92 protein-coding genes, 1 tRNA gene and 5 pseudogenes (1 of these 98 running past the window's edge) are annotated in these 115,343 nt (G+C 69.4%); 53 read left to right on the top strand and 45 right to left on the bottom strand.

The window, feature by feature from the left end; genetic code table 11:
- Positions 1–93: 93 nt before the first annotated feature.
- The 4 genes from ACWDRB_RS32195 to ACWDRB_RS32180 all read right to left on the bottom strand — a co-directional run bounded on the left by ACWDRB_RS32195 (position 94) and on the right by ACWDRB_RS32180 (position 4,012).
- Entirely contained in the window at positions 94–564 is a 471-nt protein-coding gene (locus ACWDRB_RS32195) for a MarR family winged helix-turn-helix transcriptional regulator (RefSeq protein ID WP_449900025.1), read from the bottom strand.
- Between the two features lie 904 nt (positions 565–1,468).
- Positions 1,469–2,359, bottom strand: a complete 891-nt coding sequence (locus tag ACWDRB_RS32190; protein WP_449900024.1) for an NmrA family NAD(P)-binding protein — start codon at positions 2,357–2,359, stop codon at positions 1,469–1,471.
- Entirely contained in the window at positions 2,256–2,954 is a 699-nt protein-coding gene (locus tag ACWDRB_RS32185; RefSeq protein ID WP_449900022.1) for an NAD(P)H-dependent oxidoreductase, read from the bottom strand. Before ACWDRB_RS32185 ends, ACWDRB_RS32190 begins: the two co-directional genes overlap by 104 nt.
- Entirely contained in the window at positions 2,951–4,012 is a 1,062-nt protein-coding gene (locus ACWDRB_RS32180; protein ID WP_449900019.1) for an LLM class flavin-dependent oxidoreductase, read from the bottom strand. Before ACWDRB_RS32180 ends, ACWDRB_RS32185 begins: the two co-directional genes overlap by 4 nt.
- Before the next feature lie 942 nt (positions 4,013–4,954).
- On the opposite strand from ACWDRB_RS32180, the gene ACWDRB_RS32175 reads away from it, so the two are divergent.
- Positions 4,955–5,905, top strand: coding sequence for a pentapeptide repeat-containing protein (locus ACWDRB_RS32175; protein ID WP_449900081.1), 951 nt, complete (start codon positions 4,955–4,957; stop codon positions 5,903–5,905).
- A gap of 265 nt (positions 5,906–6,170) precedes the next feature.
- Here ACWDRB_RS32175 and ACWDRB_RS32170 read toward each other — a convergent pair whose 3' ends face one another.
- The 4 genes from ACWDRB_RS32170 to ACWDRB_RS32155 all read right to left on the bottom strand — a co-directional run bounded on the left by ACWDRB_RS32170 (position 6,171) and on the right by ACWDRB_RS32155 (position 8,019).
- The gene (locus ACWDRB_RS32170) at positions 6,171–6,467 is read right to left on the bottom strand and encodes a hypothetical protein (protein ID WP_449900084.1); all 297 of its coding nucleotides are present in this window, start codon (positions 6,465–6,467) and stop codon (positions 6,171–6,173) included.
- 57 nt (positions 6,468–6,524) lie between these two features.
- Positions 6,525–6,782: a hypothetical protein gene (locus ACWDRB_RS32165; protein WP_449900017.1), complete on the bottom strand. Its 258-nt coding sequence runs from the start codon at positions 6,780–6,782 to the stop codon at positions 6,525–6,527.
- Positions 6,783–6,927: 145 nt separating this feature from the next.
- On the bottom strand, positions 6,928–7,350 hold the full coding sequence (locus tag ACWDRB_RS32160) for a Rid family hydrolase (RefSeq protein ID WP_449900015.1): 423 nt from the start codon (positions 7,348–7,350) through the stop codon (positions 6,928–6,930).
- Between the two features lie 345 nt (positions 7,351–7,695).
- Complete coding sequence (locus tag ACWDRB_RS32155) at positions 7,696–8,019, bottom strand: hypothetical protein (protein WP_449900013.1); 324 nt, start codon at positions 8,017–8,019, stop codon at positions 7,696–7,698.
- A 102-nt stretch (positions 8,020–8,121) separates the two neighbouring features.
- On the opposite strand from ACWDRB_RS32155, the gene ACWDRB_RS32150 reads away from it, so the two are divergent.
- Complete coding sequence (locus ACWDRB_RS32150; RefSeq protein ID WP_449900011.1) at positions 8,122–8,295, top strand: hypothetical protein; 174 nt, start codon at positions 8,122–8,124, stop codon at positions 8,293–8,295.
- A gap of 174 nt (positions 8,296–8,469) precedes the next feature.
- On the opposite strand, the gene ACWDRB_RS32145 is transcribed toward ACWDRB_RS32150, so the two are convergent.
- A complete protein-coding gene (locus ACWDRB_RS32145; protein WP_449900009.1) occupies positions 8,470–8,943 on the bottom strand; it encodes a MarR family winged helix-turn-helix transcriptional regulator in 474 nt (157 codons plus the stop codon).
- A gap of 101 nt (positions 8,944–9,044) precedes the next feature.
- Here ACWDRB_RS32145 and ACWDRB_RS32140 point away from each other — a divergent pair, with 101 nt between their 5' ends.
- The 7 genes from ACWDRB_RS32140 to ACWDRB_RS32110 all read left to right on the top strand — a co-directional run bounded on the left by ACWDRB_RS32140 (position 9,045) and on the right by ACWDRB_RS32110 (position 14,233).
- Positions 9,045–9,287, top strand: coding sequence for a YceI family protein (locus tag ACWDRB_RS32140; RefSeq protein WP_449900007.1), 243 nt, complete (start codon positions 9,045–9,047; stop codon positions 9,285–9,287).
- A gap of 863 nt (positions 9,288–10,150) precedes the next feature.
- Entirely contained in the window at positions 10,151–10,444 is a 294-nt protein-coding gene (locus ACWDRB_RS32135) for an SDR family NAD(P)-dependent oxidoreductase (RefSeq protein ID WP_449900005.1), read from the top strand.
- The gene (locus ACWDRB_RS32130; RefSeq protein WP_449900002.1) at positions 10,441–10,944 is read left to right on the top strand and encodes an SDR family NAD(P)-dependent oxidoreductase; all 504 of its coding nucleotides are present in this window, start codon (positions 10,441–10,443) and stop codon (positions 10,942–10,944) included. The genes ACWDRB_RS32135 and ACWDRB_RS32130 overlap by 4 nt, the downstream gene beginning before the upstream one ends.
- Before the next feature lie 205 nt (positions 10,945–11,149).
- Complete coding sequence (locus ACWDRB_RS32125; RefSeq protein ID WP_449899999.1) at positions 11,150–11,614, top strand: cupin domain-containing protein; 465 nt, start codon at positions 11,150–11,152, stop codon at positions 11,612–11,614.
- Between the two features lie 948 nt (positions 11,615–12,562).
- Positions 12,563–13,180, top strand: coding sequence for an NAD(P)H:quinone oxidoreductase (gene wrbA, locus ACWDRB_RS32120; protein ID WP_449899997.1), 618 nt, complete (start codon positions 12,563–12,565; stop codon positions 13,178–13,180).
- A 67-nt stretch (positions 13,181–13,247) separates the two neighbouring features.
- Positions 13,248–13,457: a hypothetical protein gene (locus ACWDRB_RS32115; RefSeq protein WP_449899995.1), complete on the top strand. Its 210-nt coding sequence runs from the start codon at positions 13,248–13,250 to the stop codon at positions 13,455–13,457.
- Positions 13,454–14,233, top strand: a complete 780-nt coding sequence (locus ACWDRB_RS32110; protein ID WP_449899993.1) for an SDR family NAD(P)-dependent oxidoreductase — start codon at positions 13,454–13,456, stop codon at positions 14,231–14,233. Before ACWDRB_RS32115 ends, ACWDRB_RS32110 begins: the two co-directional genes overlap by 4 nt.
- Before the next feature lie 136 nt (positions 14,234–14,369).
- Here the strand turns inward: ACWDRB_RS32110 and ACWDRB_RS32105 are convergent, their stop codons facing one another.
- Positions 14,370–16,763, bottom strand: a complete 2,394-nt coding sequence (locus ACWDRB_RS32105; RefSeq protein ID WP_449899991.1) for a DUF4132 domain-containing protein — start codon at positions 16,761–16,763, stop codon at positions 14,370–14,372.
- A 1-nt stretch (position 16,764) separates the two neighbouring features.
- The gene (locus ACWDRB_RS32100) at positions 16,765–16,893 is read right to left on the bottom strand and encodes a hypothetical protein (protein WP_449899989.1); all 129 of its coding nucleotides are present in this window, start codon (positions 16,891–16,893) and stop codon (positions 16,765–16,767) included.
- Positions 16,894–17,659: 766 nt separating this feature from the next.
- Between ACWDRB_RS32100 and ACWDRB_RS32095 the strand changes: the two genes are divergently transcribed.
- Positions 17,660–18,478 carry a tyrosine-type recombinase/integrase gene (locus ACWDRB_RS32095; protein WP_449899987.1) on the top strand — a complete coding sequence of 273 codons (819 nt, stop codon included), beginning with the start codon at positions 17,660–17,662 and terminating at the stop codon, positions 18,476–18,478.
- A gap of 63 nt (positions 18,479–18,541) precedes the next feature.
- Here the strand turns inward: ACWDRB_RS32095 and ACWDRB_RS32090 are convergent.
- Positions 18,542–18,612, bottom strand: a tRNA-Arg gene (locus ACWDRB_RS32090).
- Positions 18,613–18,670: 58 nt separating this feature from the next.
- Positions 18,671–19,813, bottom strand: coding sequence for a DUF5685 family protein (locus tag ACWDRB_RS32085; RefSeq protein WP_449899984.1), 1,143 nt, complete (start codon positions 19,811–19,813; stop codon positions 18,671–18,673).
- A gap of 407 nt (positions 19,814–20,220) precedes the next feature.
- On the opposite strand from ACWDRB_RS32085, the gene ACWDRB_RS32080 reads away from it, so the two are divergent.
- The 6 genes from ACWDRB_RS32080 (at position 20,221) to ACWDRB_RS32055 (ending at position 27,119) form a co-directional block, all read left to right on the top strand.
- Complete coding sequence (locus ACWDRB_RS32080) at positions 20,221–20,352, top strand: hypothetical protein (RefSeq protein ID WP_449899982.1); 132 nt, start codon at positions 20,221–20,223, stop codon at positions 20,350–20,352.
- A 65-nt stretch (positions 20,353–20,417) separates the two neighbouring features.
- On the top strand, positions 20,418–20,714 hold the full coding sequence (locus tag ACWDRB_RS32075) for a hypothetical protein (RefSeq protein WP_364245808.1): 297 nt from the start codon (positions 20,418–20,420) through the stop codon (positions 20,712–20,714).
- Between the two features lie 750 nt (positions 20,715–21,464).
- On the top strand, positions 21,465–22,685 hold the full coding sequence (locus tag ACWDRB_RS32070; protein ID WP_449899980.1) for an NADP-dependent oxidoreductase: 1,221 nt from the start codon (positions 21,465–21,467) through the stop codon (positions 22,683–22,685).
- Positions 22,686–23,138: 453 nt separating this feature from the next.
- The gene (locus ACWDRB_RS32065; RefSeq protein WP_449899977.1) at positions 23,139–23,444 is read left to right on the top strand and encodes a hypothetical protein; all 306 of its coding nucleotides are present in this window, start codon (positions 23,139–23,141) and stop codon (positions 23,442–23,444) included.
- Between the two features lie 204 nt (positions 23,445–23,648).
- Entirely contained in the window at positions 23,649–25,640 is a 1,992-nt protein-coding gene (locus tag ACWDRB_RS32060; protein WP_449899975.1) for an FHA domain-containing protein, read from the top strand.
- A gap of 96 nt (positions 25,641–25,736) precedes the next feature.
- Complete coding sequence (locus tag ACWDRB_RS32055; protein ID WP_449899973.1) at positions 25,737–27,119, top strand: FAD-dependent oxidoreductase; 1,383 nt, start codon at positions 25,737–25,739, stop codon at positions 27,117–27,119.
- A 101-nt stretch (positions 27,120–27,220) separates the two neighbouring features.
- Here the strand turns inward: ACWDRB_RS32055 and ACWDRB_RS32050 are convergent, their stop codons facing one another.
- Positions 27,221–28,357, bottom strand: a complete 1,137-nt coding sequence (locus ACWDRB_RS32050; RefSeq protein ID WP_449899971.1) for a mandelate racemase/muconate lactonizing enzyme family protein — start codon at positions 28,355–28,357, stop codon at positions 27,221–27,223.
- A gap of 168 nt (positions 28,358–28,525) precedes the next feature.
- Between ACWDRB_RS32050 and ACWDRB_RS32045 the strand changes: the two genes are divergently transcribed.
- The 7 genes from ACWDRB_RS32045 to ACWDRB_RS32015 all read left to right on the top strand — a co-directional run bounded on the left by ACWDRB_RS32045 (position 28,526) and on the right by ACWDRB_RS32015 (position 38,071).
- Complete coding sequence (locus ACWDRB_RS32045) at positions 28,526–29,497, top strand: LacI family DNA-binding transcriptional regulator (RefSeq protein ID WP_350727282.1); 972 nt, start codon at positions 28,526–28,528, stop codon at positions 29,495–29,497.
- Between the two features lie 111 nt (positions 29,498–29,608).
- The gene (locus tag ACWDRB_RS32040; RefSeq protein ID WP_449899969.1) at positions 29,609–30,976 is read left to right on the top strand and encodes an ABC transporter substrate-binding protein; all 1,368 of its coding nucleotides are present in this window, start codon (positions 29,609–29,611) and stop codon (positions 30,974–30,976) included.
- Positions 30,977–31,053: 77 nt separating this feature from the next.
- A complete protein-coding gene (locus ACWDRB_RS32035; RefSeq protein WP_449899967.1) occupies positions 31,054–31,899 on the top strand; it encodes a carbohydrate ABC transporter permease in 846 nt (281 codons plus the stop codon).
- Positions 31,896–32,747 (top strand): carbohydrate ABC transporter permease, encoded by an 852-nt coding sequence (locus tag ACWDRB_RS32030; protein WP_355200511.1) that lies wholly within the window; start codon positions 31,896–31,898, stop codon positions 32,745–32,747. Before ACWDRB_RS32035 ends, ACWDRB_RS32030 begins: the two co-directional genes overlap by 4 nt.
- 37 nt (positions 32,748–32,784) lie before the next feature.
- Positions 32,785–35,037 (top strand): hypothetical protein, encoded by a 2,253-nt coding sequence (locus ACWDRB_RS32025; RefSeq protein WP_449899965.1) that lies wholly within the window; start codon positions 32,785–32,787, stop codon positions 35,035–35,037.
- Positions 35,034–37,232 (top strand): FAD-dependent oxidoreductase, encoded by a 2,199-nt coding sequence (locus ACWDRB_RS32020; protein ID WP_449899962.1) that lies wholly within the window; start codon positions 35,034–35,036, stop codon positions 37,230–37,232. The genes ACWDRB_RS32025 and ACWDRB_RS32020 overlap by 4 nt, the downstream gene beginning before the upstream one ends.
- Before the next feature lie 8 nt (positions 37,233–37,240).
- Positions 37,241–38,071, top strand: coding sequence for an NAD-dependent epimerase/dehydratase family protein (locus ACWDRB_RS32015; RefSeq protein ID WP_449899960.1), 831 nt, complete (start codon positions 37,241–37,243; stop codon positions 38,069–38,071).
- Between the two features lie 138 nt (positions 38,072–38,209).
- Here ACWDRB_RS32015 and ACWDRB_RS32010 read toward each other — a convergent pair whose 3' ends face one another.
- Positions 38,210–39,049 (bottom strand): prephenate dehydratase, encoded by an 840-nt coding sequence (locus ACWDRB_RS32010; RefSeq protein WP_449899958.1) that lies wholly within the window; start codon positions 39,047–39,049, stop codon positions 38,210–38,212.
- A gap of 652 nt (positions 39,050–39,701) precedes the next feature.
- Between ACWDRB_RS32010 and ACWDRB_RS32005 the strand changes: the two genes are divergently transcribed.
- The 6 genes and pseudogenes from ACWDRB_RS32005 to ACWDRB_RS31980 form a co-directional block, all read left to right on the top strand.
- A complete protein-coding gene (locus ACWDRB_RS32005; RefSeq protein ID WP_449899955.1) occupies positions 39,702–40,166 on the top strand; it encodes a hypothetical protein in 465 nt (154 codons plus the stop codon).
- Positions 40,105–40,716, top strand: coding sequence for a hypothetical protein (locus tag ACWDRB_RS32000; RefSeq protein WP_449899952.1), 612 nt, complete (start codon positions 40,105–40,107; stop codon positions 40,714–40,716). Before ACWDRB_RS32005 ends, ACWDRB_RS32000 begins: the two co-directional genes overlap by 62 nt.
- Positions 40,677–41,108, top strand: a complete 432-nt coding sequence (locus ACWDRB_RS31995) for an integrase core domain-containing protein (RefSeq protein ID WP_449899949.1) — start codon at positions 40,677–40,679, stop codon at positions 41,106–41,108. The genes ACWDRB_RS32000 and ACWDRB_RS31995 overlap by 40 nt, the downstream gene beginning before the upstream one ends.
- 41 nt (positions 41,109–41,149) lie before the next feature.
- Positions 41,150–42,073: a phosphotransferase family protein gene (locus tag ACWDRB_RS31990; protein ID WP_449899947.1), complete on the top strand. Its 924-nt coding sequence runs from the start codon at positions 41,150–41,152 to the stop codon at positions 42,071–42,073.
- Between the two features lie 206 nt (positions 42,074–42,279).
- Positions 42,280–42,579, top strand: a pseudogene (locus tag ACWDRB_RS31985) (helix-turn-helix domain-containing protein); the annotation flags it as partial.
- Between the two features lie 324 nt (positions 42,580–42,903).
- Positions 42,904–43,050: pseudogene (locus tag ACWDRB_RS31980) on the top strand (acyl-CoA-like ligand-binding transcription factor); the annotation flags it as partial.
- On the opposite strand, the gene ACWDRB_RS31975 reads toward ACWDRB_RS31980, so the two are convergent.
- Positions 43,045–44,067, bottom strand: a complete 1,023-nt coding sequence (locus ACWDRB_RS31975) for a LacI family DNA-binding transcriptional regulator (RefSeq protein WP_449899945.1) — start codon at positions 44,065–44,067, stop codon at positions 43,045–43,047. The pseudogene ACWDRB_RS31980 and the gene ACWDRB_RS31975 overlap by 6 nt on opposite strands.
- A gap of 257 nt (positions 44,068–44,324) precedes the next feature.
- Between ACWDRB_RS31975 and ACWDRB_RS31970 the strand changes: the two genes are divergently transcribed.
- Entirely contained in the window at positions 44,325–44,519 is a 195-nt protein-coding gene (locus ACWDRB_RS31970; RefSeq protein ID WP_449899943.1) for a hypothetical protein, read from the top strand.
- Between the two features lie 63 nt (positions 44,520–44,582).
- Here ACWDRB_RS31970 and ACWDRB_RS31965 read toward each other — a convergent pair whose 3' ends face one another.
- From ACWDRB_RS31965 to ACWDRB_RS31935, 7 genes and pseudogenes are all read right to left on the bottom strand, one after another.
- The gene (locus ACWDRB_RS31965; protein ID WP_449899941.1) at positions 44,583–45,833 is read right to left on the bottom strand and encodes an alpha-L-fucosidase; all 1,251 of its coding nucleotides are present in this window, start codon (positions 45,831–45,833) and stop codon (positions 44,583–44,585) included.
- On the bottom strand, positions 45,826–47,424 hold the full coding sequence (locus ACWDRB_RS31960; RefSeq protein WP_449899939.1) for a hypothetical protein: 1,599 nt from the start codon (positions 47,422–47,424) through the stop codon (positions 45,826–45,828). Before ACWDRB_RS31960 ends, ACWDRB_RS31965 begins: the two co-directional genes overlap by 8 nt.
- Positions 47,425–47,427: 3 nt before the next feature.
- Entirely contained in the window at positions 47,428–48,288 is an 861-nt protein-coding gene (locus tag ACWDRB_RS31955; protein WP_449899936.1) for a carbohydrate ABC transporter permease, read from the bottom strand.
- Between the two features lie 29 nt (positions 48,289–48,317).
- A complete protein-coding gene (locus tag ACWDRB_RS31950; RefSeq protein ID WP_449899934.1) occupies positions 48,318–49,247 on the bottom strand; it encodes a carbohydrate ABC transporter permease in 930 nt (309 codons plus the stop codon).
- Positions 49,247–50,557, bottom strand: coding sequence for an ABC transporter substrate-binding protein (locus ACWDRB_RS31945; protein WP_449899932.1), 1,311 nt, complete (start codon positions 50,555–50,557; stop codon positions 49,247–49,249). Before ACWDRB_RS31945 ends, ACWDRB_RS31950 begins: the two co-directional genes overlap by 1 nt.
- 375 nt (positions 50,558–50,932) lie before the next feature.
- Positions 50,933–51,298 (bottom strand): annotated as a pseudogene (locus ACWDRB_RS31940) (AMP-binding enzyme); the annotation flags it as partial.
- Between the two features lie 779 nt (positions 51,299–52,077).
- Positions 52,078–52,521 (bottom strand): annotated as a pseudogene (locus tag ACWDRB_RS31935) (Clp protease N-terminal domain-containing protein); the annotation flags it as partial.
- A 722-nt stretch (positions 52,522–53,243) separates the two neighbouring features.
- Here ACWDRB_RS31935 and ACWDRB_RS31930 point away from each other — a divergent pair.
- Positions 53,244–54,004 (top strand): annotated as a pseudogene (locus ACWDRB_RS31930) (IS5 family transposase).
- A gap of 14 nt (positions 54,005–54,018) precedes the next feature.
- Here ACWDRB_RS31930 and ACWDRB_RS31925 read toward each other — a convergent pair.
- From ACWDRB_RS31925 to ACWDRB_RS31895, 7 genes are all read right to left on the bottom strand, one after another.
- Positions 54,019–55,116, bottom strand: a complete 1,098-nt coding sequence (locus tag ACWDRB_RS31925) for a serine hydrolase domain-containing protein (protein WP_449899929.1) — start codon at positions 55,114–55,116, stop codon at positions 54,019–54,021.
- Positions 55,117–55,692: 576 nt separating this feature from the next.
- Positions 55,693–57,225: a glycoside hydrolase family 43 protein gene (locus ACWDRB_RS31920; protein WP_449899927.1), complete on the bottom strand. Its 1,533-nt coding sequence runs from the start codon at positions 57,223–57,225 to the stop codon at positions 55,693–55,695.
- Positions 57,226–57,495: 270 nt separating this feature from the next.
- Positions 57,496–58,311: a carbohydrate ABC transporter permease gene (locus ACWDRB_RS31915; protein WP_449899925.1), complete on the bottom strand. Its 816-nt coding sequence runs from the start codon at positions 58,309–58,311 to the stop codon at positions 57,496–57,498.
- 20 nt (positions 58,312–58,331) lie between these two features.
- Positions 58,332–59,267, bottom strand: coding sequence for a carbohydrate ABC transporter permease (locus ACWDRB_RS31910; RefSeq protein WP_449899923.1), 936 nt, complete (start codon positions 59,265–59,267; stop codon positions 58,332–58,334).
- Positions 59,264–60,559, bottom strand: a complete 1,296-nt coding sequence (locus ACWDRB_RS31905) for an ABC transporter substrate-binding protein (protein ID WP_449899921.1) — start codon at positions 60,557–60,559, stop codon at positions 59,264–59,266. Before ACWDRB_RS31905 ends, ACWDRB_RS31910 begins: the two co-directional genes overlap by 4 nt.
- 100 nt (positions 60,560–60,659) lie before the next feature.
- On the bottom strand, positions 60,660–62,846 hold the full coding sequence (locus tag ACWDRB_RS31900; protein WP_449899919.1) for a hypothetical protein: 2,187 nt from the start codon (positions 62,844–62,846) through the stop codon (positions 60,660–60,662).
- Positions 62,792–63,811, bottom strand: a complete 1,020-nt coding sequence (locus ACWDRB_RS31895) for a family 1 glycosylhydrolase (RefSeq protein ID WP_449899917.1) — start codon at positions 63,809–63,811, stop codon at positions 62,792–62,794. Before ACWDRB_RS31895 ends, ACWDRB_RS31900 begins: the two co-directional genes overlap by 55 nt.
- A 274-nt stretch (positions 63,812–64,085) precedes the next feature.
- Here ACWDRB_RS31895 and ACWDRB_RS31890 point away from each other — a divergent pair, with 274 nt between their 5' ends.
- The 7 genes from ACWDRB_RS31890 (at position 64,086) to ACWDRB_RS31860 (ending at position 73,730) form a co-directional block, all read left to right on the top strand.
- On the top strand, positions 64,086–65,072 hold the full coding sequence (locus tag ACWDRB_RS31890; RefSeq protein WP_449899915.1) for a LacI family DNA-binding transcriptional regulator: 987 nt from the start codon (positions 64,086–64,088) through the stop codon (positions 65,070–65,072).
- 87 nt (positions 65,073–65,159) lie between these two features.
- Positions 65,160–66,050, top strand: coding sequence for a nucleoside hydrolase (locus ACWDRB_RS31885; protein ID WP_449899913.1), 891 nt, complete (start codon positions 65,160–65,162; stop codon positions 66,048–66,050).
- A gap of 57 nt (positions 66,051–66,107) precedes the next feature.
- Positions 66,108–68,522, top strand: coding sequence for a glycoside hydrolase family 2 TIM barrel-domain containing protein (locus ACWDRB_RS31880; protein ID WP_449899911.1), 2,415 nt, complete (start codon positions 66,108–66,110; stop codon positions 68,520–68,522).
- A gap of 68 nt (positions 68,523–68,590) precedes the next feature.
- Positions 68,591–69,196 (top strand): peptide chain release factor H, encoded by a 606-nt coding sequence (locus ACWDRB_RS31875; RefSeq protein ID WP_449899909.1) that lies wholly within the window; start codon positions 68,591–68,593, stop codon positions 69,194–69,196.
- Between the two features lie 320 nt (positions 69,197–69,516).
- Complete coding sequence (locus tag ACWDRB_RS31870) at positions 69,517–72,642, top strand: amidohydrolase family protein (protein ID WP_449899907.1); 3,126 nt, start codon at positions 69,517–69,519, stop codon at positions 72,640–72,642.
- Positions 72,643–72,704: 62 nt separating this feature from the next.
- Complete coding sequence (locus ACWDRB_RS31865) at positions 72,705–72,854, top strand: hypothetical protein (RefSeq protein ID WP_449899905.1); 150 nt, start codon at positions 72,705–72,707, stop codon at positions 72,852–72,854.
- A 39-nt stretch (positions 72,855–72,893) separates the two neighbouring features.
- Positions 72,894–73,730, top strand: a complete 837-nt coding sequence (locus ACWDRB_RS31860) for an alpha/beta fold hydrolase (protein WP_449899903.1) — start codon at positions 72,894–72,896, stop codon at positions 73,728–73,730.
- A 297-nt stretch (positions 73,731–74,027) separates the two neighbouring features.
- Here ACWDRB_RS31860 and ACWDRB_RS31855 read toward each other — a convergent pair whose 3' ends face one another.
- The gene (locus tag ACWDRB_RS31855; RefSeq protein WP_449899901.1) at positions 74,028–75,221 is read right to left on the bottom strand and encodes an SGNH/GDSL hydrolase family protein; all 1,194 of its coding nucleotides are present in this window, start codon (positions 75,219–75,221) and stop codon (positions 74,028–74,030) included.
- A gap of 134 nt (positions 75,222–75,355) precedes the next feature.
- On the opposite strand from ACWDRB_RS31855, the gene ACWDRB_RS31850 reads away from it, so the two are divergent.
- Together ACWDRB_RS31850 and ACWDRB_RS31845 are read left to right on the top strand one after the other, a co-directional pair.
- Positions 75,356–78,685 (top strand): AfsR/SARP family transcriptional regulator, encoded by a 3,330-nt coding sequence (locus tag ACWDRB_RS31850; RefSeq protein ID WP_449899898.1) that lies wholly within the window; start codon positions 75,356–75,358, stop codon positions 78,683–78,685.
- 305 nt (positions 78,686–78,990) lie between these two features.
- Positions 78,991–80,199 (top strand): cytochrome P450, encoded by a 1,209-nt coding sequence (locus tag ACWDRB_RS31845; RefSeq protein ID WP_449899896.1) that lies wholly within the window; start codon positions 78,991–78,993, stop codon positions 80,197–80,199.
- A gap of 6 nt (positions 80,200–80,205) precedes the next feature.
- On the opposite strand, the gene ACWDRB_RS31840 is transcribed toward ACWDRB_RS31845, so the two are convergent.
- The gene (locus ACWDRB_RS31840; RefSeq protein WP_449899893.1) at positions 80,206–81,213 is read right to left on the bottom strand and encodes an NAD-dependent epimerase/dehydratase family protein; all 1,008 of its coding nucleotides are present in this window, start codon (positions 81,211–81,213) and stop codon (positions 80,206–80,208) included.
- Between the two features lie 88 nt (positions 81,214–81,301).
- A complete protein-coding gene (locus ACWDRB_RS31835; protein WP_449899891.1) occupies positions 81,302–82,924 on the bottom strand; it encodes an FAD-dependent oxidoreductase in 1,623 nt (540 codons plus the stop codon).
- 261 nt (positions 82,925–83,185) lie between these two features.
- Between ACWDRB_RS31835 and ACWDRB_RS31830 the strand changes: the two genes are divergently transcribed.
- Both ACWDRB_RS31830 and ACWDRB_RS31825 read left to right on the top strand, forming a co-directional pair.
- The gene (locus tag ACWDRB_RS31830; protein WP_449899888.1) at positions 83,186–83,389 is read left to right on the top strand and encodes a 2TM domain-containing protein; all 204 of its coding nucleotides are present in this window, start codon (positions 83,186–83,188) and stop codon (positions 83,387–83,389) included.
- 4 nt (positions 83,390–83,393) lie between these two features.
- Positions 83,394–83,987: a class I SAM-dependent methyltransferase gene (locus tag ACWDRB_RS31825; RefSeq protein ID WP_449899886.1), complete on the top strand. Its 594-nt coding sequence runs from the start codon at positions 83,394–83,396 to the stop codon at positions 83,985–83,987.
- Here the strand turns inward: ACWDRB_RS31825 and ACWDRB_RS31820 are convergent.
- From ACWDRB_RS31820 to ACWDRB_RS31795, 6 genes are all read right to left on the bottom strand, one after another.
- Positions 83,945–86,026: an AAA family ATPase gene (locus ACWDRB_RS31820; RefSeq protein ID WP_449899884.1), complete on the bottom strand. Its 2,082-nt coding sequence runs from the start codon at positions 86,024–86,026 to the stop codon at positions 83,945–83,947. The genes ACWDRB_RS31825 and ACWDRB_RS31820 overlap by 43 nt on opposite strands.
- Positions 86,027–86,157: 131 nt before the next feature.
- Positions 86,158–86,970, bottom strand: coding sequence for an alpha/beta hydrolase (locus ACWDRB_RS31815; protein WP_449899881.1), 813 nt, complete (start codon positions 86,968–86,970; stop codon positions 86,158–86,160).
- 73 nt (positions 86,971–87,043) lie between these two features.
- The gene (locus ACWDRB_RS31810; protein WP_449899879.1) at positions 87,044–89,719 is read right to left on the bottom strand and encodes an AAA family ATPase; all 2,676 of its coding nucleotides are present in this window, start codon (positions 89,717–89,719) and stop codon (positions 87,044–87,046) included.
- Positions 89,720–89,786: 67 nt separating this feature from the next.
- On the bottom strand, positions 89,787–91,304 hold the full coding sequence (locus ACWDRB_RS31805) for an RtcB family protein (RefSeq protein ID WP_449899877.1): 1,518 nt from the start codon (positions 91,302–91,304) through the stop codon (positions 89,787–89,789).
- A gap of 249 nt (positions 91,305–91,553) precedes the next feature.
- Positions 91,554–93,017, bottom strand: a complete 1,464-nt coding sequence (locus ACWDRB_RS31800) for a GH25 family lysozyme (RefSeq protein ID WP_449899874.1) — start codon at positions 93,015–93,017, stop codon at positions 91,554–91,556.
- A gap of 60 nt (positions 93,018–93,077) precedes the next feature.
- Complete coding sequence (locus ACWDRB_RS31795) at positions 93,078–94,424, bottom strand: CHAP domain-containing protein (RefSeq protein ID WP_449899872.1); 1,347 nt, start codon at positions 94,422–94,424, stop codon at positions 93,078–93,080.
- Between the two features lie 129 nt (positions 94,425–94,553).
- Between ACWDRB_RS31795 and ACWDRB_RS31790 the strand changes: the two genes are divergently transcribed.
- Together ACWDRB_RS31790 and ACWDRB_RS31785 are read left to right on the top strand one after the other, a co-directional pair.
- Positions 94,554–97,562 carry a BTAD domain-containing putative transcriptional regulator gene (locus ACWDRB_RS31790; RefSeq protein WP_449899870.1) on the top strand — a complete coding sequence of 1,003 codons (3,009 nt, stop codon included), beginning with the start codon at positions 94,554–94,556 and terminating at the stop codon, positions 97,560–97,562.
- Positions 97,563–97,664: 102 nt separating this feature from the next.
- Complete coding sequence (locus ACWDRB_RS31785; protein ID WP_350734186.1) at positions 97,665–98,321, top strand: M15 family metallopeptidase; 657 nt, start codon at positions 97,665–97,667, stop codon at positions 98,319–98,321.
- Between the two features lie 80 nt (positions 98,322–98,401).
- On the opposite strand, the gene ACWDRB_RS31780 is transcribed toward ACWDRB_RS31785, so the two are convergent.
- The gene (locus ACWDRB_RS31780; RefSeq protein WP_449899867.1) at positions 98,402–98,962 is read right to left on the bottom strand and encodes a hypothetical protein; all 561 of its coding nucleotides are present in this window, start codon (positions 98,960–98,962) and stop codon (positions 98,402–98,404) included.
- Between the two features lie 187 nt (positions 98,963–99,149).
- Between ACWDRB_RS31780 and ACWDRB_RS31775 the strand changes: the two genes are divergently transcribed.
- Positions 99,150–99,758, top strand: coding sequence for a TetR/AcrR family transcriptional regulator (locus ACWDRB_RS31775; RefSeq protein ID WP_449899865.1), 609 nt, complete (start codon positions 99,150–99,152; stop codon positions 99,756–99,758).
- 28 nt (positions 99,759–99,786) lie between these two features.
- Here the strand turns inward: ACWDRB_RS31775 and ACWDRB_RS31770 are convergent, their stop codons facing one another.
- The gene (locus tag ACWDRB_RS31770) at positions 99,787–101,076 is read right to left on the bottom strand and encodes a family 4 glycosyl hydrolase (protein WP_449899863.1); all 1,290 of its coding nucleotides are present in this window, start codon (positions 101,074–101,076) and stop codon (positions 99,787–99,789) included.
- A gap of 135 nt (positions 101,077–101,211) precedes the next feature.
- On the opposite strand from ACWDRB_RS31770, the gene ACWDRB_RS31765 reads away from it, so the two are divergent.
- Positions 101,212–102,609, top strand: a complete 1,398-nt coding sequence (locus ACWDRB_RS31765) for a condensation domain-containing protein (protein ID WP_449899861.1) — start codon at positions 101,212–101,214, stop codon at positions 102,607–102,609.
- Between the two features lie 24 nt (positions 102,610–102,633).
- Here ACWDRB_RS31765 and ACWDRB_RS31760 read toward each other — a convergent pair whose 3' ends face one another.
- The gene (locus ACWDRB_RS31760) at positions 102,634–104,568 is read right to left on the bottom strand and encodes a BTAD domain-containing putative transcriptional regulator (RefSeq protein ID WP_449899859.1); all 1,935 of its coding nucleotides are present in this window, start codon (positions 104,566–104,568) and stop codon (positions 102,634–102,636) included.
- Positions 104,569–104,778: 210 nt separating this feature from the next.
- The gene (locus ACWDRB_RS31755; protein WP_449899857.1) at positions 104,779–105,774 is read right to left on the bottom strand and encodes a ParB/RepB/Spo0J family partition protein; all 996 of its coding nucleotides are present in this window, start codon (positions 105,772–105,774) and stop codon (positions 104,779–104,781) included.
- Between the two features lie 401 nt (positions 105,775–106,175).
- Between ACWDRB_RS31755 and ACWDRB_RS31750 the strand changes: the two genes are divergently transcribed.
- Positions 106,176–106,802: a TetR family transcriptional regulator gene (locus tag ACWDRB_RS31750; RefSeq protein WP_449899854.1), complete on the top strand. Its 627-nt coding sequence runs from the start codon at positions 106,176–106,178 to the stop codon at positions 106,800–106,802.
- On the opposite strand, the gene ACWDRB_RS31745 is transcribed toward ACWDRB_RS31750, so the two are convergent.
- Both ACWDRB_RS31745 and ACWDRB_RS31740 read right to left on the bottom strand, forming a co-directional pair.
- Complete coding sequence (locus ACWDRB_RS31745; protein WP_449899851.1) at positions 106,799–107,752, bottom strand: NAD-dependent epimerase/dehydratase family protein; 954 nt, start codon at positions 107,750–107,752, stop codon at positions 106,799–106,801. The genes ACWDRB_RS31750 and ACWDRB_RS31745 overlap by 4 nt on opposite strands.
- The gene (locus ACWDRB_RS31740; RefSeq protein ID WP_449899848.1) at positions 107,749–108,375 is read right to left on the bottom strand and encodes a ScbR family autoregulator-binding transcription factor; all 627 of its coding nucleotides are present in this window, start codon (positions 108,373–108,375) and stop codon (positions 107,749–107,751) included. The genes ACWDRB_RS31745 and ACWDRB_RS31740 overlap by 4 nt, the downstream gene beginning before the upstream one ends.
- A gap of 228 nt (positions 108,376–108,603) precedes the next feature.
- Between ACWDRB_RS31740 and ACWDRB_RS31735 the strand changes: the two genes are divergently transcribed.
- From ACWDRB_RS31735 to ACWDRB_RS31710, 6 genes are all read left to right on the top strand, one after another.
- A complete protein-coding gene (locus ACWDRB_RS31735) occupies positions 108,604–109,587 on the top strand; it encodes a ScbA/BarX family gamma-butyrolactone biosynthesis protein (RefSeq protein ID WP_449899846.1) in 984 nt (327 codons plus the stop codon).
- A gap of 175 nt (positions 109,588–109,762) precedes the next feature.
- Positions 109,763–110,269 carry a flavin reductase family protein gene (locus ACWDRB_RS31730; RefSeq protein WP_449899843.1) on the top strand — a complete coding sequence of 169 codons (507 nt, stop codon included), beginning with the start codon at positions 109,763–109,765 and terminating at the stop codon, positions 110,267–110,269.
- 91 nt (positions 110,270–110,360) lie between these two features.
- Complete coding sequence (locus ACWDRB_RS31725; protein ID WP_449899840.1) at positions 110,361–111,542, top strand: inositol-3-phosphate synthase; 1,182 nt, start codon at positions 110,361–110,363, stop codon at positions 111,540–111,542.
- 6 nt (positions 111,543–111,548) lie between these two features.
- Positions 111,549–112,781: a hypothetical protein gene (locus ACWDRB_RS31720; RefSeq protein WP_449899837.1), complete on the top strand. Its 1,233-nt coding sequence runs from the start codon at positions 111,549–111,551 to the stop codon at positions 112,779–112,781.
- On the top strand, positions 112,778–114,274 hold the full coding sequence (locus ACWDRB_RS31715) for a class I adenylate-forming enzyme family protein (protein WP_449899835.1): 1,497 nt from the start codon (positions 112,778–112,780) through the stop codon (positions 114,272–114,274). The genes ACWDRB_RS31720 and ACWDRB_RS31715 overlap by 4 nt, the downstream gene beginning before the upstream one ends.
- On the top strand, positions 114,267–115,343 hold the 5' portion of the coding sequence (locus ACWDRB_RS31710; protein ID WP_449899833.1) for a type III PLP-dependent enzyme. The gene runs 171 nt beyond the window's last position; the window shows 1,077 of its 1,248 coding nt (coding positions 1–1,077); its start codon is at positions 114,267–114,269; its stop codon lies beyond the right edge, outside the window. Before ACWDRB_RS31715 ends, ACWDRB_RS31710 begins: the two co-directional genes overlap by 8 nt.

Genomic DNA, 115,343 nt, shown 5'->3' with positions numbered 1-115,343 from the left:
CTGCGGTAGTGACGACCTGCTGACAACTCGGATGCGTCGCCGCCCCAGGGCTCAGGAAGGTGCCCGTCCGCTGGGTGTGACACACCCAGCGGGCTACGAGGAGCGCCGATTCAGCACGCCCTCGTCGTCCGGGTCGAGCCGCGCCCAGACTTCGGCGAGGTTGCGCAGGTGCTCGTCGTCGAGCCGGTCGAAGAAGAGCCTGCGCAGGTCGCTGTGCTGCTGGCGCCATGCCTTGCGCATGAGCGCCCTCCCGTCTTTGGTCAGGACCGCCGTGAAGCCACGTCCGTCGTCGGCCGTCCGTCGCCTCTCGATCAGGCCACGACGCTCGAGCCGGTCGGCGAGCCGGGTGAACCCGCCGGTGGACATCAGGCGCTGCTGGGCGAGCTCTGACATCCGCATGCCGTTCCGACCGGCCTCGCCCAGCAGTGCCAGCACGCTGTACTCGGCCATGCTCACGTTCAGCGGAGCGAGGCCGGCCTCGATCTCACGCCAGATTCGATCGTGGGTGAGCAGGAACCCCCGCCATGCCTGGTCTTCAAGCTCTCGCAGCCTGTCGGTCGCCATGAGCAGCACGGTATCGACAGGTCATCTCGAGAACCAACCGATGTGTCTGCCTGCGCAGCAAACCTTGTTCGCGGCGGGGACATGGCGTTGGCAAGCCGGTGCGTGTCCTGCTCGCCCCGACGTCGAGCGCGAGGAGACCCGGGCCCATCGTTATCTGGGGTTGTCAAACGAACTTGCTGGTCAGCCGCATGAAGCTCGATAAGGCACGTCAGGCACGTAGACGTCAGCATGCCGTGCATGGCCGGCATCGGCGCGAAGGTATTCGGGCGTGTGCGGAGGCGATTGATCAGCAATGGGCCGTTGCGATGGGGCGTCGTTGCGCGGCGTGGGCGGGTGGGCTCTATGGAATTGCCGACTGGGCGGCCGTGGACGCCGGCTTCTCCGACGAGGATGCCGCTGGGGGCGCGCAGCATCGCCACTCCGCGGGCACGGCGCAGGGTCGCGGCGTCCGGAGTGGGTAAGCGCCATGGAGGCGGGCGCCGGTGCCGTCCGGCAGCAGGATCCAAGCGGCGGCGAGGCCGCCTGCCGGATCGCCAGGGCAACCGGATGGTGAGGGTCGTCGCCGGGCCGCCAGAGCTGGTTGTCCCAGCCACGCGCGCCGATCCGCAACGGGTAATCCGGCCAGGTCGGGCAGCAGACCCCACCCAAGTCCGTGCTGATCTCGACTCCGGTGTGAGTCGTGCGAAGCAACAGTAGTCGGCCCCCGTTGGTGACGACGGAGCCGAGTCCGGAATGTCCTCGTAGCTGGTGGCCAAAAAAGTGAGCAGGAAACTGGACTGGGACACCCGGTTTTCATGCAGCCAGTGCGGCCACTCTAACCACAAGACGATCAAAAGACGCCGAGTCAGAAGACCTGGCGGGCACCCTGGTCCGGGTTCCGGCGTCCGCCAGGTCAAGTGGTTGATCAGGCCGCCAGCAGCACGGATGTCGTCATTTCGGCCGACCCGTCGGACCGCACCAGTGCTCCGCGCGGGTCGTCTTCCGCGGCTGCCGACTCCTGATTCGCCCTGCTGGGTGTCAGCTCATGGCCTGCCGGAAGTACTCTTCGGCGCTGGTCGTCGGTGCTGCCGAGCCGCCGTGCCTCGAGCCGTCGCCCCGAGCCGCGCTCCATGGCCTGGTGCAGTTCCTTCAGCGTCAGCACATCCCCGGCCATTCGCACGGTGCGTCCGGCGGCCGAGGGGTCGAGAGCCGCTTCGACGGTCCACTCGGCAGTATCGGCGTAAGTGGAGAAGTCGACGGGCTGGTCCCCGTCACCCCAGTAACTGAAGGTGCCGGTCTCCCAGTCGACCCACCGGTAGAAGGGCATGTTCAGCACCTCCAGGAAGGCGCCGCAGAGGACCGTCGTGGTTGCCACGCTGCTGCCTCGGAATGCCTCGGCGGCCTTCCTGCGCAGGTCGGCGAAGTCGTTGTCGCCGTAGTCGAGTCGGTCTATACCGAGGGAGAAGTCTGAGGGGATCCAGCGCGGAACGCCGGCCTGCTCGGCGGCACGCAGCAGGTTGACCTGGCCGTCGATGATGACCTCCTGGCGCGGACCTGCACGTCCCGTCGGCGCAGACTGTCGATGATCAGACGGCCCAGGCGGCCGGTGGCGCCGGCCACGAACACAGTAGACATGGATGCTCCCTGTAAGGGTGAGACGGAACGGGGACCCGCTGAATGCGGCAGCCCCCGGCTGAACACCGGACAGCGATTCATGTGCGGCTAGGAGAACTGGCCCGCAGGACTGGTTGGACGAGTCTCTCTCTGCTGGATGCGCTCGAAGAGAGGCCAAGCGGCTTTGCACGGGGCCGGCCATTCGCTGGTCCGCGGCCCTGTGTTGCCCCAGACCCCGTCGCGCGAGCTCTGAGAAGGTCTGCGACGTCAGTGAGTCCGACCTCGATGCGTCCGTAGATGCGGGGGTTGAGCAGTGTCGTGCCGTCGAAGTCTCCGGCGGAGGCGAAGAACGCGACCGGGATCGTCAACGCCTGGAAAAAGGCGAACAGTGGCCGCAAGGCGTGCTCCAGGACAAGCGCATGGTGGTCACCTCCGCCCGTCGCGGCAAGGAGGACGGGCTTGTTCGCAAGTGCGTATTGGTCGACAAGGTCGAAGAAGTGCTTGAACATGCCGGGGTACGTACCTCGGAACACAGGTGCGGCGGCGATGAGGAGATCGGCATCCTCGGCGAGCCGGAGCGAGTCTTCAACCTCGGGCGAGAGGTCATCGCGCTCGATCGCTCCGGTGAACCCCGCGCCCAAGCGGTACACGTCAACCCGGGACGCCTCGATAGGGAGCATGTCCTTCAGGGTGTCGAGGACAACGTCGACCAGTCCCATCGTCTTGGACGGCTGGCTCGGGCTGCCGTTGACGACGACGACGCGTAGGAGCGGACCGGTGTCCGCAACGGCGGTCATGCCGCGCTCTTCTCGCGCAATGCGACCTCGCGGCGCACGACAGGTGCCACCTCGGTGCCGAGCAGTTCGATCGCCTCGAGGTGCTCCTTCTGCGGCATGCCGCCGAAGCCCATCTGGATGATGGCGCGGTTGATGCCGTACAGCTCGTGGTAGGTGAGCAGCTTGTCGATGATCTCCTGCGGGCTGCCGACCAGCAGTCCGGCCGCGGGCGACGACTGCGCGTCGAACGCGGCCCGGGGAAGCCGGAGGCCGACGCCGCGCTGGTGGTTGTTCTCCGTCATGCCCCTGGCGAAGTAGGGGTACATGGTGTCGCGTGCGCCCTGGCTGGTCCGCCCGACGAACCCGTGCGAGTTCATGCTGATCGGCAGCGCGTTCGCGTCGTGCCCGACCTTCGCTGCGGCCGCTCGGTAGAGCTGGACTGTCTCCTCGTGGTAGGTCATCGGTCCGAGCAACAGGGCCAGGGCCATGGGCAGGCCGAGGTGGCCGGTGCTGATGGCCGACGCGGGCGATCCGCCGACCCCGACCCAGATCGGGATGGTGTCGCCGTCGGCGCGGGGTGCGATGTCAGCGTCGACCAGCGGTGCGCGGAAGCGGCCCTGCCAGGTGAGCGGGTTCTGGTCGCGGATCTTCAGCAGCAGGTCGAGCTTCTCGCGGAACAGGTCCGCGTAGTCCTTCAGGTCGTACCCGAACAGCGGGAAGGACTCAGTGTAGGAGCCGCGACCGGCGATGATCTCGGCGCGGCCGGCGGACAGCAGGTCGATCGTGGCGAACTGCTCCCACACGCGTACGGGGTCCTCCGAGCTGAGCACCGTGACCGAACTCGTCAGCTTGATGTGCTCGGTCTTCTCCGCGGCGGCGGCCAACAGGATGGCCGGGGCTGATCCGACGAAGTCGGTGCGGTGGTGCTCACCCACGCCGAAGACGTCCAGGCCCACCTGGTCGGCGACCTGCGCCTGCTCGATCGTCTCGCGGACGCGCTGCCGCGGGGACGGCAGAGCCCCGGTGGACGGGTCCTCCGTCAACTCCCCGAACGTCATGATGCCGATCTCGAATGGCATGTCGTTTCCTCTCTCCGATCTGCGGCGCCGCGCGCCTCCGACCGCTGATCCACACCTCCGTAAATCTGTCTGCGCAAGCAATTATTCCCGGCGCTGCCTGGCGCCTGCGCTACATACTTTGCGCGGGACGGGTCAGCCACGTGAGACCTCAATGACGAGCTCAGATGCAGAATCGGGTTAACACCAAGGGTCAACTAGTTGCCTGCGAAGGCAACTAGTGAGCTCCTTTACGTGCGAGTAGGTCGTCAACAGTCCTCGCGTATCCCGGCGATGCCTGCACGGTACGTGCCCGCCGGGCGCAAGCCGTCTACCACCTGACCGCGAGGTTCCTCAGCACCTACGACACTGTGAAGGACGAACGAGATGGCCAACAGCACCCTGTCCCAACCGGCGAAGACGACGATGCCACGCCGCGTCCGGCATCTCGCCGCAAGTCTTGTCCTCCGTGCTCGCGGCGAGCTCAGATAGAGCAGGGACCACATCATGGCCTGCGACCATGTCAGACCGCCAAGCCTGATCACCGTGTAATCGCAGGCAGCAGCCCCAAGTCGAGTTTCCGCACCCCACAGGCACCCTGATCCCGATCTATCGCTGCGCCGAGCAGACCGTAGCGTCAAGGGTGAACCCATCGACGCCTGGTATTCCGGCAAGGCCCACCAGCACGCCGGCAACCTCCAGGCACTGTCGGCACCCGGCGGACTTCCGTTGTGATCGCCGAGGTCGAACCCGGCTCCGTTCACGACCTCACGCGCCTCCCGGTGTGTTCGATGACGGCCAGGATGGAATTGGGCGATCCCGATGGGCCTTCGTGGGAGCTGCCGTCTGAAGACGCCCTCAGGCGGAAGCGGCCAGACAACCTGTGGCGTCTTATGACGAAGGTCAAAACCATCGTTTTGTAGGCGGACTGCTACCAGGCCGGTGTGCAATACCGCAGTGAAGATCATGAAGCTGAACCCGCTCAAGGCCCGGAGAGCGGGACGGCCATGGCTGGCGACAGCGGTCACGCTGGTGGTGCTCGCACTGGCGTACGTTTCAGGACAGTTACTGGCGGACTGGGTCCCGCAGGAATACGAGACATACGAGACCCCAGCGGTGTGGCCGCAGCTCACCCCAGGTGCTCCGGCGGTCATCATCACCGTCCTGCTCGCCGCCTGGGCACTGAGCCGGCAGACGATGGACCGGGCTCGGGCGAGGCGGGTGCCGGCGCCCACCGCGACAGAGCTGGCCGCGCTACCGGTCAAGGACCGCGAGGAGCTGCTGATCCAGCGCCAGCAGGCGCGCACCCAATGGATCAGCGGAACAGGTGTCCTGCTGAGCGTGGCCTTCACTGCGTTTGGCCTGATATACACCGCGCTGACGCTGGAGGCGACCCGCGAGGTACAGATCACCGACCGCTACACCAAGAACATCGAGCAGCTGGGCCCAGCCAAGCTCGACGTCCGCCTAGGCGCGATCTACGCGCTGGAACGCCTGGCCCGAGACTCCCCGCGCGACCACGACACCATCTATGACGTGCTGACAGCCTTCGTCCGCGAGCACGGTCCTGAGCTCAAAGCCAAACCGCCGGCGAAGCCAGCCACTGACATCCAGGCCGCCTTGACCGTCATCGGCCGTGGAACCGCCGAACCGTACTATTTGCCCCTTAATGCCGACCTCGGTGGGATCCGCGTTCCCGGCGCGAACCTGGTCAATTCAAATCTCATCGCATCGGATCTCCGCTTGGCTGACCTGAGCGGGGCGGACCCGAGCGAGGCGGACCTGAGCAAGGCGAACCTGAGCGAGACGGACCTGAGCGAGACGGACCTGAAAGGCGCGGACTTGAGAGGCGTCAGAGGAATGACGCCTGATCAGATCCGCCGGGTTGCCGTCACGGACAAAACCACTCGGCTCTGACGAACGATCAAGCCGCCCCCGACGCTAGGCCGGTGCGCGGCATGGTCTGTTTGGCGGTGCCGGATCGGGCACGTCGTCCAGCCAATGGGTTCGAAAAGATCTTGAGCTGTTCACTACGCTGGTTGCCATGTCCAGTCCCGAGGCGTCAAGACGCGCTTACGTTGCCCGTTGAGGGTGACGGTCGTGGGATCAGCCCCGGGCGCGGTGTCGGTGTTATCACCGGTCCGTTTCCTGGAGTCGCCCGCCCGCACCCGACGTGCGGCTCTCACCGCATCGAACGCTCCACGTGTTTTTCCCGGGGGTCAACATTGGTGTTCGCCTGTTTCGGGTCCCACGGGGTCGTGATGGTGTTCCCGCGGTAGCGGTAGCGGGTCACAGCGACTCCGGAGGCGCCGGTGAACACGACCCGGTTGTGGGCGAACCTCCACCCGACGTCGCAGAAGCGGCGTCGAAGCTCGGGCATTCCGATCCGGTGGGTCCCGCGTTCGTACTTGGCCCGTAACCAGCGCATGATCCGACCCCACGCATAGTGGTCGATCGCGTTGAATATGGCCTTGGACACCCGCATCGGAAGTATCTCGCCCAGCCCGTCAGCGCCCGGTTGATGCTCGTAAGCAATTCATCCGGCTGCATATGACGGGTTGACCTGAACGTCTTCGCCTTTGTCCTTGATCGCCTGGACAGCCTTCTTGGATGGCGTGGTGTAGACGTAGTACTTCTGCGTTCCACTGGTGTCGGCGCTGAGTTGCTGTTCCGGGACGGTGACCTGGTGACGCAGGGCAAGTATCTCCATGTCTTTGTCCCGATCGCTCATGGGCAGTAACCGCAGTGCAGCGAAAGTGTTCGTGACGGTGAGGTAAGCCAGGCGAAGGAGCACGGCCGATCATCATGCCGCACGCGTTCGCCTTTCCTGGTGGCTGGAGTTCGTGTCGCCACGCGAAGCCATCGCAGAGTCCTGACCTGGGCGGATGTGGTTGCCGGCAGGCGCAGTGCTACCGAGCCGCCGTGCTCGGCCCCGTCCATCAGTTGTGGTGGCCGACGATGGCCGTGACACGGATTTCGACGCGCATCTTCGGCGCCCCGAGGGCTTGGACTCCGGTTTCGGTCCAGATGGGCGCTCTGTCGCCCATGCGCTTGCCGAACTGCTCCACCATGACGCGATTGTGGACCTCGCCGATGAAGTGGGGGGAGTCGGGGATGTGGTACGAGTTCACGTGGGTGACGTCGCGCCACGTGGCGCCGGCGAGGGCAAGGGTCCGCTCGACGTTGTCGAATGCCTGAACGATCTCGTCCTCGAGTGACTCGGGGAAGTTCCAGTCGTCGTCCCACCCTCCTTGCCCCGACGTCTCAATGCGATCGCCGATTCGCACCGCCTGGTTGTAGTGCATATTGGCCAACTGCGTCTCGCCGTACCCGGGCGTGGCGAAGAACTCCGGCATGCTCATGGTGGACCTCCCTAATTAACTTCACATCGTCGCCTGCACCGACGGCGAAGACCGCCAGGCAGATCAACGACTACATCGACTGAGTAGCAGGTCAGGCGTTCGGCCCGTGGATGATGCGATGGATGGTGGAGCGACCGACGTCGCCTTCGGCGTAGCGGCCGCGGATGGAGTGCCGCGTGGGGGCGCGCGCCCGAGACGGATCTGCACCCTCGCAGGTCGCCGGGGTTCAGCACCGTCGGCTTGTTGGCCGCGACGATCAACGACCACGCTTCCGCTGCTGCTGGTGGCGTTGCTGCGCCTGCTGCGCGATCTCGCCGCCGGCCTTACCCCTCGATGGCCGTCCGGCTAGCTTCCTTCCGCGCCCAACTGGCGCAACAGACCGCGATTGTCGGTGCGTACCCACTCCTCGACGAGAGGACGGACGAAGGTGCCTTCGATCCAGGTCTGGCAGGCCATACGGTCGCCTTCGGCCACGACGATGCCACGCCGGATCGACCGGTCGTCGAATGCCTGGCGCACCGCCGCGAAGTAGGCATCCAACCCGGCGAAGTCGGATTCGAAGCCGTCCGGCCCATGGAAGCGGAACTTCTCCGTGTCGAAGTACGTTGCCGCCTCGGACAGATCCTCGCCCGACACCTCCAGCTCGCCGGCACGGATCAGGCGTGCCACGACCTCGTCCCTAGCGCATTGTTGTGTCATGGCGCCAGCCTGCCCCGCTTCACGTGCGGTTCACATCGGCGATAATCACCTAGTTCGTGCGGAGATCACCTAGTGCCATCCGCAGCATCCGATCCCGAGAACCTCGCAGGAGCGGTGCTGCTCCGCACCATCGACTTCTACGGCGACGACGGACCGTACGGGCACCTGCCGCGAGTTCCGCACGGCAAGCAGGTCCGCGACTTCGCCGACGGCTGGCGGGAGCATACGCCTGCTGCGGCCGGGTGAGGCCGACACCGCGCTCATGCTTGAATCGCCCCGGCTTTCGTGGAGGCTCCATCAAACTCGGCGCGGTTCAGTTCTTCGTACATGCGGCGTCATGAATGGCCTTGTTCATGCGCGTGGGCCGGAAGCGTTGCCGGCCGGGGCTTCGTGTGGCAGGTGGACGGATCCGGCGCTGTTTCATTCGGTTGCCAGGCCGACCCGGGTGCGCAACCGGTGGAAGATCTCGCCGAGCTGAGCCACCTCATCTGCGGTGAGTGCGTCAAAGACCAGGTGTCGTACGGCGCGTACATGGCCGGGCGCGGCCTGCTCGATGGCCGCCTGTCCGGTCTCGGTGATGCGGACGAAGGCGCCACGGCCGTCGTCGGGGCACCCCTGTCGGGATACCAGATCCCGTTTCTCCATCCGCGCGACGTGGTGGGAGACCCGGCTGCGCTCCCACTGCAATGACGTCGCCAGGTCGGATATCCGCATGCGTCCTTCGGCGGATTCGGTCAGCACGGCGAGTACTTGGTAGTCCGGGTTGGACAGCCCGGTGTCGGCCTGCATCTCGCGGTTGAGCGTTGCCAGAAGCTCCGCGTTGAGACCCATCCATTGCCGCCACATGCGCTGCTCGTCGTCGTTCAGCCACGGGATGTCATTCGTAACAGCCACCCGGGCAGTCTAGCAGTTAGGTGACACATCATGTATGGTTCATGTCATATAGGTGATGCGTCACCAAAATCGTGGCGCTCATGGATTTCAGGAGTTCCGACGTGACAAGCACCGCAACGACAACCGCTCTGTCCGGCCTGTCCGGCGACTACGTTCTCGATGTCGCCCACACTCGGATCGGGTTCGTCGCCCGGCACGCGCTGGTGACCAAGGTCCGCGGCCAGTTCAACGAGTTCGAGGGAGGCGTGCACATCGACGCGGAGGAGCACGGCAGAAGCACCGCGGACGTCACCATCAAGGTCGCGAGCATAGACACCCGCAACGGGCAGCGTGCACACCCGTGACCTCATTGGACTCGACATCGCTCCCCGGCCGGTCGGCGAGCTGCCGATCTGGGTCGGAAGCGGAGGCACTCCCGCCTCTGCATTCCGAGCGGGTTCACTGGGACTGCCCCTGGCACTCGGCCTGGTGCTCGGGCCGGTTGGCCAGTTCACCAGCGGGGTGACGAGGTACTACGAGGCGTTCGAGACCGCCGGCCATCCGCCGGTGAACGCGCGGATCAGCATCACCGCCCACGGCTATCGGCGCAGGGCTCGTTGGCGCTGCCGAGCCGCCGTGCCTCCAGCCGCCGTCCCGAGCCTCGTTCCATGGCCTGGTGCAGTTCCTTCAGCGTCAGCACATCCCCGACAACCCGCACGGTGCGACCGGCGGTCGAGGGGGCGAGAGCCGCTGCGGGCCACTCGGCAGTGTCGGAATAGGTGGAGAAGTCGACGGGCTGATCGCCGTCACCCCAGTAGCTGAAGGTGCCGGACTCCGTTCGAGTACCTCCTCCTGCAGTACACCTGGGCCGTGGTCACCGGGAAGGGCAAGCTCGACCCGCTCGACAACCACCACTACCCCGGCGTCAAGCCGACCAGCGCCGAAGAGTTCTTCCGGCAGGCCACGAGCTGACACCCGCCTGCGGCAAGCGTACGAACCGGCCACTCGAAAGACGCCCCGCACGCGGGCCTTCTCCTCTTGCCGAGATCCTTGCTCGCGACCGCCTGATCGGGTTGAGCTGGTTCGTATCTCTCCTGTTCCTGGTTGACGGGTGCCGAACAACCAAATGACTGTGCATCTTCTGCGCGGAGGACTTGAACCGCCGGTCCTGCGCACACCGCTGGTCCGGATCGACGGAGGCGATTTGTCTGAACACCGAAGGAATCTCATGGATCTTGAACTGTCCGGCCGCGTCGCCATCGTCACCGGCGCGTCCAGGGGCATCGGCCTGGCCATCGTCCGCACCCTGGCCGAGGAGGGGGCACTCGTCGTGGCCGCCTCGCGGACCAGGGCGGAGAAATGCCCCGACAACGTGGTGCATGTCTCCGCGGACCTGATGGATCCAGAAGCGCCCGCGCGGGTGGTGGCGCGCGCGGTGGAGGCGTTCGACAGGGTGGACATCCTGGTCAACAACGCCGGCGGACCCCCGCCCGGTGTGGAATTCCCCGGAGGGGGTTCATGACCTGCGATGACGCGGACTGGCGGACGATGTTCGAGTTCAACCTGTTCTCGGCCGTACGCATGATGCGCGCTGCGATGCCGGTCATGGTGGCTCGGGGCGGCGGCTCGATCGTGAACGTGTCCACGGTCCAGGCCAAGCAGCCCAGCGCCATGAACGTCGACTACGGCGCCGCAAAGGCCGCCGTGAACAACGTCACCAAGGCCGTCTCCGAGGAGTACGGCGCCCAGGGCATCCGCGCGAACACCGTCTCGCCCGGACCCACGCTCAGCGACGTGTGGACAAGGCCAGGCGGGGCCGCCGACGTGTTCGGCGCCACCTACGGGACGTCGAAGGAGGACGTCATCGCCCGGATCGTTCCTGAGACGCAGGGGCTGACCATCGGGCGTATGGCGCACGTCCAGGAGATCGCCGACGCGGTCGCTCTGCTGGTCTCCCCACGCTCGGGCAGCACGACCGGTGCGGGCTTCGCCATCAACGGAGGATTCCTGAAGCAACTGTAGTGCCATGGCCCTGGCGGGAGGTTGTGCGCTGGGGATGTGCCGCGCTGGTCAGCGCGGCTCCAGCGCGGTGATGTTGATCTGCTCCGCCCACGCTCGTCGCATTGGAATGCGTAGTCGAGGGAGCGAGTCTTAGGCGATTTCCGCCGACGCGAACGTAATGCCGCCGATGCGACCTTGAAGACATGACAAACCGAAAGGAGTTCGAATGAGCATTGGCCTCGTGCGTAACCCGGGCGACGGTTCCGTGTTCCGCTACTACCACAGTGAAATCGAGCAGGTCGTATCGACCACCGAGACGAATGGAGCAGTCACCGTCTCGCGTCTGAACATGGACCGCGCCGGCGCACCACCCCTGCATTCCCACAGTCGAGAGGACGAGAGCTGGGTGATCCTGTCCGGCCGCGTCCGGTTCTGGCTCGGGTCGACCTCGCTCGACAAGTGCGACGTGTACGACGCCGAACCCGGCGCCTATATTTACGCACCCCGATTTGTGCCCCACACGCTCCAACCGGTCACGACGACCGCAGAGATCCTGGTCATCAACAACCCCGGAGCCCTCGAAGGCTACTTCCAGTCGATCGGGGCCGACGACGAGCGCCACGACGCGGATCACGTCGACCTCCTCGCTGAGTATGGCGTGACCGTCCTCGACAACCCGCCCCCTGCCTAGGGCATCGGGTTCGGTGAAAGTGGGAGAGGCGGTCGTCCCATGAAGGCGGCCGCTGGGGCACCTTTCGCCATCCCCGAGAAGCGGAGTCGTAAGCGACGCGATTGCCGAGCCCGGACCGCTCACGGGCGGTTCAGACTCGGAACCTGCGCCTGCCGACGATTCCGTCCATGCAGGTCAAGCGGCATATGAGTATTCGTGGAGGATGCTGCCGAGCCGGTTTCGTTGGCGTATGTTCAGGTCGGTGATTCGCTCTGGATTCGTGATCAAGTCCGGGACGGTTCACGGCGGGGCGGCTTGGTACGGGGCTTGATGGTCTCGGTGCTGGTCGTCCCCATCTGATGACTGCCGGCGTCGCACTGAGCCTGAACGGCGGCGCGACATGGCCAACCGCCTGGAAGCCCGCAGCGACAACGTGTTCATCGGTATCAGGTGACAGCACTGCCGACGAAGCGAAGGCGCGACAGTATCTGAACGACACGATCTATCGCGCGAAACCAAATAGCCACATGGCGGGTGCGCGCCAACCGCCATATCCATTGAGCAACTCCGTCCGGGATCTTGAGGCCCCAAGGTCATCACCCTTGGCACCAGCACAAGGATCGCGGTAGCCGTGGGCGGTCGGGGGGCCTCGGGATCTTGCTTCGCTGAGGCGCACGACGTGATCCGGGCCGCACCGCGCCACAGAAGCACCGGTCTCCCAGAGAGCCCCACCTACCTCCACGCCGCCATGGCAGACCTGCCAACGGCACCTACATCCAGGATGGGGAGGTCCAGGCGCCTCCAGCCACGACGCACGCCATCACGATCTTCGGCAACGTTTCGCGGACTCACCCCCACATGCTCGCCCCGCACTCCCTCACACACGTCGATGCCACCGAATGTCCCGGCCGGACGCGATAACGGATGTCTCCGCCCGGATACCACCCATACGAAAGGCAAACCCCCATCATGACCCTCTCTGTGAAGCTCGCCGTCATCTACTACTCCTCCACCGGGTTCAGCGCCCAGATCGCCAAGGACATCGCCGAGGCAGGCGAAAAGGCCGGCGCGGAAGTACGTCTGCTGAAGACCGCCGAACTCGCGCCCGAGGCCGCGATCGCCTCCAACTCGGCATGGGCTGCGCACGCGGCCGCCAGCTTGGAGATCCCGGTGGCCACCCCCGGCGATGTGGAGTGGGCCGACGCTGTGATCTTTGGTACGCCGACCAGGTTCGGCAACGTGTCCTCCCAGCCGAAGCAGTTCATCGACACGCTCGGAGGCCTGTGGGCGCAGGGAGTGCTGGCCGACAAGGTCTACAGCGGCTTCGTCACCACGGCGACCAACCACGGCGGCCAGGAGACGACGCTGCTGGCCCTGTACAACTCCATCCACCACTTCGGCGGCCTGATCGTCTCACCCGGCTACACCGACCCGGTCAAGTTCGTGGACGGTAACCCGTACGGCACCTCTCACATCGACGCTCAAGGCAACAATCCCATCGGCGACCAAACCCGTAACGCCGCCCGCCACCAGGCAGAGCGCGTCGTCCGCATGGCCGCGGCTCTCAAGCAGGGCCTTGCCGCGTAACCACAACGCAGTGTCTGAGTTCAGGGTCTGAGGCGACAAATCGACGGCGGCACGATGCTTCTTTGGCTTGTCAAGCGAGGAGGCCGACTACCGGCCGTCCTACCGGTTCCTGGCCTGGTACATGAACCGCAAGGGCTACACCGTCGGCCATCACCACCTCGGTGACGACCAGCCCGAGGCCGTCGCCCAGCAGTACCACGCCGGACACACCTGGCTCCACCAGAGCCGCACCACCCCGGCCACTTCGGCCGATCCCCGAAAGGAACAGCACTCATGAGCAAGCTCGCCCTCGTCACCGGCGCCACCTCCGGCATCGGCAAGGCATTCGCCGACCGCCTCGCCGCGGAGGGCTACGACCTGATCATCGTCGGCCGCAACAACAACCGCCTCGAGGAGTTCGCCGACGCCCACCCAAACGTCACGGTCCGCACCGTCGCCGCCGACCTGTCCACCGACGACGGCGTCGACACCGTCGCAGAAATCTGCGCCAGTGAGCCGCTGACCATGCTCGTCAACAATGCCGGCGTCGCCCACTACATGCCGCTGGCCGAGCTGCCCGCCGACAAGGCCCGCGAGCTCGTCCACGTCAAGGTGGTCGCCCCTACCATGCTCACCCGCGCCGCAGTGGCTGGCATGCAGGAACGAGGCGAAGGAAAAATCGTCAACGTGGCCGGCATGATCGCGTTCAGCGGTCCCGCCGACAAGTCCGTCATGCCGCGCCGCGCCATATACGCCGGCTCCCTGGCCCACCTCGTGGCCATGTCCCAAACCCTCAGCGCCGAACTCGAGGGCACCGGCGTCCAGGTCCAGGTGCTGTGCCCGGGCGTCGTCGCCACTGAGTTCCACTCACGTCAGGGCCTCGACATGAGCGTCGTGCCCCGCATGAGCGCCGAGGACGTCGTCACCGCCGGGCTGCGCGGCCTCGAACTCGGCGAAGTCGTCTGCGCCCCCGGCGTCGAGGACACCGGCCTCCTCGACGCCGTCTTCGAGGCCGACCTCGCCGCCTTCGGCGGACAGAGCCCACGACTCGCCACGCGCTACCGGGCCAACTGAATCGCCGCCTCGTTCGGCTTCGACCCGCCCACGGGTACGTTCGACGCCCGCACCACTTCGCTGAACACCACGGAGGGCATCGGGCCGAAGTGGGTGCGCGACTGGAACCGCGCCTTCACCCTCAAAGGCATCGGGCCTAGGTAGCGACGAGCTGGCGGGTGATGCTGGGATCGCTGATTCTGGTGTCGTCCGCCAGCAGGAACGCCTTCGACAAGATGACCGACAACATTCCGCCGTCCTCCTCGAACGGGAGGAACACCGATGAGGCGGAGCGGTCGCGGCCCGGGACGATGCACAGGTAGGCGTCGTTCGGCTCCATCAGGATGTTGCCCGACCCCAGATGAATCCGATAGGTGCGCAGTTGCCCGCGCACGCGCAGGAACCGGTCGGTCAGCTCCACCCGGTCGGCGATCTTCAGCCGGGGCAACAGCCGGGCCAGCGCGTCCCGCCGCGTGCAAGCGGTCTCGCTCAGTTCGCCGAACCCGTACGACTGCCAGTAGCCGTCGTGCCCGGCCGCCGCCTGCTGGTCGAGCCCCAGGGACCCGACCCCCACGGCCAGGTCGGCGTCGCGCAGCAGCTCCGACAACACCAGCGGCGGCACTTCGGTGAGCGGCGCGTCTCCGGGAAGATCCACGTGGCGGAACCGGATCGCGTCGGTGGCGGCGCAGGAGGCCGTGCCCCAGGCGTCCCGCTCGGGGTCGGAGGCGACCCGCATGCCCCAGCTCGCCTGCCAGCCGGCGAGCGTCTTGACGGCCGCCCCAATGTCGCCGCCGCACTCGTAGTCCCAGTGACCGATCGACAGCCCGCTCCAGCCGCGCTGCTCCAGCAGCGCCTTGGCCTGCCCATAGCGCACGAAGTGGCCTTTGAAACGGTCGGAGTGGGTGCGGGTGCGCTCCTCGGCCGGGGTGAGCAGGTAGACCTCGCGGAACGCCTGCTTGAACGGCTGCCTGATCCCCCGCTCCAGCAGGTGGTCGCGCCAGCCGCGCACCCCCTCGGCGCTCTCCAGGATTGGGTGCCACAACCGGACGGGCGTGTCGGCGGCCGGACGCACGGATCCGCCGCTCGCGCCGGCCAGTGCCCAGCCGCCGCTCCTGACCGGCAGCCCGGCGAACCCGTCGGGGAGCCTCCAGATGAGGGCACGGGTGTAGGGGCCGGTGACCGGATGGTCGAAGAAGTACCGCTCGGCCTCCTGCCAGGACAGCTCCCGTTCGACGATGAGCATCTGCTCCAGGCGCAACCGTTCGGCGGCCTGCGTGCGTTTGAGGTCTTTCAGCGTGGCCTTGAGATCGGCGAGCACGGGATCCTTGCGGATGGACTGGGGCGCGGACTTGACGACGCGCCCGGACGCGTTGACGAACCGCAGCACCGGCCCGTCGACGTCGAGCCGGACGACGCAGTCGCCGGCCTGTTCCTCCCGGACCCCGTCAGGGCCGAGCCCGAAGGCCGGGACCGTCCGGTCGACGAGCTGTTCGTGGCTCAGCCCCTCTTGTACGGCCACCGCGTCGAGGGCATCGGACACCTTCGCCAGCAGGGCCGGTCTGCGCAGCTTGGCTCGCACGCGCGCGAGCACGCCCACCGTGTCGAGGCCGCCTCGCTTGGCCAGCACGTTCAGTGCGGCGTTGGCCAGTCTCTCGTTGCGGCAGACGGCAGCGCCGCCGGTGCCGTTGCGCCCGATGCCGCAGTTGATGGCGACGTCGCCGAGCAGCGTGGACACCCAGGGCGCGTCGATCACCTCACAGGTCCACAGCATGCCGCGCAGCGGGAGGGCGGTGTGGCGAGCGAGGAAGACCCTGCCGCCGGGCTCGCGGCTCTCGCGATGGGTGGCCACGCGGGAGAGGATCTCGCGCAGCACTGCCACGCCGTCGTCGGTGAGCAGCGTACGGACCTTGGCGAGCCAGGGTTCGCTGGGCCTGTGGGCCTTGGCCTTGCGCCAGTGTTTCAGCAGAGGCAGCACGGCGGGGTGAGCCAGCCGGGCGGCGTACTTCCCTGCCATGGCACGGCCGATGGGGTCGCCGTCCCAGACCAGGCTGCGCACGACCCCGGCCGGCCCGTGCTCCGAGGGCTCGGTCAGGACGCGCTCCAGGTCCTTGCTTAACGCGGCCCGGCCCGGGCTGCGGTGGGCCGGGTGCCACGGCGGCGCGTCACCAAGGATCTGTCGGCGCTCGGAGTATCCGAGCGCCGCGATGGCGGCCAGCGGAATCCGGTACAGCTCGGCGTGCCCGGTGTGACCGCAACTCGACAGCGCGTCGGCGATCTCCCACAGAGAACGCGTGTCCTCGAACGTCCAGGGGATATCGCCATCGGCCACCTCATGCACCAGCCGAAGCACCTCCTCGGAGTACTCGTGGCCGCCCTTGTCGCCCAGGCTGAGCCGCAGTTGCGCCCACATGCCGAACGCCCTGCGCCCGGCCTCGTCGGCGCCAGGCCGCCCGCCCGCGTCGTACCGGGCGAAGAGCTCACGCGGCAACCCCTCGATGCGGTAGTTGAGCAGATAGCCGTAGGACTGGGGAAAGTTGTCGAGGACGCCCATGTCAGCCTCCGGCCCGCGGCACGAGGCGGACGAGCTCGCGCGCCGGGCTCGTGTCGGGCCGAGCGGGAAGGGCGATCTCAACTGAGCACCTGGCGGTGGCGCTCTCGTCGCTGAAGGTGGCCGTGGCCATGGGGGGAGCTCCATCGTCGTCGGTCGGTCAACGTGACGGGCCATAGTTATCAACGGGCACCGACATTTAGCCTCACTCGTGGAGCTGCCCAAGGCATGCTTGGCAGTTTCGTAGAGTGTCCGGGTGGTTCTCCCAGTACGGCTTGCTTCCCGACCGGCAGACCTGGCCCGCGAAGCTCATGGACTCCTCTCTATTGATTGAACTTCCCCCCTTTCCCCGAACACTTGACCTGAGGTCACCCCCGATCGAATGCGAGCCCTTGCCGGCGCGTCTGTCATCGCACACCGTGGGGGAGGTGGGGCAGATGGCAAAGACACGTGTGCAGGTCAGTAGGCGATGCGGTTGTGTGGATGCGGAAACGGGACGTCAGCGAGGCGTCACGTGTCCGCGTCTGCCGGTAGATGACGATCACGGCAGCTGGTATTTCGCGGTCCAGGTACGCGGCCGCGGCAGCGCGTCCGCCAGGGCGGGTATGCCGACCGCGAGGAAGCCCGGGCCGCTGGCCAGGCTCTGATCACCGCTGACCGCGACGGTGCAGGGGCCGGATGCAACGTCGGGCAGTGGCTGGCACGCTGGCCGGCCACCAAGGACGCTCTGCGTCCGTCGACCCAGCAGGGCTACGCGACACACATCCGCCTCGACCTCATCCCCCCACCTGGGACGGATCCGGCTGCTAAAGCTCACCTCTCGCGACATCAACGTACTGCTCGCGACGCTCGCGTCCCGTCCCTCGCCGACCGGTCGCCGATTGTCACCCGCTACCGTGGTGCGGATCCACGCCACCTTACGGACCGCGCTGAACGCGGCGGTGCGTGCCCGGCTGATCCCGGTCAATCCGGCCAACGGAGCCGAACTCCCCCATCCCCGCCGACCGCACCCGGTCGTCTGGACCGCCGGGCGGACGGCCCGGTGGCAGCAAGCGGGAGAACGTCCGGCGGTGGCGGTCTGGACCGGACAACAGCTCGCGGCATTCCTGACCGGCGTCGCGCAGGACCGCCTGTACGCCGCCTGGTGGCCGGCCGCGCTGCGCGGACTGCGCCGCGGCGAGCTGGCCGGGCTACGCTGGACGGACGTCGACCTGCAGGCCGCGGAGCTGACGGTGGCGCAGCAGCGCGTGCACGCCGACGGCCAGGTCGTGGTCGGCCCGCCGAAGAGCGCCGCCGGCTGCCGGGTGGTGGCCCTGGACGCGGAGACCGTGCGGGTGCTGACCCGGCACCGCGAGCGGCAAGAGGAGCTGAGCGCGAGGGCGGGCACACACTGGCAGGACTCGGGATATGTGTTCACCACCGCGGACGGTGCGCCGCTGCGGCCGGACTACCTCGCCGGCCGGTTCCGCCGGCTGGTGACCGCCTCCGGACAACCGCCCATCCGGCTGCACGATCTACGCCATGGCGCCGCCACGCTGGCGCCGGCCGCACGCACCGACCTGAAGGTGGTGCAGGCGATGCTGGGGCACGCCAGCATCGTGCCGACCGCCGACACCTACGTCTCGGTGCTGCCCGAGGTGGCTCACCAAGCCGCCCGGGAAACGGCCCGGCTGGTACTCAGAGCCGCGTCCGCGCTAGAGCGGACGCTCGGCGGCTGACTCAGCTTTGCCCCATGCCGCCCCAGCGCACGGGCGCAGCTGGAGTTTCCGCAGGTGGAGAAGCGCGCCCTGCAGGATTCGAACCTGCGACCGTCGGATTAGAAGCTCCGGGGGTCGCGATCCTGACCGGGCGCTTCGGCATCGGCCACCGGGCTTATCGCCCAGGCCCTGCTGACGTGACTCCCGCGGCGGTCAGTCGCAGCCGCAGCCGTCACAGCAACAGCCGTCCTCGCCCGGGCAGCAGGAGCAGCAGTTGCCGCAGCAGTCGTAGCCGGAGCAGTCGAAGCGCTCGCAGAAGGAGCCCTCGCGGTCCTCGTCCCAGGCGGGCCGGTACAGGCCGCACGTGCAGCAGGTCAGTGCGGCACACGCCAGCGACAGCAGCCCGCCGGGATCCCGCTTCGGCGGCCGTTGTCCCGGCGGCGCGTCGGGGTCGCCGGGCGGGTGGCCGGTGCCGTGGGTTGCGGCGGTGGCGAAGGCTCGGGAGACGGCGCTGCCGGTCTCCCGCACCAGCAAGGCGCGCGTCAGGCCAGGTCGGGGCAGGTCCAGCTCGTCCACGGCGGCGCGCAGCTCGGCGTGCGCGGCGTCGCAGTGGCGGCGCGCCTCGTCCAGGCCGGTGCCGGTGACTGCCAGCGGGTTGTACGCCCCGGACGCCCGGTCGTCTGCCAGGTCCTCCACCGCGTCGATCAGGTGCGCCAGCTTCCCGAATCCGCGACCGGCCGCCTCCAGGGCCTCCCGGTTGTGCGGCTTCCCCGCGAGCACCGCTGTGTGCGCGAACGCGGCGGCTACGGCGTCCTCAGTAGGCCCCGTCAACTCTCGTAACCCGGGCGCCGCGCTGCTCCTCGGGGGCGCCTGGGCGTGGGCGCGTTCCAGGAGGGCCTGGCGGTCGGCCGCCGCCGTCAGCGGGGTGGGGTCGAACTCCAGCGTGCCGGCCATGGCCGTGCCGGCTGAGGACCAGCGGCCCGCCAGGCGGGTGGCGCCGGCGGCCACCGGGCGGCGGGCGTACACGCCGTCCCCATCCGCCACGTGGTCGCTCACCTTACCGGCCGCCAGGAGCAGCGACACCGAGGCCGCCAGCCGTACCCCCTCGGACTCCACTACGTCGGCGCCCTTGAAGCCGCGTAGCGCACACGGGCCCGCCCTCCGGCGCGACGTGGACGTGGGCGACTGGGCTTCGGTGAGGACGGACACGAGCAGGCCGTCGTAGTTGGTCACCAGACGGGACAGGTGTCCGTGCTCGTCGCGGAGCGCCAGGCAGAGCCCGCACAGGTGGCCCATCCAGTCCGCGTAGAGCCCTTTGCACAGGACGTGCCGACACGGGCGGACAATGCCGAACATACATCCCCTTATGTGCGTATTAGAGAGCCAACCGTAGCACCGGGCCGCCGGTAGATACCGCGGCGGCGAACGGATCGGCAGGAAGGAGAAGGTGCCCTCACCGACCGGCCTGGAGCACTGCGCCTGCCGACCTGAAAGGACCAAAATCGTTTGGACAACGGGTACCCACATGGCCATCGTTTGCCGTGATCGGATCCGGCTCGGTGCGCAGCCGCGCCGCTTGTCTGACCACCACCCGCGGGCAACGGCGGAAGCCGTTAGAAGCTCAGAACGGATGGCCAGCGGCAAGTCGTTACGTCTGGGCCCGCACCTGACCAGCTTGGGGTCATCCGCCGGAGCAGATACACCCTCTGTCGACGTGGTGCAGGCCCGACGGGGGCGCTGAGCTCGTCGTCGCGGTCGGCGTGGTGTTTTCGCGCGACCGCGTCGTCGCGATGCGGCCGTCCTTCCGGTTCACCGACTTCGACCGCATCTCGGGGGAACTGGGCGAGTACGGATGCACGCCGAACGTCTACCTGTACCCCATGACGACCCACTAGCCATCCCCGCACCGCCACGACCGGCCCTGGCTGCGCGGGACCTACACGGCTGGTACAAATGGGGCATGAGCGAATCCGTCGGGTATCCCCCGCGGCCGAATGTGCCGGCGGCCCGGCGTGTCTACAGTCGGACGTACCGTGTGTGGGCCCGGGTGCTCCTGTGGACGCCGATCGCGCTCACGGTGGTCGGCGTCGTCCTCGGCCTGGGGCTGTTCGCGGCCGCTGACGCCGACCCGACGCACAGTTCGTCCGCGCTCGGCTATCTCGGCCTCGTTGTGTGGGGCGCCCTCGCGGTCCTGTCACCGGTCCTGCTCGGGTCGTTCATCGCCGGGCTGGTCATGCTGAACCGCACGCGCAGTTGAGGCCGCGGCGGGACGCGGCCCGACCCAGAGTGCCGCTGCGCAGGCAGCCAGGCGGAGAAGCGGCGCCGGGGCGGAAGGCGGGTGGACCGGATCGATGCCTACACCAGCGTGCCGCGGCCACCTGACGGGGTTCGTCGAATCAGTCGCCTGGCAGGCGTGCTCCGGTACGCGCCTCGATGACCGCCATGACGGCTGCCGCTTGCGCCGGCCAACGAGTGCGGCAGGGTCGGCGCCGTGCAGCGCGTGCGGATCCAGTTCCGGGATCATGGCAAGCCGCCACCTGTTGGCCACGTACTCCAGAAATCTCCCACCTGTGAGGTTCCACGACATGTGCCGCGCCTGCGCGTCCTGGCTGAGCCATTCCAGGACGGGCACCCGCGCGGCGTAACCGAAACCGCCGGGGACCAGTATGCCGTCCAGATAGTCGTTGCCCGTGCTACGGCGAGGACGTCGTGTTACGTTGAAAGCGCCTCGTCGAGCTGCGGGCTCGGTGGGGTAGGGATAAGCGGGTCGGCTGGGCCGGGCCCGGCGGTCTCCACACGTTCGGCGCCGAGACCGTTGTGCCTTTCTTCTCGCTCGATGGCTCAGTGCTGTCTGAAACCCTTCGGCCGCGAACTCCTCCCTGAACGCGGAGGAGAAGAGCTCGGCGATGCGCTCCCCCAGGTCCATCACCAGGTTGCGGGCCTGCTGGACCGTCCACGCCCCGGCCGGACGCGCGGTTACCCCACCCAGATGCAGCCGCCGAGGGCCGTGGTCGATGAAGACCAGCACATACAGCCGTTTGAGCAGTACCGTCTCGACCACCAAGAAGTCGCACGCGTTGATCGCGTGGGCTTGAGCGGCCAGGAACTGCCGCCAGGTCGGCCCGGCGGGGCGCCGGATCGACACCCGAGCCATCCGCACAATGAGCGCCTTGACCGGCCGGCGGGTTCCGGGCCGTCCCGGGCGCCGACTGTCGGTGAAGGTCCACTTGTGTTCGGGTACGACCTCGTTCGGGAGATGACGTCATACGCGGACACGTGTCCGCGAGGACTGGACATAGGGGGATTCCGGATGAAGGCGATTGTGGTGACGGACAAGGCCGCGGGAACGGCCGGGATGACGCTGGTGGAACGGCCCGAGCCGCAAGCGGCGCTGAACGACGTCGTCGTTCAGGTTCATGCGTCGGGGTTCGTCCCGACTGAGATGGCATGGCCCTCGACCTGGACCGATCGCCTCGACCGTGACCGAACACCGTCGATCCCCGGGCACGAGCTGGCCGGAGTGGTCACCGCTCTCGGCTACGGCACCAGGGGCAGGTCGGTGGGACAGCGGGTGTTCGGCCTCACGGACTGGACTCGCGACGGCACCCTGGCGGAGTATGTGGCCGTCGAGGCACGCAACCTCGCACCGCTGCCCGGCGACGTCGACTTCACGGTGGGCGCGAGCCTGCCGATCTCGGGACTGACCGCGTGGCAGGGACTGTTCGAGCACGGCCGCCTTCAGGCAGGGCAGAGCGTCCTCGTGCACGGCGCGGCCGGCGCAGTCGGGTCGATGGTGACGCAACTCGCACGAGAGGCCGGCGCCTACGTCATCGGCACCGGACGCGCCGCCGACCGTCAGAAGGCGCTCGACTTCGCCGCGCAGGAGTTCGTCGACCTTGAGAACGACGCGCTGGAAGACGTCGGCGAAGTCGATCTGGTTTTCGATGTCATCGGCGGCGACATCGGCAGGCGGTCCGCAGGCCTGATTCGAGCCGGAGGAACACTGGTGTCCGTCGTCGGGCCGCCCGAGGCGCGGCCCGCCGACGGCCTGGCGATCGACTTCGTCGTCGAGTCCGACCGCGCCCAACTGAGCGAGATCGTCCAGCGGGTGCGGGACGGACGACTGCGGACGAACATCGGCAACGTCGCGACCCTCGACGATGCCGTCGCCGCCCTCAACCCGACCGAGCGACGCAAGGGGAAGACGGTCATCCGCGTTCGTCCATAAGGACTCGAGAACGCGATCATCGGGCGGCAGGTCGGCACAACCAGGCCGGCATTCCCCGGGCAGCTCGTGCTGATCCGCTCTGACCTGTCGAAGGATGTCGACCTGCTGGTGCTCCGTCACGATAACCAGATGCTCCGCCGTCACCTCGGTGGCCGGCCGCGGTGGGAACCCGCCGACCGGCTCCGGCTGGCGGCGTAGTCTTGGCTGGTTCGCCGTCGCCAGTGGGCGGAGCTGTTCCCGGTCACCCGGCGACGATCCTGCGTCGGCATCGCAGCCTCGTGGCGCGTAAATGGACCTTCACCGACAGGCGGCGCCTGGGTACCCGATCGCTGCCTCCACGGTGTGGGAGATCCTGCACGCCGCCGGTATCGATCCCGCACCCCGCCGGGCCGGGCCGACCTGGCGGCAGTTCCTGGCCGCTAAGCCCACGCGATCATCGCGTGCGACTTCCTGGTGGTCGAGACCATACTGCTCAAACGGCTGTATGTGCTGGTCTTCATCGAGCACGGCACCCGACGCCTGCACCTGGCCGGAGTGACCCCGCACCCGACTGGAGCATGGACGGTGCAGCAGGCCCGCAACCTCGCCATGGACCCGGGTGACCGCATCGCCGAGCTGCGGTTCTTGATCCACAACCGGGGTCCGCTCTTCACCTCCGCCTTCAGAGAGGTCTTCGAAACCGAAGGGCTGCGGATCATCACCTCGCTGCCGCGGACGCCGAGGATGAACGCCATCTGCGAGAGCCCGCCCGCGACGTGACCGACCTTAACGACCTACGATCCACCCGCCGAAAACCCGTCGTCGCGGGCATGATCAGTGAATACCACCACGCCGCTTAAGCGCAGCTCAGACCACGTAACTCACCGATGTGCGTACTTCCCACTTACGCGGCTGCTTCTGGTCGCACATGATGGACTTGGATTCATCGATGACCAGATCTCCTGTCACGATAAGGAAGGCATCATGCCCCCTTCCATCGTCGGACACGACGGCCCCCTCACCGACCGCCACTTCCCGCTCGGTGACACGCCGACCACCTTCGGCCGCAGGCAAGACTGCAGCGTGGTGCTCTCCAGCGAACGAGCTTCGCGCCGCCACGCCGAGATACGCCACGAGGCAGGGCGTTACATCCTGCACGACCTGGGAAGCCGCAACGGAACGCTGGTCAACGGCAGGCGCGTCACCTCACAGGTGCTCCAACCGGGCGACCTGATCACGATCGGCGACGAGCAGTTCCGCTTCCTGCCCTCCGACGACGTCGCCACGGTCTACGGCGCATCCCCGCTGCCGCAGGCGAGGCGACCCGCCCCATCGGTCGATCCGGGGCCGGTACTCCGGGTGACCGTCTCCGGCGGTGGGCCTGTCGGGCTGAGCTTCGCGCTCCTCCTGGAGCACCTCATGGGATCACGGGTCGTCGTCACTGTTTACGACGGCCGCTGGACCCAGGACGGTGCTCAGGTCGCGTGGAAGGGGCAAGAGCAGGGAAATGTACGGCGCCAGCAGGTCGTCACGGTTCAGAGCCGCCAGTACCTGAACCTCCCCGACCCGGTGCAGGCTCGGCTGTTCAAGCCCGGGGCGTACTCCGAGATGTGGCCGCCCGGCCCCGACTCCATCCGAGGACAAGCCCCGCGCAACCTCCGCATCGCCTACATCGAGGACACGCTCCTGGAGATGGCCGCCGAGAAGTCCGACCGCATCCGGCTCGTCCCCACCCGCTTCGATCCCGACGAGCATGGCGACAGCGCGAAGCAGGATCATGTGCTCGCCATCTGCGAGGGTGGCCGTTCGCGCACGCGGGAGCATTTCACCGGCAAGTTCGGCACCGCCGACAGCTCGATCTACTCCCTGAACGGCAAGCACCTGCAGGATGTCGTGCTGGGCTTACGCGTCAAGTCCGACCTGCCTGACGCCATGTCGGTCCTGCTGACCGTGGCCCAGAACCGCTACCTGCTCAACGCCCTGGGCGGCGAGGGTTTCCTCAACATGCGACTCACCGACGAGGAGGCCGAGGAGGTCATCGGCATCGATCCCGTCCGTCGCGTGTTCGAGGAGTGTGTCGCCGCCAACCCGTGCATGATGGGCCGCACCGACGACGGCGACTTCCACTGCTCCACTCACGGCACCTTGTTCCTGCCCGCCCTGATCAAAGGGTCCGCCCTGTGGCGGCGGGTGCAGGAAGGGCTGGCGATGTTCGGCGTGGCCGAGTACAACCTCAGCGCCGTCACCGCCTTCCGGCTCGACATGGTGCAGCGGCCGCGCTTCACCGCGCGCCTGCACGCCCCTACGTCCGCCACTCCGGGCACCTACGGCTTCCTGCTCGGCGACGCCGCCAACGCCATCCACTTCTGGCCGGGTCGCGGGCTCAACAGCGGGCTGGCCTCGGCCATCTCTCTGGCCCGGTCGCTCAACCAGGCCTGGCGCGGGCGGGCCTTCCGCGACGCGGACTTCATCCGCCACGAGGCAGCCATGGCGATGCTCCAGTACCGGCACAAGAGCCGCGCCTGGCAGGCGATGGTCACTACCGACGAGGATGGCGTCACCCGTGCCATCAAGGACAACATCGCCAAAGGCAGCGCCGACGCGCCGGCCGCTCCGAGTTCCGACGCGCAGGTCGCGGCGGACATCGACACACTGATGAACCGGCTCGGGATCGTCCGGGGCCGTCTGTCACAGCGCGTCTCCGGCCTGCCCGACGACGCCGCCCTGCGCGCCCACCTCGGCCGACTGTCGGCTGAGACTCTGCGCATCCTGGTCATCAGCGACGCGTGGGACACAGTGGTCATGGGCGGTGAAGAGGTCGACATCGACATCTTCTACCGCGAGGAGCCCGCGTCCGCTTCGGGTGGAGAACCTGTGTGGGCTCCACGACTCGCCAGCGAGCGCGAACAGCACACCAGGCTGATCTCCAGGTCGGCAAGCCGATCGCCACGGCCAACGGCACAGGCCCCCCGGTAAACATCGCCACAGGTCAGCTCACTGCTTCTCTCTAGGGCTCCGCCTCCGTCCGGAGCTGGATAGGCTCCAAGCCATGGCCTCGATTGACGTGACCCGGTGAGCGCCACCCGTCTGCTGGTCATCGGAGCCGATGCAGCAGGGATGAGCGCGGCGCACCAGGCGATCCGGGCGGCCGGGACCAGGCTGGCTGTGACCGCGCTGGAGGCGACCGGCGATACGTCGTACTCCGCCTGTGGCATCCCCTACTGGGTCGCCGGAGACGTGTCCAGTGGCAACGCCCTGGTGGCCCGCACCGCTGAGGAGCACCGGGCAGCCGGGATCGACCTGCGGCTCGGCGCCACCGCGACCGGGATCGACCGACAGGCCCGCACGGTCACCTACCAGGATGCCGACGGTGAGCAGGTGTTGGGCTACGACGAGCTGGTGATCGCGACCGGTGCGTCGGCCGTGGTGCCGGACTGGGCTGTCCACCCCGGCACAGGGCAACGGTACGCCGGCGTCGCGCCGGTCAAGACGCTCACCGACGGCGCTGTCTGGTTGGACCTGCTCGCGAGACTGCCCAAGGGCGGTGGCCGGGTGGTTGTCGCCGGCGGCGGCTACATCGGCGTCGAGATGGCCGAGGCCGCCAGAAGACGTGGCTACGAGGTCACCGTGATCACCCGGACTCGGGTGATGAGTTCCTTGGACCCGGACCTGTCCGCTCGCATCGAGAAGGGGATGCACGAGGCGGGAGTCCGGGTCGTGGTCGGCTCACCGGTCGTGCGGCTGGACGTGGCGGACGGACGAGTGCGTGGCGTGTACACCGCAGAAGGCGAGCGTTATCCAGCGGACCTGGTCGTGCTGGCGCTGGGGATCACACCGAACACCGGTTACCTTGACCTCGACAAGTTGCCGAGCGGCCCGAATGGCGGTTTGCGACCCGAGCCGGACGGGAGCCTGGCCGACGGGATCTGGGCCGCCGGTGATTGCTGCGAGACCCGGCATCGGCTCACCGGCACGTGGACCTACATGCCGCTCGGCACCCATGCCAACAAACAGGGCCGGATCGTCGGCACCAACCTCGTCACACCAGGCGCGCTGCGGTTCGGCGGCGTGCTGGGCACTGCGATCACCCGATTCGCTGAGGGCACGACCTACTTGGAGATCGCCCGCACCGGTCTGAATGAGCGGGAGGCAGCCGCCGCCGGCATCGAGGTGACGTCCCTGGTCACCGAAGGCAGCACGGCCAGCGGCTACATGAGCGAGGCCGACCCGGTCGCGGTGAAGTTGCTGGCAGCGCCGTCGGATCATCGGCTGATGGGCGCGCAGATCGTTGGCGGGCGTGGGGCGGGCAAACGTATCGACACCGTTGCCACCGCGTTGTGGCACGGCGCGACCGTTGATGACTTAGCCTGGTCAGACTTGTCCTACGCGCCGCCGTTCGCCACCGCGTGGGACATCGTACAGGTCGCGGCCCGGCGGCTGGCCGACCAACTGTAAGCCGCGCCGACGACGACCGAGCCCTGTTCCTCGACGCCAAGGGCGGACGGCTGACCGCACGCGCCGCCGGCCAGGTCGGGAGTGTTCGCGAGCAAGAACCCTCACCAGTTGGTGAAGGCGCCGTCACGGGTGCGCAGGTGGGGGCGTTCAGCGGCGATGGCCTGATATTTCCGGGCCTCGGCCCGGTCGATGTCGACGCCGAGGCCGGGCAGGTCGGGGATCTCGAAGCGACCTCCCCGGACCACCGGCCGGGCGGTGAACACGTCCGGCAGCTCGGGCAGGGCTTGGTGCTCCTGCACTCCGATGTACGGTGAAGCCAGGTTCAGGTGCAACGACGAGGCCGCCGTCACCGGGCCGAGCGGGTTGTGGGTGGCCAGCTTGACGTAGTGCGCCTCGCACATGGCGGCGATCTTCCTGGCCTCGGTGAGCCCGGCCGCCACGGCGATGTCCACCCTGGCGTAGTCGATGAGGTCCTGCTCGATGAGCCGCTGGAACTCCCATTTCGACCCGAACTGCTCGCCCGCCGCCAGCGGCACCGCCGTGCGGGATCTCAGTGACCGGTACACCTCCAGGCTCTCGCACCGCAGCGGGTCCTCCACGAAGTACGGCTTGGCCGCCTCGATCTCGCGGCACAACGTCACGGCCTCGGGCAGGTCGAGCCGCGTGTGCACGTCGAGGATCAGCTCCACGTCGTCGCCCACGGCCTGCCGTACGGCATGGAACAGGTCGATGCCCCACCGCATCGAGGCCCGCTGGTCCAGGGTGCCGTCCTCGTCATGGGGCACGGCGAAGCGAAGGTGCCGCCAGCCTTCCGCGACGAGCGCCCGCGCCCGGTCCAGGAACGCCTCGAGGTCGTAATAGTCGTCGCCCAGGTGGGCGTAGGCGGGGACGTGGTCACGTGTCCGCCCCCCGAACAGGTCGTAGACCGGCACTCCAAGCGTCTTGCCCCGGATGTCCCACAGCGCCACGTCGATGGCGGCTATGGCGGACGACAGGATGCGATCGGCCGGGAAGAAGCCCCGGCGGAACATCACCTGCCACAGGTGTTCGATCCTGGTGGGATCCTCACCCAGCAGCAGCTCCCCCAGGTGCTCGATCGCCCCCGAGACCGCCTTCTGCCGCGAGCGGATGCCCACCTCGCCGATGCCGTGCACGCCCTCGTCGGTGTCGACGACGACCAGCATCATGCTGTCGCCGTGCTCGGGCAGCGTGAGCACTTCCCAACCAGTGATCTTCACAGATGAACTCCTATGAGAACGTTACCGGGATTCTCAGAAACCCAATCATGCATCCTTCTTGCGGCGATGGCCAGAGCGGATTTAACAGGTTGGTGACCGCGAGGAAACGCTCTTGACGCTTCCGGGAACGTTTGCAACCATCCTCCATACCGGTACGAGGAGGACAGCGTGGCAGTGACGATCAGGCAGGTGGCGCAGGCGGCCGGGGTGTCGGTCTCGACGGTCTCTCGCGCGTTCACCGCCCCCGATCAGGTGCAGCCCCAGACCTTGCAGCGCATCCGGGACACGGCCGCGAAACTGGGGTACGCGCCCAACCCGGCGGCCCGCTCACTGCGTGGTGGGAAGACCGAGTCTCTCGGGCTGATCATCCCCGACATCGCCAACCCGTTCTTCCCGCCGATCTTCAAGGCGATGCAGGCCCGGGCCCGCAGGCTCGGCTACACCGTGCTGGCCGCCGACACCGACGAGCGGGAGTCCGACGAGCTGGAGACCATTGCCGCGGTCTCCAAGCGGGTCGACGGCATGATCCTGTGGGCCTCCACCCTCTCGGAGGACAGGCTGGGCGAGCTGGCGGAGACCATGCCGGTGGTCCTGGTCAACCGGCACGTGCCCGGCATCCCGGAGATCCGGATCTCCCTGACCGCCGGCATCTCCCAGGCGGCCGAGCACCTGAAGGCCTACGGCCACACCAGGTGCGTCTTCATCAACGGCTCGCGGCCCGAGCACAGCCGCGGCAAGTCGATAAGGGAGGCGTTCGAGGCGCACGACCTGTCCCTCGTCGAGCTCGGCCCCTACGAGCCGCGCTTCGAGACCGGCCTGCACGCCGCCACCTTGGTCACCTCCGCCGACGCCACCGCGGTGCTCGCCCACAACGACCTGGTCGCGCTCGGAGTGCTGCACCAGCTCGCCAAGCTGGGCGTCGACGTGCCGCGCGACGTCAGCGTGATCGGCATAGACGACACGCTGCTCGCCGAAACCGCCACCCCGTCGCTGACCACCATCCGCATCTCGGCCGAGGAGCTCGCCACCCGGGCCACCGACCTCCTGCTCGACACCATCGGCGGGCGGGGCGGCGGGCGCGTCGTGGAGATCGGCTCCCGGCTCATACCCAGATCCTCGACCGGTCCCGTCCACAGCTGACCGCCGTCCGCCGATCATCGACAACCCCGTGGTACGGCATGCCGTACCACCGCCCCGCCCTGCCGTCTTTAACACCCTTTTTAATGCCATGACCTGAACGCGGGAGTTCAGATGAAGAAGATCACCGCCTCCCTCGGCGTGGCCGTCCTGGCCACGGCCGTCGCCGCATGCGGATCGTCCTCCGGTGCCGGGCAGGAGTCCGGCACCATCACCCTCAGGGTCCAGGGCATGCCGCCGGCGACCGACAAGCCGAGCCTGGCCGCGTTCGAGAAGATGGTCGCCGACTTCGAGAAGCAGAATCCCGGCATCGCCGTTGAAGGCTCCTCGGCCGCTTACGACCCGCTGACGTTCTCCGCCAAACTGGCCGGCGGCAAGGTCGAGGACGTGATCAAGGTGCCGCTCACCGAGCCGCAGGGGCTCATCGCCCGCAAGCAGGTCAAGCCGCTGGCCGCGGAGCTGGCCAAGTGGCCGCACTACAAGGAGTTCAACCCGCAGGTCCTGCGGCCGCTGAGCGACTCCGCCGGTGAGGTGTACGGCGTGCCCCAAGCGCCCTTCGCGATGGGGCTCGTCTACAACCGGGAGCTGTTCGCGAAGGCGGGCCTCGATCCCGACAAGCCGCCGACGACCTGGGACGAGGTTCGGGCCCAGGCCAAGCGGATCGCCGAGAAGACCGGCAAGGCCGGGTTCGTGCACGAGTCCAAGAACAACCAGGGCGGCTGGCAGCTCACGAAGCTGACCTACACCTTCGGCGGCGAGATGGAGAAGCCCGCCGGCGACACGTGGGCGGCGGCCTTCAACGCCGACCCGACCAAGCGGGCGCTGGCCCTGCTCAAGGAGATGCGCTGGACCGACGACTCCATGGGTGACAACCAGCTCAACGACCAGAACGATGTGATCAAGCGGTTCGCCGCCGGCGAGATCGGGATGTACCTGGGCACGCCCGGCACGTACCGGCTGGCCAAGATGACCTACGGCATGCCGAACATCGACGCGTTCGGCATCGGGCCGCTCCCGCAGGCGGGCGGGAACGCCACGCTGACCGGCGGTGACGTCTACATGGTGCCCAAGTCGGCCTCCGCCGAGAAGACGGCCGCGGCCGTCAAGTGGCTGCTGTTCGCCTACGCCCAACCGCAGTACGACACCGGAGCCGCCGCCGAACGGGCCAAGGCGCTGGCGGCCGACCCGAACGCCGCCGTGGGCGTGCCGACGCTGCCGATGTTCGACGAAGCCCAGCAGGCCAAGATCGACGAAGCGGTCAAGCCGTACGTGAACGTCAAGCTCGAGCACTTCCGGCCATGGATCGAGGGCACCCCCAAGCTCCAGCTCCGCGCCGAACCCCCGGTGCGGGCCCAGGCCGTCTACGCCGTGCTCGACAGCGTGGTGCAGGCCGTACTGACCGACCGGGACGCCGACGTCGACGCCCTCCTCACCAAGGCCGAAACCGACGTGAACGCCAAGCTCGCCGCGAGCCGGCAGTGACGCTCGCCCCGCGCCTCGCTCGCCGCGAACCGGCGGTGACGGTCGCCCCACGCGCCGGCAGGCTGGGGAGCTCCGTCATGGCGTTCCTCTTCCTCGTCCCGGCCTTCGTCGCCTTCGGCGTGTTCTCCTACTGGCCGATGATCCGCGGGCTGCTGATCTCCTTCCAGGAGACGAACCTGGTCGACCCGGCCACGTGGGTGGGGCTGGACAACTTCACCGCGCTCGTCCGGGACCCGCTGCTCTACACGGCGATCGCGAACACCCTGCTGTTCGTCGGGCTGGGACTGCTCATCGGGTTCCCGGCGCCGCTGATCCTGGCCACCGTCATGTCGACGGTGCGAAAGGGCGCCGGGGTCTACCGCTTCCTCGTCTATCTCCCGGTGGTGATCCCACCGGTGGTGGCGATCCTGCTGTGGAAGTGGTTCTACGATCCCGGGCACGGCCTGTTCAACGAGTTGCTGGGCCTGATCGGCGTGGGCCCCTTCCCCTGGCTGGAGTCGCCCAGGACCGCGATGCTCAGCCTGGTCATCCAGTCGACCTGGGCCTGGATGGGCAGCACGGTCCTCATCTACCTCGCCGCCATGGTGACCATCCCCTCGGAGCTCTACGAGGCGGCGCAGATGGACGGCGCGTCGATCGGGCGCAGGCTGTGGCACATAACCCTGCCCCAGCTCCGCCCCACCATCGGCCTGCTGCTCCTCCTCCAGCTGGTCAGCACCACGCAGGTGTTCACCGAGCCCTACGTCTTCACCGACGGCGGACCGGAGAACAGCACGCTCACGATCCTCCTGCTGATCTTCAGGTACGCCTTCCGGGACGGCGCCTACGGCCAGGCCGCCGCGCTCGCCTTCCTCCTGGCGATCTTCCTGGGCCTGATGTCGGCGATCTACCTGCGAGCCACCCGTGCCTGGAGCTCCTCATGAGCCTGATCTCCCCCGTCGAGGAGCGCCGCCCGGCGGTCAGGGCGGCCGTGCGCGCGGTCCAGTGGCTCACCCTCGCGCTTCTGCTGGTGATCGGCATCGGCCCGCTCTACATGACCGTCAAGGGCGCGGTCTCCCCCGCCACCGACCTGATCGCCAAGCCGCTCGAACTCTGGCCGGGCGACCCCCGGCCGGAGAACTTCGGCACCGCCTGGAACGACCTGGGCATCGGCCACTACCTGCTCAACACGCTCCAGGTCGTCGGCGGCTCATGGGCCGTCCAGCTCATCGTGGCGATCACCGCCGGCTACTCCCTGTCGGTACTGAAGCCCAGGCTCGGCAGGCTGATCTACGGCGCGATCCTGGCCACGATGTTCGTCCCCTACACGGTCTCGATGACCAGCCTCTTCCTGACCATCATCGACCTGGGCCTCGTCGACTCCTACTGGTCGATCTGGCTGCCCGCGGGGGCCAGCGCCTTCAACGTCCTGCTGGCCAAGCGCTTCTTCGACGCGCTGCCGCCGGAGCTCTTCGCCGCCGCCAAGGTGGACGGCGCCAACTCCTGGCAGCTCCTGACCAGGATCGTGCTGCCGATGAGCCGCCCGATCCTGGCCGTCATCAGCCTGATCGCGATCATGCACAGCTGGAAGGACTTCATCTGGCCGCTCGTGGCCATCACCGACCCGGACAAGCAGCCCGTCAGTGTGGCCCTGGCCACGCTGGCCGACCAGGCGCCGCAGGACGTGCTGATCGCCAGCATGGCGATGGCGCTGGCCCCGCCGGTCCTGCTGTTCCTGGTCTTCCAGAAGTACGTCGTCGCCGGGCTCGGTTTCACCGGTGTCAAAGGCTAATCCGGCGTCAAAGGCTAATCACGAAAGGCAGACCCCCGTGCCTGAAGTCTCCCGTCGTACCCTCCTCCAGGCCGCCGCGCTGACCGGCCCACTGATCGGCGCGGCCTCCGCGCTCACCGCCGCCCCCGCCCGGGCGGACGGCCTGTCGATCTCGGCCGACGGCATCGCTCTTGTCGCCGAGGCCGACGGCTCGATCGTGGTCCGCGACGGTTCGGGAACCGATCGTCTCAGGATCGGCCACTTCATGATCAAGGACAGCGTGCTCGGGCAGCAGCGTACGTTCGGCGGCACGCCGAGCCTGACCACCGTGGACGGGCAGCCCGCCCTCCAGGTCGTCTACAAGATGTCGGCGAGCGCCTCGGCGGTGACCGTGCGCGGCACGTTCACCGTGGCCGCCCGCCGGGCGGGCCTGAAGTGGGAGGTGAGCGGCAGCGCCACGCTGACTCCCGCCGGCTACATGTTCTCCCGCACCCTGATCGGCAACACGGCGCCCGAGAAGTACGTGCCCGCCACCGCCTGGACCAAGGACGCGCGTGGCGGCGTGCCGTACGAGGTCAACGCCGGCTCGCTCTATCAGGAAACCTGGGCGGACACCCGAGCCTACTTCCGGCTGTGGAGCTCAAGGCCTGCCTTCACCAACGCCACCTGGATGCACGCACCCGCGGGCGAGGATGGCGCGACCCAGGTCGAGCTGGTCCTCGGCGACATGCGGCCGGGCGCGGCCAACGCCGTGGCGACCGCCGCGCCGCTCGGCGTGGACGTGTGGAGCGACCAGCCTTTCGGCCTCTACGAGCCGGGCGCGGCCCTGGCCGTGAACGCCCAGGTGGTCAACGGCGGCGCCGCGCCCAAGCCGGTGAGCCTCACCTGGTGGGCGCGCGACTTCAACGGCGCCGTGCTCGGCGGCGGCCGCCTCGACAGGACCGTGGAGCCCAGCGGCGCCTGGACCGAGGCGCTCACCGTGCCGGCGCCCTCGCAGGGCATCGTGTTCGTCGAGGTCAAGGCCGCCTCGGGCGGCGAGGAGGCGTTCGCGCGCACCAACCTGGCCACGCTCAAGCCGCACGCCTACCAGAGCGAGGGCATCTTCGGCATCTCCAACTACACCTGGCTGCTTGTCCCGGGCAAGGAGCAGGTCGGCCGGTTGATGCAGAAGATCGGCGTCAAATGGGTGCGCATCGCCTACGACGGCGCGCCGGGCATCCCGCCCGCCGAACTCGACGCGCTGGGCATCGGGCACAACGTCCAGCTCGGTGGGGTGATCTACAACGGCACGGCGGAGCAGGTCGCCGCCTGGGCGGACGACCGCGCCAGGATCGCCCGCGAGTCCGGCGCGACCTACTTCGAGGTGGCCAACGAGCTGAACCAGCCCTGGATGTCGGGGCAGAAGGCGGCCGAATACGTGCGCGACGGTCTGAAGCCGATCCACGACCGGCTCAAGGACTCCGGCATCAAGCTGATGAACTGCGGCCTCGGCGGCATGGACTACCGGTGGACGGCCAACTTCCACGCGGCCGGCGGCTGGGACCTGATCGACGCGTTCGCCTTCCACCCGGGCCGCGGCAACTTCACCGCCGACCACGCCCCGCCGCCGGAGGAGTGGGAGCAGGGCTCCAACGGCTCCTACTGGAACTTCCTCGGCTCGTTGCGCAAGGCCAGGCAGACGTTGGACGAGTACGGCGGGGGCAAGGAGCTGTGGCTGACCGAGGCCTACGCCTGCACCCGGCCCAACGCCTGGTGGAACGACACGATCCGCCAGGCCGCGGAGAACACGCTCCTGCAACTCGCCCTCTGCCTGTCGGAAGGGGTGGACGGGGTCAACTGGTACCAGCCGCACGACAGCACCATCCATCACCCGCAGGAGGCGGACCCGAACAACGGCGAATACCACCACGGGCTGCTGAACCGCGACACGAGCATCAAACCCACTCTGCTCGCCTTCGCCACGGCCACGCGCCACCTGGAGGGCGCGACCTTCAAGCGCTGGCTCACCTTCGCCGACCCCGATCTGAAGGGCCTGCTGTTCGACACGCCGCGGGGCAAGCTGGCCGTCCTGTGGAGCCGCAAGGACGGCTACATCCTCAACCGGGATCACGGTGAGGACCAGTGGTATCCGCATCCCGAGGCCTGGGAGGACCACTGGCCGACCAAGACCCGCCTGTCGCTGAAGACCTCCGGGCGGACGGTCCGGGAGATCGACTGCATCGGGCAGGAACGCACCATCACCGCCACCGGTCGCCGCGTGCGGGTCACCCTGGACGGCGCCCCGCGCCTCTACTACGGGCTGGAGCTATGAGATCGGAAACCCTTTCCCGCGACGTGACCGTGGTCGGCGGCGGTCTGGCCGGCGTCAACGCCGCCGTCGCCGCGGCCCGGCTGGGCCGTACGGTCGCCCTCGTCACCAACCGGCCCGTGCTCGGCGGCAACTCCAGCAGCGAGGTACGGGTCTGGGTGGTCGGGGCGACCGGCCACGGCAAGAACCACAACGCCCGCGAGGGCGGCATCATGGGCGAACTCTTCCTGGAGAACCAGTACCGGAACCCACACGGCAATCCGTACTTCTGGGACACGACCGTCCTCGACCTGGTGCGGCAGGAGCCGAACATCGCGCTCTTCCTCAACACCGACGTACGGGAGGTGTCGTGCTCGGCGGGGCGGATCGACTCCGTGGCCGGTTGGATGATGGGCTCGGAACGGCTGATCACCTTCGAGTCGCCGATCTTCCTGGACTGCACCGGGGACGGGCTGGTCGGCCACCTGGCCGGCGCCCGCCACCGGATCGGCCGTGAGGGGCGCGCGGAGCACGGCGAGCCGTGGGCGCCCGAGGTGCCCGACGACATCACGCTCGGCAGCACGCTGCTCTTCTACACCAAGGACGCGGGCGAGCCGGTCCGTTACGTCCCGCCGGGCTTCGCCAAGGACATCACCGAAACCTCGATCCCCGAGCGGCGGATCATCAGGGCGGGCGACAACGGCTGCGCCTACTGGTGGATCGAGTTCGGCGGCGAGCTGGACACCGTGCACGACAACGACCGCATCCGGGACGAGCTGTGGTCGGTCATCTACGGCATCTGGGACCACATCAAGAACTCGGGGAAGTTCGACGCCGAGACCATGACCCTGGAGTGGGTGGGCGCGCTGCCCGGCAAGCGGGAGTACCGCCGCTTCCTCGGCGACCATGTGCTCACCCAGCATGACGTGCTGGGCCAGACGCCCTTCGAGGACCGGATCGCCTTCGGCGGCTGGTCGATCGACCTGCACCCGCCGCAGGGCATGTACGCGAAGGAGGACGGCGCGAGGCAGCGCTACGCCGACGGGATCTACCACATCCCGTACCGGTCCATCTATTCGCAGAACGTGCCCAACCTGCTCATGGCCGGGCGGAACATCTCGGCGTCGCACGTGGCCTTCGGTTCGACCAGGGTCATGGCCACCTGCGCCACCATCGGCCAGGCAGCCGGCACGGCGGCCGCATTGTGCGTCGCCGACAGCGTCTCCCCCCGGGAACTGGACGTGCGCGCTCTGCAGACGACCCTCCTGCGGGAGGACGGCTCGATCATCGGCCTGCCGTACGAGGATCCCGCGGATCTCGCTCGCGCGGCCACCGCCGCCGCGTCGAGCACATTGTCCCGGCTGGAGGTGGAGACCTCGGCCGAGACCTGGCCGCTGGAGGCGGACGCCGGCCTGATCCTGCCCGTCGACCCGGCCCTGGACTCGGTGGAGCTCATGCTCGACGCGGCGGCCGGGGCCGAGCTGATCGTGGACCTCTACGATCCGATGCTCGGCCAGAACTACGTGCCGCGGGACCTGATCGCCTCGCACACCGTTCCGGTCGAACCGGGGAAGAACCAGTGGGTCCGCGTGGATCTGTCGTTCCGGCCCGCTCGGGCGCAGAACGCGTTCCTCCTGATCCACGCGAACCCCGACCTCGCCCTCCACGTCGCCGACCGGCCCACCCCCGGCGTGCTCTGCCTGACCCGGGTTCCGCTGCGCCCCCAGGACGAGGCGCCCCAACTGCTGCGGGAGTGGTCCGACTCGGGCCTGCTGCGCCGTACGTTCTGCCATCGGACCGGCCCGACCGATGCCTTCGCGCCGTCCAAGGCGCTCGACGGCTTCCAACGCCCGCACGCGGGGCCCCACATGTGGGTGTCGGACCGGCTGCCCGCCACCCTCGAACTGTCCTGGCCCTCGCCGGTGACGATCAGCCGCGTCGACGTGCTGGCCGACGACGACGTGAACGAGGACCTGATCAACCTGCACCACCACCGCACGCCGTTCGAGGTCATGCCCACGCTGGTCCGCGACTACCGGTTGGAGGTGCGGCAGGGCGGCGGCTGGCGGACGGTGTCCGAGGTGCGCGACAACCGGCGGCGCCGCAACGTCCACGACCTCGAGCCGGTCACCACCGACGCGCTGAGGATCGTGGTGGACGCCGGCAACGGGACCCCGTACGCCCATGTCGTCGCGGTTCGCGTGTATTCGCCGGTATGAGTAGACCCATGAAGCGCGTCCTGGTCACCGGCGCTGCCGGCCGTATCGGCCGGGCCGTCCTCGACCTGCTCGGGCAGCAGGGGATCACGGCCAACGCCCTCGTGCTGGAAGATCCGGGAGATCTGAAGGCCGAGCTGGTCGTCGCGGGATCCGCGACGGATTCGCACGCCGTACGGAAGGCCCTCAAGGGGGCGGACGCCGTGATCCATCTCGCGGCGATCCCCACCCCCGAACGGCATCCGGCCGAGGAGGTCTTCGCCACCAACACCCAGGCCACCTTCACCGTGCTGGAACAGGCCGGCCGAGCCGGGATCAGGCAGGTGTGCACGGCCAGCAGCACGGCGATCTCGGGCCTTCCTTTCGCCGCGCGCACCCTCCACCCGCGATACGCCCCGGTGGACGAGGAGCAGCCGTCCCTTTCCGAGGATCCCTACGCGCTGTCCAAGCAGGTCGACGAGCTGACCGCCCAGATGATGTCGCGACGCCACCGCATGTCGGTGACCGCCCTGCGCCTGCCGTACGTCGGCGGCTTCGACGAGCGCCTCCTCGACTTCGCAGGGAGGTGCGAGCTGGACCCCGGCCTGCACGCGGCCGGACTGTGGGCCTACCTCGAAACCCGGGACGCGGCCCGGGCGTGCCTGCTCGCCCTCGCCCTCGGCGGCTGCCACGTCATCACCGTGGCGGCCCCGGAAACCCTCGTCTCCCACCCCACCGAGGATCTGCTCCGCCGTTTCCATCCCACGACCGAGATCCGCCGTCCGCTGCCGGGCCGCACGGTCCCCCTGAACCTGGCCAGGGCGACCGGCGTTCTGGGCTTCAGCGCGGAATTTCACGTGTGACGGTGACGTGGGAACCCGTTGCTGCTTGAGAGGTGCCAGCTGCTGGCCTCGGTATGATCGCCCCGCCCCAGCGGCAAATGCCGGATTTACTGCGGTCGCAGCGGCCCCGTGACATGCCCTGGCTCCCCGTCTCGAGACTCAGTAGGTGCGGGACGGGTCGGCCGGGTAGACCCCGAGGATCTTCACGTCTGTGGTGAAGAACGCCAATTCCTCCAGCGCGTTCTTCAGGCCGGGGTCCTCGGGGTGCCCGTCGACCTCGGCGAGGAACTGGGTGGCCGCGAAGTGGCCCCCGACCATGTAGCTCTCCAGCTTGGTCATGTTGATGCCGTTGGTCGCGAACCCGCCGAGAGCCTTGTAGAGCGCGGCCGGCAGGTTGCGGACGTTGAAGACGAACGAGGTGACCACCGGGCCCTCGCCGCGCGGTGCCTGCACGAAGTCCGGGCTGAGCACCACGAACCGGGTGGTGTTGTGCTCCTCGTCCTCGACATCGCGGGCGAGGATGTGCAGGCCGTAGATCTCCGCCGCGAGCGGCGGCGCAATCGCCGCCTGAGTCGGGTCGTCCGCCTCGGCCACCTCACGAGCAGCGCCGGCGGTGTCACCGGCGATCACCGGCACCAGGTCGTGCTCACGGATGATCCGGCGGCACTGTCCGAGGGCATGCACGTGGCTGTGCACGGCCTTGATCGTGTCCAGGGTCGCCCCCGGCGGCGCCATCAGGTTGAACTGGATGCGCAGGAAGTGCTCGCCGATGATGTACAGGTCGGAGGTCGGCAGGAAGTGGTGGATGTCGGCTACCCGGCCGGCGATCGAGTTGTCGATCGGGATCATCGCCAGCTCGGCCTCCCCATTCTGCACCACCGCGAACACATCCTCGAAGGACGCGCACGGCACCGTTTGCCAGTCGGGGTAGTGGTGCTTGCACACCATGTGGGAGTTCGAGCCGGGCTCGCCCTGGTAGGCGATACGTCGTGCGGTCACCCCAACAGTTTCCCACGCAGCCGGGTGCGGCAGCTCGACGCCGCCGAACGGACCCTGGAGCGCCTGCAGATCGCCCGCGAGACCGTACTGGGACGGTCTCCGCTCTGCTCCTGACGTTGTTCCGCGTTCATCGGCGCCAGGTGACATTACGATGCGCGACCACCAACATTGATCTGCGTCCCAACGTGCGGTTTCCCTGGCGCTGTGGGGGCGGTGAGTCGTTGTACGAGGTCGTCCCGGGCAGCGGCTGGCTTTCCGGCTTGCCCGATCCGGTAGGCGAGTTGGTGCCGGTGGTCGGCGTGTGCGGGTGTTCGGTGCCGAGTGTGCGAGTCGGTGTGTGGACAGCAGATCGGCGAACTGGTCACGGGCCGAGTGTCCTGAGTTCACTTACATTTCGGTGCCAATCGACTGCGCTGGGTAGACCTTCGCCGCCTGATGCGCGTGTGCTTTTCGGAGGCGCGATCGCCGAGGCGGCGGCGGGGGCATGCCCGCGGTGAGAGTGTGAGGCCGGGGCGAAAGAGGCCATCATGGCGAAGCGGGGCACACAGGCGGACCGGCGCGATGTCTTGTCATCGAAAGGCGCTCGAAAGCCCCGCCACGGACAGCGCAGGCGGCGACGGCAGCCGGCGGCGCCGCGGGCGGCGTCGGGGCGTTGTTCGGTGGTGCACACATCGCCACCGCCCAGCAGCGCCGCATCCAGCGCGCTGAGCGGGAGCGGCTCCTCGAAACCCTGCACCACCCCGGAGCCTCCTGGAACGGCAGCATCGGCGAACTGCTCGATGGCCGCTGGTCGCCCATGCCGCTACGCGGCCGGAAGTCCCAGCTGGCTCTCATGAACGCCTGGCTCCACGACGAGCAGGCCCCGGCGATACTGGTCATCACCGGCATTGCCGGCGTGGGCAAAACCGCCCTGGCCCTCCGCTTCGCCGACGCCCAGAACGCCGACCCCCGGCGCCCTGACGCCTGGGCTCGCGGCTGGCTCGCCGACAACGCCGGCGCGGCGATCGTCGCCACCGCGGCCGATTGCGGCGATCCCGCCCTGATCCTCATCGACAGTGCGGCCTCCCGCCCGGACATCATCGATCTGCTGCGCACCCTGGCCGGCCACCAGCGATAAGGGCCTGCTGGAACAGTGCGCCACCCTCGAACTCGGGCTGCTCGGCGAGCTCGAGGACTGGCGTCGCCGGTTCTCCGAAGCCACCCAAGCCTTCGCGACCGCGATGGACCGGCCCACCCCGCCGCCGCCCTCCGCCGGGTGGAGACCCGACACCACCCAGCCACTGGTGTACCTGATGGCGCAAGCCCTGCTGAGCGTGCTCGACCCCGCCGGGTTTCCCGACCCCCGCGATGGCACGCGCCGCCCCTGGACGCTGACGCCGCTGCCGCAGGTGATGGACGCGCTGGTGGACCACGAGGCCGCCTGGTGGCGGGCCACCCGCCACGTGCCCGGCACCGGCGTGGCCGACCTGACTGACCGGCTCGCCCGCCGGGTCGTCGCTCTGGTGCGCCTGCTGGGCCCGGCTAACCGCGACGACACCGTCGCGATTTTGCGCCGCATTCCGGAACTGGCCGACAGCAGCGCTGAACGCCGGGAGCATGGACGCTGCAGCAGGCCCGCAACCTGGCGATGGACCTGGGTGACCGTATCGCCGGACTGCGGTTCGTGATCCACGATCACGATCCGCTCTTAACCTCCGCCTTCCGGGAGGTCTTCACAGCTGAAGGGTTTCGGGACAGCAGCACCCTGCCGCGGACGCCGAGAATGAACGCCATCTGCGAGCGGGTCATCAGCACCCTGCGCCGCGAACTCCTGGACCGCATCCTGATCCGCAATGAACGCCACCTGGTCCGCGTGCTCCAGGAGTACCTGATCCACTACAACCGGCACCGGCCGCACCAGTCCCGGCATCAACGCCCCCTCGCGGACCCGCGGTCAGGAGTCCCGGTAGCGGGTCCCGGCGGAAACAACCGCCCGGCGCCGGCATGTCCTCAGCAGGCGGCCAGACCTCACCGAAAACGACCCGTTGACCACCCTGCCCTGAGCACGCATCCCGAGTAAAGCGGGTGCATCGACGAACTGCCAGCCCTAGATTGCGTGGGGTGGACCTTTCACATCTCGGCGCGCCGATCGGTCCGATGATCCGTGTCCACGGCGGGTTCGCCAACCGGATGTACCGACTCGACACCGACCAGGGGTCATTCGCGGTGAAGGAGTTGAACCTCCTCGATCGCCGCTGGACCTACCGCGCCGAGGACGTGTTCAGGTTCGAGCGGGCGGCCTTCGCCGCCGGCATCCCGATGCCAGAGCCGATCTCGGCCGGCCACCACACGCTCGTCCACCGGTGGGTCGAGGGCGAGAAGATGCCCGAAGCACCCGTGTCGCCGGCGTACGCGTTCGAGGTCGGTGAGATTCTGGCGCGCATCCACGCGCTCGACGTCGCGTGGACCCACGTCTCGATCGAGGACCCGACGTCACGGGACTGGCCCGAACTCGCCGAGCGGGCGACGGCGACCGGCCAGCCGTGGGCCGGCGAACTCACCTCCCAGGTCGAGACGTTTCTCGCAATTGCCCACTTCGTCGACACCTGCGAGCGACCAGGCCCCGTCGTGCTGACCCACAAGGACATCCAACCGTGGAACCTACTCGCTCGAGAGGGTCGGCCGGTGGTGCTCGACTGGGAGCTCTCGGGGATGCTCAACCTGTCCAGTGAGCTCGGCTCGACAGCGCTGAGCCTCGCGAAGGGACCCGGCTTCGACGACATCAAGCCCGTCATCTTCCGCTCGGTCCTCGACGGCTACGTCGCAGGAGGCGGAGCGCTGCCGCCGTCGGGTCCAAGCTGGTTCGTGTTCATGATCAGCGGCTGGCTGGGGCACACGAGGTGGAACATCCTCCGCTGCCTCGCCGGTGTCGAGGCCGGCACCGGCCCTGACCTCGCGCTGTCGCACGAGTCCGTGCGCAACGGAGTGCGCGGCCTCCCCGAACTGTTCGGCCGACTTCCCGAGCTCGAGGCGCTGCTCAGGTGACAGTGACCCGCTTCTGCGCCGGGTGCGCGGCGCGAACGCGCGGCGCGATCTCGCTCGAGGCGACAGTCGATGCCCCCCACCGACACGGACACCTGCCTCGGACCTGGTCAGACGCCAGAGGCGCGATCGGGACCGCGGGGCTGCCTGGCATGGCGCGCTCCTGGCGGGTGCCGACCGCGGCAAGTCTGCTATTCACTGTGCGCCGGATGCTGTTCCTCGAACAGCTGCGCATGGACCTGCGGGGCCGGTGGCGGCAGGCCCTGCGGGCGGTCATGGTCCAGTTGTCGGTGCGCGGGATGTCCCCGGCGCAGATCGCTGAGCTGCTGGAGTGTGATCCGAGCACGGTGCGGCGGTGGATCGGCCGATTCAACCAGCACGGGCCGTGTGGGCTGGCCGACCGGCCCCGACCGGGGCGACCGCGCATCGGCGGGCCACGTCTGCTGGATCGGACCGCGGCGCTGCTGGAGCGGGCCGGGCCATGGACGGTGCCCCGGTTGTGGCAGTACCAACCGCCGGTTCAGGGAGCTGAAGGGCATGTCCTCGCGCGAGTACCGGGCGCATCGGCAGCGTGATCAGTCCAGGCGGTGGAGCGGGGCCCGCCACGGCGTCTACGGAGCCGTTCGCGAACAAGCGCTCAACGACCTGCTGACGGCGGTGTTCAAAGCCAGAAGGCACCACCTCCCGTACAGGTCGCCCCCTTCGTCACCGCCGACAGTGCGGCCGAGACACTGATGGATCCCATCTCCTTCGGCGACACGGCCGGCATCCCCACCCCATAAGAGCCCTAACCGACCGAGGACACGCGTTAAGTTTCGTAGGGTCGGGACCCTGGCGACCCGGAGATTCGCGACGTCGCAGGGGCGATCGTCGGGGTGCTCATGGCACTCTGGTTCGACTGGGCGAAGAATCAGGACATGGATGTGGTGGCCGAGTTCGACCGGGCCATGGCGAACCTGGAGGCCGGGCTGCCTCTATGAGCCCGGCATCCGGGCGGTGCTCTCGCGGACGATCAGCCGGGTCGCCAGCTCGACCCGCAGCGTCTCCGGCTGCTCGCCGTTGATGAGCTGGACGAGCAGCCTGACGGCCATGCCGGCCATGTTCTCCAGCGGCTGCCGAACGGTGGTCAGCGGTGGGGCGATCCACTGGGCGAACGGCAGGTCGTCGAAGCCCACCACGCTGACGTCCTCAGGCACCCTCAGGCCGCACTCCTTCGCCGCCCGGTACGTGCCCAGCGCCTGAAGGTCGTTGCCCGCGAACACGGCCGTCGGCCGGTCGGGCAGCCTCAGCAGTTCCAGGGACAGCCGGTAGGCGGGCTCGTGGGAGTAGTCGCCGTGCCGGATCAGCTCGGGGGCCGGCTCGATCCCGGCCTGATCGAGTGCCGCGCGGTAGCCGTCCAGCCGCACCCTCGAGGTCAGCCGCCCCGCCGGGCCGGTGATCATCGCGATCCGCCGGTGACCCAGCTCGATCAGGTGCCGCGTGGCCGAGAAGCCGCCCTGCCAGCTCGTCGAGCCGACCGCTGGGGTGTCCGGGCTCTCGTCCTCCGACGGCTGCACCACGACGAACGGGATGCCCATGCGTCCCAGCTCGCGTTCCTGCTCGGCGGAGAGCTCGGAGACGACCAGGATCGCGCCGAGCGAGCCCCGGTTGCCGAGCGTGTCGAGCCAGTGCCAGCTCAGCTTGCTCCGCCGGTGCACGGCCGACACGACCAGGCCCATGCCTTCGGCCTGCGCGGCCTCCTCGGCGCCGCGGATCAGCTCGATGGCCCAGGGGTTGTCCAGCTCGTTGATGACGAACTCGATCAGGCCGCCGGAGTGCTCGCCGTGGCCGGGCAGCGTGTAGCCGTGCTGGCCGAGCAGCCGCTGGATCCGGCCGCGGGTCTTGGGGGAGACATCGGACCTGCCGTGAAGAACTTTCGACACCGTCGAAGGTGAGACCCCCGCCTGGACGGCGATGTCCGCCATGGTGCTGCGGCGGGGGACGGTCACGTCGTCCACTTCAAGCCCTCCACTAGAACGCCTTCCCGATCAGAAATCTGCCTGCCCGCCGGACCCTTGACGACCCTCGACGCTGTTTCGCAATGTTTCGCAACCTCTCGGGAGCGGGAATGCGAAGAAGAACCTTCATCGCCGGAACCGGCGCGCTCGGCCTGACCGCCTAGGGATGGCCGCCGGACCGCACCCGTCACACGTACGACGCCGGCACCGGCGAGTGCGACATCAAGGTCGCGGCCGGCGCCCACAACGTCTGCGTGATGCAGGTCTTCGGCGGCGTCGCCTGGGCCACGGTGTTCATGACGCTGGCCATGAACACCGACGCCCTCCACTACTGCGACCAGTCGCGGATCTACGGGCCGATCTTCAACACGTACCTGCGGCTGAACATGGTGCACGAGACCGGCCTCCGCCTCGTGCACGTCCTCGTCAACCGGCGGTTCCGCGCCACCTAACGACGTCTACATCAAGAACAGCCATCTCTACCGGAAGTCCTCATCGGAGGCTCGCCGGGAACCTCAGAGGAACAGCTCGATCACGGGGACGGCGACGTCCGGCGGCTCCACGGGCAGTTCCAGGGTCAGCGTGTCCTCGGGGATCGCGATCGAGTGCACGTGCCCGTTGTCGTACGCCGGGTCCGCCGCCCAGGTGCGGATCTCGGACCCGTCGTTCAGCAGTTGCGCGTACCGGACCTTGCCCGCCAGCCCCGGCAGGTGCAGGTGCCGGAACGGCCACGAGAAGACGTGCACGTACAGCCGGTCGCCGCGCTGCGTGTAACGGCAGTCCGCGGGTGCCTCGAACTCGCTGACTCCCGCCCCGTAGATCGACCGGCTGTGCGACCGCATCCAGTCGCCGATCTCGCGCAGGGTCTCCAGCGCCCGCGGCTCGAACTCGCCGCGGCCGTTCGGTCCCACGTTGAGCAGCAGGTTGCCGTCCTTGGACACCGAGTCGACCAGCATCTTGATCAGCATGTCCGGCGACTTCCAGGTGTGGTTGTCCCGGTAGTAGCCCCAGCTCCCGTTGAGGGTCTGGCACGCCTCCCAGACCGCCCCGATGGGGCCGGTCGGCTGGTATGCCTCGGGTGTGGTGAAGTCGCCCGGCAGTTCCAGCCGGTCGTTGAGCAGGATGTCCGGCTGGAGGCCGCGGATCTTCTCGATGAGCTCCGCCGAGCGCCACTCGGCCTTGCCCTTGCCGCCGTACACCGGCTTGCCCTGCCTGATCCGCTTGCTGTAGGAGAAGTCGAACCACAGCGTGTCGATGGGGCCGTAGCGGGTCAGCAGTTCGTCGACCTGACCGTGCAGGTAGTCGGCATATTTCGTGACATCGCGTTCGGGGAGGTTCCCGCCCTCGACGTACGCGGGGTGCAGCCCGTCGATGGGGAAGTCCGGGTGATGCCAGTCCAGCAGCGAGTAGTAGAACCCGACGCCCAGCCCCCTCCTCCGGAACGCCTCCACGAACGGCCCGATCAGATCCTTGCCGTACGGCGTGCCGCTGACGCAGTAGTCGGTCAGCTCGGAGTCCCACAGGCAGAACCCGTCATGGTGCTTGGCGGTCAGCACCGTGTACCGCATCCCGGCCCGGTCGGCCGCCTCCGCCCAGGCCTCCGGGTCGTACAGGTCGGGGTCGAAGTGCTCGAAATAGCGCTGGTAATGCTCGTCGGAGAGCCGCTCGCGCTGCTTGACCCATTCGTGCCGGGCGGCCAGCGCGTACAACCCCCAATGGACGAACAACCCGAAACGCCGCTCCCTGAAGGTGTCGGTCCTAGACATGGCGGAAACCTCTTTCGTGGAGTTGGGCCGCGTACAGCGACGGGATCTGCAGGTCGGCCTCGCCGACGCCCTCGACGTGGCCGATCGGCTGCGCGAACGGACCGTTGGCGTTCACCACGGCGTTCCTGGCGCCGACGACGTAGTTCTGTGCGGTGGGCGGCTTCTGCACGACGATCTGGGTCCCGGACATGTCGCACCCCCAGGCCACGGAATGGGCCGCCGACCAGCCGTGCGACGTACCCCACCAGCCTCGGTTGTACAGGCCGAGCGTCAGCGTGCGATGCGGGTTGACCTCGCGGTGGCCGTCGAAGAGCAGGCCCGTGTTCCAGCGCCGATGACCCTCGCTGGTGTTGTAGGTCTCCTCGGAGGTTCCGCGCAGGAAGACGATCCCCGAGTTCGAGGCGGCGCCGTTGCAGATGAACGCGTGCCTGGCCTTCGTGGCGTGGCAGTCCTTGAAGAGCACGAGCTGGGCGAACGGGTGGGCACAGAAGTTGTAGCGGTTCCCGCCCGCGGAGGTCGCACCGGTCGGCTCCAGCGCGCGGCAGTTGTCGACCGTTACCCGGGTGGCTTCCCACGCCTCCATCCCGACCTGCCAGAACCGCAGTGCCGTGCAGTCGCGGATCCAGGCGTCCTCGGCGCGGAAGACGCGGATGGCGTTCTGCACCGCCGACTTGTCCACGAACGGGTCGCCGGTGAACTCGACGTCCACCCGCAGCCGCTCGACGCCCACCTGGGTGACCACGCCGGCCCGGTCGGTCTTGTAGAGGTACGACTGAGACAACGACCGGTCCAGGTGGTTGTAGACCGGCGCGTCGACGGTCACCTGATTGCCCCGGATGTCGGTGATGTAGCGGTTGTAGAGGATGGGCTCCTCATCCACGTTCCACGGCCGGCCGGTGTCGTGCCCCCCGTAGTCGATGGCCTTCAGCCACCCCTCCGAGCAGGGATGGAAGATGATGACGTTGTCGCCGGGCCGCAGCCCGCGGGCGTCGGCGACCTCGAACGAACGCTCGCCCACCTGGACGAAGCCGGAGACGATATCGGTACGGGTGCCCGGCACTTCGCCCCGCCAGGCCGACCAGTTCACCGGCCCCTCGCCGCCCGCGACGATCACGGTGCGGTTCGCCGCTCCCGCGGCCGTGGCCATGATGACCGAGTTCTCCGCCGGATCCTCGCCGTCTCCCGAACCACGCAACACGGTCCTGCTGGAGCGCACGTAGATCGTCCCGGACACCGGGTAGCGGCCCGGCAGGAGCAGCAGCGCCCCGCGCCGGTGCTCAGGCAGCGCCGCGATCTCGTCCAGCGCGGCCTGGATGTGGGCCGTGTTGTCGCCCTCGATCGGCCTGATCGTCTTGACCACGCGCAGGTGCGGGAGCGGCCGCTCGCCGTTGCGGTAACCGGCGTGGCTGAAGTCGGGGACGCGGTTGCGCTCGGCGTCCTCGGCGTAGACGAGCCTGCCGTGCCTGCGGTACACGAGCGTCGAGGGCCAGGAGCCGGCCTCGGCGTAGGCGGACGGCGCCCCGGCCATGCCGGTCAGCGCGAGTGCGCCGCCTGCCGCCAGCAGGGTGCGGCGGCTGAGATCGTGAGTCATGAGCTATCCCTTCACAGCCCCGGCCACCAGGCCGGACAGGAACGTACGTTGGAAGGCCAGATAGACGATCAAGCTGGGCAACATGGCGACGAGCGCCCCGGCGAGCAGCGGGCCGGGCCCGATCTCCGGATTGGTGCGCAACATCGACAACCCCACCCCGATCGGGTAGTTGTCCGGGGTCTCGGCCACGATCAGCGGCAGCAGGTACTGGTCCCAGACCATGTTGAAGCCGAAGATCGTGATCACGCCGAGCGCCGGACGGCACAACGGCAGGATGACCTGCAGGAAGATACGCAGCTCACCGGCGCCGTCAACGCGGGCGGCCTCCTCCAGTTCGGCCGGGATCTCCTTCATGAACTCGCTGATCACGAAGATCGAGAACCCCCACGCGCCCAGCGGCACGATCATGCCCAGTAGCGACCCCCTGAGCGAGACGCCCAGCAGCGGCAGATCGTTCAGCACCAGCGACAGCGGGATCGCGATGACCTCATCGGAGATCATCATCGTGGCCAGGATGGCCACCAGCACGAACGCCTGCCCGCGAAACCTCTTCCGAGCCAGCGCGTACCCGGCGAAAACGCTCACCGTCACCTGCAGCAGCAGCCCGCCGCCGGTGATGAACAGCGAGTTCATGAAGAACCGCCACAGACCCTGATCAGCCGCCACCTCGAAGTTCACCAGCGTCGGGTTCGACGGGAACAACGACATCCGGCTGGGGTCGTTGCTCCGGTCGAACGCCCCCGTGAAGATCGCCAGCAGCGGCCCGCAGAAGACGACGAGCACGACGGCGTAGATGAGGATCCGGGCCGCGGACGCCAGAGGGTGCTTGCGCCCCCAGGCCCAGCCGAGCGTGGTGTCAAACATCGAGCTCCCTCACCTGGGCGAGCGTGGTCTCAGACATTGAGCTCCTTCCGCCTGCGGTAGAGCGTGACCGCGGCCGTGAGCAGCAGCGTCGCCACGAACAGCACCACCGAGGCGGCGGTGGCGAAGCCCATGTCGCCCGTACGGAAGCCGGTGGCGAAGATCCGCGTCATGATCACGTCGGTGGCGCCCGCCGGACCGCCGCCGGTGAGCACGTAGATCTCGGTGAACACGCGCAGGCTGCGGACGCAGGCCAGGATGATGAGGATCGTCACGACCGGCCGGAGCGCGGGGATCGTGACGTACCTGATCCGTTGCAGCAGGCCCGCGCCGTCGATCGCGGCCGCCTGGTAGAGCTGCCGGTCGATCCCCGCCAACCCGGCCAGGATGATCATCATGTCGTACGGCGCGCCCTTCCAGATCCCGACCAGGATCACCCAGCCCAGAGCGCCGTTCGGGTCGTCCAGGAACTTCTGGGTGTCACTGCCGAACCAGCCGAGCAGGGTGTTGAGCATGCCCTCCTCGCCGGGGAAGTACAGCAACCGCCACACTTCCGCCACCACCGCGGTCGCCGTGACTACCGGCAGGAAGGCCGCCGTACGGACGAACCACAACGTCCTGGCCTTGCCCTCCAGCAGCAGCGCGAGCATGAACCCGAGGAGGATCGAGCCGCCGGTCTGGCCCACCGCGTACACCAGGGTGTGGGCGGTGGCGTCGCGGAAGGCCTCCTCGGCGAAGACCCGGCGATAGTTCTCCAGCCCCAGCCACTCATTGCCGAGGAACGGCTGCACCTTGAAGAAGCTCAGCCACATGCCCTCGGCCATTGGGATGTACTTGAAGTAGAGGAAGAGGATCAGCGCGGGCGCCAGGAAGAGCCACGGCACCAGGGCCGCGTTCCGCCTGCGCGCTGTTCCGGTCCGGCCCGCCGGGGCGACGGCGGCGCGCTCCGTGGTGAGCGTCATCAGCCGACCTTCTGGGTGGCCAACTCGGTCTTGAAGCCCCCGGCCAGCTCGGTCAGCGCCGCCTGCACGTCGGTGCCGCAGTCGGCGAAGACCTTGTTGAGCGTCTCGGCCGACTTCTGCCGGAACGGTTGCCAGTTCGGCACGTTCGGGAAGTACTTGCCGTCCTTCTCGTAGATCTCCTTGATGGCCGTCCAACGGTCGTCCTGGCGTTCGGTGAACACGTCCACGCTCTTGTTCACGGGCAGCTTGACGATCGCACCGTCGGAGTTGCCCGCCATGCCGATCTTCTGCGCCTCAGGCGTAATGAGGTACTCGGCCAGCTTCTTCTGCTGGTCCTGGAGCTTGGAGCCGGCCATCAGGTAGACGTTCTCGCCCTCGGCCATCGAGGTCGCCCCTGCCGGGCCGGCCGGCGAGGGGATCACCTCGTACTTGTCCTTGCCCAGGCTCTTGTCGAACCGGCCGAACAGGTACGGGCCGGTCAGGTAGATGCCGGCCTTGCCGGTCTCGAAGAACGGGTGGGCGTCCTTGGTGACCAGGGTGAGCGCGCCGGGGATGACGAGCTTGTCCTTGCAGAAGAGGTTCTGCAGCCACTTGACGGCTTCGACGGACTTCGGCTGGTCGATGGCAGGCGTGAACCTGCCGCCCGACTCGGTCAGGAACTCCCCGCCGCCCTGCCAGATGTAGGTGGAGGCCCACCAGGACGCGTACCCGCGCTCGGTGGAGGCCGGGACGACCATCCCGTACGTGTCGGCCTTGCCGTTGCCGTCCGGGTCCTTCTCCTGGAACGCCTTGGCCAGGGCGACCAGGTCCTCCCACGTCTTCGGGACCTCGGCGCCGACCTTCTCCCGCCAGTCCTTCCTGATGAGCGTGGCGACGGTCTGCACGGTGTACGGCACCGCGTAGTACTTGCCGTCGTGCCCCTTGGCCTGCTCCCACGCGCGTTCGTGCAGCTCGCCCTGGCCCGCGATCTGGTTACGGTCCACCGGGCCGATCAGCCCTTGGCTGACGTTCGTCCCGAGCATGCCTGAGTCGTTGATGATGATGTCGGGCAGGTTGCGCGCGGCGACGGCCTCCTGCACTTTGCCGTCCCAGTTGTCGAGGACCGGCACGTACTTGGTCTTGATGCCGGTCTTGGCGGTGAACGCGGCCAGCACCTTCTTGGTCACCTCGGCGGACGCGGGCGAGGCCCGGTTCCAGACCTCGAGCAGATCGTCGTCGGCGGCCGATGAGGAACCTCCGCAGGCTGACGTCGAGGCGATGAGACCGGTGGTCAGTGCGAGGGTGGCGAGCGAACGGCGGGGGGAGGGCATACGGCACTCCATACCTCAAGCGAAGGGAGTTGCGAAAGCTTTCGCAACTTCGAGATGCCCGGTAACGTAGAGGAAACATCGGATGTAGGTCAAGATCTGGCGGCTCTGGATGGTGGTGAACCACATGCGCGCGGGACGGAGGTCGGATGTATGTCGCGCCGAAGGTCCGGCTACGCCGCCGCCCGCCCGCCGCCCGCCCGCGTCACCGTGCGCATCGGCGTCGGCCGCCCGGGGGTCGCCTGCCGCGCCCAACGGCGCCGGCTCATCGCGGCCGCTCACCGCTTACCGGCGCCTGGCCTCGAAACGGCGCCACCGGGTGCCGTCATGCCCAGCCGCACCTGCCATCACCAGGCGCGGCTGGTATCAGGGCGCGCATCACGCGGGCCCCGTACACCTACAGCCGGGATAGTTCCCCCCACCGTGGGTGGCGGCCAGCGCGTCGCAGTCCGGGGTGAACCCGCGCTTGGGGACCTCGTCCACGAACGCCACGTCCCTCGGCTTCTTGTACGACGCCACCTGCGTCCTGACGTGCTCGATCAGCTCGTCGGCGGTGGCGGCGGCGTCCGGATTGAGCGCCACCACGGCCTTGACCGCCTGGTGCCAGGTCGGGTCCGGGACGCCGATCACCGCGGCGTCGGCCACCGCGGGATGCGACTTGAGCGCCCGTTCCACCTCCGCCGGATAGACGTTCTCGGCCCCGGACTTGATCATGCGAAGCTTGGGCCCGATGAACGTGATCGTGTCCCGCTCGGAAACACGGTTGTGTGCTGTGAGCTGGAGTTTTGCCGCAGGATCAGAGCGGCCGCAGCGGGATCACACCGACCGGCTCTGGCTCACGGCATTGTCTCGGCTGGTACTCCGCCGCCAGTGGGCGGAAGTATTCCCGGTCACCCCAGCGACGATCCTGCGCCGGCACCGCAACCTCGTAGCGCGTAAATGGACCTTCACCGACAGACGGCGCCAAGGGCGGCCCCGCACCCGCCAGCCGATCAAGGCACTGATCGTTCGGATGGCCCGGGAGAACCCAACGTGGGAGCACCGGAGATTCCAGGGCGAGTTGGTGGGACTACAGCGACCGTCGCCGTCTCGGACGGCCCTCCACCGCGGCTGCGGGCAAGGCCCTTATCGTGCGCATGGCGCGGGGAACCCGAGGTGAGGGCACCGGCGTATCCACGGTGAACTGGCCCGCCTCGGCCACAAGATCTCGCCCGACGCTGCCACTACCAACGCAGATACGAGCCATGATCGCGAAATGTCACTGGAGTACCAGTCCAGACGGCTGTCCAGGCCAACCCGAACGCCCGTGTCGGTCACGGCCAGCGCGGTGTCATCGACCGGCGCCATGCCGGTCCAGGAGTTCAAGTTGGTCATCCGTTCAGCGTGCACCCTGACCTAAGGTCGGAGTTAACCCCAGGGTGACACCCACGCTCACCAGCGCAGTTCAGTCAGCCGGGCCGCCCGAGGCATCGCATGCTGCGGCGCCTCACACCTGCGAACCTCTGATCACTTCCGAGCGCCTATTTGGCCACGTGTTGCTGAACGAGTTCGTCTGTGGCCTGCCCGACACGGTCGAGGTCGACCCCGAGCTTGACCAGCACCTGGGCCGCCGCACTCGCACCATCGCGGACGAGCCCGAGCAGGAGGTGCTCGGTGCCGATGTAGTCGAGGCCGCGCTGCAAGGACTCCTGGTTCGACGACTCGAGGGCTTCGCTGGCCGACGGGGTGAACGGAAGGTATCCCGATGCAATGGACTGGCCTCGGCCCTGGCTCTCCTCAACCTGCCGGCGCACGTCTTCAAGGCTCAAGGCCAGGTTCTTGAGAACCGTGGCACCCACGCCCTCACCTTCCCGGATCAAACCGAGGAGAAGATGCTCGGTACCGATGTAGTCGTGGTCGAGCATTCTGGCCTCGTCCTGGGACAGGACGACAACACGCCGCGCCCGGTCGGTCAACTTCTGGAACATCCTGCCACTCCTCGCAAAACAGTTGGTCAGGCCGGTGAACGTGATTTCATCCTTCCGTATGCTTGGGGGTGTCTGATACATGATCAACGTTCGCGGTTGATCGCAACTGAAGATGCGAGACACGCCGGACTTTGTCCGGCCCCAGGCCGCGGTCGGGTGGGCGCTGGCGCCCAGCACGCGAACACGCCTGCCGGCATGCTCGATGACCCGCCAGGATGTACTGGCGCTGCCCGTTGAGGGTGACAGTCTCGATGAAGTCGCAGGCCAGCAGCGCGTCGGCTTGCGAACGCAGGAATCGGCCCACGTAGTGGATGCCTGTGCAGGGGACGGATCTATGCCTTCCTGCTTGAGGGTCTCCCAACCGCTTGGGCCGGCTGGCGCGAGGCGGTGCCGGGTGACCGGGTGTGCGTGCTCCCGGCCACGCGGGCCTCGCGGCTGCTAGCCATCCCGGGCTGCGGAGTGCTCGGCGCGGCCACCATCATCGGTGAAACCGCCCGAACCGTAGCCACCCCGACTGCTGCGCCGTCGCTTCTTCAGCGTGGTCCACCGCACCTCAAGGCGGATGAACGTACGGACAGGGCACACGACGACGACCACTGCAACCTGGAGGTTCACCGTCGCCCTCTTCGTCACGGATCATCCCTTTCCTGCTACAGGAAACGATCTTTACTTCTAGGGCGTGTCCCGTGATCTTTGGCGCCGGTTTGGTGTAGATCATTAGCGTGGACGAGGAACGTCGGAAACGTCATGATCTGACCGATGAGGAGTGGGCACGGCTGGAGCCGCTACTGCCGGTGAGCACGGGCTGGGGCGCGCGGTGGAACGACCACCGGACAGTGATCAACGGGATCTTCCACCGAACGCGGACGGGCACCCCGTGGCGGGACCTGCCGCCCTGCTACGGGGCGTGGAAGACGGCCGACAACCGGCATCGCCGCTGGTCACTGGATGGGACCTGGGCACGGATCCTCGATGAGTTGCGGGCGGGGTGCGATGAGGCCGAGGGCGAGGACTGGACGGTCAGCGCCGACTCCACAGTGGTGCGCGCCCACCAGCACGCGGCCGGGGCGCGGCATGCCCCGGCCAGCACGGCGACTCGCCCCGCTTCATCCCCCTGATGGAGTCCATCCGCATCCGGCGGCGCGGGCTGGGCAGGCCGCGCAAGCGGCCCGCCCGCGCGACGGGCGACAAGGGGTACTCCTCTCGGGGAAATCGCGCCTACCTGCGCAGACACGGTATTCAGGCGGTCATCCCTGGCAAGGAGGATCAAAAGGCCAACCGCCTCAAGTGGGGCTCGGCCGGAGGCTGCCCGCCCAACTTCGACGCTGAGCGGTACAAGGAACGCAACACCGTCGAGCGCTGCGTCAACAAGCTCCGCCAGCATCGGGCCGTGGCCACCCGCTTCGACAAGCGAGAGCGCATCTACCAGGGCGCCATCGATGTCGCCTCGATCCGGATCTGGCTCCGGGACCCCGTCACGTGAGAACAGGACACGCTTTATGTCGCCGGGCAGAACACCGATTTGAGAGCGTTGGTGATGCGTTGCGGCGTGGTCATGCGCTCGGCATCGTCCATGGCCACCGTCACGGACACGGCGAACTGCAGGCGGCCGTCGGAGGAGGTGTAGGTCGCGGCGGTGAAGCCGGGGGCGCTGCCCCCGCCTCCTGAGGCGAACTCGGGCTTGCCGGCGCACGGGCCGCCCGAAGGCAGCGGCGGCATGCCAGGCGCCGGATCGGTGATCACTTTGCGCAGTGACTCCGGCAGGAGTCTGCCCTGGCGGAAGGCGCGCTGGAAGGCGCTCATGTCGCGCGCGGTGGAGACCACGCCGCCGGCGCCGAGCATGGTGGTGACGTTGAGCTTGTCGACATCGTGCAGCTTGCCCGTCTCGTCTGGGGCGTAACCGTGCCCGTGCGGGCCCTTGATGCCCACCGAAGCCTTCATGGGCAGGTAGGTATCGCGCATTCCGAGCGGGGCGAAGAGCCTGCGGTTGAATTCAGCCGCCAGTGACCTCCCAGCCAGTTTCTCGATGATCATGCCGAGCAGGATGTAGTTGGTGTTGGAGTAGTTGAAGGTCCCGATCTCCACGGGCCGGGGGTTCTTGCGCGAGGCCGCCAGCAGGTCGGTCGGGCGATAGTTGCGCGTGGGGTCCAGGGGATTCACGTCCGCGCCGATGTAGTCGGGGATGCCCGAGGTCAGCTGGATCAGGTTGCGTACCGTGATCTCGTCGGCCCGCTCCACCAGGTCCTTGTCCGCCACCTCCGGCAGGACCGCGCTGAGTTTGTCATCCAGGCTCAGCTTGCCCTCCTTGACCAGCTGCAGCACCACGGTGGCGGTCATGCCCTTGGTCTGCGAGCCGATCCGGTAGCGGGCGGTAGACGGGATCGCGCCACCCTTGCCGTCGAGCAAGCGGGACCCGGCCGATCCCTTCCCGACCCGCTTGCCGTCCACATACACCTCGCCGATGGCGCCCACCACAGAGCCCGTCTTCACCAAGTCTTCCATCGCCTTCTGCACATCCCCGACCTTGATGGGGTCGGCAGATATCGAGGCGGTCGCGGGCGCGGCCACACTCAGGGCCAGCGCCGCGCACGCCACCGAGGCGACGCGAGCTACTGCCGCTCGACGCGAAACCATGAAGTCTCCCTCTGTGGAAGTCCGAAAAATCAGATGTCGAGCCACAGTTCTAGGGCGGGACATGTTTCCTTGGTGTTATCCCGAACCGTGCAGCTACGGCTTCCGCCCCCGTAATCGCGCAACACGGCGGCACCGCCGCCTCCCCGGCAAAGTCGGTGACCTTGCTGGCGGGGACCTCCTGCCCACCGCCATCACATGATCACGGGACATGCTCTAGTTGCGTCTTATGTGATGATCACCCGTTTTCCCATATTCGTTCGAAAGGTAGTGAGTGAACACACGCCGATCATCATCCGGCTTACCCATCCGAATGCGCCGCCGTGCTGCCCTGGTGGCGGCTCTGGCCCTGCCGCTCTCGCTGATGAGCGCGCCCGCAACCGCCCAGGGTCCACGCCATCCCCCTCCCCGACCTCCACCTCGGCGGCTCCGTCAGGCGCCACTGCGGATCCCGCTCTCAAGACCGCCTGGGATAAGGCCACCAAGTCCGGCCAACCTGTCGAGGTGCCCTCAAAGTTCACCGAGACCATCAACGCGTCGCTACTGCGCGGCGATGAGCGGTTCCTGCTCGACCCCCTCGTAGGAGAACCAGTCGAATGCGGCGGAGCCCTCGATGGCGTACATGCCGATGACGCGGCCGGTGAAGCCGGTGGCGACCTCCGTGGACAGGTAGCGGCCGTCCAGTTCGGCCAGCGGTTCGCCCTCTGCGGACAGGGTGATGGTGTCGGGTCCGGTGGAGAACACGCCCAGGGGCTCGTCGGTGAGCTGGCCGGTACCGGTCAGGGATGGAGGCAGGATGTGGTGCGTTCGGATGTCGACGGCCAGGGTCACTGGGCCGGGCGGTAGCGCGCGGCCGGCCACCTGCTGGCGCAGCGGGCCGATTCGGGCGATCACGCGTACGTGCCCGCTGCTCACCTCCAGGTCGTAGTGGTGGGCCTCGTCGAGGCGAATGGACAGGCCGGCGGTGGCCGTGCCGGGGTCCAGCCGGGCCTGGATGCGGCAGTCGTGGTGCTGCTGGCGGCGGCCGATGAAGGTGTGGCCGGGGCGGTCCAGAGTGGGGCCGGTCGCGTGCAGGGTCAGCCAGCCGGGGCGTTCGGTCAGGGACCACGAGGTGTGGGGGCGGGTGCGGGGTGAGATCCAGCAGGGTGCCAGGGATGGTCCGTCGAAGTCGTCCCGGGATGCGGGCTCGGGCAGGGGATGCCGGATGGAGGGGGCGGGGTGTTGCTCCTCCGCCGGCCCGGTGACGGGCCAGCCGTCCTGCCAGGTCACCGGGACGAGGAAGGTCTCGCGGCCCAGCACGTGGAAGCCGGGGGTGGCCCCGCGCGGGCGGGTACCGAGCAGCAGCATCCACCAGGTGCCGTCGGCCGCCTGGACGAGATCGGCGTGGCCGGTGCTCTGGATCGGCCGGTTGGTGCTGCGGTGGGTCAGGATGGGGTTGCCGGGCGCGCTCTCGTACGGGCCGCGCGGTGAGCGGGCGCGGGCCACGGATACGCAGTGGCCGCGCGCAGTGCCGCCCTCGGCGATCAGCAGGTACCACCAGTCGCCGATGTGGTAGAGGTGCGGCGCCTCCGGGAACTGCAGACCGGTGCCCGGCCAGGCCAGGTAGGGGCCCTCCAGCACTGTGCCGCGCTCGGGGTCGATGCGCGCCACGTTGACGCCGGAGACGGCGCACCAGCACTCTCCGTCCTCGTCCCAAGCCAGATCCGGGTCGATGCCGGGCAGGTCGATCCACACCGGATCCGACCACGGGCCCTCGGGACGGTCACTGGAGACGAGAAAGGTGCCACCGGCGCCGACCAACGTAGTGATCACGTAGAACCGGCCGCCATGGTGGCGAATGGTGGGCGCGTAGACGCCACGCGAGGCCGGGATGCTCGGCGGCAGCCGTAGCTGTGAGGGCCGGTCCAGGACGTTGCCGAGTTGCTCCCAGTGCACCAGGTCACGACTGTGAAAGATCGGTACGCCTGGGAAATATTCGAAGCTGGAGCACACCAGGTAGTAGTCATCGCCTACTCGGCACACGCTGGGGTCGGGGAAGAACCCGCCGATGACCGGGTTGCCATATGTACGCATCGAAACTCGCAGGGTGGTGGTTGAGGTGTGGGTGCCGACGTTCATCTCGCGCGGAGGGCATTGGATCGTTCTGACGGACCCTTGATGCGAGAGCCGCCGCCTGGGGCAGGAACATCTGCTGGTTCGGGGTGCGCTCACGACGCCGCCGGCTGCAGGGCGGGCGCCTGATCCGCTACAACGTCCCGGCGAAATCCTCGGCCCGCACGGCGCCGGCAAGACCACCACCTTGGGGAGGCCGGCCAACGCGCCGCCGAATCGGCGCGGGCCTGCCTACTTGATCGCGCCCGCGCCGATGCCCTTCACGATGTGACGTTGCGCCATCAGATAGAAGATCACGACCGGCACGATCGAGATGGTGGTCGCGGCCAGGAGGATCTGCTGCTGTGGCGTCTCGGCGGAGGTGAAGGCGGTCAGGCCGCGCTGGACGGGCATGAGGGAGTTGTCCTCGAACAGGACGAGCGCCATGAGGTACTCGTTCCACGCTCCCAGCCCCTGAATGACCGCCACGGCGGCGAGGCCGGGCCGCGCCAGCGGGAGGATCACGTTCCAGAAGATGCGCAGCGGGCCGGCGCCGTCCAGCGCGGCCGCCTCCTCCACAGCGCGGGGCTGGCTGACGAAGAAGCTGCGCATGATGAGCGTCGACATCGGGATGCCCGAGGTGATCAGGATCAGCACGTAGCCGACGGGATTGTTCGTCAGGTTGAGTGAGATGAGCAGCTTGTACTGCGCGAGGAACATGGCGGGCGCGGGGATGATCATCACGGCGAGGATGACGAGCGTGAACACGCCCTTGCCCGCGAAGTCGAGCCGCGCGAGCGCGTACCCGGCGAGGCTGGACACCAGCAGGATGCCGATGACGGCGGATCCCGTGTAGATCACGCTGTTTCGCAGGTAGATGCCGAGTTCGCCTTGGACCCATGCGGTCACGTAGTTGTGCCACTGCGGGTCGGCGGGCAGGAAGCTCTTGTTCGAGAGCAGCTCCGTGAGGCTCTGCAGAGATCCGGACAGCATCCACAGCAGGGGGAACAGCGCGATCAGCGCGGCGACACCCAGCAGTCCGTACAGGCCGACCCTGTGCAGGGGCACCCTTCCTGTCGCCCGGCTGCTCATATGCGGGACCTCCGCCTGGTGATCGTGAGCTGGAGCACGGACAGCAGCACGAGGGCGCCGCCGAAGATGACCGACATGGCCGCGGCGCTGCCGTAACGCCAGTTGACGAACGCCTCGTTGTAGATCGCGAGGGTCGGCACCATCGTGTGGTGGCCTGGTCCGCCGTTGGTCAGCACCTGCACGGTCCCGAAGATCTGGAGCGCGGCGAGCAGCGTGAGCAGGCTCACGATCGACGTGACCGGAGCCAGCTGCGGCCAGGTGACGTACCGAAACTTCGACCAGCGGTTCGCGCCGTCGAGTTCGGCGGCCTCGTACAGTTCCTTCGGCACGTCCTGCAGCCCCGCGAGGAAGAGCAGGAAGCCGAACCCCCAGTGGAACCAGACGAACACCGCCGCCACGACGGGCAGCGCGACGGCCGGCTCGCCAAGCCAGTTCTGCTGGAGCGTGCCCAACCCCGCCAGGCTGAGCAGCCGATTGAGGACGCCGGATCCAGGGGCCAGGATGAACGAGAACAGCAGACCGACGACGACCACCGACAACACGCCCGGCAGGTAGAAGACAGTGCGGAAGAACGTCTTGCCGCGAGTGATGTTGTTGACGGCCAGCGCCATGCCCAAGGCGACTCCGTTGCCGACGACGAAACCGACGACACCGAAGAACAGGACGTTGCGCATGGACGCCCAGAAGACCGGGTCGGAGGCGACGAAGTCGTAGTTGGCCAGCCCCACCCAGGGGGTGTCGGGGCTGACGCCGTCCCAGGACTGGAAGCTCAGCAGGATCGCCTGCGCGAACGGCGTGATCGTGAAGATCCCGATGAGCGCGATGGCCGGCGCCAGGAACAACCAGCCGATCAGGTTGCGCCGAAGGGTGCGCCTCCCGCGCGGCGCCCGAGGTGGACGCCGCACGGGAATCGCGAGGTGCTGCGCCGTCATGACGTACGGTCCTGCGCCGCCTGGATGTTGGTGAGCACCTCGTCCACCGTCGCCTCGCCCAGCACCAAGCGCTGAGACTCCGCTCTGATCGCGGTGATCACGTCAGGTGTGAAGGTCGTCGACATGACTTGCATGCCCTTCACTCCGGCGGCGAACCCCGTGAGCTGGTCGGGGATGTCCGCGCCGGCGAGGAGTTTCGGGTTGCTGGGGAGAATGCGAGCGGTCTTGGCGAACACCGCCTGCTGCTCGGGCTCGGTCAGCCACTTCACGAACGCGAGCGCCTTGTCGGAATGCTTGCCCCTCGGGTTGATCACCGCGCCCTTCCCGGGGACACCCGGCGAGCGTGGGTCGTGGACGCTTCCGGGAGCCTTGGGGACCCCGGTGGAGAAGTAGTCCTCGAATTCCGGGTTCGTCCTGTGGCCGACCGCGATGCCGGGGGCGGCGTCGAAGATGGCACCCATCGACTTGGTGAAGAAGGACGACTCCACGTTCGGGTGGTCGTCCTGGCCACCGGGGATGGAGTTGTCGGCGAGGACGCCGGCCTTTTTCAGGTCGACCAGGAATTGGAAGGCGTTGCGCCAACCGTCCTGTTTCCAGCTCGCTTTCCCGTTGAAGGTCGCTTCGATCTCGGCGTCCGTCAGCCAGTTCGAGGCGAGGGCCTGGATGATGTTCGGCGTCTGCGAGGCCGCGATGGAGAATTTCGCTCCCTTCGCGGCGAGCGCATCGATGAATTCTGCCGTCGTCGCGGGCGGCTTTTTCGCCGATATTCCGGTCAGCGCCGGGTTGATGAGGAAGCCGTACGTCTGCGTCTCCCAGTGCACCGAGTAGACGCCGGGCTTGACCCCGAGGTTGTTGCCTTCCTGGAACGTCGACATCTTGAGCACGGCGGGGCTGAAGTTCTTGCTCCAACCGGCATTCAACTCGGCAGAAAGGTCCATCGCCCAGCCGGCCTTGTAGAACGGCGCCATCTGGGACGCGTCGAACGACGAATAGATGTCGGGCATGGATCTGGACTGCGCCTTCGCCTGCAGCTTGGGCAGGTAGTCGACCGGACCGGGCGTGTCGACAGTGATCTTGACGCCGGTCTTCTTGGTGTACTGCTGCGCGAGCTGGGTGAGCGCGGCCTCTTGCCCGCGAGACTGGTTCATGAAAGTCAGTCCGGCGTCCCCGGTGTTGGATTCGCCGGATGACGAACAGCCTGCCAGAGCAAGTGCCCCGACGATCGCCAATGATCCTGCGGTCGCGATGATGGTGCGGCGACGGGCGCCGCGTGCTGTGGATTTCGTACCCATGGTTCTCGCCTCTGGAAGCCTTGGATGGGGGGAGGCGGCCACTCTGTCTATGCCCGCCCCGGGGCTTTTCGGTGGACGCCGTACAACGGTTCTGGCCCTGTCAGTCGGCTGCCGGCCGACCGTTCTCCTTCCGTGTCCATGAAGAGCCGCTCAGGACGCTGGGGCGGGGAAACGCGCCCAGTCCTTCTGACGTGAGAATCCAGCCGTCGGGAAGCTCTGCCCCCTGGTCCACCGCTGTAGCGAGGTGCGCCATCGCGGCCAGCAGTCCTCCGTTCGCAGGGAGATAAATCGTGAGGAATCCCGGCATCTGCGGATTGTGTCCGTTGGGGAGGAACACGTTCTTGGGCGAAGGGAGCAGGAGGGCGTCGATCGCACGGCCGACATCGCCGAGTCGGGCCGCGGTCATCGCCATGACGGGGTAGTCCCAGCCCCAGCTGGACTGCAGGTCCCAGCGTTCCCATACGGCGTCGAGCGTCGCGGACATCGTGGCCGGGTCCACGAGGTCGGTATCCGGCAGCCACCCCAACGCCATGAGCATGGACGGATGATCCTTTCGGATGAGCAGCGGGGGCGTCGCGATGGCGGCGTACGTGCCGTCGGGGAGCAATGCGGGCCGGCTCATGTTCCGCGCCACCCGGTCCCACTCCTGGCGCGGTTCGAGACCGAGCCGGGTTCTCCACTCGTTCGCCACGCCGAGTGCCCAGGACCAGTACGCCAGCTCGAAGGTCGGATCGGTGTTCGTCGCCCGGTCGAGGAGGTAGCTTTCCTGCGCGGGGATGAGCGGAGGCGGCAGTCTGAAGGATCCGTCGCGTTCCTCGGCGAAGTCGGCCATGAAGTCGGCGGTCGCCTCGACGAGCGGGTAGTGCTCGCGCAGGAACGACTCCTCGCGCCCCTCGCCACGCAGCAACTCCAGCAGGTAGATCACGTGCGGCTGCTGCCACAGGAGGAAGACGCCGATGTTGCTCGGCGACTCGCGCGCGGACGGATCGGTCTGCTTCGGCCAGCGGGCTCCGCGATACCCCTGCCGGCGAGCGGTCGCCTTCGCCGCCTCCAGGGCTCCGTGATACCACCGCAGGCTGCGCTCGAGCAGTGCCCCTCGCCCCCACATCGGAAAATGCGCCGCATGCCACCAGTGCATCTCGAGGTGGAACTTGCCCGACCAGGTGTTGTACGTCAGACCGGACTCCGCAGGAGGCGTGCCGCCGGCGCTGTTGACGGCCATGAGGTACTGCGAGAGAACGACGCGGCGTTCCAGTTCCGCGGCGCGCGCGTCCGTGCTCCCGGCGAGGCTGACCGCGGCACCGGTGCTCCAGTGCTCCTCCCACCAGGTCTGCGCGGACGCGCTGACTGCGGAGAAGTCGTCCTTGTCCGGCTGCCGGCCCTGATCCGGCGTCAGCGTCACCACGACCTCGAGAACGGTGGCGCCCGTGTGCGCGACGACCGAGTCGGCTCCCTCACGCAGGCTGCCGGTGGTGCGGACGCCTACGCTGTAGGTCAGCGCCTCCACCGTGCGCCGTGCATGCCAGTGGCGCTCCGTCCGCTGGTCCCAGACCGTCTCCTGCGCGAGCGGACGTTCGAAGGCGGCCAGGCCGTCCGGCTGTTCGTCGAACACCCAGGCGACGCCCCATCCGCGCGGCAGCAGGCCGGACTCGACCCGCACGGCGAAGCAGTGATCCCGCGGGTCGGCGACGGTGGTGACGCGGACGCGCTCGCCGTCGAGGACGTACTCGGCCTGGATCGTTCCCGCCCACAGGTCGAGCTCGGTGCGGACGTCGGTCAGCGCGGCCGGATCGTCGAGCCCCGTCCCGCCGGGGCGGACCAGAGCGAGGCGGCCGAGGTGAGCGCGGCGGGGGTTGAAGTGGTACCACGCGCCCGTGACGAACTCGTCGGCGATCGGGTCGGCGGCACGTTGCAGGCCCATGCGGTCGAGATAGGGCACCGGGCCGCGGGACGTCTCGTACAGGGTGGTCGCGTCCTCGAGCCGGAGCATCCGGTCGGCGCGCGTCTCGTACCAGCCCCAGGTCGACTGGGTGCGTAGGGGGATCTGGAAGTCGTCGGCGTCGAAGACGCGCGGGCGCTGCTCGGGCAGGCCGGACAGCCCGTCGTGAACGACGCGGTGCGGGTCGGGGACCAACTCATGGAAGGACGGGAACGTCTGCAGCCCGGAGATGTCGACCGTGAGCGCGATGTCACCGTTGCCGACCGTGAGGACGTCGGCGGGGTGCGCGGACGTCAGCACGGGGTTGTGCCGTCGCACGAGTTGGCGCCGGTCGATTGCTTCGGACATCTCGCCTTTCTTTGGATGTTTGAGTTTCTGCTGCTCAGAGCGTGTTCGCTTGGGCGACGCCGCCCAGCCACGCGAGGCTCGGCTTGGGCCGGCGCTCGAACGTCTCCCGGTCGACGGCGACGAGGCCGAACGTCGGTGTAGGCGACGCGGCGGGAGTCGTCGCCGGTCGCGATGCCGTTCTCGGTGACGACGATCGGGACGTCGGGCAGCACCTCGGCGGTGTGCCGGACGGCGATGCCGAGGGCGTCGGGGCGGGTCTCGAACGCGCGGCTCGCGACCGACCATCCCACCCGAGCGTCCGTGCGCTCCCGCAGCACCTCCCGGGCCGCGTGGTGCGCCTCGACGAGACGGCGTCCGATGCCCACCGGTGGAGCCGGCTTCACCGGCCGGGGCGTGTCCGACTCCAGCGTGGGGCTCAGCCACTCCAGGCCAGAGCCGAGGTCGAGCGTCGCCTCCGCCTCGCGCACCATGATCGCGAGCATGTTGGGCTCGTTGATCGTGCACACCCACTCGACGCCGTCGAGGATCGAGGCGGTCGCCTCGACGTAGGCACGGAAGCGGTCCACGGCCCGTTCTCCCCGCCGGCCACCCTCCTCGGCGAACCATCTCGGCGAGGTGAAGTGGTGAATGGTGACGAACGGGGTGACGCCCGCGGCGAGACATGCGTCGATCATGCGCCGGTAGTGCGCGAGCGCCGCGCGGGACACCCTCCCGGGGACCGGCTCGATGCGCGCCCACTCGATGCCGAAGCGGTAGGTGTTCAGGCCCGACTCCGCGACGAGCCGGATGTCCTCGGTGTATCGGTGGTAACTGTCGAGGGCATCGCCGCTGCGATCCGCCCCTGGCATGCGCGCCTCCTGCGCCCAGAAGTCGCTGTTGACGTTGTTGCCCTCGACCTGGTGCGGGGCGCTCGCCGCGCCCCAGAGGAAGCCGTCGGGGAAGGTGTGCATTCGTCTCTCGATCACATGTCGGTCCGGCCGAAATCGTCGGCAGGAGCCGTAGCGGGCTCCGAATGCGAGTTAACGTAGCCGTTACGTCGCGAAGAGGTCAAGGAAAAATGTGTACCGGTCTACGACGTCTCCACTAGTGCGTGCAGGTATGTTCTGGATCATTCGTTAGTCTTCATAGACCGGTCTACATCAGCGATGATCTCGGCGCCGTAGGATCGGCAGGACTCGGCTTGAGAAGGGAATGCCCATGGTCGCGCCGGAGCGACGACGAAGAGTAACCATTTCTGACGTGGCGAAACACGCCGGGGTCTCCAAAGCGGCGGTCTCCAAGGTCATCCGGAACGACTACGGGGTCAGCGATGCCATGCGAGACCGCGTCAAGCAGGCCATCGACGAGCTCGGCTATCGCCCCCAGGCCGCCGCGCGGGCGCTGCGCGGGCGGGCGTTCACCATCGGCGTGCTCATGCGGCACATCGGGATCCCGTTCTACGCCGAGATCATGACCGGTCTGGTGGATCAGCTCGCCGAGTCCGACTATCAGGCGATCATGATCCAGGGAGGCACCCGCGACAAGACCGAGAAACGTGCCCTGGAGGCTCTGATAGACCGGCAGGTGGACGGCATCCTCATGATCGCTCCACTGGTCGGCCGCACCCAGCTTGAGCAGGTGGCGCGCGAAATCCCCACCGTGGTGCTGGGCCGCCACGACAGGTCGCCGGCGTACGACTTGATCGTCGACGACGACAGGGTCGGCTCCGAGCTCGTCGTGGACCACCTGATCGCGCTCGGCCACCGTCGCATCGGGCACATCACCTTCCAGCAGGAGCACGGACGGGCGGCGGACCAGATGCCGCGCATCAGGGCCGAGACCTACGAGCGGGTGATGCGGGATCGCGGGTTCGCCGACGAGATCGCCGTCGCCGCGACCTCGTACTCGGAGGAAGGCGGCTACGACGGCGCCCGCGAGCTGCTGAGCCGCTCTCCGCGCCCCACCGCGATCTTCGCCGGTTCCGATGAGGCGGCCCTCGGCGTGCTGGCCGCGCTGCACGAGGCGGGCCTGTCCGTCCCGGACGACGTCTCCGTGGCCGGCTACGACAACACCAGGCCGGCCGCGCATCCCAACATCGCGCTGACCACCGTCAACCAGGACGGAGTCGTCATGGGCCGGATGGCCGGCCGGCTGCTGCTCGAGCGCATCGAAGGTCGCACGTCACCGGTGCACTTCTCGGTCATTCCGAGCCTGGTCGTCCGACGCTCCACCGCTTCTCCCCGCTGACGTCCCGCCTGCACCGGAACGCGAACACCGGCGGGATGAGGACTCCCCCGACCTTCTTCACCGCATATCGACACATGGGAGACCGTCGTGCGCCAACGCAGAGTGATCATCAACAGCGACGCCAAGAACGAGGCGGACGACCAGTTCGCCATCGTCCACGGGTTGCTGTCACCGACTTTCGACATACGCGGGCTGATCCCGGCTCACTTCGGCACCCGGCGCACGCCTCGCAGCATGGAGGAGTCCCGCGAGGAGATCGACCTCCTGCTCGATCTGCTCGGCCTGACCGGCTCCGTCAGCGTGGCGAACGGCGCGGCGACGGCGCTGCCCGACGAGCACACCGCCATGGACTCGCCCGGCGCCCGGCTGATCATCGAGGCGTCGAAGCTCGCGGGCGAGCGCGATCCGCTCTACGTGGCGTTCCTCGGGCCGCTGACCGACATGGCCTCAGCGATCCTGCTGGACCCCGAGCTCGTACGCCGGCCGGTGGTGGTGATCTGGATCGACGGCCCGGGCTACCGCGGGTACGACGAGGGCCGGGGGATCGAGTTCAACCTCTCCAACGACGTGCACGCCGCCAACGTGGTGTTCGGGTCCGGCATCACCGTGTGGCAGGTGCCCAGGGACGTCTACACCAAGGTCTCGGTGAGCTACGCCGAGTTGGAGGAGAAGATCGGCGGCGCCGGCCCGCTGGCCCGCTACCTGATCGAGCAGTTGCACGAGATGAACGCCGCCTACCACCCCTGGCCGATCGAGTCCCGTTCGCTGGGCGATTCCCCCGCCATCGCGCTGATGCTCTACCCCGAGAGCGGCAACCTCCGCATGCGGCCCGCTCCCCGCTTCGGCGCGGACGGCTCCTGCCTGCCCGGCTCGGACCACCCGATCAGGGTTGTCGAGGAGGTCGACGTGCGCTTCCTGCTGGAGGACATGTTCGCCAAGATCCGCGCCTTCGGCCGCGAGCACACCAAGTCCACGTGACGGGCGCGAGTATTCGGCCTTTCTGATCTTCAGGAAACTCTCACCCAGAGGAGTTGCGTGATCCGCACCTCGTTCAACGACAACTGGCAGTTCCGCCCGAAGGTCAATCCTTTCGCCGAACTGGCCGGAACCGCGGTCCCGTTCGAGCCGGTGATCGTACCGCACGACGCGATGATCAGCCGCGACCGCGACGCCACCATGGACGGCGCCGCGACCGCCTATTTTCCTGGTGGGGCGTACGAGTACCGCAAGACGTTCCTGGTACCCGAGGAGCACCGGGGCAAGCGGATCATGCTGGAGTTCGAGGGCGTCTACCGGGACGCCACCGTGTTCATCAACGGGAACTACGCCGGGCAGCGCCCGTACGGATACTCGCGGTTCCTCGTCGACGCCGACCGGTTCCTGCGCTTCGGCGAGAACAACGAGATCCGGGTGGAGTGCCGCACCCACCAGGACTCGCGCTGGTACTCCGGCGCGGGCATCTACCGCGACACCTGGCTGCTCGTCGGCGAGGTCGTCCGGATCAGCCCGGACGGCGTTCACGTCACCGCCCCGGACATCGATGCCGAACGCGCGGTCGTGGAGGTCGCGACCACGATCGAGAACGACTCCAACGACCTGAGCACCGTCGAGCTGGTCACCGAGCTCCGCGATGCCGCGGGAACCGTCGTCGCGTCCGACACCGCGCCGATCACGGTACAACCCCACGAACCGGCCATCGCTCGCCGGCGCCTCTACGTCCGCGACCCCTCGCTGTGGAGCCCGGACTCGCCCGCGCTGTACACGTGCGCGGTGTCCATCACGGACATCGACGCCATGGAGGTCGCCTTCGGCATCCGTTCCTTGCGCCTGGACCCCGAGCACGGGTTGCGGATCAACGGCGAGACGGTGAAGCTGCGCGGCGCGTGCGTGCACCACGACAACGGACCGCTGGGGGCCGCGACGTTCGCCCACGCCGAGGAGCGCCGCGTGCGGCTGCTCAAGAACGCCGGATTCAACGCCATCCGCATGTCGCACCACCCCATGAGCACCGCGATGCTCGACGCCTGCGACCGCCTCGGCATGCTGGTGGTCGATGAGGCGTTCGACATGTGGACCTGGAGCAAGAGCCCGTTCGACTACAGCCTCAACTTCCCGGAATGGTGGGAACGCGACATCGAGGCGATGGTGGCCAAGGACTACAACCATCCCAGCGTCGTCCTCTACTCCCTCGGCAACGAAATTCCCGAAACCGGCGCAGCCACCGGGGCCGTATGGGGCCGCAGACTCGCCGAGAAGGTTCGTGCGCTGGATGACACCCGCTTCCTCACCAACGGGATCAACAACCTCCTGGCCCTGCTGCCTGATCTGCGCGTCCAGGAGGGCGACGACACTGGTATCAACACCCTGATGGCCGACAGCGGCTTCGACGTGAACGCTGTCGCCGGCTCCGACCTGGTGACCACCCGCACCGCCGAGTCCTACAGTGTGCTCGACGTGGCCGGGATGAACTACTCGGAGATCCGCTACGCGACCGACCGCACGCTGTTCCCGAACCGGATCATCCTGGGCACCGAGACCTTCCCGCCCCGCATCGACAACAACTGGCGGCTGGTCGAACAGCACAGCCATGTCATCGGCGATTTCACCTGGACCGGCTGGGACTACCTGGGCGAGGTCGGTGTCGGCCGGCCGCAGTACGTCACACCGGATACCCCGCGGCCCACGTTCATGGCACCATATCCGTACCTGCTGGCCGATTGCGGGGACATCGACATCACCGGTCACCGGCTTCCCGTCTCCTACTACCGGGAGATCGTTTTCGGCCTGCGCGCTCAGCCTTACCTTGCGGTTCAGCGGCCGCAGCACCATGGCAAGACCGTCATGAGCAGCCGGTGGGCCTGGAGTGACACCATCGCCGGCTGGACCTGGCCCGGCCACGAAAGCGCCCCGATCATCGTCGAGGTGTACAGCGACGCGGACGAGGTCGAACTCCTCGTCAATGGTCGCTCTCTGGGACGCAAGCCGGTCGGCGAGCAACACAGGTTCCGCACCGAGTTCGAGACCACCTACGAACCAGGCGAGCTGCTCGCGATCGCCCACCGCGACGGCGTCGAATCCGGCCGCGATGTCCTGCGCACCGCGACCGGCCCTCTTGTGTTGCACGCCGAACTCGAACGACCGATCATCACGACCGACGTCGGCGACCTCGCCTACATCACCCTCACTCTGGTCGATTCAGCCGGGACAGTGCACACCGCAGCCGACCGGCCCGTGCGGATAGACGTCTCCGGCGACGGAACGCTGATCGGCTTCGGGAGCGCCGACCCGTCGACCAAGGAACGGTTCGACGCGACCGAGCACCACACCTACCAGGGCCGCGCGCTCGCCGTGGTGAGGCCGACCGCGCCTGGCACCATCCGCCTGGTCGCCGTCGCCCCGGACTGCGACCCGGTCGAAGTGCTGGTCACGGTCGAAAAGCCGGACCGGTAACGGCAGAGCAGGTCTGTGCCGACGTCGGGCGAGCACCATCGGGAGCAGCGCCGCAAGCGGGGGCGGCCGTGAGCGTCCACCTGCTGCTGTCGGCCGGGCGCGGCCCGCAGGAGTGCGCCTGGGCGTTGGCGCAGCTGCTGCACCGCATGGAGGCTGACGCCACCCGGCAGGGTCTGGAGACCCATCGGGCCCAGACTGTTCCCGGTGATCGGCCCGGCACCTATCGATCGGTCCTCGTCCGGATCGCAGGTGACGGCGCCGAGGCGTTCGCCGCTTCGTGGACCGGAACTCTGTGCTGGCAGGCCCCCAGCCCGTACCGGGCCAGGTCCGGCCGGAAGAACTGGTACGTCATCGCCGAGCCGTGCCAGGTCGACGCCCCGCGTACGACGTTCGCGGAAGCGGACGTCGACATCGTCGCCTGCCGCACCGGCGGCCCCGGCGGTCAGCATCGGAACAAGGCCAGCACTGCCGTACGGGCGACCCGCCGGCCCATGGGGATCGTCGTCTGTTCGCCTACCGCCGGGGGGTTGACCATTCAGCGCGGTGTGTCCGCCGTGATGGTTGTAGCAGTGGCGGTCGTCGATCCAAGGTGCGCAGCCCCGCTCGAGTTCACGCCCGGCTGTCCGGTCCGACGCAGACCCACGACGCGATCCCGTCCCACCCGCCCCTCTTGACCAATTCTGTTGACCGACGTATGTACATTCCTATGCACATACTTTAGTCAAGCAGGTCCCACTGCCCTCAATGAGCACATCAGCCCGCCTCTGCTCGATGAGTTGGCGGGTGGTGGCGATGATCAACCGGACGAACGCCAGGCAGATAACGCGTTTCGCCTCGGACCAGGAATAGCGCGTCATCACGTTCAGCCGTTCACTGACGCCTTCTCCGAAGGAGGGTGTCAGCTCGATGACTATCTGACCATGTGTGAATAGTGGAGTGAAAAGCCCCGATGTCTCACTCACCGGTTCCCCCCAGCACCTCCACCTCCGGATCGATGTCACGCCCGTCCCGCCGGGCCGTCCTGGCGGGCGGCGGTGCCGTCCTCGCCGCCGTGCTCGCCCCGGCCTCACCGGCGAGGGCCGGCGTAGCGGGGGACGCCGGTAAGACATCCGTCGCCTCCGGCACCGACTTCGGCGTCGCGCCCTCGCCCGACGGCCGCCTGCTCGCCCTCGACCTGCTCGGTGTTCTGTGGGTCTGCTCCGCCTCCGGGGGCACCGCCCGGAGGCTCACCAGCGATCTGTACGACGTCGCCCAGCCCGACTGGTCCCCGGACGGATCCACCATCGTGTTCCAGTCGTACCGCGACGGTGTCTTCAACCTGTGGACGATCCGGCCCGACGGGTCCGCGATCACGCAGTTGACCACCGGCCCGTTCGATCATCGAGAGCCCCGCTACAGCCCGGACGGGCGCACCATCGCCTACTCCTCCGATGCGGGAGGCAGCTACGGGATCCACCTGCTCGACGTCGCCACCGGAGCGAGCCGCGTCCTGACCGACAGCTCCGCCGAGGAGTACGAGCCGGCCTGGTCACCCGACGGGAGGAAGGTCGCGTTCGTCGTCGCCGACACCAGGATCGACGTCATCGAGGTCGCCACCGGCACGCGCAGCACCGTGGTCACGGTGCCCGCCGGTCAGGTCATTCACCAGCCGTCCTGGCTGCCGAACGGCACCGACCTCGCCTACCACCTCTTCCACTCGGGCGCCAATGATCTGGCCGGCACGGCGGGCGCCCTCGTCACCGGCGAGGAGGTGTTCCCGTTCCGTGCCCGGTTCGCCCCGGACGGACGCTATTACTACACCTCCGCGGGCACCATCAAGGTCCGCCGCCTCAACTCCGCGTCCGTCGGCACCATCGGCTTCACCGCCGCGCTGACGACGACGACGCCGAAGTACAAGAAGAGGGTCCGCGTATTCGACGAGCCCGGGTCGTTCCCCGTCGTCGGAATCGGCAGCCCGGCCGTGTCCCCGGACGGGTCCGCCGTCGCCTTCCGCGCGCTCAACGACATCTATCTGATGCGCATCGGTGGCACGCCGGAACCGCTTTTCCGTGACCGCTGGTGGAAAGCCGACCCGGATTTCTCCCCGGACGGGCGGCAGCTGGCGTTCGTCACCGACCGTACCGGCACCCTCAATATCTGGGTCCGCGACCTGAGCACTGGCGCCGACCGGCAGGTGACCCATCTGACCGACTCCGCCGCCCTGTCGGTCCGGTGGTCGCCCGACGGGAGGGAGATCGCCTACCTGGACCAGGACGGCGCCCTGTGGGTCGTGGAAGTCGCCACCGGCGACCTCCAGAAGGTCTTCGACGCCACCTTCGAACCAGGCCGCCCGACCTGGTCACCCGACGGCAGAACCCTTGCGCTGGCCGCGGTGGTGCCGTACTCACGACGCTACCGTGAGGGACTGTCCAAAATCCTGCTCGTCGACCGGGCCACGGGTGCCGGCACGTACATCGACCCCGCGCCGCACCGATCCCTGCAGACGCGTGGTGACGACGGCCCCGTCTGGTCCCCTGACGGCACCATGCTCGCCTTCGCCATGGAATCGCTCCTGTGGGTCCTGCCCGTCGACAAGACCGGACGGCCCACCGGCAGCGCCCGTCAGGTCACCCGGGAGGTCACCGACGCCCCCGTCTGGGCAGGCGACTCGGCCACCCTCCTTTACCTGAACGAGGGACGTCTCAAGAGTGTGCGCCTCGACGGCAAGCCCGCCCGGTCGATTCCGATGCGGCTGACCTGGCGCAACGACACCGGCCCCGATCAGGTCGTCATTCACGCCGGCCGCATGTGGGACGGCGTCTCCAACAGCGTCGTCCGTGACGTCGACATCATCGTACGAGGCCAGCGCATCACCGCGATCGAGCCGCACCGGGACGGAAGGCCCGGCACCCGGATCGACGCCCGCGACAGGTTCGTCATGCCCGGCCTGATCGACATCCACCATCACCGTGAGATGCAGGGCTACGCGTACGGATCGCGGCAGGGTCCGCTGTGGCTCGCCCTGGGCGTCACCACGACGCGCTCACCTGGCTCACCTGCGTACCACATGGTCGAGGAGCGCGAGTCGGTGCAGTCCGGTTCCCGGCTCGCACCGCGCTACCTGGGCACCGGCGAGGCCATCGACGGGGCGCGCATCTACTACAACTTCATGCGCCCGACGTACTCCCACGACCAACTGCGGCTCGAACTGCAGCGGGCCGCCGCCCTCGACTACGACATGATGAAGTGCTACGTGCGGCTGCCGGTCGCCTGGCACAGGGAGGTCATCGACTGGGCCCACCGCCAGGGCAAGCCGGTCAGCTCGCATTACCACTATCCGGCGATCGCCATGGGCGGCGACCAGACCGAGCACGTCGGCGCCACCAACCGGTTCGGCTACTCACGCACCGTCACGAATGTCGGCTCCGCCTACTCGGACGTCATCTCCATGTTCAACGCCTCGAAGATGGCCAGAACCCCCACCCTGTTCAACTCCTCGACCCTCTACAGGGACGACACCTCGCTGGTCACCGACGAACGAGTTCGCCGGCTCTACCCGAACTGGCGGATGGCGCAGCTCCGGGCGACGGTCACCACGGCGCAGACCGCCGACCCGACGGCGGTCCAGGTGATCCGGACGAACCTCGCCAACCAGGTCGCGCAGCTCACGGCGATGATCCGCGGCGGCGGCGTGGTCACCGCGGGCACCGACGCGCCGATCGATCACCTCGGGATCAGCCTGCACATGAACCTGCGCGCCATGGTCAAGTACGGCCTGACCCCGCGCGAAACGCTCACCGCCGCGACCAGCACGTCCGGGGCCTACCTCGGCCTCCCGCTGGGCAGGATCGCCAAGGGCATGTACGCCGACCTGGCCATCATCGACGGCGACCCGCTGTCCCGCATCGAGGACGCCGCCAACGTCACCGCCGTCGTCGTCGGCGGGAGACACCACACCGTCGAGCAGCTCCTCGCGCCTTACCCGTCCTCCACCGCCACCGGCCAGGCGGCGCCCGCGGCCTCCGCGCCTGCCGGCAAGGTCAAGGACCGCGTCCCCGTCCACCAGAGCACGGCGAGCCACTGGTGGAACGACCCCGCCCAGCTCGAGGGAGCCCGAACTGCCTGCTGCGACGATCACTGAGCACGAGTTCTCGTGTAACAGGGGTGCGAACGCCGACCGGATGAACGGCCCGGCCAACCTCGGTGGACGCACTCGCGCAGGTCAAGCACGCCCCGGGCACGGACATCGCGATCCTCGGCAGTCCCACGCTCACCGGTACCTTGTTGCCCGCGAACCTGATGGTCAATCCGATCATCCTGGGCGTCCTTCCGTACTACCGCCCGCAGGGCTGAGGGAGGGCGGCGAGCGTTGACCGCGGACAGGAGAATGGGATGATCGAGCTGGACATCCAGGTGGGTGCGGGCCGCACGCTGCACGTCTACGACACCGCTTCGAAGGGGAGCGGGCGGCTGCCTGTTCTGTGGCATCACGGTACGCCCAACGTAGGGGCGCCTCCGGAGCCGCTCTTCGCCGCGGCCGACAGGCTGGGGTTGCGCTGGGTGTCCTTCGACCGGCCGGGCTACGGTGGCTCCAGCGTCGCACCGGGGCGCACCATCGCGTCGGTCGCCGTTGACGCGGCAACCGTCGCGGACGCGCTCGGCATCGATCGGTTCGCCGTCGCGGGGTACTCCGGCGGCGGGTCTTATGCTCTGGGATGCGCGGCGGTTCTGGGTGATCGCGTCCAGGGGGTGCTGAGTCTGGCCGGCATCGCCCCGTACGGCGCGGATGGACTGGACTGGTTCGCCGGGATGGTCCCGTCCGGCGTGGCCGCGCTGGGGACGGCGGCGGCGGGCCGCGAAGTGAGGGCTGCGCTGCAGGCGTCGGGCTTCGCCTACGATTGCCAGTTCACCGCGGCCGATCTGGCCCTGTTCGAGGGGCCGTGGGGGTGGCTGGGAAAGGTCGGCGAACCGGCTCTCGCCGCCGGCCCGTACGGCCAGATCGACGACGACGTCTCCTACACCCTTGCGTGGGGCTGTGATCCCGGCACCATCAGCGCCCCCGTCCTGCTCCTGCACGGCACCGCGGACCGGATCATCCCCGCTGCTCACGGGTCATGGCTGGCGGCCCGTTGCCCGACCGCCGAGCTGCGGCTCTGCGCGGGCGACAGCCACTTCACCATTGTCAACCACACCGAAGAGGGCCTGGAGTGGCTTCGCCGGCAGATCTGACATCTCGGACACGAACAGCCTCGCTCCCCGGGCGAGGGCCGAAGCACGATTGTCGCGTCCACCGTCGAGGCCGGCACCGGTGTGCCGGCCTCGACCGCGCGGAACCGGATCTTGGTCAGCGGCGGCTTCGGCCGCCGCAAGACCTTGGTGTAGCCCCATTGGAGCCCCGCCCGGCCAGCCCTCGCCACGGTGGGGCGCCCGCTGGAGGACCCGACGCCGGCTTCCGCTGGTACTTGTCAGGATCTGCCTCTGCCACCCAGTGTGCGAGGTGGTGTTCTCAGCGGCTGGCCGGCTGGCTCAACTGAACAGCGACAGGTCTATGGAGTCGGCCAGGGCCCGGTAGCCCGCATCGCTGCCGTGCAGATGGTCACCGGCGTGGAAGTCCGCCCTGATCCGGCTGGGGCGGCCCGGGTCGCGCCAGACGGCGTCGAAATCCAGCACGGCGTCGAAGGCGCCGCCGACGCGGATCCATTCGTTGACCGTCTGGCGTGCGCTCTCGCCCGCCGGCGTGTAGATCTCCGCACCCTCGTAGGGCGGGATCGTGGTGGCGTAGACCCTCACGCCGCGTTCGCGCGCCCGGGCGATCAGCTGCCGGTAGCCCGCGATGACGTCGTCCGTCGTCACCGGCGCGCCAGGGAACATCTTCAGGAAATCCGCCAGCGGACCGTCCTGTGGGGCGAAGGAGATGCCGAGGTCATTGCCGCCCACGGAGAGCACCACGTAGCCGAGGCCGGGCGTCGCCAGCACGTCACGGTCGAAGCGGGCCAGGGCGGCGACACCGATGCCGTCGTTGAGCATCCGGTTGCCGCTGATTCCCTGGTTGGAGACGTAGCCGGCGGCCACGCCCCGCTCGGCGAGACGCTCGGCCAGCAGCTCCGGCCAGCTGTGGTTGGTGTCCGGGGTCGAGCCGGCGCCGTCGGCGCGGGAGTCGCCCACCACGACGATGGCCTTGGCCGGGGCGTCGGGGAGCAGCTCGACGGCGGAGATCAGGGCCCGCACCGGCAGGACCTCGGCGTTCTCCGGCAGGGTCGGGGCGGCGACGACGTCGCCCCGGATCGTCCAGCCGGTCTCCAGGGCGGGGTCGTGGCAGGTGCAGGTCTCCACGCGCCCCGGCAGGTACAGGCTGATGGACAGCTTGGCGAGGGCGGGCAGGGGCAGGTCGACCGGATCGCTGAGGATCGGCGCCCCCGCCGGGACGGTGACGGCCGACGCGCCGGAGAAGGTCAGCACGCGCTCGCTGCCCGGCCGCACCCCGCCGCCGGGCACCGCGAGGCCCACCTGCGCCGCGCCGATGGTGAAAGGCGCGGTCCCGTACTCGTTGGTGAAGCGGATGCGCACCCGGCGCCCGCCGCCGCTGATGCGCACCACCTGGCGCAGGGTCACGTCGGCGAGGGGCGGGTGGTCGTCGAGCGAGCCGAGCCCGTCGTGGGCCGCCTGGGGCGAGGCGCCCCAGCTCCGGACCCAGCTGCCGGCGTCGTTCGTCATGGTCATCTGTTGCCTCCGTTGTTCGTGATGGTGGTACGGCATGCCGAAGACTGGGGCGGGTCTCTGACATGGGGCAAACACGGCGCTCACACGGCGGCCCTGCTTTGGGGTCTTGTGGGGGAGCACGCGAAGATTGGGGAATGGACGGGGTTGCACGGCTTCGCGTCACGCTGCTCGGCGCGTTTCAGGTGTCTCGCGGTGACACCGTCCTGCCCGTGCCGGGCGCGCGGTTGCAGGGCCTGCTCGTACGGCTGGCGCTCGCCGGTGGCCGGAGGGTCGAGCCGGGCGTGCTGGTCGACGCGATCTGGGCCGAGGAGCCGCCGTCCGGCCCCGCCCCCGCCCTGCAGACCCTCGTCTCCCGGCTGCGCCGCGCCCTCACCCCGGCCGACGCGGCCCGTGGCGTGGTCGTGCAGGTCGCGGGCGGCTACCGGCTGGCGGTGGACGCGGCCGACGTGGACGCGCTGCGCTTCGAGCAGCTCACCGCTGCCGGCCGGGAGAGGCTGCGGGCAGGTGACCCGGAGGCCGCGGGCGCCGCGCTCGCCGAGGCCGTGGCGTTGTGGGGCGACCATCCTGGCGCCGAACCCGCGGTCATCGCCGCGGTCGCGCCCACGGTCGCGACCCGGCTGGCACATGTGTCGATCGAGGCGGTCGCCGACCTCGCCGACGCCGAGTTGTCGCTGGGGCGGGCCGAGGTGGCCGCTGCCCGGCTGACCGGGTTGCTGGCCGAGCACACCGTCCATGAGCGGGCGGCCGCGCTGCTGATGGACGCGCTCGCCGCTCAGGGGCGTCAGGCCGAGGCGCTGGCCGTCTACGAGCGGATCCGCCAGACCCTGGCCGACGTCCTCGGCGCCGACCCGGGCACCGCCCTGCGGGAACGCCATCTGCGCCTGCTGCGCCCCGACCGGCCCGTCCAGGCGCCAGACGCCTCGGCTGAAGACGCTCCGGCCAGGAGCCCCGCAGTTGTAACCGGGTTGCAGGCGGCCACCGAACCCCACCCGATCCGGCCGACCAACCTGCCCGCGCCGCTGACCAGCTTCATCGGCCGCGACGACGATCTCACCCGCATCGGCGCCCTGCTCACCACCGGACGCCTGGTCACCGTCCTCGGACCCGGCGGCGCCGGGAAGACCCGGCTCGCGCTGGAGGCCGCCCGCCGCCACCGCCACGAATACCGCGACGGCGCCTGGCTCATCGACCTCGCGTCCGTCACCGAGCCGGCGAAGATCGCCACGGCCGTGCTCGCCGGAACCGGGCTGCGGGGCGGCGCGATGCTCGACGCCCGCAAGCGAGTCGAGGGTGACGAGCTGGACGTCCTCATCGGCGAGCTCGGCGGCCGGGAGAGCCTGCTGCTGGTCGACAACTGCGAGCACCTGATCGACGCCGTGGCCCACCTGGTCACGGCGCTACTCCCCCGCTGCCCCGGGCTGCGCGTCCTCGCCACCAGCCGCGAACCCCTCGCGGTCGACGGCGAGGCGCTCGTCCCGCTGGCCCCGCTCGCGCTCCCCGACCCGGACGACAGCGTCGAACAGGCCCGAAGGGCGGCCTCGGTGCGCCTGTTCACCGAGCGGGCCGCCGCCGTGCGACCCGGTTTCGACGTCGACGAGATCACGCTGCCCGACATCATGCGCGTGGTGCACGGCCTGGACGGCATGCCGCTGGCCCTCGAGCTGGCCGCCGCCCGGTTGCGGACGCTGTCCCTGCCCGACCTGGCCGACGGGCTCTCCGACCGGTTCCGGCTGCTCACCACCGGCAGCCGTACCGCACCACCCCGGCATCGCACCCTGCGCGCGGTGATCGCCTGGAGCTGGGAGCTGCTCAACGAGCACGAACGCACCGTCGCGGAACGGATCTCCATCCTGGCCGGCGGCGTCACACCCGCCTCGGCCACCGCCGTCTGCGCCGGCACCGCCGTACCCGCCGCCGAAATCCCCGAACTGCTCGCCACCCTCGTCGACCGGTCACTGCTGCAGCTCGCGCCCGGCACCGGCCGCTACCGGATGCTCGAAACCATCCGCGAGTACGGCGCCGACCGCCTGACCGGCACCGGCGACCTCGGCACGGCCCGTGACCTGGCCGCCGCACACTTCACCGAGCTGATGGCCCGCCACGACCCTCAGCTGCGCGGGGCCGGCCAGCTGACAGCCATGAAGGTCATCAGCGCCGAGTACGACAACACGCTCGCCGCCCTGCGTCACCTGTGCGCCACCCGCGACTCCCCCGGCGCGACCGCCCTCGCCCTGACCTTGACCTGGTACTGGCAGATGTTCGGCCGCCATCTCGACGCCGCCTACTGGCTGGGCGAGGCCCTGGCGGTGCCCGGCGGCGGGCCGACGCCCGAGCGCGACTGCGCGCGAGCCGTCTACCTGCTCAACCGGGCGGACATCCTGTCGGGGATCACCGCCGGGGAAGCCGCGGACGACCGTGCGGAGATGCGCGAGCTGGCCGACCGGCTGCTCGCGCATCCGGAGCTGCCGAGCCACCACCGCGTGTTCGGCCCGATCCTGCTCTTCCTTCAGGACGAGCAGGCCGCGCTCGCGACCTTCCAGCGCCTGGCCGACGGCGACGACGTGTGGCTGTCCGGGCTGGCCCACATGTTCCAGGCCGAGATCGCCGAGAACGCGGGCGCGCTCGACCGGAAGCGTGTCCACGTGAAGGCGGCCCTGGCCCGCTTCCGACAGGCCGGCGACCGCTGGGGCCAGGCCGCCACGCTGGCGATGCGCGCCCAGCTGCGACGGTACGACGACCTCGACGGCGCGCTGGCCGACCTGCGCGAGGCCCGGACGCTGGCGGGCGAGTTCGGCTCGCTCAGCCTCGGCGACCAGCTCTACAGCGACCTGCGCTGGATCGACCTGCACCTGCGGCGCGGCGACACCGACCGGGCGATGGCGATGATCGACTCCGCCCGGGAGCGTGCGCTGCACGCGTCCTCGGCGGAGATGCTGGTCCTGGTCGACGCGCGGGAGGCCGGTTTGCGGGTGCGGCGCGGCGACCTGGACAGGGCGGGCGACCTGCTCGACGACGCCGAACGAGGTCTGCTCGGCGACACCGCGTTCCCCGCGGACCACGCCCGGACGCTGGTCGGCTGCGCACGGGCCGCGCTCTGCCTGGCGCTGGGCGATCTGGCCGGCGCGGACAAGGCGCTGCGGGAGGCGTACGCGGCCGCGCTGGCAACCCGTGAACTGCCGATCCTGTCGCAGGTGACGGTGAACACGGCCGCGCTCGCCGCGACGCGCGGGCGGCAGCACGAGTCAGCAGTGTTGCTCGGGGTCGCCGCCCGGCTGCGGGGCGCGCACGACCACACCGATCCGCAGGTCCGCGAGCTCACCCGCCGGGGTCAGGCCGCGCTGGGTGGGGAAGAGTTCGCCGCGGCGTACGCGAAAGGCTGGGAGCTGGACGCGAAGACGGCCGTGACCGCGGCCGACCCGGACGGCGAGGCGGCGCATGGGAATCTTCGGGACCTTCCAGTATGAGCGCCCATGTCTAGCAATTTTGAACCGCCCGATTTAGCATCGGCACTACCTGAACAGACGCATCTGCCAACACACGAGAAGCAGGACCGCGCTCCGGCCACTGTGGTCGGCAATCCGATGATTCTCCCAGCAAAGGTAGGTATGGCACAGGTCGCGGTAGTCGGTGGTGGACCGGTTGGGCTCATGCTCGCGTGCGAGGTGGTGGTGCTCAGTAAGCGTCGGTACCGCGGAGCCGGGCCAAGGTGTCGGCTCGTCGTTTCCGATCACATCGCCAGGGTGGCGTCCGGCTCGAACGGGGAAGCGCAATGAGTACATCCGAGCAGGAAATGACCGCGACGCCGACCTTCCCCATGGAGCGGACCTGCCCGTTCGCACCACCGGACGAGTATCAGCGGATGCGTGCCACCGCGCCGGTCGTCCGAGCCGCCCTGCCCAACGGCGCACCGGTCTGGGCGGTCACCCGCCACGCCGAGGCGCGGCAGATCCTCAGTGACCCGAGGATCAGCTCGAACACCGGACGCCCTGAACGGCCTCGCGGACCCGACGACGACCGCCCCGACGACGGCTTCTTCGTCGACATGGACCCACCGGAACACAGCCGGTTCCGGCGGTTGCTGATCTCGGAGCTCGGTGCCCGTCCGATGGACGCCATGCGGCCGGCCCTCCAGCGGATCGCCGACACGGCGATCGACGAGTTGCTGGAGTCCGGGGCACCCGCCGACCTCGTCGCTTTGTACGCGCGCCGCGTTCCGTCGCGAGTCCTCTGCGAGTTGTTCGGCATCCCGGCCGGCGACCACGAGTTCTTCGAGTCGCGGCTGCGGATGCTGTCGGTGACGAGTATGGATCCGAGTGTGGCGGCCCAGGCGTCCAGGGACGTTCGCGGTTATTTGCGAGAACTTATCCGCAGCGCAGAGCGTGAACCGCACAACGGAATGATCCGGCGGCTGGCCGCCGGACACCTGCCCACCGGTGAGCTGACCACGGACGAGCTGATCAACATCGGTTTTCTCCTGCTGCTCGCGGGTTACGACTCGCCTGCGAACACGATCTCGCTAGGCGTACTCACGCTGCTGCGGCACCCGGCGCAGCTTGCCGCGTTGCGCGACGACCCGAGCCTGCTGCCGGGTGCGATCGAGGAGCTGCTGCGCTTCCACTCGGTGCAGGACTGGGTCAGCTTCGACCGGATCGCGACCGACGACATGGATATCGGCTCCGCCCGGATCCGCGCCGGTGATCGCCTGACGGTGCTGGCCGCATCCGCCAATCGTGACGAGCGGGCGTTCGAGGACCCCGACGAGTTCGACATCCGCCGGTCCGCCCACCACCACGTCGCCTTCGGCTACGGGGTACACCAGTGCATCGGCCGCAACCTCGCCCGCGCCGAGCTGCGGATCGCCTTCGGCACGCTGCTGACCCGGATACCGACGCTGCACCTGGCGACCGGGTTCGAGGAGTTGTCCTTCGCCGACGATGCCCCGTTCTTCGGGCTGCACGCGATGCCTGTCGCCTGGTAGTGCCGCCTATGCGCCGGCGACGTACGCGTCCTCGGCCGCATAGGGGAACCAGACGTCGGGGCCGTGGCGATCGACGAGATCGGGGAAGACCTCCTGCCAGCCTCCACCGCCCGCCTCGGCCTCGGACACGGCGAGGGCGGCCCATTCGATGTCCTGGCGCAGCGCGTCATCGTAGGAGACGGCAGGGCGGTATCCGAGCTCGGCACGGGCTCTGTCCATACTGAACACGATCGGCTCCGGCACATTCCACGGATGGAAACCCAGGCCGTCCGGACGCGACGGGCCCGCGAAGGTGACGATCTCCGCCTCGTGGCCCATGACGGCGAAGATCCTGGCGCCGATCTCGGCGACGGTCAGCGGGTCATCGGCGATGTTGAGGACCCGGGCCGCCGGGTGCTGCCCGCACAGATAGATCAGCTCGGCGACGTTCGCGACCGCCGTGGTGGGGAACCGGCTCCGCCCGTCCTGGGCGAGTACGACGTGCGGCCGCTTGTCCAGCGCCCGCTTGATGAACGACCAGTGATCCAGCGATTTGCCGTACGGGCCGTGCAGCACGCCCGTCCGCAGAATGCTGACCGGCAGGCCGGGCGTCGCCAGCAGGCAGCGCTCCAGCGCCGCCTTCCCCGCCGGATAGTCGTGGGTGTCGCGCTCGACCGTCGGCCACGTCTCCGGGATCGGCACCGGCAGGCCGGGAGCCTCGTAGACCGCTCCCGACGAGATGACCACCAGCGAGCCGACGCGGCCGGCCAACTGGGCGAGCTGCGCACCGTGGTATGGGGTGAACGCGACCGTGTCCAGGACCAGATCGTGGCCGTCGAGGGCTTTGAGCAGCGCCTCGGTGTCGGCGCGGTCGACCTGGACCGACACCACCCCGTCCGGCTCCGCGTCGTCCGGACGGAGTCGGCGGTGCCCAAGGGTCACCGCATACCCGGCCGCGGCGAGCCGGGCGGCCGTGGCCCGGCCGATCTGCCCCGTGCCTCCGATGATGAAGGCGCTTCGATCTTGGACCGTCACGAGCCGATATTAACCCGCCACAGAGGAAACCGCCCGGCGGGTGGTGGCCGCCGGAACCGCGCTCGGCCGGGACCTCAGCGCTGGACCGTCAGTCGCTCGCGAGCGCCGCGTGGACGGATGAGACCGCGCTCGCACCGTCGCCCACGGCGGTGGCCACTCGCTTCGTCGAGCCTGAGCGGAGGTCGCCGACCGCGAAGACCCGGGATGCGCTCGTCTGGAACGGCAGGGGCGTACCGGACGATCCGGCAGGCAGCCGGCTGTCCGTGAGGATGAAGCCGTCGTCGTCCTTGGCCACGCCGGTCAGCCAGCCCGACACCGGGTCAGCGCCGATGAAGCAGAACAGCCCGCGGCAAGCCAGCCGCTCCCGGCGTCCATCGGACCTCTCGACGGCGATCGACGCGAGAGTGTCGTCGCCCGCCAGTTCGCGGACCGTGCTGCCGGCGTGGACCTTGATCCGGGAATGCGCCCGGATTCGGTCGGCCAGGTAGGACGACATCCGAATCCCGAGATCGGCACCGCGAATGATCAGATCCACCGTCGCGCCGCGGGCGGCAAGGGACAGGGCTGCCTGTCCGGCCGAGTTGGCGCCGCCGACGACCGTCACCGGCTGATTCTCGTACTCTCGGACGTCCAGGTCGGTCGCCGCGTACCGGATGCAGCCCGACTTCTCGAACGTCGCCCATTGCGGGATGTCGATGCTCCGATAGTGCGCCCCGGTGGCGGCGATCACCGCACGGCACTCGATGCGCGAGCCGTCCTCCAGCAGGACGGCCGGCCGTCGATCATCGGAGAGATCGAGGCCCGCCGCCGCGCAGGGCGAGTAGATCCGCACGCCGAACTTGAGCGCCTGGACCATCGCCAGCCGGGTGAGATCCGCGCCGCTGACCCCGTGCGGGAAGCCCAGGTAGTTCTCGATCCTGGCGCTCTTGGCGGCCTGGCCGCCGAGCCCGCTTCGATCCAGCAATACGGTGACAAGGCCCTCGGACGCCCCGTACACGGCGGCGGCCAGCCCCGCCGGGCCCGCGCCCACCACGACGAGATCAACGGGACGTCCGTCGGCCCGGTAGGTGAGGCCGAGCACCTCCGCGAGCGTTCCCGGCGTCGCGCGTCGCAGCACCGAACCGCCGGCGATCGCCGCCGGAAGTTCGTCCTCTGCGAGCTCGGCCGACGTCATCAGCGAGCGCCCGGAGTCCGAGGTCGCATCGAGCCAGGAATGCGGCAGGAGCAGCTGCGTCACATAGGTGCGCAGCGCGAGTGTCTCGGCGGCGTCCGGCCGGCCGACGATCTCCAGGGCATTGCCGGCCACCGAGCGGATGAACTCGCGCCGTTCCCGGAACGCCTCAAGCAACAGGTCGGCGATGTCGACCTGCTCGGCGAGGACCCGGCGCAACATCGCCGCACCGATCCGGACGAGTGTCCCGGCGGTCACCACTCGAGCGGTCAGGTAGACGTACTGACCGGTCAGGAGATTGAGCTCGCCGAGGTGGTCGCCGGGGCCACCGTGGTAGATCAGACGTTCCGGCTCGATCGCCGTCGCGTTCCGGACGATGTCCACGCTCGCCGTCAGGAGCAGGAAGAAGTCGTAGGAGTCGTCGCCGGACGCGTACAGAACCTGGCCGGCCTTGACGTGCTCCACGTCGCCGTACTCGGCGAGCCGGCGGGACTGCTCGTCGTCCAGGACCGGCCCGCGCTGCGCCGCACCGTCGCTCACGTGGTTCCTCCGTGTGGTCGCGCTGCCCTCGCCGGGACGGCATGGGCCCTTGTGGACAGGGATCTCATTCCGGCGGCCTCCTCTCTCGGCAGGTTCGATCGCGGGTCAGCGTAGGGCCGGGCACTTCACGAGTACTGCATGAAAGATCCACGGACAGTTCCGTCGTCGTCAAGTTGGCCGATCTAGCCTGGCACCGTCGTAAGGTCGGCATTGGAAACGGGGCGGCTGGTCGGAATGAGCACGAGAAGAAGTCCACAGCAAATGAAGCGGGGTTTGGCGGCCCACGTCATTTCCTATGTCGTGGTCAATCTGGCCCAGGTCGTGGTGTGGAGGCTCTTCACCCCGAAACACTTCTTCTGGCCTTTGTACTCGCTGGGCGTCTGGGGCGTCGGACTGGCGTGGCACATCTGGGCGGTCTGCTCGCCGTCCCGTCGGATCCCGCACAGCCCGTCCCAGCGGGATTGACGCGATGTCGTTCTTCCTTGAGTTCGTACGCGATCCTCTGACGGTCGGCGCGGTCGCGCCGAGCAGCCCGGCACTGGCCAGGGTGGCCACCGCGGCCGTGCCCGGAACCGGCTCCCCGGTCGTCGTGGAGCTCGGCCCGGGTACCGGCTCGTTCACCGAGGCCATCCAGCGGCGCCTCGCCGGACGCGGCCGGCACATAGCCGTCGAGGTGAATCCACGATTCGCGCAGCAGCTGGCCGCCCTCTATCCGGCGGTCGACGTCGTACGTGCGGACGCGACCGATCTCGTCACGGAGCTGGCGCAGCGTGGGCTGCACCAGGCCGATGTCGTGGTCAGCGGCCTTCCTTGGGCGGCGTTCACCGAGGACCATCAACGCGACGTGTTGTCCGCGGTGGTGGAAAGCCTGTCGCCGCACGGCGCGTTCACCACGTTTGCCTACGTGCATGCCCGATGGGCGCCACCGGCCCGGCGCCTGCTTCGCTCCATGCAGTCGCGGTTCGAGGAGGTGGTCATCAGCCGGACGGTGTGGGCCAATCTCCCGCCTGCTCTGGTCTACTACTGCCGTCGCCCTCTACGCGAGGCCGGCGATCGAGGTTGACCTGACATCACCAGGGGGCCGGCAGCCCACAGGTGAAGGCTGAGGCGCTCGGCGACATGCTCGTCGTCCTGGGCGGTGGGCTCCAGTGCGTCCGCGACGCGCAGATGCAGCCGAGGCGCGTGCCGCTGTGGCATGGTCCTGACGACCGACTCGCGGACCAGGTCGTGCGGAAAGCGGAACGAGAACGGGTCGCCGGGAAAGGGCTCAAGCAGGCCGAGGTCCTGCAACGGCTCGAGACGGTCGAGACAGGTCTGCACGTCAAAGCCGGCGGCGCGCGCGAGCAGAGCGAGGTCGACATCCCGACCGATGAGAGCGGCGATCCGCAACACCTCTCGGGCAGCGTCGTCAAGGCCGGTCATCCGGTCCTTCACGACATCCCGCACGGTGAACGGGATTCCGGCCCGCGCCGCGGCATCCTCGGTGAGCTCACCGCTGTCGGCAAGGAACCGGGACAGCTCCCGTACGAAGAAGGGGTTACCGGCAGTACGGGCGTGGATGCCGCGAGCGACGCCGGCCCCGGGCGTCCGGCCGGTCTCGTGGCGGACGAGCTCCGCCACCTCGGCCGGGCCGAGCGGGCCAAGCCGGACCCGGCGATGACGAGGCAGCCGGCTCGCCGCGGCGAGCATCCGCGCCAGCTCCGAGCCCGGCATCGGCGCGCGGTCGCGGAGCGCGCCGATGACCACCGTGCCGCTCGGTAGCCGAGCCGCCAGATGCCCGAACAGCTGCAGCGAGGCGACGTCGGCCCACTGGAGGTCATCGACGACAAGCACCACCGGCCGCAGCGCCGATACCTGGCCGACGAGGGCGATAGCCTGCTCGATCAGACGGAACCGGGCTCCGCTGTCCGGCGGCGGCTCCACGAGCCGGCCGAGCTCGCCTGACCGCCACTCCTCCCGCGCCGCAGCAGGCAACTCCTCAAGGACCGCGCCGACAGCCTGCACCCACAGCCACATCGACGGCGCGCCGTCTCCCTCGAGACAGCGCCCCCACACGACCAGCGCGCCGCGCCGGCCCGCCTCGGCGCTGATCTCCTCCAGCAGGCGGGTCTTGCCCACTCCCGGCTCACCCTCGACGAGGACGAGCGCCGTGCCTCCGGCACGTGCCGATTCCAATGCCTGCCGCAGCACCGCGAGCTCCTCCACCCGGCCGACCAGACCGCCGGTGGGCGGCTCCCCGAGGGTGGGCGCCGGCCGCTGCTCGGTGTGCGTCTCCTCGGCACGGCCGACGAGCGCGGGCTGATCCTTCGGCGCGGTAGCCGGCAGTGTGATGCTCGCCGTCCTCGCGTGCGCGTCGTACCCGCCGGCCGAGGTCAGGGGCTGACGCAGCACCCGCTGGTACGCCTCCAGCAGCGCCGGGCCGGGACCGATGCCGAGCTCTTCGGCGAGCCGGGCGCGAACCGTCCGGAAGACCTTCAGCGCCTCTGACTGGTGACCGGCGGCGCCCAGGACGGCGACGAGCCCGGCTTGCACGGTTTCGTGCAGCGGAGCCATCCCGGCGGCCAGGTACAGGGGCTGGAGCACACGCGCGGGCCGGCCCCGCGACACCGCGAGCTCGGCCGCCGCCGCGCACGCGTCGAAGAACTCGCCGTCCAGTGCGGCGAAGATCGACATCGCGGTCGATCCGTGGAAGAGCCCATCACCCGCGGGCCCATGCCAGCACCCCAGCGCCCGTACGTAAGAGTCGAGCGCCGCATCGGGGCGCTGCTCCGCGACGCTGACTCCGGCCGCCTCGACGAACTCCCGGAAGGCGAGGAGGTCCAGCATGTCGGCGCCGCCCGCGAACAGGTAACCGGTGGCGCGGCGCTCCAGGTACGTGCCGTTCGTGCGAGCCGGCAACGCCGGTTCGAGTAACCGCCGGAGCGAGCCCACGTACTTCTGGAGAATGTTGACGGCCGAGGCCGGGACGTCATCACCCCAGATCAGATCGATCAACTCGCTCGTGCTGATCGGCTTGCCCGCGCGTGCGAGGAGCAGCGCGAGCAGGTAGGCCTGTTGCCGAGGCCCGGTGGCCAGCTCGACGCCGTCCCGCCACAGCCGCAACGGACCGAGAATCTGTAACCGCAGGTTTCCGCCGGAGGCGGACGACCATCCTTCCCCATCGGCGTCAGGAGGCGACGACGTGGCCATGCCTGTTCCCACCCCCGAACTGTCGATCAGATTGCCGACCGCGATCAACGGCCGACCTCCATCGGGTGGCGGGCCAGCCATTCCAGGGCGTAGTCCGCGACCTGCCGCCACCCGCTGTCCACGACGAGCGAGTGCCCGCGCCCGGGGAACTGCTTGAGGTCGGTGATCGCGGGTGAGTCGCCATACAGTTTGTACGCCGCACGCGTGACCACGTCCGGCACCGTGTGATCCTCCTGACCGGAGATGAACAGCAGCGGCCCTCGGGCGGCGTTGCCGGTCTCGACCGCGGCCGGCGACGTGCGGGTGAAGTTCGCCAGCGCGGCCTCGAAGAGCGGGCGGCCCGGTGACGGGATGGTCCACCTGCCGAACAGTTCGTCGGACTCGTTCCGGCTGATCGCGTTCCCGAAGCCGTAGCGGAACTGGGCCGCGGTCAGCGACACCGAGCGGCGCCGGTTGGCCGGGTTGCCGAGCACTGGGAAGGCAGAGCGTAGCTGGGCGAACGGCAGTGGCTTGACCCCCTTGACCGGCGCCGGGTCGATGGCCACGGCGGCGCGCCCGAGGCCGAGACCGAGCAGCTTCTGCGCGAACAGACCGCCGAACGAGTGGCCGACGAGCACCGGCGCCTCCGGCAGGTCACGGATGATGGCCGCGTAGTGGCCGGTGACGTCGTCGATGCCGAGCCCGGCCACGGCGAGCGGGTCGCGGCGGGCCGCCTCGACGGTGCCGGGTTCGCCGGGCCAGCCGGGCATGAGCGGCGCATAGCCGCGGGCGGCGAACCGGTCGGCCCATGGCTGCCACGAGCGGGCGTGCAACCAGAGGCCGTGGATGAAGACGACAGGGATTGCGGTGATGGTCATCGCGGGCTCCTTCATGGGGGGCGATACGGCAAATATCGCCGGACAGCCGGTGCCCGCTGATCTGTCAGATGACCTAAGTCGTGTCCATCCGCAGCGCGTCGCGCAGAGAGGCGCGGGAGGTGATGCCGAGCTTCGGGAAGATCTTGTACAGGTGCGCGCCGACCGTACGCGGAGACAGGAACAGCCGCGCCCCGATCTCCCGGTTGCTCAGCCCGGTGGCGGCCAGCTCGGCGATCTGCCGTTCGTGCGGGGTCAGCGTGGCCACCGCGTCGCGGTGGGCGCGGGTCGGTTTGCCGGCCGCGCGCAGTTCGGTGCGGGCCCGCTCGGCCCAGGTCACGGCGCCGAGCCGGTCGAACGCGCCGAGCGCCTCGGTCAGCGCCTGGCGGGCCAGGACCAGCTCGCGGGCGCGCCGCAGCCACACGCCGTACGCCAGCCGGATGCGGGCCAGCTCGAACGGGAACGCCGCACCCGCGGGGTGTGCGACCGCGGCGGCGAACAGCGCACCGGCCTCCTCCTGCGGCGCGGTGATCGCCAGCGCCCCTGCGGTGAGCAGCGCCAGACGTGGGGAGAGCGCCGGCAGGCCCGCGTCCCGGGCGGCTTCGGCGTGCGCGCGGGCGGCGGCGTGCCGGCCCGTGTGCGTGGCGGCCTCGACCAGGTCGAGCAGGGTACGGGTGGCCTGCTGCGAGTACCGGGTGAACCCGCCAGGGGTGGTGATCCCGGCAGCGTAGGCGTACGCGGTCTCGTACTCACCCTCGCTGAGCGCGGCGGCGGCGCCGATCGCCTCCGCGTACTCGGTCAGGAACCCCACCCCGCGCGGCCGCCCCCAGGCGTCCACGGCCGCCTGCAGCTCGCGGGCCCGGGCCAGGTCGCCTCGGTACGCCGCCAGCAGCCCGAGGAATGCCCGGAACGCCTGGGCGAACAGCCCATACCCGTGCTCGGTGGTGAGGTCCAGGCCGCGGCGGCCGGTCTGCTCGGCCTCCGCCCACGCACCGGTGGCGATCTGATCGAGCATCACCACCTGGAGCAGGGTCATCACGCTGGTGACCGCGCCGGACTCCGCCTCCCGGTCGACCATGCGCCGCAGCAACGCCCGATGTTCGCCCAGTACTCCCAGGTAGAACGCGGAGACCATCAGCCGCATCGCATGCCACGGCGCGACGGCGGCCGGCCCGGCGAGCACCTCGGCGATCCGCTCCGGCACACCGTGGCCGCGGTTCACCACGTCACCCCACGTGTCCCGCACGATCGCCGTCGACGGGCTGACCCCGTCACCGAACCGGTCGAAAAGCGCGTCGGTGCGCGCCCAGCGGACCGGGTCGACGGCGAACTGGCTGATCGCCAGCAGCAGGCTCAGCGCACGTTCGGTCAGCCGGGCGTCGTCGATCCCGGACTCGAGCAGTGCCGAGATCCGCCGGTGATTCGCGGCGACATCGCCGTCGCGGTACAGCGCCACGAATCCGGCGGTGATCACCGCCGCCGGGCCGTCCACCGCGGCGTCCTCGGCGAGGCCCTGCGCCGTGTCGAGCAAGCCGGCCTGCCCGGCGACGAACGCCGCGTCGGCCAGCAGCCGGGACCGGTCGGCGGAGCGGCGGCTCAGTTCCGCGGCACGGGTCAGCCAGGTGATCGCGATCGCGGCGCCGCCGCGCCTGGTCGCCGAGACAGCCGCCACTTCGAGGGCCGCCGCGACGTCGTCGTCCGGGTCGACGGTGGCGGCGGCCAGGTGCACGGCCCGCCGTTCCGGGCTGTCGCGGTACAGCCGGGCAAGGTCGGCGTGGGCGGCGCGGCGCTCGTTCGGCGTCGCGGCCTGGACGACGGCCGACCGCACGAGAGGATGCCGGAACACCGGCTCCCCGCCGGCCGGGTCCGGGGCCAGCAGGCCCGCCTCGACCGCCCGGCCGACGCCGCGCATCCGGTACCGGACCGCACCGACTCCGCGGGCCGATCCGGCGCCCGCGCCGTCCAGCGCCGCCCGCAGCAGCTCGCCGCGCTCCTGCTTGGGCAGCTCGCGCAGCCGCCCGCCGTAGACCTGCTCCAGCCGCCGCGACAGCGTCATCGTGCCGGAGTCCAGCAACGTGGATCGGGGCAATTCGAGCAGCGCCAGCGGATTCCCGGCCGCGGTCCGCAAGATCAGATTCCGGCGGTACGGGTCGAGCCCGGCTTGCCGCAGGTCGAGCAACTCGGCGGCGGCGTGCTCGGTCAGCGGCTCCAGGACCAGCTCCGGCAGCCCGGCCCCGTCGAACGGTGACGGCACCTCCGCGCGCACCGCGATCGCCACGCGCACCGCGGTACCCGCGAGGCGCCGCGCGGTGAACGCGAGCACCTGCGCGCTCGGCGCGTCCAGCCATTGCCCGTCATCGACGACCAGCAGCAACGGCGTGGCCGCCGACACGAGCGTGAGCAGGTCCAGTACGGCGATGCCGAGCGCCATCACCTGCGGCGCGGCGCCGGTGGTCCCGGTGAAGGCCGCGTCGATCGCCGCCCGGTGCCCGGGATCCAAGCCGGCCGAGTCCGGCAGCAGCGGGGAGATCAGCTGATGCAGCCCGGCGTACGCCAGGTCCCGCTCCGCCTCCGCCCCGGCGCCGCGCACCACTCGGAACCCGGCAGCCGCCGCTGCCAACCCGTCCAGCAACGCCGTCTTGCCGAGGCCGGCCTCACCCCAGAGCACCAGGACCGGGCCGGCCTCGTCGCCCAGCAGCGCCACGAGCCGCGATCGTTCCTCGTCCCGTCCGACGAGCTCACCGTGGCGCACGCACGAACCCTATCCGGACGTCGGCGACCGAGTCGTCGAGGTGCCTGTACCGTGCGCGGGAAGGCGGTCAGCCCTTGACGGTGAGGAGCGGGCGCAGCTCGGCCACCGGGTCCGCCACACCTCCCGCGTGCAGGCTCGACACCACGGGTCCGATGTCCTTGTACGCCCACGGAGCTTCCTGCTTGAGGTCGCGCCGCCAGGCCGCCATCACGTCCGCGCGGCGCGCCACGGTCGGATCGCGGTGGTCCAGCGGCGTGACCACGCGGAACTCCCGCAGGAAAGCGTCGAGGTCATGGTCGCCGCCCCGTGCGGTGGCGCCGCGCGGGACGCGCCGTCCGGCGCCGTGGCAGGCGCTGGCCAGCGTGCGGGCGTTGCCGTGGCCCCGCAGCAGGTAGCTGGACGCTCCCATGGACCCGGGCACGATCACGGGCTCGCCCCACATCGCGTACGGGCCGCCGGTCATCTGCTCGTGACCACCCGCCGGCGTCGCGCCTTTGCGGTGGATGACGCGGTCCTCCTCCTGCCAGAACAGGTTGTGCGGCGCGTCGTAGACCAGCCGCGCCGTCATCCGGCCGCATTCGGCGGCGAGCCCGGCCCGCATGGTGAGGGCGAGGAAGAACCGATTGCCTGAGGCGAAGTTGGCGGCGTTGCCGAACGCGTCCAGGTAGCGGCGCCGGGCGGCGGCCGTGCGCTCGTTCAGCAGGAACGGCAGGATCTGGTTGCGGGGCCGCGACAACCCCGGCGGCCAGGTCTGGAGCAGCCGGTCCAGCGCTGTGGCGTTGGCCTGGTGTCCCAGCGCCAGTGAGCCGCTGTGCACCATCAGGACGACCGCGCCCGCTGTCAGGCCCCACGCGTACGCGGCGGCGGGATCGTGGATCCGTGCCACGTACTGCAGTTCGGCGAAGTGGTTGCCGCCGCCGATGCTGCCGATGAGGCTGTCGTGGCTGGCGGCCTCGGTGCCGCCCGCGCTGGTGATCCAGTCGGCGAACGCCTCGGCGGTGCCGGTCGGGTACGCCGGAGCGTGCATGCGGTCCAGGCAGTCCTCGGCGTCGGTCGGCTGGTGGCCCTGCCAGGGGGCGTCGCCGGTGAGCAACAGCCCTGGGAGTCCGTCGCGCAGGAGTGCGTCCCGCTGGGCGGGGGTGAGGGCGATGCGGCGGCCGCCCTCGAAGAACAGGTGCCGCAGCCGCCGTTCCAGGGCGTCCAGGCGCGGCCGGACCTGCTCCACGGTGAGTGAGGTGACCTCCAGCCGCATGCCGCAGTTGACGTCGTTGCCGACCGCCTGCGGGAGCAGCGCGCCCTCGGTCTCGATGACCGTGCCGATCGGGATGCCCGCGCCCTTGTGGAGGTCGGGGGTGAGGACGAGGCGGATCAGGCGGGGCGGTGGGCCGTCATGGCCGGGTACGGCCTCGGCGAGGCCGGCGAGGGTGTCGGCGGTCTCCAGGACGGACAGCACTTCGTCGACGGCGGCCGGTTCGAGAGGCACACGTTCGTCGGCGCAGATGTCGACGGGAACGTCCCAAGGGTTCGGGAGGGTGAGCCACTGCTCGTCTCGGCGCATGAGACGGCGGTCCTGACGGGTGCGCATGATGGTGAAGTCCTTCGGGCTGCTGAAAGCGATGCAAGGGCGGGCGCGGTCGAAAGCGCGCCGGAGAGGGCGACGGACCGGGGCCGCCGCCGTGGGCCTCGTGGTTCAGCAGCCGCGAGGTGAAGGCGTGTCCGACTGTAGTACGGCACGCGCCGCGCACACCACGGATTTACGCCTCCGCTCACGGCGGTGGGGCGTGCCACCTGCTGGCGGCACGCCCCACGCGCGATCCGGATCACCGGCTACCCGTTAGCGGACGATGCCCTGGGAGTCGATGTGGTTGCCGTCCCAGTCGCCGATGAGGGGCAGGTCGGAGACGTCGCCGTAGCCGATGGAGGTGGTGGTCTCGGTGGCGCTGGTGACGGGGCTGGTGCGCATGTAGAAGGTGCCGTTCATGCGGACCCCGACGTTGTCCTTGCCATCGCCGTCCCAGTCACCCACCAGCGGAGCGGCACCGGCGTCGCCGTAACGGAAGGTGTAGGAGGCCGCTCCGGTCTGAGGAGTGTTGGACAGGTAGAAAGTGGCATTCGTGGCCTTGTAGGCGCTGACGGTGTCCTTGCCGTCACCATCCCAGTCACCGACCAGAGGGATCATGTCGGCGTCACCGTAGGCGACGGAGGTCGTCGTCTCGGTGCCGCTGGTGACAGGGCTGGTGCGCATGTAGAAGGTGTTGCCCATGCGGACCCCGACGTTGTCCTTACCGTCACCGTCCCAGTCACCCACCAGCGGAGCGGCGCCGGCGTCGCCGTAACGGAAGGTGTAAGAAGCCGCTCCGGTTTCGGGGGTGTTGGACAAGTAGAAGGTGGCGGTGGTCGGGTCGAAGCTGCTGACCGTGTCCTTGCCGTCACCGTCCCAGTCACCGCGGATCGGGATCATGGGGCTGTTGCCGTACGCGATGACCGGGCGGGTGGCCACGTTCGAGCTCTGGCTGTCGGACAGATAGAACTCCAGGACGCCGAGACTCGGCGAACCGGCGAAGGCGGCCAGGTCGGCCAGGCTGCCGTTGAACACCGTCGGCGAGCCCGGAAGGGTGCTGGAGGAGCCGGCGTACTGCCAGGCGGTGAAACGTGACCAGCCTGCGGGCAACGCCCCGGGGGACCCGCTGTAGTTGGAGGTCTCCAGAGGGTTGGCCGAGAACGACTTGTTGCTCCCCGTGCACTGGTTCCACCAGTTGGGATTGGTGTAGATGGCCGCTTCCCGGCCGGTCTGCGCCTTGACCTCGTTCACGAAGTCGCGAATCCAGGTGACCATCTGAGTGGTCGACAACCCGTAGCAGGGATACATCGGGGCGGACGTCGTCCACCAGGGCCACTCGATGTCGAGCTGCAGGGGGAGGGTCTTGCCGTCGTTGACGTACTGGGCGTGGGAGATGAGCCAGTCCGCCTGGGCCTTACCGGTGTTCACGCCCTTGTCCGGGCGGCCGAAGGCGTAGGCCCCGATGTAGACGCCGTTGGCCTTGGCATTGTGGTAGTTGGCGTTGTACGTCGCATCGACGAAGTCGAGGCCCTCAGTGGCCTTCGCCCAGCCGAACTTGACGCCCTTGGCCGCCGTCTGCGCCCAGTCGATCGTTCCGGCGTGGTTGGAGACGTCGGTGCCGCCGACCGGGTATCCCGCCGGGACGGCGGCCTGCGCCGGCTGCACCCCCAGGGCGATCACCGATACGAACGCGGCCACTCCGGCCATGACACGGACGGCCCGAATGGATCTGATCATGAGATTTCTCCGGTTCCCACGGGGGCGGGATTCCTGTCCGCCCCCGTGTCGGGGGGTGGGTCAGCGGACGATGCCCTGGGAGTCGATGTGGTTGCCGTCCCAGTCGCCGATGAGGGGCAGGTCGGAGACGTCGCCGTAGCCGATGGAGGTGGTGGTCTCGGTGGCGCTGGTGACGGGGCTGGTGCGCATGTAGAAGGTGCCGTTCATGCGGACCCCGACGTTGTCCTTACCGTCACCGTCCCAGTCACCCACCAGCGGAGCGGCGCCGGCGTCGCCGTAACGGAAGATGTAGGAGGCCGCTCCGGTCTGAGGAGTGTTGGACAGGTAGAACGTGGCATTCGTGGCCTTGTAGGCGCTGACGGTGTCCTTGCCGTCACCATCCCAGTCACCGACCAGAGGGATCATGTCGGCATCGCCGTAGGCGACGGAGGTCGTGGTCTCGGTGGCGCTGGTGACGGGGCTGGTGCGCATGTAGAAGGTGTTGCCCATGCGGACCCCGACGTTGTCCTTGCCGTCACCGTCCCAATCGCCGACCAGGGGGGCGGCGCCGGCGTCGCCGTAACGGAAGGTGTAGGCGGCCGCTCCGGTTTCGGGGGTGTTGGACAGGTAGAAGGTGGCGGTGGTCGGGTCGAAGCTGCTGACCGTGTCCTTGCCGTCACCGTCCCAGTCACCACGGATCGGGATCATGGGGCTGTTGCCGTACGCGATGACCGGGCGGGTGGCCACGTTCGAGCTCTGGCTGTCGGACAGATAGAACTCCAGGACGCCGAGGTTCGGCGAACCGCCGTCGATGCCGACCGGTGAGGAGTAGCCGACGATGTCGATGTCCGATCGCGAGTAGCTGTGGGCCTTGATCGCGTCGCCGCTGTTGCCCTCGATCGTGTAGACGGTGCTCGCGTTGGACGAGGTGACGATGCCGACGTGGTCGATGTCCCCGCTCTGGTCCCAGTCGAACACCAGCGCGTCCCCGGGCTGAGGGGTGTAACCGCTGGAGCGGGCGTGCCAGGTGCCGTACGTGGTCCCGTAGTCCTTGAAGGAGGAGGCCCAGCCGGTCAGGATGCCCCCGCTGGTCTCGGCCACGTCCGCGTAGCGAACCCCGGCGGTCTTCCAGACGTACTTGGAGAAGTCGGCGCACCAGTCGCTGTTGCGGAACTGCACGCCGTCCCCCGAACCGCAGCCGGAGGCCGACTTCCACGTGCGGAAAACCCCTGTGTAGTAGTTGCACCCGCTGCCCATGGGGTTCTCCTTGTTACGGGCCGCCTTGCCGGCTTCCGCCTGCGCGACCGAGACGATCGTGTCCCGGCTCGCCGCGGAGGCCGGGGCGGTGACAGCCGCCTGCAGCCCGACCACCGAGATCGTCGCCGACAGCAGGCAGGTGGTGGCGCGCTTGGCCATCGAGTTCTTCATGACGTCCCTCTCGCTTGCGTTGCTTGACGAGAACTGAGACTGGTCGGGGTCTCTCCAAATGGACTGCAATAGCGCTGTACCGGTCCGTACTGGCATGATCGGTGCGGGCACGAAACCTGGGAGATTCACATGGAGTTACGGCTCCTGGGACCGGTGGAAGTGTGGAACGGGGGACGGCAGGTGCTCCTCGGGGGCGCCAAGCCGCAGTCGCTGCTGGCCGCGCTCCTGCTGGAGGCGGGCCGCGTCGTCACGGTCGACAGGCTGATCGAGGCGATCTGGGAGGACGATCCGCCGACGACCGCCCGCGGCGTGCTGCAGACCTACGTCGCCTCGCTGCGAAGAGCCTTCACCGGCGCGGGGCTGCCCGACGTCATCGTCTCCCACCGGCTCGGCTACCTGGCCGAGATCCCCCCGGACGTCCTGGACCGGGACCTCTTCCAGCGGCTCGTCACCCAGGGCAGGCAGTCCTCCCAGCAGGGGCGGCACGAGGAGGCGGGCGAAACCTTCCGTACGGCTCTGCGGCTCTGGCGCGGCGAGGCCCTGGGCGGGATCGGCGGCGCCTACCTGCGCGCGGAAGCCGTCCGGCTGGAAGAGCTGAGACTGGCGGTCACCGAGGAGCGGATCGCCGCGGACCTCGCGGCCGGGCAGGACGAGCGGCTCATCGACGAGCTGGCCGAGCTGGTCGCGCTGCACCCGACGCGCGAGCGGCTGCGCCGCGACCTCATGGTGGCCCTGTACCGGGTGGGCAGGCAGGCCGACGCGCTGGCCGTCTTCCAGAAGGGCCGTCGGGTGCTGATCGAGGAGATGGGCGTCGAGCCCGGGCCCGAGCTGCGCCAGGCGCAGGAGGCCATCCTGCGTTCGGACCCCGCGCTGGCCAGACCGGTCAAGGCCGCGCCCCGCATGCCGCGCCAGCTGCCCTCCCCCGTGCCCGACTTCAGCGGGCGCGAGAAGGAGATCCTGGCGCTGCGTGACCATCTCACCGACTCCGGCGCCACCCCGATCTGCGTCATCTCCGGCCAGGGCGGCGTTGGGAAGTCCGCCCTGGCACTGCGTACGGCACACGAGATCGCGCACCACTATCCCGACGGGCAGCTCCACGTCGAGCTGCGCGGCACCACAGGCACGCCGGCCGGTGCCGAGGAGGTGCTCGGGCGGCTGCTGCGCGAGCTTGAGCCCACCGGCGCGCCGCTCCCGCTCACGCTGGAGGAGCGCGCCAGCCGCTACCGGACGCTGCTGGCCGACCGGCGCCGGCTGATCGTGCTGGACGACGCCGCCTCGGAGGCTCAGGTACGCCCGCTGCTGCCGGGCAGCGAGGGCTGCGCGGTGGTCGTCACCTCCAGGAACCGGCTCGCCGGGCTGTCCGGCGCCATGCTCGTCGACCTCGGCATGCTGCCGCCCGAAGCGGGCATCGACCTGCTCATCCGCATCGCGGGCGAGGAGCGGATCACCGGCGACCCGGAGGCGGCGGCGCGCATCGTCGGCCAGTGCGGGGGCCTGCCGCTCGCGCTGAGGGTCGCGGGCGCGCGCCTGGCCTCGCGGCGCCGCTGGTCGGCTCAGCGGCTGGCCGACCGGCTCGCCGACGAGCAGCACCGGCTCGACGAGCTGGCCGCCGGTGACCTGGAGGTACGCGCCAGCATCGCCCTCAGCTACGACATGCTCTCCGCCCAGGAGAAGCGGGCGCTGCGCCGGCTGGGCCTGCTCGGGCTGCCGAGCTTCCCCCTCTGGGTGGCCGCGACCGCCGTGGACATCGGCCCGCGCGAGGCCGACCAGCTGCTGGAGCAGCTCGTGGACACCTCGCTGGTCGACGAGGTGGACCCCGACGAGACCGGGCAGGCCCGTTACCGGCTCCACGACCTGGTCAGGCTGTTCGCCGGCGAGCGCGCCCGGGCCGAGGAAGGGGCCGAGGAGCTGACGGCGATGACCAGAAGGGTGCTGGGCGGCTGGCTGTGGCTGGTCGAGCAGGTCAGCAAGGTCGTCCCGACCGGGGCCGTTCCCATGCGCGTCACCCCTGGGCTGCCGCACCCGGTGGGGGACGAGGCGGCCCGCCCGGCGCTGGCCGACCCGCGGGGCTGGTTCCGGAGCGAGGAGGAGTCGCTGATCGCCGCCGTCGAGCTGGCCGCCTCGATGGACCTCGACCAGCTGGCCGTCGACCTCGCCTCCGCGCTGTCCCTGGTGGCCCTCGGGAGCAGCCAGTACGTCGTCGACGACCCGTTCACCTCCTGGCACCGCACCCACGAGGCGGCGCTGGCCGCGGCGCGCCGCACCGGCAACGTGCTCGGCGAGGCGAGCCTGCTGGCGGGCCTGGGGCAGCTCTACTACGAGCGGGACTTCTACGCCGAGTCCCGCCAGTACCTCAGCCAGGCGCTTTCGCTGTTCCGCGAGGCCGCGGACGTACGGGGAGAGGCCTCCACCCTGGCCGCCCTCGGCGCGGCGTGCCGCGAACAGGGCTACCTGGCCGAGGCGCTGCACTTCCTCGGCGAGGCCGAACCGCTCTGGGAGCGCCTGGGCGACACCGCCGCCATCGCCCACGTCAAACGGCTGACCGGCACGGTACGCCTCGAACGCGGCGACTACGCCGCCGCCTGGACCGACTTCACCACGGCGCTGACCCTCTACCAGGAGGCCGGCAGCCAGCGCGGGGCCGGGCTGACCCTGCGCAACATGTCGCTGCACCACCGCGCCAGAGGTGAGTACGACCTGGCCGAGAAGGTGTGCGAGCAGGCGCTGGAGATCTTCCGGCAGCTCGGCGACCGGCTCATGGTGGCCTACTGCTCCCGTTCGCTGGCCAAGGTCAGGCTCCGGCTCGGCGGGCACGAGCAGGCCCGGCGGCTGCTGGAGGAGGCGCTCGGCGTCACCCGGACCCTGCACGACCGCTGGGGCGAGGCCTGCACCCTGCGTACCCTCGGCGAGCTCAACCTGGCCGAGGGCCGCCTCTACCAGGCCAAGGCTGATCTGGAGGAGTCCGTGCGGCTGTGGGAGGCGCTGCGCCTGGGTCTGTTCCGGGCCCGTACCCTGCGGGACCTGGCGCTGGTCCACGAGGCCCTCGGCGATGACGCCACCGCCCGTACGACCCGGGCCGAGGCGCTGGAGGTGTTCCGGCTGCACGGCGCCCGCGAGTACGAGGAGATGTCGCAGTAAAAACCGTTTCAGGAGGATTACAGCGGTCTTGGATCCCGCTCGTGAACCATGGCGACGGCACGCCTCATGTGGCGTGTCCATGGTTCACAACGGAGGGCTTCCATGCCGAAGATCGTGCTCCTGTCCGACCCGCGGATCGCCGCGGTTTCCGTCAAGGAGTGCGGGGAACCGCTCGTGGACCTGCGCACCGTGGAGGCCATCCGCGTCGATCCGAGGCTGGCCGACCGCGAGGGGGCCTACGCGCACGTACGGCTGAGCGTGGCCGACCGGCTGGTGGCCGCGCAGACCCGGCTGCCCCGCGAGCTGCGCCTGCTGATCACCGAGGGGTACCGTCGGGTGGGACTGCAGCAGCAGTACTTCGACTCATCGGTCACCCGTCACCGCGCCGCGCACCCCGGCTGGGACGAGAACCGCGTTCGCGTCGAGGCCAGCAGATACGTCTCCCCGCCCGACGTGGCCCCCCACGTCACCGGCGGCGCGGTCGACCTGACCCTGTGTACCTCCAACGGCGACGAGCTGCCCATGGGCACGCCGGTCAACGCCACCCCGCCGGAGGACGGCGAGGCCTGCTACACCGCCTCGACCGCCATCTCCGCGGAGGCCACGGCGAACCGGCACATCCTGGGCACCGCCATGACCTCCATCGGCTTCGTCAACTACCCGACCGAGTGGTGGCATTGGTCCTACGGCGAGCGCTATTGGGCCTTCACCACGAGCGCTCACCACGCGCTGTACGGCCCCTGGGAATTGCCGTCCTGAAGTGGACGGCGCGGCCGGCGGCAGCACACCGTCACGGGCCGGCCCCGATGACGACGACGTCGTACGTGTTGCCGTCCAGGTCAGTTTCCCTTCGCGGCGCGGCCGAGGCGGAAGGCCGAGATGAGGAAGAAGATGCCGCCGGGGATGGCGTAGCCGGCCGCGTTGGTCAGCGTCGGATCGGCCGCGGAGGCGCCGACGATGAAGGACGCACCGGCGAGTACGGAGATGCCGCCGCTGATGATCATCGGCCACTGGCCGCCCATCTTGCGGCGGGTGACGCCCACGATCAGCTGGACCAGCCCGGCCACGACCGCCCAGGCGCCCCACACGCGCAGCACGGCCGGGATACCGGACGCGCAGGCGACGGCCACGCCGATGGCGGTGATCAGGCTGACCGCGATGTTCACGTACAGCAGGGCAGGCGATCCGGTGGCGCGCGACGCGCGGGCGTCGACGACGGCGGCGGCCACGTCGAACAGCGGGTAGAGCACGAGCAGGGTGACGGCGAGCGGACCCAGGTTCGAGGCGGTCGTGAACATCGCGAGGGCCCAGACGATGGCGAACGCGAACCGGACGAAGTACAGCCGCCGCAAAGCGGACGCGGTCCCGGAAAAACCGGGCGAAGCAGCGATCGTGCTCATGATGATCCTTTCGGTGGATGAGCGATGTGGGGAGCGGCCCGTGGTCGGCCTTCTCGTCCGGTGGGGGGTCCCGCCAGGCCGGCGCCTCGCTCGCGCCTAGCTAGACCGAACGTTCTGTCTCGGCACAGCATGGCAACCTGCGGCGCAGAAAGTCAAGACCGAACGTTCTACCCACTAGGATGGCCGTATGCCCAGCCAATCCGAGGGCCGGCCGTCCGAAGCGCGGTCCCGGCTGCTCAACACGGCCACCCGGCTCTTCTACACGGAGGGCATCCACGCCGTCGGCATCGATCGCATCGTCGCCGAAGCACAGGTGACGCGAGCCACCCTCTACCGGCACTTCCCCGGCAAGGAAGACCTCGTCCTCGCCTACCTGAACGAGGTCGACCGAGCCATGCGAGGCCAGGCCGACGAGGCCGTCGCCGCCGGACTACCGGCCGCCGGCACCATCCAGGCCCTCAGCGAGTCCATCGCCCAAGGCATCCAGTCCCCCGGCTTCCGGGGATGCGCCTTCCTCAACGCCGCCGCCGAGTATCCCGACCCCGAGTCCCCGGTGCACAAGGCCGTGCTCGCCCACCGCCAATGGTTCCTGGACACCGTCACGGCACTGCTGGCCAAGATCCAGGAGACCGGCGCCGAGCCCGCCGCCCGCCACTTCGTGATGATGCGCGACGGCGCCATGGCCGCAGGCTGCCTGTTCGACCCGGTGCTGATCTGCGAGACCTTCCTGCGCGGAGTCGAGAGGCTCCTGCAGGTTTACGCCGTTACCGACTACAGCGGACCGGCGGGCGCCTGAAGCCGCAGGCCTCCGCCGGCGAACGCTCTCAGCGGAGGGAGTCGGGGAGCAGGTGCTCGTGCGCCGCGAGCAGCTCATCGCAGAGCGCGGCGATCTCGGGCATCGGCAGCGTCGCCGAGGTGTTCGGGTCGAGCATGGCCGCGTGCCGGACGTGGTCCCGGCTGCCCGACAGCACGGCACGTACGGTCAGCTCGGTCACGTTGAGGAAGGTCCGGCAGAGCGCCGCGAGTTGCGGCGGCATCGGTCCGATGGCCGTCGGCGTCGCGCCATCCGCGCCGACCGTGCAGGGCACCTCGACGCAGCACCCGTCCGGGAAGTCCGGAAGCAGGCCGCCGTTGCGCACGGTGGCGTACACCTCGCGCTCGGCGCCGGTCTCGATGGAGTGGATGAACCCGGCGGCGAGCTCGTCGGTGGGGCCGAGCGGACCGACAGCGCGTTCGGCGACGGCATGGGTCAGGTCCGCCATCTGGCGGCGGTAGCCGGCGGCGCGGTCCGCAGCGGAGTCGGCCGCCGCGCTCAGCCGCGCCTGCTCTCGGTCGTGCCGCATGATCCACGGAAAGTACTCGGCGGTGCCCTCAGGCGCGGTGGGGAAGAAGCCGAATCTCCGGTACAGCTCGGCTCTCAGCCGCATCCGCGGGGGTGGCCGGACGGCGGCCAGCGCGTCGTCGAGCCTGGGATAGAGCGAGGTCCCCTGGTGTTCGAAACGCAGGACGAACGCTTGGTGGTTGAGGCCGGCGGTGCGGAAGCCGACGTCGGCCGTCGCCATTCCGACCAGGGCGGCCAGTTCCTCGTGTGTCTCCCGCACCGAATGGCACAGGCCGGCCACCCGCCGCAGCGGCGTGGCGTCGAGTACTGCCTGGATCGACATGGCCATCGGGTTGGTGTAGCTGAGCAGCCAGGCGTCCGGGCAGTGCGCGACCATCTCCTGTGCCAGCTCGACCATGACGGGCAGGGTTCGCAGGCCGCGGAAGATGCCGCCGATGCTCAGCGTGTCGACGGACGGCTGGCGTACCCCGTACCTGGCAGGGACGTCGAGGTCGACGCAGGTGGCGTCGATGCCGCCGACCTCCAGCTCGGTGATGACGTAGTCCGCGCCGGTCAGCGCCTGCCGCCTCTTGTCGTACGTCCGCACGGCGGCGCTCGCACCCGTACGCTCGACGATCATCCGGGAGAGCGCCGCCACCTGGTCGAGTAATCCGGTGTTCGGGTCGAACAACGCGAATTCCAGCTCGCCGAGTTCGCTCATGCCGCAGAGGTCGACGATGTCGGACCGGCTGAACTCGATGCTGTCGGATCCGATGAAGGCTACTTTTCTCATTCCTCGAAGTCTGGAATCGCCGGGACGGTGGGGCAATCCCCGCCGACCGGCCCTGTATCAGGGGCGTATCGGTTGCGGACAACATGCGGCCAGGCCCTCTCAACGGGCATCGCGCCGCACGCGGAGGTAGGAACGGTGAAGACTGATCCCCGCACATTTCCCCTGTCCGCCAGCCAGGAGCTGCTGTGGGAGCACATGGCGGCGCTGTCCCCCGGCGATCCCGGAGCCGCGCCGGAGGTCGCGGTGTGCTTGCGGGAGTTGCTCGGCCCGCTGGACCCGGAGCTGTTCCGCAGGGCGGTCGCCGAGGTCGCGGCCCGGCATGACCCGCTGCGCATGAGGTTCGTCACGACCGGCCGCGACCCGCTCGTGGTGATCGAGCCCGGCGTCGAGACTCCGCTGGGCTTCGCCGACCTGAGCGCCCTGCCAGGCGACCGGCAGGAGAAGGAGCTGTCCAAACTCTGCGCGGAGACGAGCGGGCAGCCCTTCGACCTGGGCCGGGCTCCGCTCTGGCGGGCCTGGCTGGTACGGCTGTCGTCCCAGCGCCATGTCCTGATCGCCGCCTTCTTCCATCTGGTGGCCGACGGGTGGTCCACGCGGGTCTTCGCCGAGGAAGCGGCGGCCTGGTACGGGAGTCTCACCGGCCGGTCCCCCGCGCCGTCCGAGGTCTGTGCCGGATTCCCGGAGATCTTCGCGATGCAGGCCCGCGAGCTGGCCGAGACCGCGGCGCGGCGCGAGTTCTGGCGAAGATCGCTGCGGCCGGTTCCGAAGCCGGTCGCATACCCGGTGCGGTCGATCGACCCGCGGACGGATGTGCGGGCGACGGAGGCCGTCAGGTTCCGGTTCGCGGCGCACGTCGGCCGCCGGCTGCGCGGGATCGCCTGGCGGGCGAGGACCACCGAGTACGTCGTGCTGCTGACCGCGTACCACATCCTGCACCGGCGGCGCACCGACGCCGAGCGGATCGTGATCGGCACCACGACGCTGGGGCGGTCCGGCTCGCCGGCCAGGCGCCTGATCGGGCAGTTCACCAACGACGTCTACATGGCGACGGACATCCGCGGCGAGAGCTCGCTGGCCGACACGGTCCGGCAGGTGCACGACGCGCTCGAGGCGGCCATGACCAACGCCGTCTCGTTCAAGAGTCTGGCCGGGGCGGCGAACCCGGACTTCGCCGCCGAACGTCCGTGGCCGGACCTCCACCTGTTCGACTCCTACCTCCAGGCGGAGCCGCCGGCGGCGCCCGATCTCGAGGTCGCTGGTCTGCGGGTGCGCCAGCTCCGGATCGGCCAAGGGGACGCCGGATCCGTGCTCAGGGCCGGCGACGTTCCCGCCTCCCGGCTGCCGATCTGGATCAAGAAGAGCGCGCCGTTCATGCTCATCGACGACGACCGGCTGGGCGGTGCTCTGGTGTGCAACCCCGGGTTCTTCGAGGAGGGCCTGGCCAAGGAGCTGGTCGCCGAGTACGTGGAGATCGTCGAGGCACTCGCCGAGGACCCGTCCATGCCGGTGGCGGCGGTCACGGCCGCCCTGTGACGCCGAGGCCGTAGCGGGAGTGCCCTAGCGAGTGGTCTGCAGCTGTTCGCGCAGTTGCGCCCGCAGTAACCGGGGCACCTCGTAGCGGTGGCGCTCCTCCTCCCCCGGGACGACGGCCAGCAGATTCTCCCGCACCAGGCGGACGAGGATCCTCGACACCTCGGGCAGCGGCGCCCCGGTGAGACGGCTCGCCTGGTCCTCGGTGAAGGCCCGCGCCGAGTCGCCCGCCAACGCGGACAGCACCCGCTGGTCACGGGCGTGCAGTGACGTGTGCCCGTGGTCGAGCCGTGCTCTGATCGACGCGTCACCGGCTGCGAGCTCGTCGAGCATCGTGGACTCCTCCTCCAGCTGGCCGGCCAGCTGCGACAGGCTCATGCCCGGGCACAGCACCAGCCGGCCGGCGGCGATGCGCAGGCCGAGGGGCAGCCCGCCGCAGGCCGTGACGATGCGGGCCGCGGCCCCGCGATCCTCCTCGTGCAGGTCGCGGCCGGCGGCGTGGGCGAGCAGGCTCGCGCCGGCCTCGGTGCCGAGCGGTTCGAGGTTGCAGTGCCAGGTCGCGTCGAGGCCGACCAGCTGCCGCCTGCTGGTGACGATCGTCATCGACCAGCCGCTCCACAGCAGCGGGCGGACGAGCTCGGCGTTCAGTATGTCGTCGAGGACGAGCAGCATCCTGCGGCCGTCGAGGATCCGGCGCAGCAGCGCGATGCGCTGCAGATCACCGTCGGGCGCGCTGCCCGGCCCGGCGAGGATGATCAGCAGCTCCTCCAGCACGTCGGACAGCGACTTCGGCCGGGCGGACGAGCTGTCGAGGCCGAGGTAGATCTGCCCGTCCGGACAGTACCGTCGCAACTGGCGGGCGAGGGTCAGCGCGAGCGCCGTCTTGCCGATCCCGGCCGTGCCGGTGAGCGACACCGTGACCGGGGACGCGGCGCTCTGCCGGTGCGGCCGGCCCAAGCCGCACAGCGCCAGGACGGAGGCACGCTCATGCTCCCGCCCCACCAGATGCCGCAGCGGCGGCGGGAGAGCCGTGACGGGCACGGGTGCCGGCCGGTTCGCGCTGACGCGGCCGTTCAGCGGTGTGATGCGCCGCCGCGGCGGCCGGACCTGCGGCTGCGGCTCTGCCGGAGCGTCCGGCGTGTCAGCGGGGCGGGAGTCGTTCGCCTCCGGCGCCGGTCCGTCCGGAGACGGATGCGCCGGCACGGGCAGCGCGTGCGCGCCGCTGGTGAGGATTTCGGCGTGCAGGCGCTTGAGGGATTCGCCGGGTTCGACGCCGAGTTCACGGACGCAGATCTGGCGGACGCTGCGGTACGCGCGGAGGGCGTCGGCGGTCTGCCCGGCCGCGCGGAGCGCCGCGATGAGCTGGAGCCAGCCGCGTTCGTCGAGTGGCCGCTCGGCCACCACCCGGCGCAGGTGCGGCATGACGACGGTGTGGCGGCCGACGGCGAGCTCGGCGTCGACCCAGTCCGCCGCGACCCCCCAGTACTGCTCCTCAAGTGCGAGGACGTCCGTGGCCAGGTTGGGCTCGAGGTCCGGGACCTCTTCCAGCGGGCGTCCCCGCCACAGCTGGAGGGCGCGGCGCAGGATGGCCGCCGACTCCTCGTGGTCTCCGGAATTCGCCGCCGTCCGTCCCCGTGTGGCGAGGGTGCGGAACTCCTCGAGGTCGAGCTCGCCCTTGCCGACTTTCAGCTCGTAGCCGGAGGGATGGCTCTTCACCCTGCCGTCCTCGTCGCCGGTCTGCCGGAGCAGCTGGCGGACCTCGTACACATAGGTGCGCAGGTTCGCCACGGCGGACTTGGGCTGGTTCGAACCCCACATGCGCTCGATGAGCGAGGTCACCCCGATGGGCCGTCCGGAGTTCAGCAACAGGACGGACAGCAGCAAGCGGCGCTGCCGGCCGGTCACCGCGAAGGAGCCGTGCGGGCCTTCGATCGACAGCGGCCCAAGGATGCGAAAGCGCATTCACACCTCCGTGGCTACGCGTACGGTTCCTGCGAGGTCTGGCGGCATGGTCCACCGCTGGCGCAGGACGGTGCGATGGGAGCGCTTCCACGTGAGTCGCACGGTTTTCCTCTCCGCTTCTCGCTCCCGGTTCGGTGTCCGACTGAGGAAGTTACGCAGTCAGACCTTGAGCTGCCGGCCAGACCGGCGACCCGTTCGGGCTGGACCTTCTCACTCGTTCCCGCACAGGCGCTCGACGCTCCGGCGTTCCAGATGCGTGGCGATCTTGTCCCAGCTCATGGCGCACGCCCGGGCCATGGCGGCGATCTGCATCGCCTGGTGGTCGGGCGCTCGCAGCACCAACTCGGCATCTCGCTCGCGGACGAGCCGTGCCTCGAGGCATCGGATGATCAAACGGCCCTCGTCGTTGTACTTGAGGGCGGGATCCCGCCGTAACGAAGCGAGGTACGACGTGGGTTCCGTGGGTGGCATGACCTGGCGGGGCCCTGCGGCGCTCGGCCCGCCGTACCCCACCGGCAGCGGGCTCTTCCCGCGGCTGAGGCGCTCGCGAACGTCCCGCGCGGTCTCCACGGAGACGCCCGCGGCCCTGGCCACCTCCCGTAACGACAGGTGCGGTTCGCGGGTGAGGATGTCCCCCGCCTTCAGGCGCCCATCGACCGGGCTCAGCGGCCGGGACCGGCCGTCTCGCCCGACCCTGACGGGCGGCTGCGGTCCGGTGGCGCGCCGCAGCGCCCCCACCGTCTTGCCGGAGAGCCCGGCCTTGGCGGCGATCGCCCGGTCCGACCACTCGGGGAAGCTCCGCAGTATCCGCCGCGCCGACTCCTTCCGCTCCGCCAGGGTCAGCGGCAGCCCGTGCCGCACGTTGGACTCGACGGCCAGCAGGAAGGCCTCCTGCTCCGTGCCGTAGAAGTACACGACCTCGATGCTCTCCCGGCCGTCCAGCCGCGCCGCGTGCAGCCGGTGCATTCCGTCGATGACCCGCATCGTCTCGCGGTGCACGATGATCGGCGGCAGCTCGTCCGCGATCTCGGCCAGGGTGCGTACGTGGCCGAGGTCGACACCGGCCAGCCGAGGCGAATCAGCGTTGCGCAGCGCGTCGGTCGGGACGCGCACCGTGGCAGCCCCGAACCCAGAGTGCCGGTCGGGGCCGGCAGCCTCCTCGAGGTACGCCGGTGCGGCGGCGGTTGCATCGCGCGTGCTGCTCATAGGTAGGGCTCCTTCTGTCGCAGTACACGGACAGGGTGTGCGAGGGCAGGGTGTGCGAGAGCGGGGAACGCCGCGCGGCTGGGCGCGCGGCGGCGGTTGCGGGGTGGTGCGGGCGGCGAATCGCGGGACGCGCCCTCCGGCGGCGTAGCCGGGGGAGGGCGGCGTAGCACGGTGCGGTCGCGTCGTACCGCAGGCAGTCGTTCGGCCGCGATCGGGCGGCCGCCTGTGCGGGGCTCACCTCGGACATCGCGCCACCCCTCCCGTCTCGGAGGAAGAGGAAAGAAGAATGCTCACTATTTTTGTATCACAAAGAGAGCGCTCGCTTTGTTCCTTTGCCAGGATCCTCTTGGGAGGCACGGGCAGAGGGAGCCGACCAGCATTGCCCAGACCGGGAGCTGACCATGACGAAACAGGAACGGGCGGGAAAGACGAGAAGGCTCCTCATCGAGGCGGCGGCCCTGGAGTTCGCGGGTCGCGGGTACGCAGGCACCTCGCTCCACGGGATCAGCGCCATCGCGAACACCACGATCGGCGCTCTCACCTTCCACTTCTCCGTGAAGTCGGCGCTGGCCGATGCCGTGTCCGAGCATGGGTGCGACGTCACCCGCGAGACGGTGCTGCGCACCGAGCTGCGCGGCCTCCCGCCGCTCGAGACGGTGGCCGGCATCACCCGTGCCCTCGCCCAACTCCTTGAGGGCACCTACGTCGTACGGGCCGCGGCGCGGCTGTCCCGCGAACGACCCGGGCTGCACCCCGAGTGGTACGACTCCTGGATGCCCGCGGTTCGGCGGCTGCTGGCTCAGGCCCGCCGCGAGGGCTCGTTACGCGCCGACCAGGACGCCGAGACCATCGCCGTACTGGTCGGCTGCCTGGCCGCGGGCCTGGAGGCGACGGCCACGCCGCTGTGCGCGCCACCGGTGACCCGGAGCTGGGAGGCCCACAGCCAGGTGGACGAAGTGTGGCGAGTGGTCTGCGCGGGCATCGGGCCACCGTCCGCGGCGACCGACGCCTCGGACGAGGCCGGCTAGGAGCTGCCCTCGCCGGCCTGCGAGCGGTACCAGGACGCGGCCGCGCCGAGACGGGTGAGCGGCCCGGGCCCCGGAGCGCAGCCCAGGCGCTCCCAGATCGCGTCGCAGCGGTAGTAGTGGTCCTGGGCGAGAAGCGTGAACTGCCGCTCGCTCACCCGCCCTGGTGTGGTCCGCAGCCGGTGCAGGCACGCCTCCCAGGCCAGCCCTTCGGCATCGTCCGCCGCGGGCGGCAGGATCAGGTGCCTGGCCAGCGCGTCCAGCAGAGCCCCCACCCGCACCGGCTCCGGGTTCGCGGCGTGATACACGCCGACCGGCGCGGCGTCCGCGGTGACCGCCGCCGCGACCAGCCGGGCCAGGTCCGCCACGTCGATCAGTGACAGCAGCGCACGCCCGCCGTCCCACCGGCCGGGTACGCGCTGTGCGAGCTCCCTCAGGGCCGGCACCACCCAACGGTCCCCCGGCCCCAGCACCAGTCCGGCCCGGAGCACGAGACCCGCCGCACCCGTCACGGACCGCTCCGCGGCGAGCCGGGTGCGGCTGGTCGCGGAGACGGGAGCCGGGGTCAGCTCTCCCACCTCGGCGCCGCGGTGCGGTCCGGGGCCGTAGACGGCGGTGGTGGACACGTACACGATCCGCCGGACACCCGCCGCCCGCGCCTCCGCGACCAGCCTCGCGGTGCCGCGCTCGTTGACCGCCACGCAACGCGCCTGATCCCGGCCCACGTACGGGGCCGCGTGCACCAGGACGCCGCCGCCCTCGCACAGGCCTCGCAGCGACGCCGGCTCCGTCAGGTCGGCCCGGGCGTATTCCACGCCGGGCACGCGGTGCGGCCCGACCGGCTCCGTGCGGCAGACGGCCCGGACCCGGACGCCGGCGGCGCTCAGCCGGCGCAGGACGGCAGAGCCGATGAAGCCGGTGGACCCGGTGAGGACGACCCGTCCACGGGTCATGGCCTCGGGCCCTCCGGGGCGGCCTCGATCCGGAGCCAGGAGATCGCCTCCGGGGAGGCGATTCCCGGCAGCAGGTAGCGCCACATGGTGGCGATGCGCTCGAGCAGGTCCGCCCGGCCGGTGGAGATCTCGGAGAGCAGCTGGGTGCCGCTGTAGGCGCCGACCAGCACCCGCGCGAAGTCCTCCACGTCCACGCCGGGGAGCAGCTCGCCGCGCCGCTCGGCGGCGACGAGCTGCTCCGTGAACCGCTTGACCCACAGCTCGTACGGCGCGGACTCCCGCATGCCGAAGTCGCCCTGTTCGACGGCGAGCCGGACACCGGCGCGGAAGAGGACGTTGGTGCGCAGCTGGCGGGCCACCTCCATGCTCATGTCCAGCAGGCGCTGCAGGCCATCCTCGCCGGGCGGGAAGTCCAGGTCGGCGTCCTGCTCGGCCATCACCGCACGGGCCAGGTCCTCCTTGGAGGCGAAGTGGTGGTACATGGCGCCCATCGTCGTGCCGGACCGGCGGACGATCCTGCTGATGCTCCCGCCGGAGAAGCCGGACTCGTCGAACACCTCGGCCGCGGCGCGCAGGATCCGCTCCCGGGTGCGCACTGCGCGCTCTTGTCTGGGATGAGACATGGCTCCTCACTCCCCGCCGCCCGAGGAGTCCGCCGCACGGCGGCTACGAGCGGTACCCAATGTTACGCACTCGCGCAGCCACCGGACCAGCACGGCCGACGCCCACCTCGACATTCATACAGAACACTCTTTACGTTGTTGGCCGGGACGGTACCCGACACCACATGCCCCCGTGGCCTCGCCTGTCTACACGTCGATGCACACACAGGAATTCAGATGAAGCCCATCATGCGCGTACCTGAACCTGTCCCATCCCACACATCCGACAATCTGCACCACCTCACCACCACCGTGCCCCGTGAGTACGTCCACAAGGCGGCGATCGCCGAGGTGCTGCTCACCGACTGGGCACAAACCGGTGGGGACACCTTCACCATCACCGCCCAATGGCCCAGGGAACACTGCTTCTACACCCCTGGCACCGGCCACTACGACCCGCTGCTGTTCGCCGAGACGGTGCGGCAGACACTGCCGTTGCTCTCGCACGTCGCCTACCAGGTGCCGATCGGCCATCATCTGATCTGGGACCACTTCCGCTACGCCGTCCACGGCGCCGGCGCCCTCGCCATCGGCCCGCAGCCCGCCGACGTCGCATTACAGGTGCGCTGCTTCGACATCGCGCGGCGCCAGGACCGGATCGCGGCGCTCTCGCTGCGGGTGGACGCTCTGCGCGACGGCTCCCCGCTGGGCACCGCCGAGACCAGGTTCAGCTGCCACCCGCCCGCCGTCTACCGCCGGGTGCGGGGCGGTCGCGCCGGCTTCGACCCCTCCCTCGGCGGCCTGCCGCCGGCGCCGCCGCCGCTGCCGGCGTCCCAGGTCGGCCACGAACGGCGCCGGAACGTCGTGCTTTCCGCGACCGACACACCTGGGCGCTGGCAACTGCGGACCGACACCACGCATCCCGTGCTCTTCGACCATCCGGTTGACCACGTTCCCGGAGCCGTGCTGCTGGAGGCCGCGCGTCAGGCGGCCGTAGTCCTGGCGGGGCCCATACCCGCGGTGGCGGTCGGCATGCGGGCGACGTTCATGAGATTCGCCGAGCTGGACGCCCCGTGCTGGATCGAGGCGCGGCCCGGGCCGGCCGATCACACGGTCCACGTCACGACCCGGCAGGGCGAGGAGGAGTTGTTCAGCGCCGTCGTCACAACAGAGCTGACCGAAACAGCGGACGACAGCACCGCGCTGACGGAGCCGGCATACGTCCCGGCCTGACCACGGGTCCAGGGGCCGCCGGAAGCCTGGCGGCCCCTGGACGACCGCCCGATGGCCCCGTCCGCCCGGGACTCCCGGCTACGTGAGGGATACACCGCTCATATCCGGACCTGCCGGTCGGTGAATTTCCCCGCACTATCGTGGCCGCGCCTGTCTCCGAGGAAGGACGTGCACCATGCAGGAAATCCACGACCTCCGAACGCCGCAGCAGGGCTCCGCCGACCTCCTGCGGTCCGTCTTCCGGCAGCACGCGGCGGGGGTGGCCGTGATCACGGCGATGGGCGAGCGGCCCGTCGGGCTGACGGCCGCCTCGCTGTGCTCCGTAGCCCTGGAGCCCCCGGTGGTCTCGTTCAACATCGGGACCCGTTCGTCGTGCTGGCCCGTCATCAGCCGCGCGGACCACGTCGTCGTCCACCTCCTCGGCGAGCAGCAGCAAGGGCTGGCCGCCACCTTCGCGCGTCACGGCGCCGACCGCTTCGCCGAGCACACGCACTGGACCGCGGGCCCTCGCGGGATCCCCGTGCTGGACGGCGTGCTGGCCTGGCTCCTGTGCGGTGTCACGGCCCGCATCCCCGCAGGGGACCACCGGCTGGTCCTGGCGAGGGTGCTCCTGGGCGATCAATCCGGCGCGGGCCGCCCGCTCATCTACCACCAAGGGCGCTACAACGCGCTCAAGTACTGAGCTCGCCGGGCGATGTATGCGGTCCGTATCCGCGTCCACCAGTCTCGCTTTCTGAACGAGCCGAGCACGCCAGGTAAGCGAGGAGAGAGCCATGGCTATCGCGTCCGCCGACGTCCCGACCGGCATCTGGTTCAACGGCGCCCGTGGATCCGTCGCCACGACCGCGGTGACCGGCCTGCTGGCCCTGCGGGAGGGCCTGGTCGCACCGATCGGGTGCGTCACGAAAGGCGCCGCGTTCGCGGACGTGCAGCTGCCCGATTGGGCGCAGTTCACCGTGGGCGGGCACGACATCGTCAACGATCCGATCGAGAAGCGGGCCGAACACCTCGTCGGGACCGGTGTCATCCCGCCGGAGCTCTACCAGGCGGTCCGGCCCGGCTACGCGGCCGTCGAAGCGGAGCTGCGCGAAGGGTGTCAATTGGACTCCCTCAAGGGGACGCAGCACGCGGCGATCGAGCGGATGAGCGCCGACATCGCGGAGTTCAGGGAACGCAACCACCTGCACCGGGTGGTCGTCGTCAACGTGGCCTCCACCGAGGCCCCGGTGCCGCTCACCGACGACGTACGCGACGCCGCGGAACTCGAGCGGGCCCTGCTCGACCCCTCCCGCCGGGTGCTGCCGCCCAGCTCGATGGCCGCCCTGGCGGCGTTCAGGGCCGGGTGCGCGTTCGTCGACTTCACCCCCTCGGCGGGCGCCCGGCTGCCCGCGCTGGCACAGACGGCCGAGCGCCTGGGGGTGCCGTACGCCGGTTCCGACGGCAAGACCGGGGAAACCCTGCTGCGGACGGTGCTGGCGCCGATGTTCACCTCCCGTGCGCTGCGCGTGCTGTCGTGGGCCGGGACGAACCTGCTGGGCGGCGGGGACGGCGCGACGCTGGCGGACTCGGCGACGGCCGAGAGCAAGATGCGCTCGAAGTCGGGCGTGCTGCCCTCGCTGCTCGGCGAGGACGTGCCGGCGCCCCTGCACATCGACAACGTGCCCGACCTGGGCGACCACAAGACGGCCTGGGACCACATCTCCTTCGAGGGGTTCCTGGGCATCCGGATGGCGCTCCAGTTCACCTGGCAGGGCATCGACTCCACGCTGGCCGCCCCGCTCGTGCTGGACCTCGCCCGGCTCATGGCCGCCGCCCACTCCGCCGGGCGGGTCGGCGCGGTCACCGAGCTGGCCTTCTTCTTCAAGGATCCGGTCGGGCTGGCCACGCACGAGCTGGGCAGGCAGCAGGTGCGGCTCGTCGAGTGGGCCCGCTCCCTGCCGACGTCGACCGGGTGAACCGCCGTGGCCATGGAACCGGACCGGACGGACTGGCAACGGCTGCTGGCCCATGTGCGAGCCGACGCGCTCGACTGCCTGCAGTCCAACCTCGCCGTTGTCGCGGACCGCGGCCACGGCCCCGGCACCCACCTGGCCCTGGGCGCGAGCTGGGGATTCCGGCCGGGTGCCGACGGTGGCTTCGCGCGTTCGCCCGCGGAGCGGCTCGCGGAGGCGGAAACGGCCCTCGGTCTGCGGGTAGCCGAGATATGGCGGGCTTCGGACGGGACGTTCCCGCGTCGGACGGCGCGCGAACACGCCCCGCTTTTCGTGGTGGGCGACGCCCACCGGATGCCGTGGCTGCCCTACGCGGGACGCGAGCACATGACGCACAGCTTCCTGCTGTGCGCCGGTCCTGACGACGAGCGGGTGACGGTCGTGGACGCCTACCACAACGACACCCGCTGGGGACCCGCACGACCCGGCACGTGGACGCTTTCCGCGGACGAGGCCGGCGCGCTGCTCGGCGACCGTGCCACCGATGGTGCCACCGATGGTGCCACCGCCTACCTCCTGGAGCCCGCGCACGTCACGGACGTTCCCCCCGGCCGCGTCCTCGCGGAGAACGCGGCCCGGTTGAGCGCCGCGGAAGCAGACAGGGAGCGCTACCTCGAGCGGGCCCGCCAGTGCGTCAAGGATCCAGGCACGCTGGATCGCCTGGTCCTGGACATCTGGATGCTGCTGCGGGAGCGGATGCTGCACGAGGCGTGGTTGCGCCACGCCGGGCTGCCTGCCGAGGCGGTGGGCCCGATGGGCGACCTCGTCGACCGGTGGCGGGCCCTGGCCACGCAGAGTTACGTGGCCCAGCGGCGGCGACAGCGCTCGGGCGTCCCGGACCCCTCTCTGGTGGACCGCCTGGCCGCCCTGCTGCGCGACGAGGCCGAGGTCGCCCGGCAGCTCGTGCGCGCGCACGCCGGCGCCGGGGACGACGCCGGGGACGAAGCCGTGGCGGCGATCCGGCGCGCGCTGATGGAGACGCTGTCGATCGACGCCGAGGCGCTGGACCGGGCACCGACCCTGAGCGAGCTCCCCGGCTTCGACTCCTACCGCCTCGTCGAGGTGCTCGACTCCGTCGAGCGGCTCCTGGGCCGGCCGTACGACGCCGCCGGCCTGTCGGCGCGTACCGTGCGCGACGCCGTCTCGCTCGCCGAGCTGTTCCCGCCGGCCGCACGGCACAGCGGCATCGGGGTGCGGCCATGAGCGCGACCGTCCTTCACGACCTGCTGGATGCCGCGGCCGCCGCGCACCCCGGGCGACCGGCCATCGGGGACGGCACCGACTCGATGACCTACTCCGCGGTGCGTCTGGCCAGCCTCCGCCTGGCGACCTGGCTCCTCGGCCATGGCGTGCGCCGGCGGGAGCGGATCGTCATCAGTGAGGCGGCGGGTCCGTGGCTCGCTCCCCTGCTGATCGGCGCCGCACGCGTCGGCGCCGTCTCGGTCCCGCTCAGCGCCGGGGCGCCTCCCGTCGTCGTACGGCACATTCTCGCCGACGCCGAGCCCGCGCTCGTCATCGGCGACGACGCGACCATCGGCGAGGCGGCGCGGAGCGGCATCGTCCACCTCGGCCTCGACGAGATGCGCGCCGCGGCCCGCACCGGGCCGCACGACGCCGGCCTGCCTTCCCGCACCCTCCCGGTGGATCCCGCGTGGTTCATCTACACCTCCGGCAGCACCGGCGCGCCGAAGGCCGTGGTGTCCACCCATGCCCAGGTCGTCTTCGCGGCGCGGGCGGCACACCGGGAGCTGGGCTACACCGGGGAAGACGTCGTGTACAGCCCGCTGCCCCTGTCGTTCGACTACGGGCTGTACCAGATCCTGCTGGCCACCCTCGGCGGGGCACGGCTGGAGCTGGGCTCGGCGAAGGACGCGGGCCGGGCCCTGCTGGGCCGGCTGCGCGACACCGGAGCGACGGTGTTCCCCGCGGTGCCGTCGCTGGCCTCCACCCTTGCCCGGCTGGTGGAGCGGCCCGGCGCCCGCGCGCCCGCCCTCAGGCTGCTGACGAACACCGGAGCGGCCATGCCCGCCGACGTCCTCACGACGCTTCGCCGGCACATCCCCGGACTCAAGGTGCAGCTGATGTACGGCCTCACCGAGTGCAAACGGGCGACGATCATGCCGCCCGACGGCGACCTGCTGCGTCCGGGCTCGTCCGGACGCGCGCTTCGCGGCACCGAGGTGTTCGCCGTCGACCAGCGGGGAGAGCGGCTCCCTCCAGGTGAGGTCGGCGAGATCGTGGTGCGCGGGCCGAACGTCATGAGCGGCTACTGGCGGCGCCCGCAGCTCACCGCCGAGCGGTTCCGCCGGGTTGACGGGCTCTTTCCGCAGCTCCACACCGGCGACTACGGGAGCGTGGACGCCGAGGGCTACCTCTATTTCGACGGGCGGCGCGACGACGTCTACAAGGAGCGCGGCACCCGCGTCAGCTCCCTCGAAGTCGAGGCCGCCGCCAACCGGATCCCCCGGGTCAGGGACGCCTGCGCGGTGCCACCGCGCGCTCCGGCCCACGGAGCGACGCTGGTCGTGGCGTCGGAGCTGACTCCTGGACAGGTGCTCGCGGCGCTGACCGGCCAGCTGGAGGAGACGAAGATTCCGCGCAGATGCCTGACACTCCCCGCGCTCCCGCTGACGGCCAACGGGAAGATCGACCGGCTGCGGCTGACGCGTCTCGTCGAGGAGACCTCTGATGCCTGACACCACGCTGCCGGCCGAAGCGTACAAGAGGGGCACACCGGCCTACGTGTACGACCTGAACGAGGTCGAACGGTGCCACCGGACGCTGGTGGCCGCGCTGCCCCGGCCGAGCCGCCTCTACTACTCGCTCAAGGCGAACCCGCATCCCGCCGTCGTGGCCCGGCTGAGCCGCAGCGGCTGCTCCCTGGAGGTCAGTTCGGCCGGCGAACTGGCCACCGCGCTCGCTGCCGGGGCCGATCCGGCGGCGATCCTGTACACCGGCCCGGGCAAGCGGGACGCGGAGGTTCGCGACGCGGTGGCGGCGGGGGTGCGCTGGTTCTCGGTGGACTCCCCGCACGGACTGGATCAGGTCGATCGGGCGATGGCGGCCCGGGCCGGCACGGCGCGGTGCCTCCTGCGGCTGAACGGACACGAGCACGCCGCCGGGCAGGGCCTGACGATGACGGGCGTCGCCTCGCAGTTCGGGGCCGACACCGAGTGGCTGGAGGCCGAGCCGGACGCCTTCGCCTCCCGCCCTCGGGCGTCGGTGTCCGGCCTGCACCTGTATCTCGGCACGAACCTCATGGCGGAAAGCGAACTCCTCGCGCAGTTCGCGGCCGCCCTGCGCACCGCCCGGCGCGCACAGGCCGTGATGCGGGACCGGATCGAGGTGCTCGACCTCGGAGGCGGCTTCGGCGCGCCGTTCGCCCGCTCCGGCCACCTGCCCAGCCTTGCGACGCTGGCGGGCGAGCTCGCGCGGCTCCTGGACGACTCCTTCGCGGGCTGGCGGGACGGGCGCCCGCTGGTCGCCTTCGAGTCGGGGCGCTTCCTCACGGCCACGTGCGGCACGCTGATCACCCGAGCCGTGGACGTCAAGTGGTCGCACGGCACCCAGGTCGTCGTCCTCGAGTCGGGCATCAACCACCTCGGCGGCATGTCAGGGCTGCGACGGCTGCCGCCCCTGCTGCCGGAGCTTGCGAACGGCAACGGGAGCGGCGGCGGTCCGGCCGAGCGGTCGCTGGTCACAGGACCGCTGTGCACGCCGCTGGACACCTGGGCGCGGGCCGCGCCGGTGCCCCCGGTACGGCCG

This window comes from Nonomuraea sp. NPDC003707, assembly GCF_053587055.1.
The sequence above is the reverse complement of the archived record's forward strand: the minus strand, read 5'-3'. Positions and strand labels throughout refer to the sequence as shown.

Bases quoted from the DNA above. Each gene is read 5' to 3' on its own strand.
- ACWDRB_RS32195 (WP_449900025.1), bottom strand. From the start codon at position 564: ATGGCGACCGACAGGCTGCGAGAGCTTGAAGACCAGGCATGGCGGGGG.
- ACWDRB_RS32190 (WP_449900024.1), bottom strand. From the start codon at position 2,359: ATGGCCGGCCCCGTGCAAAGCCGCTTGGCCTCTCTTCGAGCGCATCCA.
- ACWDRB_RS32185 (WP_449900022.1), bottom strand. From the start codon at position 2,954: ATGACCGCCGTTGCGGACACCGGTCCGCTCCTACGCGTCGTCGTCGTC.
- ACWDRB_RS32180 (WP_449900019.1), bottom strand. From the start codon at position 4,012: ATGCCATTCGAGATCGGCATCATGACGTTCGGGGAGTTGACGGAGGAC.
- ACWDRB_RS32175 (WP_449900081.1), top strand. From the start codon at position 4,955: ATGAAGCTGAACCCGCTCAAGGCCCGGAGAGCGGGACGGCCATGGCTG.
- ACWDRB_RS32160 (WP_449900015.1), bottom strand. From the start codon at position 7,350: ATGAGCATGCCGGAGTTCTTCGCCACGCCCGGGTACGGCGAGACGCAG.
- ACWDRB_RS32135 (WP_449900005.1), top strand. From the start codon at position 10,151: ATGGATCTTGAACTGTCCGGCCGCGTCGCCATCGTCACCGGCGCGTCC.
- ACWDRB_RS32130 (WP_449900002.1), top strand. From the start codon at position 10,441: ATGACCTGCGATGACGCGGACTGGCGGACGATGTTCGAGTTCAACCTG.
- ACWDRB_RS32125 (WP_449899999.1), top strand. From the start codon at position 11,150: ATGAGCATTGGCCTCGTGCGTAACCCGGGCGACGGTTCCGTGTTCCGC.
- wrbA (WP_449899997.1), top strand. From the start codon at position 12,563: ATGACCCTCTCTGTGAAGCTCGCCGTCATCTACTACTCCTCCACCGGG.
- ACWDRB_RS32110 (WP_449899993.1), top strand. From the start codon at position 13,454: ATGAGCAAGCTCGCCCTCGTCACCGGCGCCACCTCCGGCATCGGCAAG.
- ACWDRB_RS32105 (WP_449899991.1), bottom strand. From the start codon at position 16,763: ATGGGCGTCCTCGACAACTTTCCCCAGTCCTACGGCTATCTGCTCAAC.
- ACWDRB_RS32100 (WP_449899989.1), bottom strand. From the start codon at position 16,893: ATGGCCACGGCCACCTTCAGCGACGAGAGCGCCACCGCCAGGTGCTCA.
- ACWDRB_RS32085 (WP_449899984.1), bottom strand. From the start codon at position 19,813: ATGTTCGGCATTGTCCGCCCGTGTCGGCACGTCCTGTGCAAAGGGCTC.
- ACWDRB_RS32075 (WP_364245808.1), top strand. From the start codon at position 20,418: ATGAGCGAATCCGTCGGGTATCCCCCGCGGCCGAATGTGCCGGCGGCC.
- ACWDRB_RS32060 (WP_449899975.1), top strand. From the start codon at position 23,649: ATGCCCCCTTCCATCGTCGGACACGACGGCCCCCTCACCGACCGCCAC.
- ACWDRB_RS32040 (WP_449899969.1), top strand. From the start codon at position 29,609: ATGAAGAAGATCACCGCCTCCCTCGGCGTGGCCGTCCTGGCCACGGCC.
- ACWDRB_RS32035 (WP_449899967.1), top strand. From the start codon at position 31,054: ATGGCGTTCCTCTTCCTCGTCCCGGCCTTCGTCGCCTTCGGCGTGTTC.
- ACWDRB_RS32030 (WP_355200511.1), top strand. From the start codon at position 31,896: ATGAGCCTGATCTCCCCCGTCGAGGAGCGCCGCCCGGCGGTCAGGGCG.
- ACWDRB_RS32020 (WP_449899962.1), top strand. From the start codon at position 35,034: ATGAGATCGGAAACCCTTTCCCGCGACGTGACCGTGGTCGGCGGCGGT.
- ACWDRB_RS32015 (WP_449899960.1), top strand. From the start codon at position 37,241: ATGAAGCGCGTCCTGGTCACCGGCGCTGCCGGCCGTATCGGCCGGGCC.
- ACWDRB_RS31995 (WP_449899949.1), top strand. From the start codon at position 40,677: ATGGACCTGGGTGACCGTATCGCCGGACTGCGGTTCGTGATCCACGAT.
- ACWDRB_RS31970 (WP_449899943.1), top strand. From the start codon at position 44,325: ATGCAGGTCTTCGGCGGCGTCGCCTGGGCCACGGTGTTCATGACGCTG.
- ACWDRB_RS31965 (WP_449899941.1), bottom strand. From the start codon at position 45,833: ATGTCTAGGACCGACACCTTCAGGGAGCGGCGTTTCGGGTTGTTCGTC.
- ACWDRB_RS31960 (WP_449899939.1), bottom strand. From the start codon at position 47,424: ATGACTCACGATCTCAGCCGCCGCACCCTGCTGGCGGCAGGCGGCGCA.
- ACWDRB_RS31955 (WP_449899936.1), bottom strand. From the start codon at position 48,288: ATGTTTGACACCACGCTCGGCTGGGCCTGGGGGCGCAAGCACCCTCTG.
- ACWDRB_RS31950 (WP_449899934.1), bottom strand. From the start codon at position 49,247: ATGACGCTCACCACGGAGCGCGCCGCCGTCGCCCCGGCGGGCCGGACC.
- ACWDRB_RS31945 (WP_449899932.1), bottom strand. From the start codon at position 50,557: ATGCCCTCCCCCCGCCGTTCGCTCGCCACCCTCGCACTGACCACCGGT.
- ACWDRB_RS31920 (WP_449899927.1), bottom strand. From the start codon at position 57,225: ATGCGTACATATGGCAACCCGGTCATCGGCGGGTTCTTCCCCGACCCC.
- ACWDRB_RS31910 (WP_449899923.1), bottom strand. From the start codon at position 59,267: ATGACGGCGCAGCACCTCGCGATTCCCGTGCGGCGTCCACCTCGGGCG.
- ACWDRB_RS31905 (WP_449899921.1), bottom strand. From the start codon at position 60,559: ATGGGTACGAAATCCACAGCACGCGGCGCCCGTCGCCGCACCATCATC.
- ACWDRB_RS31900 (WP_449899919.1), bottom strand. From the start codon at position 62,846: ATGTCCGAAGCAATCGACCGGCGCCAACTCGTGCGACGGCACAACCCC.
- ACWDRB_RS31870 (WP_449899907.1), top strand. From the start codon at position 69,517: ATGTCACGCCCGTCCCGCCGGGCCGTCCTGGCGGGCGGCGGTGCCGTC.
- ACWDRB_RS31860 (WP_449899903.1), top strand. From the start codon at position 72,894: ATGATCGAGCTGGACATCCAGGTGGGTGCGGGCCGCACGCTGCACGTC.
- ACWDRB_RS31855 (WP_449899901.1), bottom strand. From the start codon at position 75,221: ATGACCATGACGAACGACGCCGGCAGCTGGGTCCGGAGCTGGGGCGCC.
- ACWDRB_RS31850 (WP_449899898.1), top strand. From the start codon at position 75,356: ATGGACGGGGTTGCACGGCTTCGCGTCACGCTGCTCGGCGCGTTTCAG.
- ACWDRB_RS31845 (WP_449899896.1), top strand. From the start codon at position 78,991: ATGAGTACATCCGAGCAGGAAATGACCGCGACGCCGACCTTCCCCATG.
- ACWDRB_RS31830 (WP_449899888.1), top strand. From the start codon at position 83,186: ATGAAGCGGGGTTTGGCGGCCCACGTCATTTCCTATGTCGTGGTCAAT.
- ACWDRB_RS31825 (WP_449899886.1), top strand. From the start codon at position 83,394: ATGTCGTTCTTCCTTGAGTTCGTACGCGATCCTCTGACGGTCGGCGCG.
- ACWDRB_RS31815 (WP_449899881.1), bottom strand. From the start codon at position 86,970: ATGACCATCACCGCAATCCCTGTCGTCTTCATCCACGGCCTCTGGTTG.
- ACWDRB_RS31805 (WP_449899877.1), bottom strand. From the start codon at position 91,304: ATGCGCACCCGTCAGGACCGCCGTCTCATGCGCCGAGACGAGCAGTGG.
- ACWDRB_RS31800 (WP_449899874.1), bottom strand. From the start codon at position 93,017: ATGATCAGATCCATTCGGGCCGTCCGTGTCATGGCCGGAGTGGCCGCG.
- ACWDRB_RS31795 (WP_449899872.1), bottom strand. From the start codon at position 94,424: ATGAAGAACTCGATGGCCAAGCGCGCCACCACCTGCCTGCTGTCGGCG.
- ACWDRB_RS31790 (WP_449899870.1), top strand. From the start codon at position 94,554: ATGGAGTTACGGCTCCTGGGACCGGTGGAAGTGTGGAACGGGGGACGG.
- ACWDRB_RS31785 (WP_350734186.1), top strand. From the start codon at position 97,665: ATGCCGAAGATCGTGCTCCTGTCCGACCCGCGGATCGCCGCGGTTTCC.
- ACWDRB_RS31780 (WP_449899867.1), bottom strand. From the start codon at position 98,962: ATGAGCACGATCGCTGCTTCGCCCGGTTTTTCCGGGACCGCGTCCGCT.
- ACWDRB_RS31775 (WP_449899865.1), top strand. From the start codon at position 99,150: ATGCCCAGCCAATCCGAGGGCCGGCCGTCCGAAGCGCGGTCCCGGCTG.
- ACWDRB_RS31770 (WP_449899863.1), bottom strand. From the start codon at position 101,076: ATGAGAAAAGTAGCCTTCATCGGATCCGACAGCATCGAGTTCAGCCGG.
- ACWDRB_RS31760 (WP_449899859.1), bottom strand. From the start codon at position 104,568: ATGCGCTTTCGCATCCTTGGGCCGCTGTCGATCGAAGGCCCGCACGGC.
- ACWDRB_RS31755 (WP_449899857.1), bottom strand. From the start codon at position 105,774: ATGAGCAGCACGCGCGATGCAACCGCCGCCGCACCGGCGTACCTCGAG.
- ACWDRB_RS31750 (WP_449899854.1), top strand. From the start codon at position 106,176: ATGACGAAACAGGAACGGGCGGGAAAGACGAGAAGGCTCCTCATCGAG.
- ACWDRB_RS31745 (WP_449899851.1), bottom strand. From the start codon at position 107,752: ATGACCCGTGGACGGGTCGTCCTCACCGGGTCCACCGGCTTCATCGGC.
- ACWDRB_RS31740 (WP_449899848.1), bottom strand. From the start codon at position 108,375: ATGTCTCATCCCAGACAAGAGCGCGCAGTGCGCACCCGGGAGCGGATC.
- ACWDRB_RS31735 (WP_449899846.1), top strand. From the start codon at position 108,604: ATGCGCGTACCTGAACCTGTCCCATCCCACACATCCGACAATCTGCAC.
- ACWDRB_RS31730 (WP_449899843.1), top strand. From the start codon at position 109,763: ATGCAGGAAATCCACGACCTCCGAACGCCGCAGCAGGGCTCCGCCGAC.
- ACWDRB_RS31725 (WP_449899840.1), top strand. From the start codon at position 110,361: ATGGCTATCGCGTCCGCCGACGTCCCGACCGGCATCTGGTTCAACGGC.
- ACWDRB_RS31715 (WP_449899835.1), top strand. From the start codon at position 112,778: ATGAGCGCGACCGTCCTTCACGACCTGCTGGATGCCGCGGCCGCCGCG.